The organism is Glycomyces sp. NPDC049804 (genome assembly GCF_040674615.1).
In the GTDB taxonomy this organism is placed as follows: domain Bacteria; phylum Actinomycetota; class Actinomycetes; order Mycobacteriales; family Micromonosporaceae; genus Glycomyces; species Glycomyces niveus.
Genome location: NZ_JBFAMQ010000002.1, coordinates 214,850 through 325,643 on the forward strand (window position 1 = coordinate 214,850; position 110,794 = coordinate 325,643).

Annotated in this window: 117 protein-coding genes, 1 tRNA gene, 1 pseudogene and 1 riboswitch (2 of these 120 cut by a window edge); of the genes and pseudogenes, 41 read left to right on the top strand and 78 right to left on the bottom strand. The window is 69.9% G+C overall.

What is annotated here, in order from left to right:
* Positions 1-465, top strand: the 3' portion of a protein-coding gene (locus tag AB0K52_RS03445; protein ID WP_363525566.1) for an ion transporter. Its footprint begins 387 nt before the window's first position; only the last 465 of its 852 coding nucleotides appear in the window; its start codon lies off the left edge, out of view; the stop codon is at positions 463-465.
* A gap of 201 nt (positions 466-666) precedes the next feature.
* Here the strand turns inward: AB0K52_RS03445 and AB0K52_RS03450 are convergent, their stop codons facing one another.
* The gene (locus AB0K52_RS03450; protein ID WP_363525569.1) at positions 667-1,452 is read right to left on the bottom strand and encodes an isoprenyl transferase; all 786 of its coding nucleotides are present in this window, start codon (positions 1,450-1,452) and stop codon (positions 667-669) included.
* A 185-nt stretch (positions 1,453-1,637) separates the two neighbouring features.
* Here AB0K52_RS03450 and AB0K52_RS03455 point away from each other — a divergent pair, with 185 nt between their 5' ends.
* The gene (locus AB0K52_RS03455; RefSeq protein WP_363525572.1) at positions 1,638-2,387 is read left to right on the top strand and encodes an alpha/beta fold hydrolase; all 750 of its coding nucleotides are present in this window, start codon (positions 1,638-1,640) and stop codon (positions 2,385-2,387) included.
* Positions 2,388-2,392: 5 nt separating this feature from the next.
* Here AB0K52_RS03455 and recO read toward each other — a convergent pair whose 3' ends face one another.
* Positions 2,393-3,145 (bottom strand): DNA repair protein RecO, encoded by a 753-nt coding sequence (gene recO, locus AB0K52_RS03460; RefSeq protein WP_363525574.1) that lies wholly within the window; start codon positions 3,143-3,145, stop codon positions 2,393-2,395.
* A 72-nt stretch (positions 3,146-3,217) separates the two neighbouring features.
* On the opposite strand from recO, the gene AB0K52_RS03465 reads away from it, so the two are divergent.
* Complete coding sequence (locus AB0K52_RS03465; protein WP_363525577.1) at positions 3,218-3,868, top strand: MOSC domain-containing protein; 651 nt, start codon at positions 3,218-3,220, stop codon at positions 3,866-3,868.
* Between the two features lie 41 nt (positions 3,869-3,909).
* Here AB0K52_RS03465 and AB0K52_RS03470 read toward each other — a convergent pair whose 3' ends face one another.
* The 3 genes from AB0K52_RS03470 to AB0K52_RS03480 all read right to left on the bottom strand — a co-directional run bounded on the left by AB0K52_RS03470 (position 3,910) and on the right by AB0K52_RS03480 (position 5,551).
* The gene (locus AB0K52_RS03470; RefSeq protein WP_363525580.1) at positions 3,910-4,359 is read right to left on the bottom strand and encodes a hypothetical protein; all 450 of its coding nucleotides are present in this window, start codon (positions 4,357-4,359) and stop codon (positions 3,910-3,912) included.
* Between the two features lie 82 nt (positions 4,360-4,441).
* Positions 4,442-5,131, bottom strand: a complete 690-nt coding sequence (locus tag AB0K52_RS03475) for an endonuclease V (protein WP_363525583.1) — start codon at positions 5,129-5,131, stop codon at positions 4,442-4,444.
* Between the two features lie 42 nt (positions 5,132-5,173).
* Positions 5,174-5,551: a hypothetical protein gene (locus AB0K52_RS03480; protein ID WP_363525586.1), complete on the bottom strand. Its 378-nt coding sequence runs from the start codon at positions 5,549-5,551 to the stop codon at positions 5,174-5,176.
* A 143-nt stretch (positions 5,552-5,694) separates the two neighbouring features.
* On the opposite strand from AB0K52_RS03480, the gene AB0K52_RS03485 reads away from it, so the two are divergent.
* A complete protein-coding gene (locus AB0K52_RS03485; RefSeq protein WP_363525589.1) occupies positions 5,695-6,777 on the top strand; it encodes an NAD-dependent epimerase/dehydratase family protein in 1,083 nt (360 codons plus the stop codon).
* Between the two features lie 51 nt (positions 6,778-6,828).
* Here the strand turns inward: AB0K52_RS03485 and AB0K52_RS03490 are convergent, their stop codons facing one another.
* The 5 genes from AB0K52_RS03490 to AB0K52_RS03510 all read right to left on the bottom strand — a co-directional run bounded on the left by AB0K52_RS03490 (position 6,829) and on the right by AB0K52_RS03510 (position 13,128).
* A complete protein-coding gene (locus AB0K52_RS03490; protein WP_363525592.1) occupies positions 6,829-7,551 on the bottom strand; it encodes a hypothetical protein in 723 nt (240 codons plus the stop codon).
* Between the two features lie 165 nt (positions 7,552-7,716).
* Positions 7,717-8,871 carry a uroporphyrinogen-III synthase gene (locus tag AB0K52_RS03495; RefSeq protein ID WP_208496380.1) on the bottom strand — a complete coding sequence of 385 codons (1,155 nt, stop codon included), beginning with the start codon at positions 8,869-8,871 and terminating at the stop codon, positions 7,717-7,719.
* Complete coding sequence (gene nirD / locus AB0K52_RS03500) at positions 8,871-9,212, bottom strand: nitrite reductase small subunit NirD (RefSeq protein WP_363525594.1); 342 nt, start codon at positions 9,210-9,212, stop codon at positions 8,871-8,873. The genes AB0K52_RS03495 and nirD overlap by 1 nt, the downstream gene beginning before the upstream one ends.
* Positions 9,213-9,217: 5 nt before the next feature.
* Entirely contained in the window at positions 9,218-11,710 is a 2,493-nt protein-coding gene (gene nirB / locus AB0K52_RS03505) for a nitrite reductase large subunit NirB (protein ID WP_363525596.1), read from the bottom strand.
* Complete coding sequence (locus AB0K52_RS03510) at positions 11,707-13,128, bottom strand: FAD-dependent oxidoreductase (RefSeq protein ID WP_363525599.1); 1,422 nt, start codon at positions 13,126-13,128, stop codon at positions 11,707-11,709. The genes nirB and AB0K52_RS03510 overlap by 4 nt, the downstream gene beginning before the upstream one ends.
* A 390-nt stretch (positions 13,129-13,518) precedes the next feature.
* Between AB0K52_RS03510 and AB0K52_RS03515 the strand changes: the two genes are divergently transcribed.
* From AB0K52_RS03515 to AB0K52_RS03540, 6 genes are all read left to right on the top strand, one after another.
* Complete coding sequence (locus AB0K52_RS03515; RefSeq protein WP_363525602.1) at positions 13,519-13,899, top strand: YbaB/EbfC family nucleoid-associated protein; 381 nt, start codon at positions 13,519-13,521, stop codon at positions 13,897-13,899.
* A complete protein-coding gene (locus tag AB0K52_RS03520) occupies positions 13,896-14,210 on the top strand; it encodes a type VII secretion target (RefSeq protein WP_363525605.1) in 315 nt (104 codons plus the stop codon). Before AB0K52_RS03515 ends, AB0K52_RS03520 begins: the two co-directional genes overlap by 4 nt.
* On the top strand, positions 14,211-14,921 hold the full coding sequence (locus AB0K52_RS03525) for a hypothetical protein (RefSeq protein ID WP_363525608.1): 711 nt from the start codon (positions 14,211-14,213) through the stop codon (positions 14,919-14,921).
* Positions 14,922-14,927: 6 nt separating this feature from the next.
* Entirely contained in the window at positions 14,928-15,527 is a 600-nt protein-coding gene (locus AB0K52_RS03530) for an EndoU domain-containing protein (RefSeq protein ID WP_363525611.1), read from the top strand.
* Between the two features lie 15 nt (positions 15,528-15,542).
* A complete protein-coding gene (locus AB0K52_RS03535) occupies positions 15,543-15,806 on the top strand; it encodes a hypothetical protein (protein WP_363525614.1) in 264 nt (87 codons plus the stop codon).
* Positions 15,807-15,978: 172 nt separating this feature from the next.
* On the top strand, positions 15,979-18,324 hold the full coding sequence (locus AB0K52_RS03540) for a germacradienol/geosmin synthase (protein ID WP_363525617.1): 2,346 nt from the start codon (positions 15,979-15,981) through the stop codon (positions 18,322-18,324).
* On the opposite strand, the gene AB0K52_RS03545 is transcribed toward AB0K52_RS03540, so the two are convergent.
* On the bottom strand, positions 18,240-18,869 hold the full coding sequence (locus AB0K52_RS03545; protein WP_363525620.1) for a hypothetical protein: 630 nt from the start codon (positions 18,867-18,869) through the stop codon (positions 18,240-18,242). The two genes, AB0K52_RS03540 and AB0K52_RS03545, sit on opposite strands and share 85 nt — an antisense overlap.
* A gap of 76 nt (positions 18,870-18,945) precedes the next feature.
* Between AB0K52_RS03545 and AB0K52_RS03550 the strand changes: the two genes are divergently transcribed.
* From AB0K52_RS03550 to AB0K52_RS03570, 5 genes are all read left to right on the top strand, one after another.
* Complete coding sequence (locus AB0K52_RS03550) at positions 18,946-19,725, top strand: hypothetical protein (RefSeq protein WP_363525623.1); 780 nt, start codon at positions 18,946-18,948, stop codon at positions 19,723-19,725.
* 96 nt (positions 19,726-19,821) lie between these two features.
* Positions 19,822-21,246 (top strand): family 2B encapsulin nanocompartment shell protein, encoded by a 1,425-nt coding sequence (locus tag AB0K52_RS03555; RefSeq protein WP_363525625.1) that lies wholly within the window; start codon positions 19,822-19,824, stop codon positions 21,244-21,246.
* Positions 21,247-21,345: 99 nt separating this feature from the next.
* On the top strand, positions 21,346-22,362 hold the full coding sequence (locus tag AB0K52_RS03560; protein WP_363525628.1) for a polyprenyl synthetase family protein: 1,017 nt from the start codon (positions 21,346-21,348) through the stop codon (positions 22,360-22,362).
* Positions 22,363-22,594: 232 nt separating this feature from the next.
* The gene (gene ispH / locus AB0K52_RS03565) at positions 22,595-23,551 is read left to right on the top strand and encodes a 4-hydroxy-3-methylbut-2-enyl diphosphate reductase (RefSeq protein WP_363525631.1); all 957 of its coding nucleotides are present in this window, start codon (positions 22,595-22,597) and stop codon (positions 23,549-23,551) included.
* Between the two features lie 600 nt (positions 23,552-24,151).
* Entirely contained in the window at positions 24,152-24,763 is a 612-nt protein-coding gene (locus AB0K52_RS03570; protein WP_363525634.1) for a DUF1349 domain-containing protein, read from the top strand.
* A gap of 196 nt (positions 24,764-24,959) precedes the next feature.
* Here the strand turns inward: AB0K52_RS03570 and AB0K52_RS03575 are convergent, their stop codons facing one another.
* The 3 genes from AB0K52_RS03575 to AB0K52_RS03585 form a co-directional block, all read right to left on the bottom strand.
* A complete protein-coding gene (locus AB0K52_RS03575) occupies positions 24,960-26,096 on the bottom strand; it encodes an alpha/beta hydrolase (protein ID WP_363525637.1) in 1,137 nt (378 codons plus the stop codon).
* A gap of 174 nt (positions 26,097-26,270) precedes the next feature.
* Positions 26,271-28,319 carry a molybdopterin oxidoreductase family protein gene (locus AB0K52_RS03580; protein ID WP_363525640.1) on the bottom strand — a complete coding sequence of 683 codons (2,049 nt, stop codon included), beginning with the start codon at positions 28,317-28,319 and terminating at the stop codon, positions 26,271-26,273.
* Positions 28,320-28,453: 134 nt separating this feature from the next.
* Complete coding sequence (locus AB0K52_RS03585) at positions 28,454-29,869, bottom strand: MFS transporter (RefSeq protein ID WP_363525643.1); 1,416 nt, start codon at positions 29,867-29,869, stop codon at positions 28,454-28,456.
* A gap of 191 nt (positions 29,870-30,060) precedes the next feature.
* Between AB0K52_RS03585 and AB0K52_RS03590 the strand changes: the two genes are divergently transcribed.
* Positions 30,061-30,978, top strand: a complete 918-nt coding sequence (locus tag AB0K52_RS03590) for an ABC transporter ATP-binding protein (protein ID WP_363525646.1) — start codon at positions 30,061-30,063, stop codon at positions 30,976-30,978.
* A complete protein-coding gene (locus AB0K52_RS03595; protein WP_363525648.1) occupies positions 30,975-32,078 on the top strand; it encodes an ABC transporter permease in 1,104 nt (367 codons plus the stop codon). The genes AB0K52_RS03590 and AB0K52_RS03595 overlap by 4 nt, the downstream gene beginning before the upstream one ends.
* A gap of 128 nt (positions 32,079-32,206) precedes the next feature.
* On the opposite strand, the gene rsmI is transcribed toward AB0K52_RS03595, so the two are convergent.
* The gene (gene rsmI / locus AB0K52_RS03600; protein ID WP_363525651.1) at positions 32,207-33,058 is read right to left on the bottom strand and encodes a 16S rRNA (cytidine(1402)-2'-O)-methyltransferase; all 852 of its coding nucleotides are present in this window, start codon (positions 33,056-33,058) and stop codon (positions 32,207-32,209) included.
* A 402-nt stretch (positions 33,059-33,460) separates the two neighbouring features.
* Here rsmI and AB0K52_RS03605 point away from each other — a divergent pair, with 402 nt between their 5' ends.
* Entirely contained in the window at positions 33,461-34,021 is a 561-nt protein-coding gene (locus tag AB0K52_RS03605) for a restriction endonuclease (protein ID WP_363525654.1), read from the top strand.
* A 158-nt stretch (positions 34,022-34,179) separates the two neighbouring features.
* Here the strand turns inward: AB0K52_RS03605 and AB0K52_RS03610 are convergent, their stop codons facing one another.
* From AB0K52_RS03610 to AB0K52_RS03620, 3 genes are all read right to left on the bottom strand, one after another.
* Positions 34,180-35,592 carry a trypsin-like peptidase domain-containing protein gene (locus AB0K52_RS03610; RefSeq protein WP_363525657.1) on the bottom strand — a complete coding sequence of 471 codons (1,413 nt, stop codon included), beginning with the start codon at positions 35,590-35,592 and terminating at the stop codon, positions 34,180-34,182.
* A gap of 164 nt (positions 35,593-35,756) precedes the next feature.
* The gene (locus AB0K52_RS03615; protein ID WP_363525660.1) at positions 35,757-37,256 is read right to left on the bottom strand and encodes a HAMP domain-containing sensor histidine kinase; all 1,500 of its coding nucleotides are present in this window, start codon (positions 37,254-37,256) and stop codon (positions 35,757-35,759) included.
* Positions 37,253-37,972, bottom strand: coding sequence for a response regulator transcription factor (locus AB0K52_RS03620; RefSeq protein WP_205326275.1), 720 nt, complete (start codon positions 37,970-37,972; stop codon positions 37,253-37,255). The genes AB0K52_RS03615 and AB0K52_RS03620 overlap by 4 nt, the downstream gene beginning before the upstream one ends.
* Positions 37,973-38,254: 282 nt before the next feature.
* On the opposite strand from AB0K52_RS03620, the gene AB0K52_RS03625 reads away from it, so the two are divergent.
* The 5 genes from AB0K52_RS03625 (at position 38,255) to AB0K52_RS03645 (ending at position 46,135) form a co-directional block, all read left to right on the top strand.
* On the top strand, positions 38,255-38,608 hold the full coding sequence (locus tag AB0K52_RS03625) for an STAS domain-containing protein (RefSeq protein WP_143015085.1): 354 nt from the start codon (positions 38,255-38,257) through the stop codon (positions 38,606-38,608).
* A gap of 295 nt (positions 38,609-38,903) precedes the next feature.
* Entirely contained in the window at positions 38,904-42,686 is a 3,783-nt protein-coding gene (locus tag AB0K52_RS03630) for a multifunctional oxoglutarate decarboxylase/oxoglutarate dehydrogenase thiamine pyrophosphate-binding subunit/dihydrolipoyllysine-residue succinyltransferase subunit (protein WP_363525665.1), read from the top strand.
* Positions 42,687-42,936: 250 nt separating this feature from the next.
* Entirely contained in the window at positions 42,937-44,277 is a 1,341-nt protein-coding gene (locus AB0K52_RS03635; RefSeq protein ID WP_363525668.1) for an extracellular solute-binding protein, read from the top strand.
* A gap of 21 nt (positions 44,278-44,298) precedes the next feature.
* Positions 44,299-45,240 carry a sugar ABC transporter permease gene (locus AB0K52_RS03640; RefSeq protein ID WP_363525670.1) on the top strand — a complete coding sequence of 314 codons (942 nt, stop codon included), beginning with the start codon at positions 44,299-44,301 and terminating at the stop codon, positions 45,238-45,240.
* Between the two features lies 1 nt (position 45,241).
* Complete coding sequence (locus tag AB0K52_RS03645) at positions 45,242-46,135, top strand: carbohydrate ABC transporter permease (protein ID WP_363525673.1); 894 nt, start codon at positions 45,242-45,244, stop codon at positions 46,133-46,135.
* A 141-nt stretch (positions 46,136-46,276) separates the two neighbouring features.
* On the opposite strand, the gene AB0K52_RS03650 is transcribed toward AB0K52_RS03645, so the two are convergent.
* Positions 46,277-46,771: a hypothetical protein gene (locus AB0K52_RS03650; protein ID WP_363525676.1), complete on the bottom strand. Its 495-nt coding sequence runs from the start codon at positions 46,769-46,771 to the stop codon at positions 46,277-46,279.
* 133 nt (positions 46,772-46,904) lie between these two features.
* Positions 46,905-47,867, bottom strand: a complete 963-nt coding sequence (locus tag AB0K52_RS03655) for a zinc-binding dehydrogenase (protein WP_363525679.1) — start codon at positions 47,865-47,867, stop codon at positions 46,905-46,907.
* A gap of 189 nt (positions 47,868-48,056) precedes the next feature.
* Between AB0K52_RS03655 and sodN the strand changes: the two genes are divergently transcribed.
* Both sodN and AB0K52_RS03665 read left to right on the top strand, forming a co-directional pair.
* Positions 48,057-48,467, top strand: a complete 411-nt coding sequence (gene sodN, locus AB0K52_RS03660) for a superoxide dismutase, Ni (RefSeq protein WP_243901056.1) — start codon at positions 48,057-48,059, stop codon at positions 48,465-48,467.
* 182 nt (positions 48,468-48,649) lie between these two features.
* Positions 48,650-49,102, top strand: a complete 453-nt coding sequence (locus tag AB0K52_RS03665) for an anti-sigma regulatory factor (RefSeq protein ID WP_363525682.1) — start codon at positions 48,650-48,652, stop codon at positions 49,100-49,102.
* Between the two features lie 192 nt (positions 49,103-49,294).
* Here AB0K52_RS03665 and AB0K52_RS03670 read toward each other — a convergent pair whose 3' ends face one another.
* The gene (locus tag AB0K52_RS03670; protein WP_208496337.1) at positions 49,295-49,558 is read right to left on the bottom strand and encodes a WhiB family transcriptional regulator; all 264 of its coding nucleotides are present in this window, start codon (positions 49,556-49,558) and stop codon (positions 49,295-49,297) included.
* 839 nt (positions 49,559-50,397) lie between these two features.
* On the bottom strand, positions 50,398-51,351 hold the full coding sequence (locus AB0K52_RS03675; protein WP_363525685.1) for a diacylglycerol kinase family protein: 954 nt from the start codon (positions 51,349-51,351) through the stop codon (positions 50,398-50,400).
* Between the two features lie 32 nt (positions 51,352-51,383).
* On the opposite strand from AB0K52_RS03675, the gene AB0K52_RS03680 reads away from it, so the two are divergent.
* Positions 51,384-51,833, top strand: a complete 450-nt coding sequence (locus tag AB0K52_RS03680) for a hypothetical protein (protein ID WP_363525688.1) — start codon at positions 51,384-51,386, stop codon at positions 51,831-51,833.
* A 59-nt stretch (positions 51,834-51,892) separates the two neighbouring features.
* Here the strand turns inward: AB0K52_RS03680 and AB0K52_RS03685 are convergent, their stop codons facing one another.
* The 16 genes from AB0K52_RS03685 to proS all read right to left on the bottom strand — a co-directional run bounded on the left by AB0K52_RS03685 (position 51,893) and on the right by proS (position 64,361).
* Positions 51,893-52,627, bottom strand: coding sequence for a CbiX/SirB N-terminal domain-containing protein (locus AB0K52_RS03685; RefSeq protein ID WP_363525691.1), 735 nt, complete (start codon positions 52,625-52,627; stop codon positions 51,893-51,895).
* Complete coding sequence (locus AB0K52_RS03690) at positions 52,620-53,327, bottom strand: phosphoadenylyl-sulfate reductase (RefSeq protein ID WP_208496333.1); 708 nt, start codon at positions 53,325-53,327, stop codon at positions 52,620-52,622. Before AB0K52_RS03690 ends, AB0K52_RS03685 begins: the two co-directional genes overlap by 8 nt.
* A gap of 25 nt (positions 53,328-53,352) precedes the next feature.
* Positions 53,353-53,580 (bottom strand): hypothetical protein, encoded by a 228-nt coding sequence (locus tag AB0K52_RS03695; protein ID WP_363525694.1) that lies wholly within the window; start codon positions 53,578-53,580, stop codon positions 53,353-53,355.
* Positions 53,577-55,253, bottom strand: coding sequence for a nitrite/sulfite reductase (locus AB0K52_RS03700; protein ID WP_363525696.1), 1,677 nt, complete (start codon positions 55,251-55,253; stop codon positions 53,577-53,579). Before AB0K52_RS03700 ends, AB0K52_RS03695 begins: the two co-directional genes overlap by 4 nt.
* A 46-nt stretch (positions 55,254-55,299) precedes the next feature.
* Complete coding sequence (locus tag AB0K52_RS03705; RefSeq protein ID WP_363525699.1) at positions 55,300-55,425, bottom strand: putative leader peptide; 126 nt, start codon at positions 55,423-55,425, stop codon at positions 55,300-55,302.
* Between the two features lie 47 nt (positions 55,426-55,472).
* The gene (locus AB0K52_RS03710; protein ID WP_363525702.1) at positions 55,473-56,951 is read right to left on the bottom strand and encodes a histidine kinase N-terminal domain-containing protein; all 1,479 of its coding nucleotides are present in this window, start codon (positions 56,949-56,951) and stop codon (positions 55,473-55,475) included.
* 153 nt (positions 56,952-57,104) lie between these two features.
* The gene (locus AB0K52_RS03715) at positions 57,105-57,407 is read right to left on the bottom strand and encodes a DUF2469 domain-containing protein (RefSeq protein WP_091040324.1); all 303 of its coding nucleotides are present in this window, start codon (positions 57,405-57,407) and stop codon (positions 57,105-57,107) included.
* A gap of 146 nt (positions 57,408-57,553) precedes the next feature.
* Positions 57,554-58,204, bottom strand: coding sequence for a ribonuclease HII (locus tag AB0K52_RS03720; protein ID WP_363525704.1), 651 nt, complete (start codon positions 58,202-58,204; stop codon positions 57,554-57,556).
* 4 nt (positions 58,205-58,208) lie between these two features.
* The gene (gene lepB, locus AB0K52_RS03725) at positions 58,209-58,805 is read right to left on the bottom strand and encodes a signal peptidase I (RefSeq protein WP_363526163.1); all 597 of its coding nucleotides are present in this window, start codon (positions 58,803-58,805) and stop codon (positions 58,209-58,211) included.
* Between the two features lie 95 nt (positions 58,806-58,900).
* A complete protein-coding gene (gene lepB / locus AB0K52_RS03730) occupies positions 58,901-60,127 on the bottom strand; it encodes a signal peptidase I (protein ID WP_363525707.1) in 1,227 nt (408 codons plus the stop codon).
* A 177-nt stretch (positions 60,128-60,304) separates the two neighbouring features.
* Complete coding sequence (rplS, locus tag AB0K52_RS03735) at positions 60,305-60,652, bottom strand: 50S ribosomal protein L19 (RefSeq protein ID WP_208496327.1); 348 nt, start codon at positions 60,650-60,652, stop codon at positions 60,305-60,307.
* Between the two features lie 85 nt (positions 60,653-60,737).
* The gene (trmD, locus tag AB0K52_RS03740) at positions 60,738-61,508 is read right to left on the bottom strand and encodes a tRNA (guanosine(37)-N1)-methyltransferase TrmD (RefSeq protein ID WP_363525711.1); all 771 of its coding nucleotides are present in this window, start codon (positions 61,506-61,508) and stop codon (positions 60,738-60,740) included.
* Positions 61,508-62,011, bottom strand: coding sequence for a ribosome maturation factor RimM (gene rimM, locus AB0K52_RS03745; RefSeq protein ID WP_363525714.1), 504 nt, complete (start codon positions 62,009-62,011; stop codon positions 61,508-61,510). The genes trmD and rimM overlap by 1 nt, the downstream gene beginning before the upstream one ends.
* A 62-nt stretch (positions 62,012-62,073) precedes the next feature.
* Positions 62,074-62,307 carry an RNA-binding protein gene (locus tag AB0K52_RS03750; RefSeq protein WP_344469432.1) on the bottom strand — a complete coding sequence of 78 codons (234 nt, stop codon included), beginning with the start codon at positions 62,305-62,307 and terminating at the stop codon, positions 62,074-62,076.
* Complete coding sequence (gene rpsP / locus AB0K52_RS03755; RefSeq protein ID WP_208496324.1) at positions 62,307-62,792, bottom strand: 30S ribosomal protein S16; 486 nt, start codon at positions 62,790-62,792, stop codon at positions 62,307-62,309. Before rpsP ends, AB0K52_RS03750 begins: the two co-directional genes overlap by 1 nt.
* A 162-nt stretch (positions 62,793-62,954) precedes the next feature.
* Positions 62,955-64,361: a proline--tRNA ligase gene (gene proS, locus AB0K52_RS03760; RefSeq protein ID WP_363525717.1), complete on the bottom strand. Its 1,407-nt coding sequence runs from the start codon at positions 64,359-64,361 to the stop codon at positions 62,955-62,957.
* A gap of 154 nt (positions 64,362-64,515) precedes the next feature.
* On the opposite strand from proS, the gene AB0K52_RS03765 reads away from it, so the two are divergent.
* From AB0K52_RS03765 to AB0K52_RS03785, 5 genes and pseudogenes are all read left to right on the top strand, one after another.
* The gene (locus tag AB0K52_RS03765; protein ID WP_363525720.1) at positions 64,516-66,918 is read left to right on the top strand and encodes an HAD-IC family P-type ATPase; all 2,403 of its coding nucleotides are present in this window, start codon (positions 64,516-64,518) and stop codon (positions 66,916-66,918) included.
* A gap of 71 nt (positions 66,919-66,989) precedes the next feature.
* Entirely contained in the window at positions 66,990-67,241 is a 252-nt protein-coding gene (locus AB0K52_RS03770) for a type II toxin-antitoxin system prevent-host-death family antitoxin (protein ID WP_363525723.1), read from the top strand.
* A pseudogene (locus AB0K52_RS03775) lies at positions 67,238-67,497 on the top strand (Txe/YoeB family addiction module toxin). Before AB0K52_RS03770 ends, AB0K52_RS03775 begins: the two are co-directional and overlap by 4 nt.
* Before the next feature lie 94 nt (positions 67,498-67,591).
* Positions 67,592-68,551 carry an ATP-binding cassette domain-containing protein gene (locus AB0K52_RS03780; RefSeq protein ID WP_363525725.1) on the top strand — a complete coding sequence of 320 codons (960 nt, stop codon included), beginning with the start codon at positions 67,592-67,594 and terminating at the stop codon, positions 68,549-68,551.
* 29 nt (positions 68,552-68,580) lie between these two features.
* A complete protein-coding gene (locus tag AB0K52_RS03785; protein ID WP_208496321.1) occupies positions 68,581-69,438 on the top strand; it encodes an ABC transporter permease in 858 nt (285 codons plus the stop codon).
* 61 nt (positions 69,439-69,499) lie between these two features.
* Here the strand turns inward: AB0K52_RS03785 and AB0K52_RS03790 are convergent, their stop codons facing one another.
* Positions 69,500-72,517 (bottom strand): AAA family ATPase, encoded by a 3,018-nt coding sequence (locus AB0K52_RS03790; RefSeq protein WP_363525728.1) that lies wholly within the window; start codon positions 72,515-72,517, stop codon positions 69,500-69,502.
* 333 nt (positions 72,518-72,850) lie between these two features.
* On the opposite strand from AB0K52_RS03790, the gene AB0K52_RS03795 reads away from it, so the two are divergent.
* Positions 72,851-73,393: a hypothetical protein gene (locus AB0K52_RS03795; RefSeq protein WP_363525730.1), complete on the top strand. Its 543-nt coding sequence runs from the start codon at positions 72,851-72,853 to the stop codon at positions 73,391-73,393.
* 93 nt (positions 73,394-73,486) lie between these two features.
* On the opposite strand, the gene dapC is transcribed toward AB0K52_RS03795, so the two are convergent.
* Together dapC and fdxA are read right to left on the bottom strand one after the other, a co-directional pair.
* Entirely contained in the window at positions 73,487-74,602 is a 1,116-nt protein-coding gene (gene dapC / locus AB0K52_RS03800; RefSeq protein ID WP_363525733.1) for a succinyldiaminopimelate transaminase, read from the bottom strand.
* Positions 74,603-74,606: 4 nt separating this feature from the next.
* Positions 74,607-74,927 (bottom strand): ferredoxin, encoded by a 321-nt coding sequence (gene fdxA, locus AB0K52_RS03805; protein ID WP_363525736.1) that lies wholly within the window; start codon positions 74,925-74,927, stop codon positions 74,607-74,609.
* A 98-nt stretch (positions 74,928-75,025) separates the two neighbouring features.
* On the opposite strand from fdxA, the gene AB0K52_RS03810 reads away from it, so the two are divergent.
* The gene (locus tag AB0K52_RS03810) at positions 75,026-75,955 is read left to right on the top strand and encodes a GNAT family N-acetyltransferase (protein WP_363525739.1); all 930 of its coding nucleotides are present in this window, start codon (positions 75,026-75,028) and stop codon (positions 75,953-75,955) included.
* Here the strand turns inward: AB0K52_RS03810 and AB0K52_RS03815 are convergent.
* Both AB0K52_RS03815 and AB0K52_RS03820 read right to left on the bottom strand, forming a co-directional pair.
* Positions 75,952-76,425, bottom strand: coding sequence for a hypothetical protein (locus tag AB0K52_RS03815; RefSeq protein WP_363525742.1), 474 nt, complete (start codon positions 76,423-76,425; stop codon positions 75,952-75,954). The two genes, AB0K52_RS03810 and AB0K52_RS03815, sit on opposite strands and share 4 nt — an antisense overlap.
* Positions 76,422-76,874, bottom strand: coding sequence for a hypothetical protein (locus tag AB0K52_RS03820; protein ID WP_363525745.1), 453 nt, complete (start codon positions 76,872-76,874; stop codon positions 76,422-76,424). Before AB0K52_RS03820 ends, AB0K52_RS03815 begins: the two co-directional genes overlap by 4 nt.
* Positions 76,875-76,969: 95 nt before the next feature.
* Here AB0K52_RS03820 and AB0K52_RS03825 point away from each other — a divergent pair, with 95 nt between their 5' ends.
* Complete coding sequence (locus AB0K52_RS03825) at positions 76,970-78,697, top strand: SulP family inorganic anion transporter (RefSeq protein ID WP_363525748.1); 1,728 nt, start codon at positions 76,970-76,972, stop codon at positions 78,695-78,697.
* Here the strand turns inward: AB0K52_RS03825 and AB0K52_RS03830 are convergent.
* A complete protein-coding gene (locus tag AB0K52_RS03830) occupies positions 78,641-80,185 on the bottom strand; it encodes a heparinase II/III family protein (protein ID WP_363525751.1) in 1,545 nt (514 codons plus the stop codon). The genes AB0K52_RS03825 and AB0K52_RS03830 overlap by 57 nt on opposite strands.
* Before the next feature lie 220 nt (positions 80,186-80,405).
* Between AB0K52_RS03830 and AB0K52_RS03835 the strand changes: the two genes are divergently transcribed.
* The 3 genes from AB0K52_RS03835 to AB0K52_RS03845 all read left to right on the top strand — a co-directional run bounded on the left by AB0K52_RS03835 (position 80,406) and on the right by AB0K52_RS03845 (position 83,439).
* Positions 80,406-81,050, top strand: coding sequence for a MerR family transcriptional regulator (locus tag AB0K52_RS03835; RefSeq protein ID WP_363525754.1), 645 nt, complete (start codon positions 80,406-80,408; stop codon positions 81,048-81,050).
* Positions 81,051-81,097: 47 nt separating this feature from the next.
* Positions 81,098-81,925 (top strand): fused MFS/spermidine synthase, encoded by an 828-nt coding sequence (locus tag AB0K52_RS03840; RefSeq protein WP_363525757.1) that lies wholly within the window; start codon positions 81,098-81,100, stop codon positions 81,923-81,925.
* Between the two features lie 360 nt (positions 81,926-82,285).
* Positions 82,286-82,448: riboswitch (cyclic di-AMP (ydaO/yuaA leader) on the top strand.
* A 109-nt stretch (positions 82,449-82,557) separates the two neighbouring features.
* Positions 82,558-83,439 carry an NlpC/P60 family protein gene (locus tag AB0K52_RS03845; RefSeq protein ID WP_363525760.1) on the top strand — a complete coding sequence of 294 codons (882 nt, stop codon included), beginning with the start codon at positions 82,558-82,560 and terminating at the stop codon, positions 83,437-83,439.
* Between the two features lie 90 nt (positions 83,440-83,529).
* On the opposite strand, the gene AB0K52_RS03850 is transcribed toward AB0K52_RS03845, so the two are convergent.
* Positions 83,530-84,480, bottom strand: coding sequence for a sigma-70 family RNA polymerase sigma factor (locus tag AB0K52_RS03850; protein WP_270122234.1), 951 nt, complete (start codon positions 84,478-84,480; stop codon positions 83,530-83,532).
* A gap of 628 nt (positions 84,481-85,108) precedes the next feature.
* Between AB0K52_RS03850 and orn the strand changes: the two genes are divergently transcribed.
* The gene (gene orn, locus AB0K52_RS03855) at positions 85,109-85,720 is read left to right on the top strand and encodes an oligoribonuclease (RefSeq protein ID WP_363525762.1); all 612 of its coding nucleotides are present in this window, start codon (positions 85,109-85,111) and stop codon (positions 85,718-85,720) included.
* Positions 85,721-85,811: 91 nt separating this feature from the next.
* Positions 85,812-85,887, top strand: a tRNA-His gene (locus AB0K52_RS03860).
* A gap of 109 nt (positions 85,888-85,996) precedes the next feature.
* Here the strand turns inward: AB0K52_RS03860 and AB0K52_RS03865 are convergent.
* The 13 genes from AB0K52_RS03865 to AB0K52_RS03925 all read right to left on the bottom strand — a co-directional run bounded on the left by AB0K52_RS03865 (position 85,997) and on the right by AB0K52_RS03925 (position 97,572).
* On the bottom strand, positions 85,997-86,485 hold the full coding sequence (locus AB0K52_RS03865; RefSeq protein WP_363525765.1) for a DUF1707 domain-containing protein: 489 nt from the start codon (positions 86,483-86,485) through the stop codon (positions 85,997-85,999).
* A gap of 40 nt (positions 86,486-86,525) precedes the next feature.
* Positions 86,526-86,963: a DUF1707 domain-containing protein gene (locus AB0K52_RS03870; protein WP_363525768.1), complete on the bottom strand. Its 438-nt coding sequence runs from the start codon at positions 86,961-86,963 to the stop codon at positions 86,526-86,528.
* A 24-nt stretch (positions 86,964-86,987) separates the two neighbouring features.
* Complete coding sequence (map, locus tag AB0K52_RS03875; protein WP_363525771.1) at positions 86,988-87,824, bottom strand: type I methionyl aminopeptidase; 837 nt, start codon at positions 87,822-87,824, stop codon at positions 86,988-86,990.
* A gap of 5 nt (positions 87,825-87,829) precedes the next feature.
* Entirely contained in the window at positions 87,830-88,465 is a 636-nt protein-coding gene (locus AB0K52_RS03880) for an adenylate kinase (protein ID WP_363525773.1), read from the bottom strand.
* A gap of 74 nt (positions 88,466-88,539) precedes the next feature.
* Entirely contained in the window at positions 88,540-89,877 is a 1,338-nt protein-coding gene (secY, locus tag AB0K52_RS03885; RefSeq protein WP_363525776.1) for a preprotein translocase subunit SecY, read from the bottom strand.
* 250 nt (positions 89,878-90,127) lie between these two features.
* Complete coding sequence (gene rplO, locus AB0K52_RS03890) at positions 90,128-90,601, bottom strand: 50S ribosomal protein L15 (protein WP_208496303.1); 474 nt, start codon at positions 90,599-90,601, stop codon at positions 90,128-90,130.
* 2 nt (positions 90,602-90,603) lie between these two features.
* On the bottom strand, positions 90,604-90,786 hold the full coding sequence (gene rpmD / locus AB0K52_RS03895; RefSeq protein WP_106361906.1) for a 50S ribosomal protein L30: 183 nt from the start codon (positions 90,784-90,786) through the stop codon (positions 90,604-90,606).
* An 11-nt stretch (positions 90,787-90,797) separates the two neighbouring features.
* Positions 90,798-91,439, bottom strand: coding sequence for a 30S ribosomal protein S5 (rpsE, locus tag AB0K52_RS03900; RefSeq protein WP_205328637.1), 642 nt, complete (start codon positions 91,437-91,439; stop codon positions 90,798-90,800).
* 262 nt (positions 91,440-91,701) lie between these two features.
* Positions 91,702-93,159, bottom strand: coding sequence for an RICIN domain-containing protein (locus AB0K52_RS03905; RefSeq protein WP_363525781.1), 1,458 nt, complete (start codon positions 93,157-93,159; stop codon positions 91,702-91,704).
* Between the two features lie 149 nt (positions 93,160-93,308).
* Positions 93,309-94,229, bottom strand: coding sequence for a carbohydrate ABC transporter permease (locus tag AB0K52_RS03910; protein WP_363525784.1), 921 nt, complete (start codon positions 94,227-94,229; stop codon positions 93,309-93,311).
* 8 nt (positions 94,230-94,237) lie between these two features.
* Positions 94,238-95,161: a sugar ABC transporter permease gene (locus tag AB0K52_RS03915; RefSeq protein ID WP_363525787.1), complete on the bottom strand. Its 924-nt coding sequence runs from the start codon at positions 95,159-95,161 to the stop codon at positions 94,238-94,240.
* 25 nt (positions 95,162-95,186) lie between these two features.
* A complete protein-coding gene (gene ngcE, locus AB0K52_RS03920; protein ID WP_363525790.1) occupies positions 95,187-96,593 on the bottom strand; it encodes an N-acetylglucosamine/diacetylchitobiose ABC transporter substrate-binding protein in 1,407 nt (468 codons plus the stop codon).
* A gap of 58 nt (positions 96,594-96,651) precedes the next feature.
* Positions 96,652-97,572 carry a MurR/RpiR family transcriptional regulator gene (locus AB0K52_RS03925; protein ID WP_363525793.1) on the bottom strand — a complete coding sequence of 307 codons (921 nt, stop codon included), beginning with the start codon at positions 97,570-97,572 and terminating at the stop codon, positions 96,652-96,654.
* A gap of 135 nt (positions 97,573-97,707) precedes the next feature.
* On the opposite strand from AB0K52_RS03925, the gene AB0K52_RS03930 reads away from it, so the two are divergent.
* Entirely contained in the window at positions 97,708-98,661 is a 954-nt protein-coding gene (locus tag AB0K52_RS03930) for a BadF/BadG/BcrA/BcrD ATPase family protein (RefSeq protein ID WP_363525796.1), read from the top strand.
* A gap of 97 nt (positions 98,662-98,758) precedes the next feature.
* Here AB0K52_RS03930 and murQ read toward each other — a convergent pair whose 3' ends face one another.
* On the bottom strand, positions 98,759-99,688 hold the full coding sequence (gene murQ / locus AB0K52_RS03935) for an N-acetylmuramic acid 6-phosphate etherase (RefSeq protein WP_363525799.1): 930 nt from the start codon (positions 99,686-99,688) through the stop codon (positions 98,759-98,761).
* Positions 99,689-99,790: 102 nt separating this feature from the next.
* Here murQ and AB0K52_RS03940 point away from each other — a divergent pair, with 102 nt between their 5' ends.
* Complete coding sequence (locus AB0K52_RS03940; RefSeq protein ID WP_363525802.1) at positions 99,791-100,672, top strand: MurR/RpiR family transcriptional regulator; 882 nt, start codon at positions 99,791-99,793, stop codon at positions 100,670-100,672.
* Positions 100,673-100,722: 50 nt separating this feature from the next.
* Here the strand turns inward: AB0K52_RS03940 and AB0K52_RS03945 are convergent, their stop codons facing one another.
* From AB0K52_RS03945 to rplW, 19 genes are all read right to left on the bottom strand, one after another.
* The gene (locus AB0K52_RS03945; RefSeq protein WP_363525805.1) at positions 100,723-101,502 is read right to left on the bottom strand and encodes a lysozyme; all 780 of its coding nucleotides are present in this window, start codon (positions 101,500-101,502) and stop codon (positions 100,723-100,725) included.
* A gap of 135 nt (positions 101,503-101,637) precedes the next feature.
* Positions 101,638-103,419, bottom strand: coding sequence for a glycoside hydrolase family 3 N-terminal domain-containing protein (locus tag AB0K52_RS03950; protein ID WP_363525807.1), 1,782 nt, complete (start codon positions 103,417-103,419; stop codon positions 101,638-101,640).
* Between the two features lie 119 nt (positions 103,420-103,538).
* Complete coding sequence (locus AB0K52_RS03955; RefSeq protein WP_363526165.1) at positions 103,539-103,955, bottom strand: type II toxin-antitoxin system VapC family toxin; 417 nt, start codon at positions 103,953-103,955, stop codon at positions 103,539-103,541.
* Complete coding sequence (locus AB0K52_RS03960; protein ID WP_363525810.1) at positions 103,948-104,187, bottom strand: AbrB/MazE/SpoVT family DNA-binding domain-containing protein; 240 nt, start codon at positions 104,185-104,187, stop codon at positions 103,948-103,950. The genes AB0K52_RS03955 and AB0K52_RS03960 overlap by 8 nt, the downstream gene beginning before the upstream one ends.
* A gap of 145 nt (positions 104,188-104,332) precedes the next feature.
* Positions 104,333-104,728 (bottom strand): 50S ribosomal protein L18, encoded by a 396-nt coding sequence (rplR, locus tag AB0K52_RS03965; RefSeq protein WP_208496290.1) that lies wholly within the window; start codon positions 104,726-104,728, stop codon positions 104,333-104,335.
* Positions 104,728-105,267 (bottom strand): 50S ribosomal protein L6, encoded by a 540-nt coding sequence (rplF, locus tag AB0K52_RS03970; protein WP_363525813.1) that lies wholly within the window; start codon positions 105,265-105,267, stop codon positions 104,728-104,730. Before rplF ends, rplR begins: the two co-directional genes overlap by 1 nt.
* 15 nt (positions 105,268-105,282) lie before the next feature.
* Positions 105,283-105,690, bottom strand: a complete 408-nt coding sequence (gene rpsH / locus AB0K52_RS03975; RefSeq protein WP_208496288.1) for a 30S ribosomal protein S8 — start codon at positions 105,688-105,690, stop codon at positions 105,283-105,285.
* A gap of 84 nt (positions 105,691-105,774) precedes the next feature.
* Complete coding sequence (locus AB0K52_RS03980) at positions 105,775-105,960, bottom strand: type Z 30S ribosomal protein S14 (RefSeq protein ID WP_030155111.1); 186 nt, start codon at positions 105,958-105,960, stop codon at positions 105,775-105,777.
* Positions 105,960-106,529 (bottom strand): 50S ribosomal protein L5, encoded by a 570-nt coding sequence (rplE, locus tag AB0K52_RS03985; RefSeq protein WP_208496287.1) that lies wholly within the window; start codon positions 106,527-106,529, stop codon positions 105,960-105,962. The genes AB0K52_RS03980 and rplE overlap by 1 nt, the downstream gene beginning before the upstream one ends.
* Positions 106,529-106,843, bottom strand: a complete 315-nt coding sequence (gene rplX / locus AB0K52_RS03990; protein ID WP_208496286.1) for a 50S ribosomal protein L24 — start codon at positions 106,841-106,843, stop codon at positions 106,529-106,531. The genes rplE and rplX overlap by 1 nt, the downstream gene beginning before the upstream one ends.
* A gap of 3 nt (positions 106,844-106,846) precedes the next feature.
* Positions 106,847-107,212: a 50S ribosomal protein L14 gene (rplN, locus tag AB0K52_RS03995; protein ID WP_208496285.1), complete on the bottom strand. Its 366-nt coding sequence runs from the start codon at positions 107,210-107,212 to the stop codon at positions 106,847-106,849.
* A gap of 12 nt (positions 107,213-107,224) precedes the next feature.
* On the bottom strand, positions 107,225-107,494 hold the full coding sequence (rpsQ, locus tag AB0K52_RS04000; protein WP_208496284.1) for a 30S ribosomal protein S17: 270 nt from the start codon (positions 107,492-107,494) through the stop codon (positions 107,225-107,227).
* On the bottom strand, positions 107,491-107,724 hold the full coding sequence (gene rpmC / locus AB0K52_RS04005; RefSeq protein WP_205326516.1) for a 50S ribosomal protein L29: 234 nt from the start codon (positions 107,722-107,724) through the stop codon (positions 107,491-107,493). The genes rpsQ and rpmC overlap by 4 nt, the downstream gene beginning before the upstream one ends.
* A gap of 2 nt (positions 107,725-107,726) precedes the next feature.
* Positions 107,727-108,152, bottom strand: coding sequence for a 50S ribosomal protein L16 (gene rplP / locus AB0K52_RS04010; protein WP_136528409.1), 426 nt, complete (start codon positions 108,150-108,152; stop codon positions 107,727-107,729).
* Positions 108,153-108,157: 5 nt separating this feature from the next.
* The gene (rpsC, locus tag AB0K52_RS04015; RefSeq protein ID WP_208496282.1) at positions 108,158-108,967 is read right to left on the bottom strand and encodes a 30S ribosomal protein S3; all 810 of its coding nucleotides are present in this window, start codon (positions 108,965-108,967) and stop codon (positions 108,158-108,160) included.
* On the bottom strand, positions 108,967-109,431 hold the full coding sequence (gene rplV / locus AB0K52_RS04020) for a 50S ribosomal protein L22 (RefSeq protein ID WP_208496281.1): 465 nt from the start codon (positions 109,429-109,431) through the stop codon (positions 108,967-108,969). Before rplV ends, rpsC begins: the two co-directional genes overlap by 1 nt.
* A gap of 38 nt (positions 109,432-109,469) precedes the next feature.
* Positions 109,470-109,751 (bottom strand): 30S ribosomal protein S19, encoded by a 282-nt coding sequence (gene rpsS, locus AB0K52_RS04025; RefSeq protein ID WP_208496280.1) that lies wholly within the window; start codon positions 109,749-109,751, stop codon positions 109,470-109,472.
* A 3-nt stretch (positions 109,752-109,754) separates the two neighbouring features.
* A complete protein-coding gene (gene rplB / locus AB0K52_RS04030) occupies positions 109,755-110,597 on the bottom strand; it encodes a 50S ribosomal protein L2 (protein WP_208496279.1) in 843 nt (280 codons plus the stop codon).
* A gap of 11 nt (positions 110,598-110,608) precedes the next feature.
* Positions 110,609-110,794: the 3' portion of a 50S ribosomal protein L23 gene (gene rplW, locus AB0K52_RS04035; protein WP_208496278.1), read on the bottom strand. Its footprint extends 129 nt past the window's final position; 186 of the gene's 315 nt are visible here — the last part of the coding sequence; the start codon falls outside the window, past its right edge — the gene reads right to left on this strand; it ends in the stop codon at positions 110,609-110,611.

The window sequence follows — 110,794 nt, forward strand, 5'->3', positions numbered from 1 at the left end:
AGCCTGCGGATCATCCTCGTCGCGGCCGGGAAGGCGCTGCCGAAGTCGGCGGGCGTGTTCGCGCTGACCGGCGTCGTCATGTACCTGTGGGCGATGGTCGGGTGGATCGCGTTCAGCGGCAGCGACCCCGAGCACTTCGGGACCGTGGGCAAGGCGCTGCTGAACCTGTTCCAGCTGGTCGCCTTCGACGACATGGGGAACGTCATGCGCAACAGCATGGCGAACAACCTGTGGACGCTGCCGTACTACCTGGTGTTCATCCTGTTCGGCGCGTTCGTGCTGGTGAACCTCCTGCTCGGCGTGGTGCTCGCGTCAATGGAGGAGGCGCAGCGCCTCGACGACATCGACGACCAGATCTCGGCGGACACCGCCGTGATCCTCGAGCGGATCGACCGGCTGCAGAACACGGTCGACAAGCTCCAGGCCGACCAGGAGCGCGGCCGGGGCTTCACCCCGTTCAGATAGCGGGCACCGGGCCGCGGTACCCCGCTCCCCGTCTTCGTCTCACGCCGACACCGGATTCGGCTCAGCTCCGCCACCGCGCTTCAGTTCGGCCCCGCCGCGGTGCCCCGCTCCGTCTTCGACTTACGCCGACACAGGATTCGGCTCGGCTCCGCCACCGCGCTTCAGTTCGGCCCCGCCGCGGTGCCCCGCTCCGTCTTCGACTTACGCCGACACCGGATTCGGCTCGGCTCCGCCGAAGCGCCGGTCCCGGCTCGCGTAGACCTCGCAGGCGTGCCAGAGGTGGCGGCGGTCGAAGTCGGGCCAGAGCACGTCGAGGTACACCATCTCGGCGTACGCCGACTGCCACGGCAGGAAGTTCGAGGTCCGCTGCTCCCCCGAGGGGCGCAGGAACAGGTCGACGTCCGGCAGGTCCGGGTTGTACAGGTACTTCGCGAAGGTCTTCTCGCTGATGCGTTCGGGGTTGAGCCGCCCGGCCTTCACATCGCGGGCGAGCGCCGCGGCGGCGTCGGCGATCTCGGCGCGGCCGCCGTAGTTCACGCAGAACTGGAGCGTGATCTTGTCGTTCTTCTTCGACATCTCCTCGGCCACTTCGAGTTCGGAGATGACGCTCTTCCACAGCTTGGGCCGGCGCCCGGCCCAGCGGATGCGCACGCCCATGGCGTTGAGCTCGTCGCGGCGGCGGTGGATCACGTCGCGGTTGAAGCCCATGAGCCAGCGGACCTCGTCGGGGCTGCGCCGCCAGTTCTCGGTCGAGAACGCGTACGCCGAGAGCGTCGAGATGCCCATCTCGATGGCGCCCTCGATGGTGTCGAACAGCGAGGCCTCGCCCATCGTGTGGCCCTCGGTGCGCTTGAGGCCCCGCTCCTTCGCCCACCGGCCGTTGCCGTCCATCACGAGCGCCACATGCCTGGGCACGAGCTCGCGCGGCAGCGCGGGCGGGACCGCCCCGGAAGGGTGCGGCTTCGGCGGCTCGTACGTGCGGCTCACAGGACCTCCATCGAGAACGGGGGCCTCGATATTAATCCGGCCCCCGCCGAGGCCCGCCGCACGCCCGCCCCGCACGGCGGTGTCGGACCCTGCGGGCACCATCGAAAACGGGGGCGACACCGAACCCGCGCCCTCCTCGCCTTTTCCTCGTGGCGCGAACATGTGCGCTCTGTTACGTTCGGGCCGTGGAACCTCTCAACGTCGAGCACGCCGGCCGCACCCTCCGCGGCGTCCTCCACCTCCCCCACCCGCACCCCTCCCCCGCGCCCACCGTCGTCCTCTGCCACGGCCTCGGCGGCAACCGCATCGGCTGGGGCAACGACTTCGTCCTCCTCTCCCGGCTGCTCGCGACCCAGGGCATCGCCTGCTACCGCTTCGACTTCGCCGCGTTCGGCGAATCCGACGGCGACCCCCTCGACTTCAGCGTCTCCGACCAGGCCTCCCAGCTCAAAGCCGTACTCGCCCAACTCGAACGCAACCGCGCCGTCGACCCCGACCGGATCGCCGTGCTCGGCTACAGCATGGGCGCCCTGGTGGCCGTGCTCGCCGCCGGCGACCGGCCGCTGCGCTCCCTCGCGCTCTGGGCGCCCGCCGGCGGGCCGCTCAACCTGCCGTTCTGGGAGTCGTTCCGCGACGAGATCCGCGAGCGCGGCCGCGCCGACTACAACGGCATCGCGTTCGGCGACGCCTTCATCGACGACCTCCACGGCATCGACCAGTTCGCGGCCGCGCGCCGCCACGAGGGACCCGTGCTCCTCGCGGGCGGCACCGAAGACGGGCTGATGCGGGACGAACTCATCGACCCCTACCGCGAGGTCTGGGGCGACCGCCTCGAACAGCACTGGATCGAGGGCATGGGCCACGGCTTCGGCTCGCTGGCGAACCGCGACCGGATGTTCGAGGCCGCCCTCGCGTTCCTCTCACGCACCGTCTGACACCGTCAGCCCTGGTGCGGCACGTACTTCAGGGTCTTGAGGGGGCGCTCGGAGTGCCATTGGAAGTGGGCCGCGATGAGGCCGGCCGCTTCGGAGCGCTGGCGGGGGTCGGCCGCGGTCGCGTTCGCCCAGTCGCCCGCCTCCAGTGCCCGCATGAGTTCGAGGGAGGCGGGCTTGGGGACCGTGGCGCCGCCGGGGCGGCAGTCGCCGCAGACCGCGCCGCCGGCCGCGACCGCGAAGGCGCGGTGCTCGCCGTCCTTGCCGCAGGTCGCGCACTCGTTGAGCGAAGGCGCCCACCCGGCGGACTTCATGCCGCGCAGCAGGTACGAGTCCATGACGAGCACGGCCGGCAGATCGGTCTCGGCCAGCGCCCGGAACGCGCCGAGGGTCAGCTGGAAGACGTCGAGGTCGGGCTGGTGGTCCTCGGGGACGAGGCGTTCGGCGGCCTCGGCGATAACGCACGCGGCGGTGTAAGAGGCCCAGTCGGCGGCGATCGCGCCGCCGGAGAGGTGGAGGCCGACGGCCTGGGTGACGGTGTGCAGCTCGGCGCGGCCCTCGATGAGCTGGAGGTCGACGTGGCTGAAGGGCGCGAGGCGCGCCCCGAACTTGGAGGAGGTGCGGCGCAGGCCCTTGGCCATGGCGCGGTAGCGGCCGCGCTGGCGGCCGAGGAGGGACACGATCGCGTCGGCTTCGCCGAGTTTGAAGGTGCGCAGAACGACCGCGTCGTCGCGGAACAGCTTCCTCGTGCTCACCCCCACGCGGCAAGCCTATCCGGAGGGGCCGACAAAAGCGTTTGAGGCGGCCGCGGGGGCGCGGCTAGGCTCCCGCGCGTGAAGATCATCAGTGTGAACGTGGGCCGTCCGCGCGAGAACCCCTGGAAGCGCCTGCCCGCGACCTACATCGACAAGCGGCCGGTCGAGGGGCCGGTGCGGGTCACTTCGCCGGGGCCGAAGGGCGACGGGTCGGTGGGGCTCGAGGGCGACCGGGTCGGCGACGTGGCGAACCACGGCGGCACCGACCAGGCCGTCTACGTGTACGGCAGCGAGGACTACGCGCATTTCAGCGGTCTGGTGGGCCGGGAGTTCGCGCCGGGCGCGTTCGGGGAGAACCTGACGACGACCGGGTACGACGTGAACGCGGCGCGCATCGGCGAGCGGTGGGCCGGCCCGGGCGGGCTGGTGCTGCAGGTGACCGGGGCCCGCATCCCGTGCGGGACGTTCCGGGGCTGGATCGACGAGCGCGGCTGGTTGAAGACGTTCACGCGGGAGGCCCGCCCGGGTCCGTATATGCGGGTCGTCTCGCCGGGCCATGTGGAGGCGGGCGCGGAGCTTGAGGTCGTGCACCGGCCCGAGCACGAGGTGACCGCCGCCGTGTTCTTCCGGGCCGCGATGGGCGAGCGGGAGCTGATCCCGGCGATCCTGGAGGTGCCCGAGATCCCCGAGGCCGAGAAGGACTTCTTGCGCTGGACCGCGAAGCAGTAGGCGAATGCCCCGGCCGGGACCGGCCGGGGCGTTCCGGTCGTTCAGGCGGTGACGGGCTGCGGTGCGCGGAAGTGGGCGTTCGCGCTGGCGCTGAACATGAGTCCGGTGGCGAGGAGGACGGCCGTGATGTGGAGGAGCCGGACGACGAAGAAGGCGATCGCGGCGTCGCCGTCGCCGCCGACCGCGGCGATGAGCGATTCGCCGTCGGCGAGCTGCATCGCGCTGGGCACGACCATCGCGGCGAGTCCGACCACGGACAGGAGCAGGGCGAGGCCGATCCTGGCCCAGCGGCGGCCGCGCGCGAAGAAGCCCACGAGGACGAAGGCGCCGATGTAGACGACCGAGCGGACGCCGATGTTCATCCAGACGCCGGCGTCGATGCCCGCCTCGCGGGCGATCTCGCTGACGGCGAGCACGGTCTCGACGATCCCGGCGACGATCGCGGTGGCCCACAGGAGCGCGGCGTGCTTGACGGTTTCGGGTTGTTCCATGCCGTTCACGTTATGGGCGAACGGGACCCGGAACCATCCTGCGAGCGCCCCCTGCCGAGGTGGGGACGGCCCTACCGTGTGGTCATTCGGTGGCGGCGAGTCGCCTGCGGCCCAACTGGTCCGCGGCGCGGATCGGTTCGGGGAGCCGGTAGGCGGGGGCGAGTTCGAGCACGAGGTCGCGGGCGGTGGCGAGGGTGCGGCGGTGGCCGACCGAGACGTAGACGGGCTTCACGCCGTCCTGGGTGCGCAGGGCGCAGCCGACGGTCTCGCCGCTCGCGGTGATCGGGGTCCACGCGCCGCGTTCGGGCGCGGGCTCGGCGACGGGCAGGTGCGGCGGGTTCTTGGCGACGCCGATCGCGGGCGCGTCGAGGACGACCCCGAGGTGGCAGGCGAGGCCGAACCGGCGCGGGTGGGTGAGCCCGTAGCCGTCGCACACGTACAGGTCGGGGGTCACGGTGAGCGCTTCGATCGCCTTCAGCAGCAGCGGGAGTTCGCGGAAGGCGAGGAGCCCGGGGATGTACGGGAAGTCGGAGGCGCCGTGCACGACCGACTGGTCGAGGACGGCGAGGTCGCTTCGGCGCAGGACGACGGCGGTGGCGACGGCGGTGTCGCTGTCCTTGTCGTAGGCGATGTCGAGTCCGGCGACCGTCGTGGTCGGAGCGTCGTCGTCGGCGACGACCACGCAGCCGGCGAGTTCGGTCTGCATGGCGACCGCTTCGGCTTCGTCTCGAGGCAGGCGGGCGTACGCGGCTCGGGGTTGATCGTCGCTCACCCCGGCAGCCTAACGAGGCGTGCGGGCCGGCGCCCGGTGGCCTCAGCCCGGTCCGAAGCCTTGGCCGAAATCGAGCCTGAACTCGTCGTCGCCCTCGTTGACGAAGTCGTGGTCGGGATCGAAGGCGGGCTCGGGGTCGATCCCGTCGTCCGTGCCGGCGACGTCGCCGAAGTCGTACTCGTAGTCGTCGTAGTAGTCGTGGTCGAAGACCTCATGGTCGAACGCGTCGTCGCCGAAGTCCTCCGCGTCGGTCTCGAAGCTGCCGTCGCCTTCGACCTCGTAGAGGAAGTGGTAGTCGTCCTCCCCCGCGCCTGCGTCGAAGGCGGTGCCGGAGTCGTACGCCGATGCGGGGTCGTCGGGGCTCGCCGCCAGGGACGAGAAGAACCCGTCGCCGAAATCGTCGTCCAAACCGTCGGTCACGGCATCCTCCTCACCCTGCGCCTCCGCTTGCCTCCCACTGTATTCGGTCGGTGCGAACCGCGCGCCCGGCCGCGCCGCCCCGCCCGATCCGCTCAAGGCGAACGCCGCTTGCCCGCCGTCCGGCAAGGGTCCATGCTCGAGGGATGAGCACCGAGAAGCAGATCCTCGTCCTCGGCGGGACCGTGTTCCTGTCCCGCAGCATCGCCGAGCACGCCCTCGCGCGCGGCCACAGGGTCACCGTCGCCTCGCGCGGCGCCACAGGGTCACCGCCCGAAGGAGCGGCGTTCGTCAGGCTCGACCGCGCTACCGGCGAGGGCCTCGATGCCTTGCGGGGCAGGGCGTTCGACGCCGTGTTCGACGTCGCGCGCATCCCCGCGCACGTCGGCCCGGTCCTCGACGCCCTCGCCGACGACGCCGCCCACTGGTCGTTCGTCTCGACCATCTCCGTCTACCGGCACTTCGACATCCTCAGCGACGAGCTCCACGAGCCGACCGCCGCCGACTCCACCGACGCGGCCCTGGAGGCGTACGGCCCCAGCAAGGTGGCGTGCGAGCAGCTCGTGCGGGACCGTCTGGGCGACAGGGCGTTCATCACCCGGCCCGGGCTCATCGTCGGCCCCGGCGACCGCAACGACCGCCTCGGCTACTGGCCGCTGCGCTTCGCCGAAGGCGGCGAAACGCTGGCCCCCGGCCCGCGCGAGCGGCCGGTGCAGTGGATCGACGTGGACGACTACGCCGACTTCCTCCTGGACGCCGCCGACACCGGCGAGCACGGCACCGTCGACGCCATCGGCGCGCCGCTCGAGTTCGGCGCGTTCCTCGACCGGGTCGGCGAGGCCCTCCTCGAGCGCGGCGTCCTCAGCGCACCCCCCGAGCTCACCTGGGTCTCGCAGGAGTTCCTGCTGGAGCAGGGCGTCAACCCCTGGGCAGGGCCGGACTCCCTCGGCATGTGGGTCCCCACGCCCGACTACGACGGCTTCCAGACGCGGCCGACCGGGCCGGCCGCCGCGGCCGGGTTCCGCGCCTCGGACCTCGCCGACACCGTCAAGCGCTGGTGGGACGCGAACGCCGAAGCGCCGCAGCTGAAAGCGGGACTCTCCCGGCAGAAGGAGGGCGAGGTCCTCGCCGCCTGGCACGACAAGCCCGCGGCCGAAGGCCTCGCCGAACTCGACGTCGAGCGCCGCTTCACGGTGCCGCAGGCCGAGACGCCCGCGTACGACGGGTGAGACGCCGACGGCCCCACCGGAGCGCACTCCAGTGGGGCCGTTCAGGTCTCGCTAGGGCTGCGGCGGCCCGGGAGGCTGCTGGCCGTACGGCGGCTGGTCGGGGCCGCCCGGCTGCGGGGGCTGCGGCGGCTGCTGGCCGTAGGGCGGCTGGCCCATGTACGGGCCCATCGGCGGCTCGTCCTTGCGGAAGAACTCGTTCGAGGCGGGCATGGCGAGCAGGATGATGATCAGCAGCGAGCCGACGATGAGCACGATGAGCGTCGCCCAGTCGATGGCGTTGACCCAGCCGGGCGTGGCGTCCTCGATCGCCTGCGTCGCCTCGTCCTGGTACTCCTGGCCGTTGACGTTCGCGGTCATCGAGCTGCTGAGCTGCCCGATGAGGCCGCCGATGCCGCAGCACAGCAGGCCGATGCCGGAGAGGATCCAGCTGAGGATGCGACCGGCCCGGTTGCCCTTGTTCACCAGGAGGGCCAGGATCACGTAGAAGACGGCGAACACGACGTAGACGCCCGCGACGAGCGCGAACGTGAAGGTCATGAGCGAGCCGACGTTGTCGGGGGTGAGCCCCGAGTCCGCCAGTTCGGGGTCGGAGAGGAGCTGCTCGGTGACCTTGTCCTCCACAGAGGACATCACCGAGAACATGGCGATGCCGCTGGCGACGAGCAGCACGGCGGTGAGGATCTGGGTCCACACCACGGCGGTGACCGACCCGGGCTTGGTCTTCGGCCCCGGCGGGGGCGACTGCGGATACTGCGGCGCCGGCGGGTATGCCATGGCGGCCTCCGATCGATGGCGGAACTATGCGGGCGTTGACGTTCTCAGGAACCTCATCGTAGTGAGTCGCGACCGCTCCCGCCACCCATCCTCAATGGCCGGTGACCGGCCCGGACACGCCGAACGCCGCCCTGACGCGAGTCAGGGCGGCGCGGGCAGCGGATTTCAGACTTCGAGGTTCAAGCGGTAACCGCGCTTGATGACCGTCTCCACACAGGACCGCAGGTGCACGGCGTCGCGCAGGCGGGTCACCGCCATCTCGACGGCGTGGCCGTCGGCGCCGCGCGGCAGGTGGCCCAGCAGCTCGGCCCGGGAGAGGACCTTGCCGTTCGCGGACGCCAGCGCCCGGATGACGGCCATCGGGGCGGGAGGCAGCTGGAACGGCTGGTCGTCGAGGAGGACCATGTGGCCGCGCAGCTCGATCGAGTGCCCGGTCGCGAGCTGCAGCTTGCGCGAGCGCTTGGGCAGGGCCGAGGCCACGGTGCGCACGAGCGCGCCCAGGCGGGCGCGCTGGGGCTGCACCGATTCGACGCCCAGCCGCGTGAGCGGGGCGGCGGTGATCGGGCCGACCGAGACGGGGAGGACGCCGTTGTCCTCCGCCGAAGCGCGGAAGGCCTCGAGCATGTCGGCGGCCTGGTCGCCCGCGATGCGCAGCAGGGCGTTCGCGGCGGGCGCGGACGTGAACGTCACCGCGTCGATGCGGCGGGCGCAGATGGCGTCCACGAGCCGCTGCACCGGGGTGATGTCGGTGGGCAGGGTCCAGCGGTAGACCGGGACGGCGACGGCCGCGCCGCCGCCGTCGCGGACGGTCTGGATGAAGTCCTCGGCGGGGTCGCCGTGGAGCTGGATCGCGACGCGCTGGCCGTTGACGCCGCGCTCGCGCAGGTACTCGACGACCTCGTCGCCGGTCTCGCTCGGCGCGGTCCACTCCTCGGTGAGCCCGGCGGCGCGCACGGCGCCGAGGGCCTTGGGGCCGCGGCACAGGATGCGCGCGCGGCCCAGCACGGTGAGCAGGTCGTCGCCCATGCCCCAGCCCTCGGCCGCTTCGAGCCAGCCGCGGAAGCCGATGCCGGTCGTCGCCACCACGAGGTCGGGGGCCTCACGGATGAGCTCCACAGTGGCCGCCCGCAGCGCCTCGTCGTCCGGGAGGGGGACGATGCGCAGGGTCGGGGCGACCACCGTGCGGGCGCCGCGGCGCTCGAGGAGGGTCGCCAGCTCGTCGGCGCGGCGCTGCGCGGTGACGGCCACGGTGTAGCCGGTCAGCGGCGCGAGCGCTGCGGGCGACTCGGCTTCGCGGGAAAGGGCTTGGGCTCCGGCCATCAGGCGCTCGCTTTCACTTCCGAGTTGACGCCGACGCGGACCCGCCCGTCGAGGACTTCGACGGCGAAGACCTCCAGGGCCACCGCCTCGTCGTCCAGGCAGACACCGGTCTTGAGCGAGAACGCCTGCTTGAGCAGCGGGCTGGTGACGATCGGCTCGCCGCCGCGGTCGCCCACCAGGCCCCGGCTCATGACGTTGGCGTCCATGAACGGGTCCAGGTTGGACACGGCGTAGAGGCTGTCGTCCGCGAGGCGGAACACGGCGACCTGGGTGCCGTCCTCCAGGAGGGCGGCGACCCCGCGGCCGGGGATGATGCGGTCGAAATCGCAGATGGATTGCATCGTGATCACTTCCTTTGTGCGCTCAGGCTAATCGGCGTGCCGAGGGCGACGGGCGTGCTGTGCGAGCGGGCGGTGGTCCCGGCCGGGAACTTCTGGCCGCGCACGGTCTCGAACTCGATCTTCGGGTCCGGGGCCTCCGGCGCGTTGACGAAGGACACGAACCGCTGCAGCTTCTCGGGGTCGTCGATGACGCCCTTCCACTCGTCCGCGTAGTTCTCGACGTGCTTCTCCATGAGGGCGTCGAGCTCGCCGCAGATGCCGAGCTTGTCGTCGACGATGACCTCGCGGAGGTAGTCGATGCCGCCTTCGAGCCCTTCGACCCACTTCGAGGTGCGCTGCAGGCGGTCGGCGGTCGAGATGTAGAACATCAGGAACCGGTCGATGGTGCGCACCAGCGTCTCGGAGTCCACGTCGGACAGCAGCAGGTCGGCGTGGCGCGGCGTGAAGCCGCCGTTGCCGCCCACGTACAGGTTCCAGCCGTGCTCGGTGGCGATGATCCCGAAGTCCTTGCCGCGGGCCTCGGCGCACTCGCGCGCGCAGCCGGAGACGGCGGACTTGAGCTTGTGCGGGCTGCGCAGGCCGCGGTAGCGCAGTTCGAGGTCGATGGCCATCTTCACCGAGTCCTGGACGCCGTAGCGGCACCAGTCGGTGCCGACGCAGGACTTGACGGTGCGCAGGGCCTTGCCGTAGGCGTGGCCCGACTCGAAGCCGGCGTCCACGAGCTTGCGCCAGATCTTCGGCAGGTCCTCCACGCGCGCGCCGAACATGTCGATGCGCTGGCCGCCGGTGATCTTGGTGTAGAGGTCGAACTCCTTGGCGACCTCGCCGATGACGATGAGCTTGTCCGGGGTGATCTCACCGCCGGGGATGCGCGGGACGACCGAGTAGGTGCCGTTGCGCTGCATGTTCGCCAGGAAGTGGTCGTTGGTGTCCTGGAGCGACGCCTGCTCGCCTTCGAGGATGTGCCCGTTGGAGAGGCTCGCGAGGATCGAGGCCACGGTCGGCTTGCACAGGTCGCAGCCGGCGCCGGTGCCGTACCGGGCGATGAGCTCGGAGAAGGTGGTGATGCCGGTGACCTTGACGATGTCGAACAGCTCGGCGCGCGACTGCGTGAAGTGCTCGCACACCGCGTTCGAGACCTCGACGCCGCCTTCCTTCAGCAGCTGCTTGAGCATCGGGATGCACGAGCCGCAGGAGGTGCCGGCCTTGGTGCAGGCCTTGAGGCCCGGGACGTCGGTGCAGCCGTCCTCGTGGATGGCGTTCATGATGTCGCCCTTGGTGACCGCGTTGCAGGAGCAGACCTGCGCGCCGTCCGGGAGCGACCCTTCGATCTCGCCGCCGCCGAGGAGGTCCGCGAGCTTGCCGGGGACCTTGCCGCCCACCGAGGCCCGCAGCAGCGGGTAGGGCTCGGCGTCGCCCACGAGCATGCCGCCCAGGAGCGTCTGCGCGTCGTCGGAGAGGATCAGCTTGGCGTAAGTGCCGTTCGCCGGGTCCAGGTACGTCGTCGAGAGCGGGCCGTCCATCGCGCCGAACTGCGCGACGTCCACGCCGAGGAGCTTGAGCTTCGTCGACATGTCCGCGCCGGGGAACGTGGCCTCGCCGCCCGCCAGGCGGTCGGCGACCACTTCGGCCATCGAGTAGCCGGGGGCCACGAGCCCGTAGCACATGCCCTCCATCGCGGCGACCTCGCCGATCGCGTACACGTCGGGGTCGGAAGTGACGCAGGAGAGGTCGGTGATGATGCCGCCGCGCTCGCCGACCTCGATGCCGCACTCGCGGGCGAGCTGGTCGCGGGGGCGCACGCCCGCGGCGAAGATGATGAGGTCGGTGTCGTAGGCGACGCCCTCGCGGTTGGTCTCCATGCGCAGCCGGCCGTCGACGGCCTCGATCTTGGTGCCGCCGGTGCCGCAGTCGACGCCGATGCCGAGCTTCTCGATGTGCTGCTTGAGGATGCCGCCGCCGGCCTCGTCGAGCTGGCGGGCCATGAGCCAGGGGGCGAACTCGACGATCTGCGTCTCGAGGCCCAGGAGCTTGAGCGCGTTCGCCGCCTCGAGGCCGAGGAGGCCGCCGCCGATGACCACGCCGTGGCGCCGGCCCGCGGAGTGGGCCTTGATCGCCTCGAGGTCCTCGATGGTGCGGTAGACGAACACGCCGTCGAGGTCCGCGCCCTCCATCGGGGGCACGAAAGCGTAGGAGCCGGTGGCGAACACGAGCTTGTCGTAGGCGTACTCGCCCGAAGCCGAGCGCACGGTCTTGGCCTCGCGGTCGATCGACACGGCCGCTTCGCCGAGCCGCACGTCGACGCCGTCCAGGTCCGAGGCGAGCGAGAGCTCCTCGGCGCTGACGCCGTCGAAGAACGCCGACAGGCGCACCCGGTCGTAGGCCGGACGGGGCTCCTCGCACAGGACCGTGACCTCCCAGGACGGGTCGCGCTGGGTGACCGCCTCCAGGAACCGGCGGCCGACCATGCCGTCGCCGATGACTACCAACTTGCTCATGCTGACACCTCATTCAATTGCTCGGCAGCCTGACCGATTCCAGCGACGGTGCTGTTCAGCCACTTGCACAGACCCGCGACGTCCTCGGCACACGTGCCGCAGCCGGTCGAGGCCTGCGTAGCCTCCGACAGGGCCTCGGGCGTGCGCGCGCCGTTGAGGAACGCTTTGCCCAGGGCCCCTTTCGTGACGTTGTTGCAGCGGCAGACCACGACCTCGTCGGACATGGACGCCGGAGTATCAGGGGCCACCGACACGGATTCGCCGGGGCGGCCCATCAGGAGGGTGCGGCGGTCGTGCGGCACCGGGTCGCCGGTGTCGAACAACTGGACCACCTGGCCCACCATCGGGTTGTCGCCGAGCATGACCGCGCCCGCGAGGCGGCCTTCGGCGTCGATGACCAGGCGGGCGTAGGTGCCGCGGGTCGGGTCGGCGAAGGAGACGACCTCGTCGCCCTCCACCTCGCCCATCGCGGCGAGCTCGATTCCGGAGGCCTTCAGGCGGGTGACCAGGCGCGAGCCCTCGTAGGCCGCGTCCGGGTTCACGCCGGAGAGGAGGTCGACCACGACGTCGGACTGCTCCCACGCCGGGCCGACGAGCCCGTAGGGGATGCCGCGGTGCTCGGCGCAGTCGCCGACCGCGAACACGTCCGGGTGGGAGGTGCGGCACTGGTCGTCGATCTTCACGGCCCGGCCGCAGTCGATGCCGAGCGAGCGGGCCAGGTCGGCGTTGGGGCGGATGCCGCACGAGACGACCATGAGCTGGCCGGTGATCGTGCGCCCGTCCGCGAGCACGAGGGTCAGGCCGTCGTCGCCGTGGATGACCCGGGTGGTCTGCGCGTCCACGACCGACTGGACGCCGACCTCGGCGTAGGAGTCGGCGAGGACCTTGGCGCCCAGCGGATCGAGCTGGCGGTCCATGAGGTGCCCGGCCGCGTGCACGACCGTGACGTCCATGCCGCGCTTGGCGAGGCCGCGCGCCGCCTCGAGGCCGAGGAGCCCGCCGCCGAGCACGATCGCGCTGGCGCGGTTGGCGGCCTCGTCGAGGATCGCGCGGGCGTCCTCGATGGTGCGCAGGACGTAGGCGCCGGTGGGCAGCGGGTCGAGCCCGGGGATCGGCGGGACGAACGCGTCCGCGCCGGTGGCGAGCACGAGCTTGTCGAACGCGACCCCGTTCACGGTCTTCGCCTCGAGGTCGACGTGCTCGACGGCCTCGCCGAGGCGCACTTCGACGTTCTCGGGCGGGACCGGCAGGGCGATCTCGTCCTCGGTCTGCTTGCCCGCGATCATGCTCGAGAGCAGGATGCGGTTGTAGGCGGCCTGGGGCTCGTCACCGAAGACGGTGACCTCGACCCCGCGCCGCCCGAGCTCGCGGGCGATGCGGGCCCCGGCCATGCCGTAACCGACGATCGCGACCTTCACGCGCTGGACCTCCCGGTGCTGGACTGACTGCGTAGGCGGCGGTGGGCTCGCTCCTGGAGTTCCCGGGGGCTCGCCCGCCGCGCGCTGTCTGGGCGACGACGCTGTCAGTCCCCGACTGGCGTCTAGATTCGCCTGCACCTGTTACGCGATCGAGCGGTGAATGTTTCGCGTGTGCTAAGTAGTCCGCACGCTCCCGATTCCCGCGCTCGACAGCTCGCGTCCGGAACCGGACCCCGTGTGAGCACCGGCTACGCGGATACAGGGGCGGGCCAGGAGACGCGGAGGAGGACGACGGGCGTCCGTGACGTGAGGGGCGGTTGGACATCTGGGTTATCCTCACGGACTGATGGACGCCGGTGCCCGAGCCGGCGGCACGAGGAGTGATCGAGCATGGACCGACGGGTACTCAGCGGCGACGACGCCGTCGCCCGCCTGCAGGAACGCCAGGAGGCCTTCCAGCGGACCGTGGCGGCGACCCAGGAGATGGCGACCCGCATGCGGACCCTGACAGCGGCCGCGAGCGACGCGAACGGGCTCGTCACCGTCACCGTCGACTCCAGCGGCGTCCTGCTCGGCGCCGAGTTCTCCGCGCGCATCAATCGCACCGCCCCCGAAGCCGTCTCCCGCGCGCTCATGGAGGCCCTGGCCCAGGCCAAGCAGCGGGTCGCCGCGCAGACCCAGGAGGTCATCGCCGAAACGGTCGGCGCCGACTCCGAGACCGGCCGGGCCGTCGCGAACGACCTCCAGGCCCGCCTGGGCGGTCAGCGGTGAGCGGCGGCATCGAGGTCGACCCCGAGGAACTGCGCACCCACGCCGGGCACATCGACGGCCTCATCCAGCGCTTCGAGACCGTGCAGGCGGCCTCCGCCGAGATCACCGCCGCCCCCGACGCGTTCGGGCCGCTGTGCGAGTGGATGGCCGGGATCCTGGAGGACAAGCACCAGATGGTCGAGCCCCTGTTCGGCAAGGGCATCAGCAACCTCGGCACCCACGTCGAAGCGCTCCGGACCTGTGCCGAACTCTACGAGGAGTCCGACGCCGGCGCCGGCAGCGAATTCGACCGGCTCTCCGGAGGCTTCTAGATGAGCGACAACCCCCTGGTCGCCGATGTCGAGGACTCGCACCACTTCTGGAAGGGAGCAGGCATCGGCGAGGACATCGCGGACATCGTCTCCGCGATCGAATCCGAGTCATGGGTGGACGCGTCCCTCGCGGGCGTCAGCGCCGGACTCAACGCGGTCGGCTTCCTCGACCCGCTCGGCGCGATCGTCTCCACTGGCGTCTCGTGGCTCATCGAGCTCATCGAGCCGCTGCGCGAACTCCTCGACGACCTCACCGGGGACGCGGACATCCTCACCGCGCACGCCCAGACGTGGACCAACATGGCCGAAGAGCTCATGGCCATCAAGGACGAGCTGACCGGGTTCATCGAATCCGACATCGCCGGCTGGCAGGACGACGCGGCCGGCGCCTACAAGGCCAACATGGGCCACAACGTCCAGGGCACCGACGGACTGGCGCAGCTGTGCGCGGCCATGAGCGCCGCGACCACCGGCGCCGGCACCCTCGTCACGGTCACCCGGGAGCTGGTGCGCGACCTGATCGCGCAGCTCGTCGCCACGCTGCTCGTCCGCCTCCCGGTGTGGCTGGGGCTCTGCGCGACCGGCGTGGGCATCCCCGCGGTCGCGGCCCAGGCGGCCGGCATGATCGCGCAGGTCCTCGCCACAGTGGTCGGGATCGTCATCGCGCTCGTCACGAGCCTCCAGGCCCTCCAGCAGCTCCTCGACAGTTAGGCCCAGATGCGCGCCCTCGCCAAGCTCCTCGTCGTCGCCGTCATCGCCCTGGCGCTCAACACTCCCAAGCCGGGGCCGAAACCCGGTCCCCGGCCGGGTCCCCCCAAGGTCAAACCGCCGGTCAGCGGCGTCTCCTCGGCCGTGAAGGCGGCCTGGGACGAGTTCGACCAGGGCCAGGCCGGCGGCGGGTCCGCTCCGAAGACCCCGAACCAGCCCGGCACCAGCGGCTGGACCCCTGAGCAGCTCAAGGACATGCCGAATCTCGGCGACACCTCCAAGCGCAAGACCCACATCCTCTACGGTGAGTACGGCGCCGGAGGCGATCTCATCAGCGGCGGCCACGCGCCCGGATCGGGCGGCGGCACCGAGTTCCCGGACAAGTGGACGGAACCCCAGATGCTCGAGGGCATCGAGAACGTGGCCCGCAACCCGACCTCGATGACCCCGCGCCCCGGCGGCGGCTACGAGGCCGTCGGCGTCCACAACGGCGTGGAGATCAAGGTGATCCTCAACAAGGACGGCACCGTGTGGACCGCCTACCCGACGCCGACCCCGGGCAACATCAGCCAAGGCGTCGTCGTCAACGACAAAGGCCTCTTGTTCTAGGAATCGAGGAGCACAGTGCAGAACGACTACAGGACCGCGCTGGTCGAGCAGGTGCGCAAGTACGCGCCGTCGCTCGCCGCGGGCGTGGTGGACTCGCTGCGCGAGAAGGTGCTCGTGGGTGAGCTCTCCCTCGCCGCCGCCGACTTCGTGGGCGCCCTGGTCCGGGCCCGCGTCCCGGTCGCCCCGCAGGACGTCCCCACCCTCCGGTGGCTCCTCGAAAGCGTGAACCTCCCGCCGGAGACCCCCGCCGATCTGGCCGACGGGCTCACCGTCGCCTGACCCGGCCCCGCCCGGCCACCAGGGCGCGCTTCCCGTCGCATCGGGAAGCGCGCCTTGCTTTTCGCCTGCTCCGATACCCACGGGTTCACCCGACCGGGGGACGGCGCCATCGTCGCCGAAGCCTTACAGTGAGTTGCGTCCCGAACAGCCGGTTTCGCCCTCAGGGAGCGCTATGGCCAAAATTCACCCGTTCGAGCTACCTGTTTTCTACCTCCCCCACCCGGCCCGGCTGAATCCGCACGTGGAGGGCGCACGCGCGCACGCGCGCGTGTGGGCCAAGGCGATGGGCATGCTCGACGCGCCCGCCGAGGGCGGCGGCGTCATCTGGGACGAGGCCGAACTCGACCGGCACGACTACGGCCTGCTGTGCGCGTACACGCACCCCGACTGCGACGCGCCCGCGCTCGACCTCGTCACCGACTGGTACGTGTGGGTGTTCTTCTTCGACGACCACTTCCTCGACGCGTTCAAGCGCACCCGCGACATGCGGGGCGCCAAGGCGTACCTCGACCGCATCCCCCTGTTCATGCCCCTCGACCTCGGCGAGACCCCGGAACCGGAGAACCCGGTCGAGCTCGGCCTCGTCGACCTGTGGCAGCGCACCGCGCCCTCGATGTCGATGGGCTGGCGCCGGCGCTTCCTCACCAGCACGGTCAACCTGCTGTTCGAGTCCCTTTGGGAGCTCACGAACATCACCACCGACCGGGTCGCGAACCCGATCGAGTACATCGAGATGCGCCGCAAGGTCGGCGGGGCCCCGTGGTCGGCGGGCATCATCGAGTACGCGGTCGGCGCGGAGGTCCCCGACGCGGTCGCGCACGAGCGGCCCCTGAAGGTCCTGCGCGACACCTTCAGCGACGCCGTGCACCTGCGCAACGACCTGTTCTCGTACGAACGGGAGGTCACCGACGAGGGCGAGAACGCCAACGCCGTGCTCGTCTTCGAGCGGTTCCTCGGGATGGAGACCCAGGCCGCCGCGCACCTCGTCAACGACATCCTCACCTCCCGGCTGCACCAGTTCGAGAACACCGCGCTCACCGAACTGCCGGTCCTCGCCGCCGACCGCGGCCTCGGCCCCGCCGAGCAGACCGCGATCGCCCTGTACGCCAAAGGACTCCAGGACTGGCAGGCCGGCGGCCACGAATGGCACATGCGCTCGAGCCGGTACATGAACGACGCGGCCGACCGGGTCCTGAGCGGCCCCAACGGGATCGGCACGAGCGCCGCCCGCATCGCCGCCTCCGGCCTGCGGCAGCACTGCCGCACGCCGTTCCGCCAGGTCGGGCCGACCACGCTGCCCGCGTTCCACCAGCCCTTCGAACTCAGGCTCAACCCGAACCTGGACGCGACCCGCAGGAACGCGGCCGACTGGGCTGAGCGCATGGGCTTCCTCGCGCCCGACCCGGCCCTGCCGGGCTCGGGCCTGTGGCACCGCCGCCAGTTCCTGGGGTTCGACTTCGCCCTGTGCTCGGCCGGTATCGACCCGGACGGCACCCCGGCCGAACTCGACCTCTCCGCGGACTGGCTCGCCTGGGGCACCTACGGCGACGACTTCTACCCGGCCGCGTTCGGCCGCGGCCGCGACCTCAGCGCCGCGATCGAGCAGCACCGCAGGCTCCTGGCGTGCATGCCGATCGACGCCGGCACCGCGCCGCCCCCGGGGAACCCGCTCGAACTGGGGCTCCAGGACCTGTGGCGGCGCACGGCCGCGGGGTTCGACGAGCGCGCCCGCGCCGAGTTCCGCACCGCGGTCGAGCGCATGCTCGAAGGCTGGCTGTGGGAGCTGCACACCGAGGGGCAGAACCGCGTCCCCGACCCGGTCGACTACGTCGAGATGCGCCGCGACGCGTTCGGCTCGGACCTGACGATGTCGCTCGCGCGCCTGCGCGCGGGCCGGAGGGTCCCGGACGAGGTCTGGAACGCCCGGCCGCTCAAGTGGATGGAGGCCTCGGCGATGGACGCCGTGTGCCTGCTCAACGATGTCGTCTCGTACCACAAGGAGATCGAGTACGAAGGGCAGCTCGTCAACGGGGTCGTGGTCGTCGAGGAGTACCTGGGCGTCGACCGGGGCGAGGCGGTGCGGATCGCGGCGGCGCTCGCCGACGCCCGCATCGAGCAGTTCGAACTGGTCGAGGCGAACGACCTGCCGTCCGTCGCCGAGGAGTTCGGTCTCGACGCCGACGCGAAGGAAGCACTGTCCTCCTATGTGGAGGACTTGAAGAACTGGATCGCCGCGATCCACAAATGGCACCTCGACGGGACCGACCGGTACGACGCGGCGACGCTGCGCCGCCAGCACGACTTCGGACCCGGATCGACCGCGCCCCACGGCGTCCGCCGGTTCCTCGAAGCCGGCGGCGCTGCCGAGGCGCCCAAGGAGTTCAAGCTGCCCGCGACGGCAACCGCCGGACTGCGGCCGCCGTCGTGGCGCGACTATCTACCTGCTCTGCGCGAGAGCGCGGCACCGGCTCCGGTGGCCACGGCGAACCCGACCACGGCGGCGACCATGCGCCGCTGAGGCGTCGCGTCGTCGGCTTCCGCCGCGACCGGTGCGGGGGCCTCCTCCTCGACCGCCAGGACCTCGGGCAGCGGCCCGGGGGCGGGCGGGGCGGGGGCCTCACTGGACGGTTCGGGGGCGGGGGACGGGTCGGCGGCGGCGGGCGAGGCCGTTACCGGCGGCGCCGGCTCCGGTTCGGGTTCAGGTCGGGCCTGGGGCTCGGGTTCGGGCGTCGTCGCGGCAGACGGGCTCGGCGGCTCGGGCGCGGGGGAACCGGGTGACTCCGACTCGGAGGGCGGTTCAGATGAAGGCGGTTCGGGCGAGGGCGCTTCGGTGGGCTCGGGGCAGAGGTGGTGGTGCTCCCCGCGCCGCTCGCCGGGGCGGTCCGGGTAGGTCGGATACGGCGGGATGGTCAGGCAGAACGTCGGATAACCCGGCCGGGTCGGGAAGTGGGGGTGCCTCTCGGCGCCGTCCGGCGCCTCGGAGCGGCCCTCGAAGGCCAGCGCGAGGGCGGGCAGCGCCACCAGGGCGACCGCTGTGATGACGAGCGCTATGAGCCTGCGCATGTTCGTCTCCGACCTTGATTCCGGAATTCACTAATATCCACTGAAATATTGTGCTTTATAAGGATTCGGTGAAGCAATGGCCATTTGGCTACAGGGACTCCTCTTCTTTCTCGCCGTGGTGGCCGCGGCCAGCATCGTCGTCGCACTCCTCCAGAAGTTCGCGCCGCCGACCTCCCGCGGGCACAACAACGAGCTGGGCACGACCCTGTTCGAACTGCTCACGGTCCTGTACGCGATCGTCCTGGCGTTCGTGCTCATCACCGCCTGGGAGGACAAGAACGAGGCCGGGCACGTGACCTACCAGGAGGCGAACCAGCTCGTCGACGTCTACTGGCAGGCTTCGGCGCTCGAACCGGCCGAGCGCGACGCGGTGCGCGCAGCAGTGCGGGACTACACGAACGAGGTCATCGAGGCCGAGTGGCCGGCGATGCGCGACCAGGAGGACGTCTCCTCCGAAGGGCTGCTGCTGCTCGATCGGATGCGGGCGCCGGTCGCGGGGGCGCAGACCGACGACGATGTGACGCAGGCGAGGCTCGACGCCGTGAGCGCCGGTGTGATCGCCGTCGAGGAGTACCGCACCGACCGGCTGTTCACGGCCCAGCGCGGGCTCGGTCCGGTGATGTGGACGGTGCTGGTGCCGGGGGCGCTGCTGGTGTTCGCGGTGATGCTGACGCTCGGCACGCCGACCCGCAAGTACCAGTTCGTGCTCGTGGGCTTGATCTCCGGGATGGTCGCGCTCATGCTCTTCGCGGCCTACCAGCTGGAATACCCGTTCAGCCGGGGCGGCGCGACCGAGCCGGCGGCGTACGAGACGGCGATCGAACGGTACGACATCATTGACGCGGAATACTCATGATTTGTCACCGTTCGAGTGAATTAATTGCAATCATGCCCCACACCGACGATACGATGCTTCCGAGTTGAAACTCCCCCAATGTGAGGAAGTGACTGCATGACCGACTCTGTCGTCGACAGTTCGCCGGCCGTTCCCCAGCAGACCTCGAACGGACAGCATCCCCAGACCAGCCTCAGCACCGCCGCCGCCCGCAACCTCGCCACCACCACCAAGTCCGCCCCGCAGATGCAGGAGATCACCTCCCGGTGGCTCCTCAAGGTCCTGCCGTGGGTCCAGACCCAGGGCGGCGCGTACCGGGTCAACCGGCGCCTGACCCACACGGTGGGCGACGGCCGCGTCGAGTTCACGACCGAAGGGGACGCCGTCCGCGTCATCCCCACCGAACTCGGCGAGATCGCGCCGCTGCGCGGCATCGACGACGAGGAGGTGCTGGCGGCGCTGGCCGACCGGTTCGAGCAGCGCGAGGTCGGTGCGGGCCAGCACCTGGCACAGGAGGGTCGGCCGGTCGACGGCATCCACCTGATCGCGCACGGCCGCGTCGAGCAGTTCGGCGCGGGCCCGTTCGGGGACCAGTCCTCGCTCGGGCTCATGGTCGACGGCGACCACTTCGGCGAGGAGCTGCTCGTCGAGGACGGGCCCGTGTGGGACTGCGACGTGGTGGCCGCGACCCCGGTCACGGTGCTCTCCCTCCCGGCCGCCGCGGCGGCGGAGCTGGTCGAGCGCATCCCCGCGCTCGCGTCACATCTGGAGCAGTTCAAGGCGAACCGTTCGGCCAAGGCCAACAAGCACGGCGAGGCGGCGATCGACGTCGCGGCGGGCCACACCGGCGAGCCGGAGCTGCCGCGCACGTTCGTGGACTACGAGCTGACGCCGCGCGAGTACGAGCTCTCGGTGGCGCAGACCGTGCTGCGCGTCCACACGCGCGTCGCGGACCTGTACAACCAGCCGATGAACCAGATGGAGCAGCAGCTGCGGCTCACCGTCGAGGCCCTCCGCGAACTGCAGGAGGACCAGATGATGAACAACAAGGAGTTCGGGCTCCTGCACAACGCGGCGCTGAACCAGCGCATCCCGACCCGCTCGGGCCCGCCGACCCCGGACGACCTGGACGAGCTCATCAGCCGCCGCCGCAAGCCGGAGGTCCTGCTCGCGCACCCGAAGGCGATCGCCGCGTTCGGGCGCGAGTGCACCAAGCGGGGCATCTACCCGTCCACGGTGGACTACCACGGGCACCACCTCCCTGCGTGGCGCGGCATCCCGATGCTGCCGTGCAACAAGATCCCGATCTCGGGGGCGCGCACCACGTCGATCCTCTGCATGCGCACCGGCGAGTCGGAGCAGGGCGTCATCGGCCTGCACCAGACCGGTCTGCCGGACGAGTACGAGCCGGGGCTCTCGGTGCGGTTCATGGGCATCGACGAGAAGGCCGTCATGTCCTACCTCGTGAGCGCCTACTACTCCGTCGCGGTCCTGGTCCCGGACGCGCTCGGCATCCTCGAGCACGTCGAGATCGGGCGCTGAGATCCCCGGGCGGCCGCCTCCGCACCGAGGCGGCCGCCCGGGCCGCCCCGCGACCCCACCGCGATCCCGTAGACCCCGCGCCGCCCAGGGAGGCCCCGCTTGACCGTCCTGACCGACCACACCGCCGCCCGCGAAGCCGTCGACGCCGGGCTCCGCGCCGCCGCCGCCCGGCTCCCCGCACCCGCCGCGCGCATCGCGGCCTACCACTTCGGCTGGACCGACGCCTCCGGCACGCCCGTCGAGGCCAACTCCGGCAAAGCCCTCCGGCCGCTCCTGACGCTCTTGGCCGCCAAGGCGGTCGGCGGTGAGGAGGCCTGGCGGCAGGCCGTCCCGGCGGCCGTGGCCGTCGAGATGGTCCACAACTTCTCCCTCATCCACGACGACATCATCGACCGCGACAGCCTGCGCCGGCACCGCCCGACCGCGTGGAAGGTCTACGGCGTCAACGACGCGATCCTCGTCGGCGACGCCCTGCACGCGCTCGCCTTCGAGTGCCTTGCCGAGGCCGGCGGCGACCGGGTCCCGGCGGGCACGAGCCTGCTCGCGCAGACCGTGCGCGCGCTCATCGAAGGCCAGCTCGCGGACACGCGGTTCGAGAGCCGCGACCAGGTCGAGCTCGCCGAGTGCGTCGCGATGTCCGAGGCGAAGACGGCCTCGCTCATGGGCTGCGCGACCGCGCTCGGCGCGCTCTTCGGAGGCGGCACGCCGCAGCAGGTGGACGCGTTGCGGGACTTCGGGTTCCGGCTCGGGCTGGCGTTCCAGCACGTGGACGACCTGCTGGGGATCTGGGGCGACCCGGCGGTCACCGGCAAGGCGGTCTACTCGGACCTGCGCAACCGCAAGAAGTCCCTGCCCGTGACCGCGGCCCTCGGCTCAGGTCACCCCGACGCGCCCGAGCTGGCCGCGATCTACAGCGCGACGGGGCAGCTCACCGAAACCGAACTGCGCCGCGCCGCCGACCTCGTCGAGGCCTGCGGCGGACGCCAGGCGAGCCGCACCTCGGCCGAGTCACTCACCGAATCGGCCACGAACAGCCTCGACGTGGAAGGCCTCCGCCCGGAAGCCGTGGAAGAACTGACCGAACTCGCGGCGAGCACCGTCCACAGGGCGAATTGATGGCGCGCGAGCTTCGCAGGGAAGGCCCTGCAACGGCCGCCGCGATTCAGTACGCGTGCACCGCTTCGCCGAGGAGTGCCACCAGCAGTATCTGCACCACAACCCGAGCGGCTGCTGCAGTCACGGGCGCACCGGTCCGGTCGACGGCAAACGGCCCCCACCGCCGGTTGAGGGTGCCTCCGCGTCGAGCGGCCGGGTCGACCGCTCACCGGCTCGATTCGGGAGTCCGCACATGACATCGGTGCACCGCCGAGTGCTCCTCCCTGCTCCGCGGTCCTTCTGCGCCGGGGTGGAGCGGGCGATCGAGATCGTGGAGCGGCTGCTGGAGGTGCACGGTCCACCGGTGTACGTGCGCAACCAGATCGTGCACAACGCACACGTCGTGGCCGACCTGGAGACGCGGGGCGCGGTGTTCGTCGGGGAGCTCGACGAGGTCCCCGACGACGCGCTCGTGGTCTTCAGCGCCCACGGCGTCGCACCCGCGGTGGAACGCGAAGCGGCCGCTCGCGGCCTGGACGCGGTCGACGCGACCTGCCCGCTCGTGGCGAAGGTCCACGCGGAGGCCAAGCGGGCGGCCGACAACGGCGACACCGTGATCCTGATAGGGCACGAAGGCCACGAGGAGGTCGTCGGCACGGTCGGCGTGGCCCCGGACCGCACGATCCTGGTCGACAGCGCCGACGCGGTCGCCGACCTGCGGGTGCCCGACCCGGCGAAACTCACCTACCTGAGTCAGACGACCCTGGCGGTCGCCGAGGTCGAGGCCATCGCCTCGGCCCTGCAGCAGCGCTTTCCCGCGATCAAAGGCCAAGGCGCCGAGGACATCTGCTACGCCACGAGCAACCGCCAGGCGGCAGTCGCCGCAGTGGTGGCCGAGGCGGACCTGGTCCTGGTGGTCGGCTCGGCGAACTCCTCGAACTCGAACCGCCTGGTCGAACTCGCGAGGACCGCCGGGGTCCCGGCCCACCTCATCGAAGACGCCGGCGCGATCGACCCGGCTTGGCTCCAAGAAGCGGCAACGGTGGCCGTCACCGCCGGCGCTTCCGCACCGCCTCGCCTCGTTGACGAGGTGGTCCAATCCCTCGCCGCCCTCGGCCCCATCGAAGTCGTCGAACGCGTCCACACCCGCGAATCCCAGGAGTTCCTACTCCCCCAACGCCTCCGCCCCCGAACAACCCGCTCGAACTGAACCCCCGACCGCCGCGCCATCAAGCACGCCACGCCATCCCAAGCCGCCACCCGACCATCCATCTGGCCGCGCTCCCCCTCGCTCCCTGCCACGCCCCACCCCGCCCTGCCCTGCCCTGCCCTGCCCTGCCCTGCCGAGGGTGCCACTCCGACAGGCGGATCCGCCGATCCGCCTCCTTTCCCCGACCACCCCAGACGCCCCCTCCTCGCACTTCACTTCACCGACTCACTGCATCCCGCGCCCCGCGCCCCGCGCCCCGCCTCACCACATCCCCGCGCCCCGCGCGTCCGCCCGCGCCGCCCCGCCGGGGGTGCCACTCCGACAGGCGGGTCCCGCCGATCCGCCTCCTTCCCCTGACCGCCCCAGACACCCGTCTCCTCACACTTCACCTCACTGACTCACTGCATCCCGCGCGCCAAGCGCTTCGCACCCCGCACCCCGCACCCCGCACCCCGCACCCCGCACCCCGCACCCCGCACCCCGCACCCCGCACCCCGCCGAGAGTCTCGCTCCGCCAAGCGGAACCGCCACTTCACCTCCTTCTATTGACCGTTGAACGAAGCCGGTTGCGTCGCGCACCCACGCCGCTAAGCTGACCGGATGACCGTGAACCTTCCTGGACTGCCCTTCCCACTCGACTGGGAAGGCGGCGTCGAACCGCCGAGCTGGCGGGTCACCGACACCGGGCTCGAGGCGACCGCCGGGCCCAAGACCGACTGGTACGTGTACGCCCCCGATCCGGCCCAGTGGGCCCCGGCCAACGGCGCGCGCCTTCTCGGCGCCGCGCCCGACGGCGACTGGCAGTTCAGCGCCCGTATCACCGTGGACTTCAACGGGACCTACGACGCCGGCACCCTCTTCCTCCTCGCCGACGAGGACCACTGGTCGAAGCTCTGCTTCGAGTACTCCCCCGACGCGCAGGGCATGGTCGTCTCGGTGGTCACCCGGGGCACCTCCGACGACGCCAACGCCTGGACCGTCGAGGGCGACACCGTCTGGATGCGCGTCACCCGCCTCGGCATGGGCTTCGTCTTCCACGCCTCGAACGACGGGCGGCGCTGGGAGTTCGTGCGCAGCTTCGGGTTCGGCGTCGACGGCCCGATCAAGGCCGGCTTCGGGGTCCAAGCCCCCGAAGGCGACGGCTGCGCGGTCCAGTTCAACGACATCGTGTTCAAGCAGGAGACCCTCGGGGAGCTCCGCGACGGCTCCTGACCGGAGCCCTGCGAGGACAGCTGCGCGCTCCGCCGCTGATCGGCTTCGCTCGAGACCGGTCGATGCTGGTGCCGCGCTCATTTCGTCCTCCTTCCTTCGTTTGTCGGCCCGGCGGCGCGTCACTCCATGCTCGCCTGGTGCCGCTTCCGGCCCGGCCGCGCAGTGCGCGGCCGGGCCTGCTGTCTCCTTGTGCCGTTTACGGGTTGTGGAAGACGAGCTCCGGCCAGTCCTGGTTCGGCCCTTCGAGGACCGGGGCCTCGTCGCCGCGCAGGTGAGCGTCGGCGAAGCCGGTGACGAGGGCGCGGGCGATCTCGTTGGAGCGGTTGCCGTCGAGGTCGTCCTGGTTGAGCCCGGCCTGCTCGCCGAGCGGGCCGAAGTCCGTCATGGAGCTGTGCGTGGTGCCGTCGACGGTGATCCAGCGCTTCCAGCCGTCGAGCTTCTTCCAGGCCTTGTCCCAGGTCGTGTCGTCCCCGGGCTGGCCGTGCTCTTCGGCGCCGACCATCATGAACGGGCGGTCGAGCTGGTGCGGGTCGAGGGCGAAGAAGGTGCCGTCGAGGTTGAACCCGGCGTCGAACCGCTCGTCCTCGTGCATGGCGCGGTGGCTGCTCGCGCCGCCGATTGAGTGGCCGCCCACGACGATCCGCTCAGGGTCGATGACGCCGGAATCCTCCCAGGCCGCGTCGTCCCCGGTGAGTTCGTCGAGGACGAACGACAGGTCCTCGGCCCGCTGGGGCACGACCTTCTCGACCTCCTGGTCGATGCAGGCGAGGCATTCGGTGGTGCGACCGTCGGGGAAGGTGATGGGCGCTTCGTAGGTGTGGCCGACCAGGGCCACCGCATAGCCTTGGCTCGCCAGCTCTTCGGCCATGCCGGTGAGGGTGGCGCGGGGGAACGAGAAGCCCGGCGAGAGCACCACGAGCGGCAGTGTGCCGTCGTCGGCGAGCGGTTCGGCGTCGAGCACCGAGTTCGTCTCGACCGAGGCGAGGAGTTCGCCGGGCAGCTGCAGCTGCGCGCCGAACAGGTCGCCTTCCTCGGGGGTCATGTACGGCGCGGTCGCGCCCTCGGTCTCGGCGGTGGGGTACCACATGCTGACCATGAGCTCCCGGTCCACTTCGGGCACCCACACGTCGGGGCGGCCCTCGTCGACGAGGTGGAGCTGCGTGGTGCCGGTGGCGAACGCGCCGCCCGGTGCGGGGACCGCCAGCGCCGCAGTGGTTTCGGGGGCGGGATCGGTGGTTTCGGCTTGCGCGGTGGAGATGGCGGCTACGGTCGCCCCGGCGGTGACCGCGAGGGCGGTCGCGCCGAGGAGGACGTGTTTCGCTTGGCGTCGCAACGTCGAGTTCCAATCGTGTCGGTGGTGCGGGCCCGTGCGGGCGCGCTCCATCAACTCTGGCGCTCGGATTCGCTGCTGCCCTGGGCATTTCGACCAGAGCTACTAGGTCTTTCGACCGGTTCTCGGGGCCCTGCACCCCTGTCGAAGGTCAGGGGTGCAGGGTGAAGCGTGAGGTCAGGGGCGGGCGGCCGGGGCGATCTTGACCGCGCAGACCTTGAACTCGGGCATGCGGCTGATGGGGTCGAGGACGTCGGAGACGGCGGCGTTGGCGTTGGCCGCGCCCGGGAAGTGGAACGGGCTGAAGACCGTGTCGGGCCGGATGTCAGCGGTCAGGCGCGCGGGCGCGGTGTAGGAGCCGCGCCGGGAGGTGATGCGGACCCAGTCGCCTTCGCCGATGCCGTGGCGCACGGCCGTGTCGGGGTGGATCTGCAGGAACTGCTCGCTGTCGGGCCCGTCGAGGGATTCGATGAGGCGGGTCTGCGCGCCGGACTGGTACTGGGTGAGGACCCGGCCGGTGGTGAGGTACAGCGGGTAGGAGCGGTCGCGGCGTTCGGCCGGGTGGCGGTGGTCGACGGCGATGAACTTGGCGCGCCCGTCCGGGGTGGGGAACTTGAAGTCGGCGAACATGCGCGGGGTGCCGTCGTGGTCCGGGCCGGGCACGGGCCACTGGAAGGTCTGCTCTTCAAGGCGCTCATAGGAGACGCCGGAGTAGTCGGCCTTGCCGCCGGCGGAGGCGCGGCCGAGCTCCTCGAAGATCGCCTCAGGGTCGGTGGAGTACGAGCCGGGGGCGTCGAGGCGGGCGGCGAGCTCCTTCATGATCCACAGGTCGGAGTGGACGCCGTCAGGGGCGCCGCGCAGGGACTTGCGGCGGATGATGCGGCCTTCGAGGTTGGTCATGGTGCCGTCTTCTTCGGCCCACTGCGTGACCGGGAGGACCACTTCGGCGAGGCGCGCGGTCTCGGACATGACGAAGTCGAACGAGACGAGGCAGTCGAGGTCCTTGAGGCGGTCGGCGACGCGGGCGGCGCGGGGAGCCGAGACGACCGGGTTGGAGCCGAGCACGAAGAGCATCTTCACCTCGTCGCCGCATTTGCGCAGCAGTTCGACGGCGGAGACGCCCGCGCCGGGCAGGATGTCGGGGTCGACGCCCCAGACGGCGGCGACGTGCTCGCGCGCGGCCGGGTCGGTGATCATGCGGTAGCCGGGGAGCTGGTCGGCCTTCTGGCCGTGCTCGCGCCCGCCCTGGCCGTTGCCCTGACCGGTGATGCAGCCGTAGCCGGAGCTGGGCTTGCCGGGCAGGCCGAGGGCGAGGGCCAGGTTGATCCAGGCGGTGACGGTGTCGACGCCCTTGGCGTGCTGCTCGGAGCCGCGCGCGGTGAGGATCGCGGTCTTCTTGCCGGCCATCAGCCTCGCGGCCGCGTACAGGTCGGGGACGGAGACGCCGGTGATGCGCTCGACGAACGCGGGCCAGTAGCCGGCGACGGTCTGGCGGACCTCGTCGAAGCCGTTCGTGTGCGCCTTGATGTAGTCGTGGTCGAGGTAGCCCTGTTCGATCGCGATGTGCAGCAGGCCGTTCGCGAGCGCGAGGTCGGTGCCGGGCGCGGGCTGGAGGTGCAGCTGGGCCTGCTCGGCGGTCGCGGTGCGGCGGGGGTCGACGACGATGAGCTCGGCGCCGGTGAGGAACCGCATGAGCGGCGGCATGGTCTCGGCGGGGTTGGCGCCGACGAGGACGATCACGTCCGCGTCCTTCAGGTCCTCCTTCGGGAACGGCAGGCCCCGGTCGACGCCGAAGGAGCGGTTGAGGGCGCCGGCCGCCGAGGACATGCAGAAGCGGCCGTTGTAGTCGATGTGCTTGCTGCCCAGTGCGAGGCGGGTCCACTTGCCGAGCTGGTAGACCTTCTCGTTGGTGAGGCCGCCGCCGCCGAAGACGCCCACGGCGTCCTTCCCGTGCTCGGCCTGGACCGCGCGGATGCGGTCGGCGACGTGGTCGAGGGCGGTCTCCCACGAGACGGGCTCGCCGCGCAGGAGCGGGGTGGTGAGCCGCTCGGGGTGATCGAGGAGTTCGGGCGAGGTCCAGCCCTTCTTGCACATGCCGCCGCCGCGCGGCGAGGCGGTGACCTTACCTTCCGCGTCCTCCTCCAGCCGCATGCCGCACTGGAGCGCGCAGTACGGGCAGTGGGTGTCGGCGGTGCGGAGGACGGGGAGGGCGGCGCGAACGGTCATGCCGCGAGTGTGACCGGGCGTCGTTTCGGCGTCACGTGAGCAATGTTTCCGGAATGCTAAGTGGCCCGCAATCGTCCGTACGGGACGATTGCGGGCCGGTGGATCGACGGCGACTCTGCCGCGGTCGGGGCGGGTCAGACCTTGGCGTGGGCGAGGCTCGGGGCCTTCTCCACGAAGACCGTTCGCTGGTAGCACCACCAGTTCAGGAGCAGGAAGGCGGCGTAGCCGCCGACGAACACCCACATCGCGGTGACGACCGAGCCGGTCGTCTCGTTGGCGATCCGGAAGCCCTGGTTGATGAGGAACCCGCCGAAGGCGCCGATGGCGGAGATCCAGCCGAGGGCGGCGGCGGTGAGCTTCTTGGCCTTCACGACGTCGGTCTCACTGGCCTGGCCTCCGGCCGCCGCGGCTGCCTCGGCTTGGAAGATCGCCGGGATGGACCGGTAGGTCGAGCCGTTGGCGATGCCGCTCATGAGGAACAGCACCATGAACGAGATGAAGAACAGCGCGAACGATCCGGTGTTGACGCCCCAGATCGCGCCCATGGCCCCGACGCCCATGAGGATGAACCCTGCGCTCGTGATGGGTGCGCCGCCCATCTTGTCGGCGAGCCAGCCGCCGAACGGCCGCACGACCGAGCCGACGAGCGGGCCGAGCGCGGCGATCCACAGGGATTGGAACTCGGGGAACTCGATCTTGATGACCAGCGGGAACGCGAAGGAGTAGCCGATGAAGGACCCGAACGTGCCGATGTAGAGGATGCTCATGATCCAGGTGTGGCTGCGGGTCAGCGCGGGCAGCTGCTCCTTGATCGGCGTGCGCGCGACCGACAGGTTGTCCATGAATCGCCAGGCCATGACGGCCGCGAAGACACCGAGGACCAGCCACAGCAGCGGCACGTTGTGCAGCCAGATCTGCTGGCCGGCGGGGTTAACGCCCTGCGAGGCGCCCACGACGCCGAGGGCGATGACGAACGGGCCGATGAACTGGACGGCCGGGACGCCGATGTTGCCGCCCGCGGCGTTGATGCCAAGGGCCGAGCCGCGATGCCGCTCCGGATAGAAGTAGGAGATGTTGGCCATCGAGGAGGCGAAGTTGCCGCCGCCGAATCCGGCGGTGACGCCGGCGGCGATGAACAGCCAGTACGGGGTGCCCGGCGTCATCAGGCAGTAGGCCAGGAGCGCGGTGGGGATGATGAGCAGGGCCGCGGAGATGATGGTCCAGTTGCGCCCGCCGAAGACGGCCACCGCGGCCGTGTAGGGGATGCGCAGGAAGGAGCCGACGAGGTTAGGCACGGCCGTGAGCCAGAACAGCTGGCTGACAGTGAAGTCGTAGCCGGCGGCCGCCAGGTACGGGGTGATGATGCTGAACATCACCCAGACCGAGAAACCGAGGTGCTCGGCGAGGACGGACCAGATCAGGTTGCGCCTGGCGACCTTCCGCCCCGTCGACTGCCAGAAGGCCTCGTCGTCGGGACGCCAGTCGCTGATCCAGCCCTTGCGAGCGCCGGTCGGCTTTTCGGCCGTTGATTGCGTCAGAGTCGTTGTCATGCGCCCTACCTTCACGGAGCGTCATTGCCTGGACGTGCGGCGACTGTTCCTCGGCGATGAAGTTCGGCTCACGGTCTTGTTACGGAGGGTGTGAACGCGGCGAGTGCCCCGGCGGACGTACACGTGCGTTCCTCGTACACCCGCAAGGCGAGAACCCGGTCACAAAGGCCGATGGCATAGCGTTAGCGGTTATGGACGCCGCCATCGAGGTCGCCGACCTCCGCAAGACCTACCGCGGCCGCAGGACCGGCGAGGTCCGCGCGGTCGACGGCGTGAGCTTCCGCGTCGAACGCGGCGAGTTCTTCGGCATCCTCGGTCCCAACGGGGCCGGGAAGACCACCACCCTCGAGATCGTCGAGGGCCTGCGCAAGCCCGACTCCGGGACCGTGCGCCTCCTCGGCCGCTCGCCCTGGCCCCACTCCCCCGAACTGACCGGCCGCCTCGGCGTCCAGCTCCAGGCCAGCGCGTTCTTCGAGTTCCTGACCGCCCGCGAGCAGATCGAGACGTTCGCCGAGCTCTACGGCGCCTCGAAGGCCCGCGCGGCCGAGATGCTCGACCTCGTGGGCCTCGCCGAGCACGCGAACGTCCGCTGCGAGAAGCTCTCCGGCGGCCAGCAGCAGCGGCTCTCCATCGCGTGCGCCCTCGTGGGCGACCCCGAGCTGGTGTTCCTCGACGAGCCGACCGCCGCCCTCGACCCGCAGGCCCGGCGCAACCTGTGGGACCTCATGCGCTCGATCAACGCCGAAGGCCGCACCGTGGTGCTGACGACGCACTACATGGAGGAGGCCGAGGCCCTCTGCGACCGCGTCGCGATCATGGACGCCGGGAAGATCCGCGCCGTCGACTCGCCCGCCGGGTTCGTGCGCGGCCTCGACGCGCCCACGAAGGTGACGGTGGCGGCCGGGCAGCTCAGCGACGAGCGCGTCAAGGAGCTCGCCGCCGGTGAGGCGTTCACCGCCGACGCGTCCGCCGTCGTGTTCGAGACCCGCGACCCGCGCGCGCTGTTGACCGCGCTGGCCGCCGACGGGGCGCTGGACGGCCTGTCGGTGCGCACGGCGAACCTCGAAGACGTGTTCCTGCACGTGACCGGACGGGAGTGGCGCGGATGAGCGTCGAGACGGCCGAGGCGCGCACCGAGCGCGCCCAGCGGACGGGCGGCAGCGCGTTCCTGAGCCTGTTCAAGGCGCTGGGGCGCGGGTGGATCAGGGACCGCAGCCAGATCTTCTTCACGATCCTGTTGCCGCTCATGTTCATGGTGCTGCTGGCAAGCGTGTTCGGCTCGGGCGACACCGCGGCCTCGCGCGTGGTCGCGGTCGGGAGCGTGGCCGTCCTCGACGGCGCGGACGCGGAGGAGTTCGCCGTCACCGGGGCAGCCGACCTCGACGCGGCGCTGGAGCTGCTGCGCGACGGCGACGCGGACGCCGCGGTCGTGCAGGAGGGCTCGACCGTGCGGATCTACCCGTCGGCGACGAACTCGACGTCGGGCGCGATCGCGGCGGGCAGGCTCTCGGCGCTGGTCGACGACGTGAACGTCGAGGTGCTGTCGGCGGCGGCCCCGGGCGAGCCGGTGCTGGCGGCCGAGGTCGAGGAGGCCGACGGCGGCGCGCTGCAGCCGATCCAGTACCTCGCGCCGGGGATCCTGGCGTGGGGCGTGGCGATCTCGGGCGTGTTCGGCGCGGCCGGCACGATCGTGGACTGGAAGCGCGACAAGCTGCTGCGACGGCTGCGGTTGACGCCGGCTTCGGTGCGGACGTTCCTGGGCGCGAAGGTCTCGGTGAGCCTCGTGGTCGCGCTGGGCCAGACCGCGGTGTTCCTGGCGGTGGCGGCGTTGGGCTTCGGGTTGCGGTTGTCGGCGTGGACGTGGTTCGCGGCGCCGCTGGTGCTGCTCGGGACGCTCGCGTTCCTGGCGATCGGCGTGGTCATCGGCGGGATCGCGCAGACGAGCCCGGCCGCGGCGGGGCTGAGCAACCTGGTGACGATGCCGATGGCGTTCGTCTCCGGTGCGTTCTACCCGCTGGCGCTCTCGCCGGAGTGGGTGCAGTGGCTTTCGTACGCCTCTCCGATGCGGTACCTCAACGAGGCGCTGCAGTCGGTCGTGGTCTACGGCGAACCGCCGACCGCGGTCCTGCCGCAGCTCGGATTCCTGGCGGTGTTCGCGGCCGTGGTCGCGCTCTTCTCGTGGAAGACGTTCAAGTTCGACGAACTGTGAGCGGGGCTCACTTCTTGTTCGAACCGGAAATGTCACACCCGAGAGGTACTTTTGCACCAGGGTCCCTTAGGGGGTATATATCCGCTTATCAGGGGATATATACGACTTTGACTACCGCCTGATGCTGCTCAGTCCGCCTTCAGCACCGCGTCGTAGACGTCGCGGCGGCTGACGCCGTAGCGGACGGCGACTTCCTTCATGGCGAGTTTGCGGTCGGTGCCGGCCGCCTCGAGAGCGGCCACGGCGGCGGCCATCGCCTCGGGGGTGGCCTCGCTCGCGTCCGGGCCGGTCCAGCCGGAGACGACGAGGGTGATCTCGCCGCGCGGCGGATCGTCGGCGGCGCCTTCGGCGAGCTCGGCGAGGCCGCCGCGGCGGATCTCCTCGTGGGTCTTCGTGAGTTCCCGGCAGAGCGCGGCGGGCCGGTCCGCGCCGAAGGCGGAGGCCATGGCGCGCAGGGTCTCCTCGACGCGCCGCGGCGACTCGAAGAACACCATGGTGCGCTTCTCCTCGGCGAGTTCGGCGAACAGTCGCCGCCGCTCGCCGTCCTTGCGCGGCGCGAAACCCTCGAAGCAGAACCGGTCGCAGGGCATCCCCGAGAGCGCCAGCGCGGTCGTCACCGCGCTCGCGCCGGGCGCGCAGGTCACCGCGATGCCGGCGTCGATCGCGGCCTTGACCAGGCGGAAGCCGGGGTCGGAGACCGAGGGCATGCCGCCGTCGGTGATGACGGCAACCCGCTTTCCGTCGTACAATTGTTCGATAAGGGTCGTCGTTCGACCCGCCTCGTTCGCCTCGAAATAGGACGTGATCGCCGCGGTGGGAACGACATCCAGTTCACTGAGGAGCCGCCGGAGCCGCCGGGTATCCTCTGCGGCGATGACGTCGGCGCGGGCCAGCTCGGTCCGGAGCCGAGACGAGGCGTCCTCTGGATTTCCCAGGGGCGCACCGAGAAGCACCAAAACGCCTGTTGCGGAGTTCGACATCGGGCCAGTATCCCCCACCGCCGAGGGCGGGGCGGAGGCTCGGTGACCGTGCCGCGACGGGCCGCACATGCAGGATGTCGCGCCAAGCTGTCGGGTACCGGACAGTGACCTTACGCGTGAGCGAACGGTAACGGATACTCATAGTCATGGCGAAGCTTGCGAGCCATGATTTTGAACCGCCATGGCGACGCGTTCGCGAGCCATGCACTTGCACCGCTACATCACAGGCGACATAACGCTGACCGTCCCCCGGCGACGCCAGCCGTGTATCTGTCGAGCCCTCTCAACCCAGTGGAGGCCGCCTTGTCCGTGATCCTCAGAGTCGGAGCGGGAGTCGCCGCTCTCATCCTCGGTTATTTCGTTCTCGGATTCATAGCGGACCACTGGGCCTGGTTCGCTTCGGTGGCGATCCTGTTGGGCGGCACCGCACTCGCGGGCTGGTTCCTGTTCCGCTCGCGCGGGCACGAGCACCGCGACCGCGCCGTCGCCGCCGAGCGCCACACCCTCATGCGCAGCGTCGACAAGATGAACATCCCCCAGTTCGACGCCATGGCGGGCCAGCTCCTGGTGGGCCTGGACGCCAAGCGCGTCAAGAAGTTCGGCCACCGCAAGAACGACCTGGGCTGCAACTTCGTGGTCACCTTCAACAACGGGCAGCGGATCATCGTGCGCGCCAAGAAGGACGACAAGACGATGCGGCGGCGCAACGGCAACCGCCACGTCCAGATCCTCGGCGGCGAGATCAAGGCCCGCTGGGACTGCGACGCGGGCGTGCTCATCACCAACGCGAACCTGCACTGGATGCACCACGCCGCTCGCAACGAGGCCGTGGCCGCCCAGCTGGGGGTCCTCATCGTCGACCGCGACCGCCTCGCGGAGTGGATCGACACCGGGATCGCCCCGCCGCAGCTGCACCCGGCCCGCGCCGCCCTCGAGCCGAGCGCGAGCACCACGGCGCAGTGAACGTCCAGGGCAGGCCCTGAGCTCCGCGAGGAGAGCGCCTTGGCGTCGTGATCGCGACACGGCGCCACGGCATCCCGCAGTGACGCGTGCTCGACGGCCCTCGAGCACGCGAACGCGGCCCCGAGCCAGATGGCTCGGGGCCGCGTTCGCGTCGTCGGTCAGGAGGCTTCGAGGGTCGCTGTGGTCTCGGCCTGCTGCTGGTCGCGGGTGTAGGTGATGGCGACCTCGGTGCCCGAGGAGGTGCCCTGCACGGCGGCGACCACTTCGGACGCGGTGGTGACGGGGGTCCCGTCGATCGCGGTGATCACGTCGCCCTCCTGGAGCCCGGCCTGGGCGGCGGGCGAGTCGGGTTCGACGCTGAGGACCATGGCCCCGTTGCCGTCGGTGTCGGCCACCGAGACGCCGAGGTAGCCGCGCTCGACCGAGCCGCTGTCGATGAGCTGCTGCACCGTGTCCTGCACGGTGTTCGACGGGATCGAGAAGCCGAGGCCGATCGAGCCGGAGTCGGTGGTGGCGATGGCAGTGTTGATGCCGATGAGCTCGCCGTCGCCGTTGACGAGGGCGCCGCCGGAGTTGCCGGAGTTGATGGCGGCGTCGGTCTGGATGAGGCCGCTCAGGGTCGAGCTGGACTGCTGGCCCATGCCCTGCTCGCCCGAGACGGTCATGGACCGGTCGAGCGCGGAGACGATGCCCGTGGTCACGGTGCCTTCCAGGCCCAGCGGGGAGCCGATCGCGACGGCGACGTCGCCGACCTGCACGGAGCTGGAGTCGGCGAAGGCGACCGGCGTGAGGTCGTCGACGCCGTCGACCCGGATGACGGCGAGGTCCTGGGTGGCGTCGGTGGCGACGATGTCCGCGGGGGCGGAACTGCCGTCCGAGAAGCGGACCTCCACACTGCGAGCGCCGTCCACCACGTGGTTGTTGGTGACAATGTAGCCGTCCTTGGAGTAGACGACGCCGGAGCCTTCGGCCGCGTCGGTCACGATGGTGACGACCGAGGGGCTGACCTTGTTCACGATCTCGGTGTAGGTCATGCCCTCGCCGGCGTCCATCGAGACGGACTGGACGTTGGTGGTGCCGCCGCCGCCGTCGTTGAGGAACCAGCCCGCGATGCCGCCCGCGCCGCCCGCGATCAGCGCCAGTGCGAGCGCTCCGGCCACGAGCTTCCCGCGGCCGCGCGGCCGCGGCGGGCCGACGGGCGCGCCGGGCTGGTGGTAGATCGGCGGGACGGGTCCGCCGGGCTGCCAAGCGGGGGCGGACATGTGCGGCGCCCCGGCGGGGGCCGGTGCGGGCGTCCCGTGGAGGACCTGCGTGTGGTGCGTCGGCGGCGCGGCGTCGGCAGGGTGGGAGGGTCCGGCTGCGGGCGCGGCGGGCGCCTGCGGCGCGTCCGGGTGCGCGGCGCCGATGACGGCGGTGTCGCCGGCGGGCGAGGTGCTGGGCGGCAGGCTCGCGGCCTGCTCGGGGGCCGGGGCCGCGGCGGCCGCCGGCTCGGGTGCGGCGGGGGTGCGAGGCCCGTCGGGGCCCTGCGCTTCGGTCCCCTCGGGGCCCTTGGTGCTCTCAGTGCTGCTCATGTAAGGCAGCATGACGGGCGGACCTCTCGGCCCGCTGCGAAAACGCCTTAAAAGCCTTTAATGATCCGCGTCCGGTCCGGACACGGAGGCGCTGGTCAGAGCGGCCGGAGCCACCGCTGCCCGCTCGCGGGACATCGACGTCCTTTAAAGCTTTCCAAGAGCGCCTAGTCGGCGGCGGGCGGCTCGGCCGTGAGGATCACGGTGAACGCGGTGCCTTCGCCGGGCTCGGACGCGACCTGGACGGTGCCGCCGTGGGCCTTCACGATCGCGGCCACGATCGCCAGGCCGAGGCCCGAACCGGGGTGCGAGACGGAGTCGGAGCGGAAGAACCGCTCGAAGACCCGTTCGGCGGTCTCGGGCGTCATGCCGGGGCCGTCGTCGGCGACGGTGAGCCGCACGGTCTCGTCCTCGGCCGCGACCTCGACGTTGATGTGCGTGCCCTCGGGCGTGTGCCGGACCGCGTTCGACAGGAGGTTGTCGAGCACCTGCCGCATCCGCGCCCGGTCGGCGGCGACCACAGTGGAGGCGCCGGGGGCGCCGGTGAAGCTGAACTCGTGGTCCTCGGCCATCACCGCGTGCGCGGCGACGGCCTCATGGCCGAGCACGGCCAGGTCCACCGGCTCGGTCTCGACCGGCCGCTCCTGCCCGAGCCGGGCCAGGTGCAGCAGGTCGCCCACGAGCAGGCCCATGCGCTTGGCGGCCTCCTCGATCTGCCCGATGTACTGCTGCCGGTCGGCCTCGGGCATCTGCGGGTTGGTGCGCACGAGCTCGGCGTACCCGCGCACGCTCGTGAGCGGGGTGCGCAGCTCGTGCGAGGCGTCCGCGATGAACTCGCGCATCCGCTCCTCGGAGTCGTGCGCGCGCTGCTCCGACCATTCCCGGGCGCGGATCGCACCCTCTACTTTGGTCAGCATCGAGTTGATGGCCCGCCCGACCCGGCCCACCTCGGTGCTCGGATCGTGGTCCGGGACGCGCCGCGAGTAGTTCCCCGCGGCGATCATCGCCGCCGTGTTCTCGATCTGCCGCAGCGGCGAGAGGCTCGCGCGGACCAGACCCACGCCGATCGCCGCCAGGCCCGCGAGCACGCCCGCCCCGATGAGCAGGTCGACCCACACGAGCCCCGCCACGGTCTTGTCGAAGTGCGAGAGCTTGTAGGAGAGCACGTAGTACGAGTCGGGGTCGAGGTTGTGCTCCTCGGGCTTGTAGTCGACGTCCTTGCTGCCCACTTCGGAGCCCGGCAGGCCCAGCACCCGCCAGCGCGTCACGCCGTCGGCGCTCAGCGCCGTGAACGCCTCGCCGTTGGCGGCCTTGAGCTGCTCGTAGTCGAACACGGGCGAGTCGGCGCGGTCGTCGGGCCGGTCGTAGCGGGTCCCGCTCGGCGACACGAGGCTGAAGATGTACTGCTCCGGGCTCACCCCGGGCGCCTCGTCGGTCTCGTTGAACAGCTCGGGCTCGAAGTTCTCGGGGCTGAACTCGATGAGCTGGGTCTTGAGCTCGTCGTCCACGGTGCCGAGGAAGTACGAGTGCAGCGCGAGGATGGTGGAGACGCTGATGAGGATGAGGGAGCCCGCCACGAGGACGAGCACGGCCGCGGTGAGCCGAACCCTCAGCGGCGTCCGGTCCCACTTGTCGCGGACGCCCTCGAATACGCGCGGCGCACTCAACGATGCTGCTCCCGCAGGACGTAGCCGATGCCCCGGAGGGTCTGGATGAGTTTGGGCTCGCCGGTGTCGATCTTGCGGCGCAGGTAGGAGACGTAGGACTCGACGATGCCGTCGTCGCCGCGGAAGTCGTAGCGCCACACGTGGTCGAGGATCTGGGCTTTGGAGAGCACCCGCCCGGCGTTGATCATGAAGTAGCGCAGGAGCTTGAACTCGGTGGGCGAGAGCTGCACGGCCTTGCCCGAGCGCCACACCTCGTGGGTCTCCTCGTCGAGTTCGAGGTCGGCGTACTGGAGGCGCGAGGGCCGGGGCAGTTCGCCGGAGGAGCGGCGCAGGACGGCGCGGATGCGGGCGACGACCTCTTCGAGCGCGAAGGGCTTGGTGATGTAGTCGTCGCCGCCCACGGAGAGGCCGGTGACGGTGTCGGCGGTGTCGTCGCGGGCGGTGAGGAAGAGGACGGGGGTGTGGTCGGAGCCCGAGCGCATGCGGCGCACGACCTCGAAGCCGTCGAAGTCGGGGAGGTTCACGTCGAGGACGACCAGGTCGGGGCGGTGCCGGGCGATGGAGCGGAGGGCTTCGTCACCGGTGCCCACGGCGTGGACGGCGAAGCCGGCGTACCGCAGCGACGTGGCCAGGAGTTCGCAGATGTTCTCCTCGTCCTCGACGACGAGCAGGGTGGCCTCGGTCTCGGCGTTCGGCTGGCTAGTCGAAAGCGGCATGGGCCTCTCACAGGTTCGGCGGGGTCAGCGGTCCGCAGGTCACGGGTGGTTGTGAAGCATACGCTCGCGGCTGGGGCGTGCCAAGCGGTCCGCGGCCGGGCCGCCGCGGCGGTGACGCTGCGCACCCGCGCGGAACACGTTCGAGTGACCTTTATCGGAGGAGTGTGCGGCTATGCGGGAAACTGGCGCGCGCGAACTGTTTTCCGTCGTACCGGTCGGATAGACTTTGTGTCGCAGCCGGGCACGCATTGCGCTCGGGACCCTACCGAATCAGGTGAGTTCATGACGCTGTCAATCGAGACCGCCACGACCGACGCCGGGGTCGTCACCGTCGAGCTGGCAGGCGAGGTCGACTACGCGACCGCGCCGCAGATCCGCGAGACGATCACCAACGCCCTCGAGGCGGGCGGGGCCACCGCCATCCGGGTCGACGTCGCCAAGGTGACGGTCCTCGACTCCACCGGTATCGGCACCATCGTGGTGGCCTACCGCATCGCCCGCGAGATGGGCGTCGCGCTGGCGGTGGTCAACCCCAACCGCTTCATCACCCGCTTGTTCACCGTCGTCGGCGCCGAGGAGCTCCTCGAGGAGCCGACCGAGACGTTCTCGAGCAAGGAGCGCAGCGCGGCCGGTTAGGCCCGCTCCGCGGCACCCGCATTCGTCGTATCGCGCCCCGGCTCCGGCCGGGGCGCGAGTGCGTTCCGCAACGGCCGCGAACGCACAACCGCGGGCCCGGCGCTGTGCGAAACGCCGATGTGGCGAAAGAGACTGCCACCTGCATCTGCCTGCTGCGCAGCATATTCGCGACGACCTGAGTGACCGGCCCCGCAACGGCGTTACCGGTACTACACTTTCTCCTCCCCCCGGTTACCCTTGAGTCCGGGGACTGCCGTCCCCGTCCACGCAGCGTCAAAGAAGAGGCGATTCAGTCGTGTCGAGTGCGACTCCGGGCAATCCGTTGACCGATTTCGGTGCCAATGAATGGCTGGTCAACGAGATGTATGAGCGTTACCGCGAAAACCCCGACAGTGTCAGCGCCGGTTGGCGCGAGTTCTTCGGCGGCGATCCGACGGGCGCATCCTTCGCCGACGAGGGCGCGCGCAAGGCCGAGCCGGCCGCCGCAGCGGCCCCTGCCGTCGCGACGAAGCCCGAGGCCGAGCCGGCCTCGGCGAAGCTTGCGAGCCGTCAATTCGAAGAGCCGGCGACCCCGGTCGTCGAATCCGAGCCTGAGTCCCAGGTCGAGCCCGAGCCTGTGAAGGCCGCCCCCGCTGCGTCGGCCCCCGTTGCAGAACCCGCGAAGAAGGCAGAGCCCGTCGTGAACGAACCCGACTCCACCACTGCCGGCTCCGCAGGCTCCGCCGGTACCAAGCCGCTCAAAGGCGTCGCGGCCAAGGTGGCCCAGAACATGGACGCGTCCCTGGAGATCCCCACCGCCACGTCGGTGCGCGCGGTCCCCGCGAAGCTCCTGTTCGACAACCGGATCGTCATCAACAACCACCTCAAGCGCGGCCAGGGCGGGAAGGTCTCCTTCACCCACCTGATCGGCTACGCGCTGGTGCAGGCCGTCAAGGCCCACCCGGGCATGAACGCCTCGTACAAGGTCGTGGACGGCAAGCCGCAGCTCGTCACCCCCTCATCCATCAACCTCGGCCTCGCGATCGACCTCGCCAGGCCCGACGGCAGCCGCACCCTCGTCGTGCCCTCGATCAAGAACTGCGAGTCGATGGACTTCCGCGAGTTCTGGCAGGCCTACGAGGACCTGGTCCGCAAGGCCCGCAACAACAAGCTCACCATGGAGGACCACGCCGGGGCGACGCTCACGCTCACCAACCCCGGCGGGATCGGCACCGTCCACTCCGTGCCGCGCCTGATGAAGGGCCAGGGCCTCATCGTCGGCGTCGGCGCCATGGAGGTGCCCGCCGAGTTCGCCGGGGCCTCCGACGAGACCCTCTCCGACCTGGGCGTCTCCCGGATCATGACGGTCACCTCGACCTACGACCACCGCATCATCCAGGGCGCCGAGTCCGGCCAGTTCCTCGCCACGCTGCACCAACTGCTGCTCGGCGACGGCTTCTTCGACGAGGTCTTCCGCTCCCTGCTCATCCCCTACGAGCCGGTCCGCTGGGTCCGCGACGTGTCGAAGACCCACGAGGGCCAGATCGACAAGAACGCCCGCGTCATCGAGCTCATCCACGCGTACCGGGTGCGCGGCCACCTCATGGCCGACACGAACCCGCTGCACTACGAGATCCGCCGCCACCCCGACCTCGACATCCTGTCGCACGGCCTCACCCTGTGGGACCTCGACCGGACCTTCCCCGTCGGCGGGTTCGCGGGCCAGCAGCGCATGAAGCTGCGCGACATCCTCGGCGTGCTCCGCGACTCCTACTGCCGCCGCGTCGGCGTGGAGTACATGCACATCCAGGACCCCGAAGAGCGCGCGTGGATCCAGCGCCGCATCGAGGTCCCCTTCGAGAAGCCGAAGGTCGAGGAGCAGAAGCACATCCTCGGGCGGCTCAACGCCGCCGAGGCCTTCGAGACCTTCCTGCAGACGAAGTTCGTGGGCCAGAAGCGGTTCAGCCTCGAAGGCGGCGAATCGCTCATCCCGCTGCTCGACCGCGTCCTCAACGAGGCCGCCTCGGCCGACATCGACGAGGTCGTCATCGGCATGCCGCACCGCGGCCGCCTCAACGTGCTCGCCAACATCGTCGGCAAGAAGCTCTCCAAGATCTTCACCGAGTTCGAGGGGCACATCGACCCCAAGAGCATCGGCGGCTCCGGCGACGTCAAGTACCACCTGGGCCTCACCGGCAAGTTCACCTCCCCCGACGGGCGCAACGAGACCGTCGTCTCGGTCGCGGCCAACCCGTCGCACCTGGAGGCCGTGAACCCGGTCCTCGAGGGCATCGTCCGCGCCAAGCAGGACCGCCTCAACCTGGGCGAGGACGGCTTCACCGTCATGCCCGTGGCGATCCACGGCGACGCGGCCTTCGCCGGCCAGGGCGTCGTCGCCGAGACCCTGAACCTCTCGCAGCTGCGCGGCTACCGCACCGGCGGCACCGTCCACGTGGTCGTGAACAACCAGGTCGGCTTCACCACCGCCCCGGCCCACTCGCGCTCCTCGCTGTACTGCACCGACGTCGCCCGCATGATCCAGGCGCCGATCTTCCACGTCAACGGGGACGACCCCGAGGCCGTGTGCGAGGTCGCGAAGCTCGCCTTCGCGTACCGGCAGCAGTTCAACAAGGACGTCGTCATCGACATGGTCTGCTACCGCCGCCGCGGCCACAACGAGGGCGACGACCCCAAGATGACCAACCCGCAGATGTACCAGGTCATCGACGGCAAGCAGTCCGTGCGCAAGCTCTACACCCGCGCGCTCATCGGCCGCGGCGACATCACCATGGAGGACGCCGAGGAGGCGCTCGCGGACTACCAGGCCCAGCTCGAGCGGGTCTTCCGCGAGACCAAGGAGGCCCTGGCCGGGCAGACCGGCCCGCTGCCGTGGCGCCACCAGCCCGAGCCCGTCGCGAACATCGACACCTCCGTGGACGCCGAGACCATCGCGATGATCGGCAAGGCCCACACCACGCTCCCCGAAGGGTTCGGCCCGCACAAGGCCGTCCGCAAGGTCCTCGAGAAGCGCAGCGAGATGTCCACTTCGGGCATGGTCGACTGGGCCTACGCCGAGACCCTCGCGTTCGGTTCGCTCCTCATGCAGGGCAAGCCGATCCGCCTCGCCGGCCAGGACTCGCGCCGCGGCACCTTCGTGCAGCGCCACGCCGTCGTCGTCGACCAGGCCACCGGCGCCGAGTACACGCCGCTGGCGCACCTCGGCGAGCAGGCCGCGAAATTCTTCGTCTACGACTCACTGCTCTCCGAGTTCGCCGCCCTCGGCTTCGAGTACGGCTACTCGGTCGAGAACCCCGAGATGCTCGTCCTCTGGGAGGCCCAGTTCGGCGACTTCGTCGACGGCGCCCAGACCATCACCGACGAGTTCATCTCCTCCGGCGAGGCCAAGTGGGGCCAGCACTCCGGCGTGACCCTGCTCCTGCCGCACGGCCACGAAGGCGCGGGCCCCGACCACACCTCGGGCCGCATCGAGCGGTTCCTGCAGCTGTGCGCCGACGAGAACATGCGCGTGGTCAACTCCACGAGCCCGGCGAACTACTTCCACCTGCTGCGCCGCCAGGCCCTCGACCCGGTCAAGAAGCCCCTCGTGGTCTTCACGCCGAAGTCGCTGCTGCGCCACAAGGCCGCCGTCAGCCAGCTCGAGGAGTTCACCACCGGCCGCTTCCAGCCGGTCCTGCGCGACACCGCCGTGGCGAGCGGCCAGATCAAGGCAGAGGACGTCAAGCGCGTCCTCCTGTGCTCGGGCAAGGTCTACTACGACCTGGCCGCCGCCCGCGAGAGCCGCGGCGTCACCGACACCGCGATCCTCCGCGTCGAGCAGCTCTACCCGCTCCCGGCCGAGGAGCTCAAGAGCGCTCTCGGGGCGTTCCCGAACGCGACCGACACCGCGTGGGTCCAGGAGGAGCCGGCGAACCAGGGCGCCTGGTCGCACATCGCGCTCAACCTGCTCGAGCAGCTCGGCGGGGTCCACCTGCGGCGCATCTCGCGCCCGGCCGCGGCCGCGCCGTCCACCGGCTCGCCGAAGGTCCACGAGGTCGAGCAGCAGGCGCTGGTCGACGTGGCGGTCCCGCAGCCGCAGTAACCGCGCAACACGCATACGCACAGGGGAGGCCGGTCGGCCTCCCCTGTTCTGCGCTGTTGCGATGCGCTGTTCCCATTGACCGGAACTTTACCGATAACGTTTCAGCGTCGAGGCACTTTACGCAGGTTGCAATCCGGTTTTCTTCCGATGTCCAGCCTTGACCTGCGCAGATGAGAACGATAACAATGGCTCCACGGCCCACCCCCGGAACCGGCCCCCCGACCCTGAATCACATTGGAGTGATGCATTGATGCCGAATCATCCCTCGCCCCCTGGCCCCGCTTCGAGCGCGGTCTCCAGAAGGGCACTCCTCACCGGCACGGCGGCGGCCGCCGGCCTCGGCCTGGCCGGCTGCGGATCGCTCAGCGGCGGCCTCAGCGACAAGACCCGCGTCAAGCAGTGGAACCTCCTCGCCGGCGCCGACGGCGCGATCATGACCGAGATGCACGGCAACTTCTCGGCCGAGCACCCCGACATCGACCTCGAGGCCACCACCTTCGGCTGGGGCACCCCCTTCTACACCCGCCTCGTCATGGGCGCCTCGAGCGGCAACGCCTCCGACATCGCCACCATCCACCTCTCCCGGCTCAAGAGCCTCTCGCCCGCGACGCTCATGGACCCCCTCACCGAGAGCGAGCTCAAGGGCCACGGCGTGGCCGCCGAGGACTTCGCCGACGGCGTCTGGGAGAAGTCCTTCGCCGGCGGCGAGCTCTACGCCATCCCCCTCGACACCCACGCCCTGGTGAACTACTACAACCGCACCGTCTGCGAGCAGGCCGGCGTCCTCAACCCCGACGGCACCCTCCTGGAGACCGACGGCGTCGAGGAGTACTTCGACCTGCTCCGCGCGGTCAAGGACGTCACCGGCGAGTACGGCACCTCGCTCGACACCTTCGCCGGATGGCGCCAGTTCTGGGCCTGGTACCGCCAGCAGGAAGGCGAGATGACCTTCGGCGACGGCGACTACGAGATGGACGACGACAAGGCGCTCACCGCCATCGAGATCATGTACCGCATGGCCGAAGCGGGCCTGTGCCCCACGTTCGCCGACGGCGGCCAGTGCGCGGCCAACTTCGAAGTCGGCTCGGCCGGGCTCGTGCAGGTCGGCAACTGGGAGATCAACCGCTTCCGCGCCTTCAACGAGGCCCAGGGCCTCGACTTCTCGATGACCGAGATGCCCTCGTTCTTCAACGGCCACCGGTACACGCAGGGCGACTGCCACGCGTTCGTCCTCCCCCGCCACAACACCTGGGACACCGGGGTCCGCGAAGCCACCCTCGAATACGCGGCCTACATGCTCCGCAACAGCTTCCGCTGGGGCGAGGGCGGCGGCCACACCCCCGCCTACCTGCCCGTCACCGAGAGCGCCGAATACCAGGCGCTGCAACCGAACGCGGAGTACTCCGGCGTGGTCCAGAACGTGCAGTTCGACCCCGACGTGTGGTTCTCCGGATCCGCCGCCCGCCTCTTCGACGAGGTCGGCGGGGTCCTCAACCAGGTGTACGCGCTGGCGACGACCCCCGAGGACGCTCTGGCCCAGATCAAGGACCGGATCGAAACCCTCCTCGCCCTGCCCTCCCCGGTCGACTGAAACGTTGCATTAGGACTTCTGATGACAGTGAAAACAGAGGCACCACCCGTGCCCGCCGCAATGGTGCGGCCCCCCGCCCCCAACGCGAAGCAGCGGTCGTGGACCGGCCTGTGGTTCGTGCTCCCCTTCGTCGCCTTCTACGCCCTGTTCCTGGTCTGGCCGACCTTCCTGGGCCTGTACTACTCCTTCACCGACAAGAGCCTGACCGGCCGCGCCGCCTCGTGGATCGGCCTGGACAACTGGTTCGAGGCCTTCGGCGACGAGCGCGCCTGGAACGCGCTGTGGAACACCGCGGAGTTCACGCTCTACTCGACCCCGCCGCTGGTGGTCCTCTCGATCGTCTTCGCGCTGCTGGTCAACCGCGCCCGCCGCATCGGCTGGTTCCTGCGGATGGCGTTCTTCGCGCCGTTCGTCGTGCCGGTCTCCGTGGTCACCATGATCTGGGTCTGGATCTACCAGCCCGACGGCGGCCTGCTCAACCACTACCTGGAGCTGCTGGGCCTGCAGCACGCGGACACCAACCAGATCTGGGTCCAGGGCGAGGGCGGCGTCGCCATGTGGTCGGTGGTCATCACGACCGTGTGGTGGACCCTCGGCTTCAACTTCCTGCTCTACCTGGCCGCGCTCCAGACGATCGACCCGTCCGTCTACGAGGCGTCCTCGATCGACGGCGCGAACTGGTGGCAGCAGCTGTGGCGCATCACCCTGCCGCTGCTCAACCGCACCACCGCCATGGTGATCGTGCTGCAGCTCATCGCTTCCCTGCGCATCTTCGACCAGATGTACATCATGACCGGCGGCGGCCCGAACCGCGAGTCCGAAGTGGCCATCCACTACATCTACATCGCGGGCTTCGAGGGCTTCCGCATCGGCTACGCGTCGGCGCTGTCCTACGTGCTCTTCGTGCTCATCCTCATCATCTCCATCTTCCAGTTCCGGCTGTTCTCCCGGAAGGAGGACTGACATGACCGCAGTGCAAGAGAGGTCGACGGCCGCCGAGGCGGGCCGCCCGGCCGCCGTCAGGCGCCGCCGCTTCAGAAGGCCCTCCGTGGGCGCCGTCATCGTGTACATCGCCGCGGGCCTCCTCGGGGTGTTCTGGCTCCTCCCGCTGGTGTGGGCCGTGTCCACCTCGCTGAAGTCGGAGACCGAGGCCAGCCTCGGCCAGGACATCCACTGGATCCCCCGCGAATGGTCGATCGAGGGCTACAAGGTCCTCTTCGAGCGCGGCGACCACCTCACCTGGATGCTCAACTCGACCGTCGTCTCGACGATCGTGACCGTCCTGACCCTGGTGCTGTGCACGCTCGCCGCGTACGGGTTCTCCCGGTTCGACTTCCCGGGCAAGAACATCGTGTTCGGTTCGATCATCGCCGGCCTGATGGTGCCCGGGCAGGCGCTCATCATCCCGCTGTTCGACCTGGTGAACGCCCTCCACATGGGCGGCACCTACTGGGGCCTGGCGCTCCCGCAGGTCGTCGCCCCGGTCATGGTGTTCATCCTCAAGCGCTTCTTCGACGGGATCCCGCGCGACTACGAGGAGGCCGCGAAGCTCGACGGCGCCGGGCACTTCCGCATCCTGTGGAACGTGATCCTGCCGGTCTCGGGCCCGATCATGGCCGCGGTCGGGATCTTCACCTTCATCGGCTCGTGGAACAACTTCCTGTGGCCGATGCTCATCGCGACCGACCCGTCGATGATGACCCTCCCGGTGGGCCTCCAGGCCGTCGCCGGCGGCTACGGCCTGTTCTACGCCCAGACCATGGCCTCCGCGGTGCTCGGCGCCGCGCCGCTGCTCATCGTCTTCCTGGTCTTCCAGAAGCGGATCGTCGAAGGCGTGGCGGGCGTCGGCTTGAAGTAGGCGCCGCGCACGCATGAAGCGGGGTCCGGCGATTCGCCGGACCCCGCTTCGCGCTTCCCTCCCCCTGGTGCCTGGAGCCGTGCCCTTGCTGACTGCGCCGTGCCGGCGGCGCCGCTTGATCGCGCCTCGTTGCGGCGCTGCTCAGAAGATGCCGTCACTGACGAGGCAGGAGGCGGGCGTATAGCCGACCGTGTCGCCGTGACGGACGTGGATCCACTCGGTCTCCCATTCCAGGCCGTTGCATCCCAGCGACTTCTCGCCCGTCGTGGACATGCAGGAGCCTTCGAGCTCGGTGCCGTTGAGGACGCGCGCGAGGCGGCGCGAACTCCAGTCGGTCTCGGTGAAGATCGAGACCCCGAAGGTGGCGTCCACCGTGTAGTCGCAGAGGAAGAGCTGCTCGTCCGTCCAGCCCTCCGAGAGGATCGCCCGCTGCGCGGCGATCGGATGCGCGTCGGTCCCGGAGGCCTCCACGCCCCCGATCTCGGACGCGGCGCTCTCCCCGTGCCTGGCCAGGGCGATGGCGACGACCATGATGGCGGCCGCGATCGCGACTCTGATCAGGAGCTTCTTCGTGACGACCCACGTGCTCCCGGCGGCGGATTTGAAACCGCCCTTGACCCGACCCATTACTGACATGGCCGCTCTCCCCCTTGTGCAACCCCGAACCTGTTCGGCGGTGACATCCATTACAGGGTGAACGCAGGCGGGCCCGCCCGTAGGGCGAACCCGCCAGAAACCGGCTCCAGTGTCGTACTTACGACGGTGGGCTTCACTCCACGGTGACGACGACCTTCCCGAAGGCCTCGCCGGAGTGCAGGCGCCGAAGTGCGCTTTCCGCGTCGGCGAGCGTGAATGTCGAGTCGATGACGGGCTTGAGCTCCCGTTCGGCGCAGAAGCGGATGACTTCGAGCAGTTCGTCCCGGGTGCCCATGGTCGAGCCCAGGATCTCGAGCTGCTTGAAGAAGACGTGCCGCATGTCGACCTCGGCGACCGGGCCGGCGGTGACGCCGCAGTTGACGAGGCGCCCGCCGGGCTTGAGGGACTTGATTGAGTGCTCCATGACCGGCGCGCCGACGGAGTCGATGACGATGTCCACGCGCTCGGGCAGCCGGCCGCCGGCCTCGACGGGCTCGGCGCCGATCGCCGCGGCCTTCTCGCGCCGCTCAGGGTCGCGGCCGGTGGCGTAGACGCGCGCGCCGAGGGCCTTCGCGAGCACGATCGCGGCCGTGGCGACGCCGCCGCCGGTGCCCTGCACGAGCACGGCGCCCTCGGCGGGGAGGCGGCCGCGCGTGGTGAGCATCCGCCAGGCGGTGAGGAACGCGGTCGGCAGGCAGGCGGCCTCGGCGGCGGTCCACCCTTGTGGAGCGGGCACGAGGTTCCGCGCGGGCACGGCGACGGACTCGGCGAGTGTGCCCGGGTAGTGCTCGGAGAGCAGGGTCCGCTTGGGGTCCAAGGTCTCGTCGTCGAGCGAGGCGTCGCCGATGACGGGGTAGACCACGACGTGGTGCCCGGACGCGGTGCGCCCCACGGCGTCCGTGCCGAGGATCATCGGGCACTGGTCCGCGCGCAGTCCCACGCCCGCGAGCGACCACAGGTCGTGGTGGTTGAGCGAGGCCGCTACGACCGGCACCCGCGTCCAGTCCTCGGGAACGTCCGGAGGCTCGATCTCACCCACCGAGAGGGCGGCGAAGGGGTCCTCGGGGTTCACGGCACTGGCGTAGGCGGCGAGCATCTGGCATGACCTCCATGTTTGCGGCGCTTGCGGTGCCGCCCTGTCGGCGACGGCGTTTGCACTGTCCAGCATGGTGTTCCGTGAGGGACTGTGCTGCGTCTCTAACTCTAGGGGCCGGGCCGAAATCGCCCTTCGGAGAGGTAGGGTCGGCGGTGGAATCACACCCACTGGAAAGAAGCTGGAGGGGCAATGTTCAAGCCTCTGTTCAAGCGGCTCATGCCGCAGATCTCGGCTTCGGCTCACTGCGACCTGCCGTGCGGGGTCTACGACCCGGCGCAGGCCCGCATTGAAGCGGAGTCCGTGAAGGCCATCTGCGAGAAGTACCAGGCCAACGAGGACCCGGAGTTCCGCACGCGCGCCCTCATCATCAAGGAGCAGCGTTCGAACCTGGTCAAGGAGCACCTGTGGGTGCTGTGGACCGACTACTTCAAGCCGCCGCACTTCGAGAAGTACCCGCAGCTGCACACCCTCGTGAACGAGGCGACGAAGCTGGCCGGCGCCTCGGGCGCCAAGGGCTCCGCCGACCCGAAGGTCGCCGAGGAGCTGCTGGCGAAGATCGACGAGATCGCCAAGATCTTCTGGGAGACCAAGCAGGCCTAGCGCCCGCCGGGAATCCGCAGTGAGCGCCCGTCACCGCCGCAGGCGGCGGCGGGCGCTTCGCCGCACCGGCCCCTCGCGGGGGGGGATTTCAGGCGGGGTGTTCGGCGCGGGGGAGCCGACCCGATTATCCTTTGGGGCGAGAGGGCGGAAGTCCTTCGGCCCCTCAGTCACAGGAAGCGGCGATGCCGGTGAGCGATGAGCGCGAGGACGTGCTGCTGCTCGACGTGCCCTCGACGGGCGACTACCTGTCGGTCCTGCCGACCGCGACCGCGGCGGTGGCGACCCGCCTCGGGTTCTCGCTGGACGAGATCGAGGACCTGCGGGCGGCGGTCAACGCCGCCGTCACGCTCCTGATCCCCGCCGAGCACGGACGCCCGCGCCCGTTCCGCCGCAGGCCGAACGACCAGCCCCTCCACTGCCGCGTCGCGGTGGGCGAGGAAACCCTCCAGATCGCCCTCAGCCGCCCCAAAGGCGACCCCCTGCCCGACTCCGGGTCCTACCAGTGGCAGGTCCTCAGAGCGCTCACCGACGAGGTCGAAGCCCACGTCGAGGGCGCGACCACCACCATCACCATCTCCCAGCGCCGCCCGCCCACCGAGGCCGACGCCGACACCCAGCGCCACCAGATCTTCTGACCCCCTCGGCCGGCCGAGCGCGAAGGAATGTCGTACCCCTCCGATAGCTTGGTTTGAAAGGGGCCTCGCGAATCGCGAGGAGCGCTCGCGTCCGGGACAAGCCTGAAGGCCCGGCGTGGCCGCCGGGCCTTCCAAGCTTCTGTCGTCGCAAATATCGAGGGATGGACTAAATCAAGGGATTGCGCGGTGCTGCTAGCCGACGACCTGGGTCGCCAGGGTGCGCAGCGCACCCGAGCGGCGCTTCAGCTCGCGGCGCTCGATCTCGCTCATGCCACCCCACACGCCCGCGTCCTGACCGGTCTCGAGAGCCCACCGCAGGCACTCCTCGGTCACGGGGCAGCGCCGGCAGACGTTCTTCGCCTGCTCGATCTGCGTCAGTGCCGGTCCGGTGTCCCCGATCGGGAAGAACAGCTCGGGGTCCTCGTCACGGCAGATGGCCTCGTGGCGCCAATCCATCAAAACATCTCCTTGCTAAGCATCAAGCATCTTGCTTTCACGGTGTTATGAACAGCTCTTGCGGTTCGGGCGTCTCGCGGGCCGCATCGGGCCGCGGCGGCGTTCAGTACGCGCATCGCGTGAGTGCCGCGCCGCGTCCGTCACGGAGAACTGCTGTGACGGTCGCACCTTCACGGGCGGCATTGGCGAACGCTCGGCGCGGATCGCGGTTCCCGACAAAGGGAATCGTTGTCACCGCGCGCCAGGAGCGCTCTCGCATCAGCGTCATTGCTGAACGCCAGGGCATCGGGGAGCACACCCGCACTACGGCGTCGGTCGCCCAAGTGGCGACTGAATGGGTCCGCACCTCTGACCCGACCTACCTTGTGAATGCTTTCACAAGCTCGGGATTTGTCAAGGGTTCGACTCCGGAAATCAGCTCGAAGTGAGTGAACTCACCGCGCTGTACCTCGAAGAAGACTCATGGAACACGTCCACCATACCGCCGGAATCCCTACCGCGGATCCTCGTGGCGGCCTCCGCCACACTCGCCCGAAACCGTCTTGGCACACTTATGGCTCGCAAGCTTCGCCAAGACTGTCGGGGTCGGTGACAGCGAGTCGAACCGGTTTGACACACTGGTACTCAACGTTGGCTTGCTCACCACTCGCCAGGGCTCTAAAAAATTCATGGCCGCAAGCTTCGCCAAGGCGTGAGTACCCACCGAATGCCCGGTCTATACGCACCGAAAATACGATATTCGGTTGTAAGTCTCGTGCCGTCCCGGTAGGGATGGCGAAATCAACCTTGCCTGCTCACGGGCGACTTGTCAACACCCACCTTGAGGTTTTCCCAAGTTGTTAGCAGGCCACCCGCAGCGCCTCCGGAACCGAGCTCAGTTCGACATCGGTCCGCTCTCCGAGGTAGTCCCCATCGAGCTGGAAGGCCTGCGGCAGCGCAGCGCGCAGTCTGATCCTGGAGAGATCGTGGTGCGTCACCGCGTGTTTGCCGTCGGGCCCGTCCCGACCGACCAGCAGTGAAGCGGCGGTCTTCGCGGCGTCCGACAGGCCAAGTTTACGCAGAACCAGGACATCAAGTCCAGCATTAAAGGATGCCCGCGCGTTGAGATTCACCGGAAGGGTGCCGAGGTACGTCCACGGTGCGCAGTTCTGCACTACGACCATGCCTTCCGAAAGGTCCTCTTCGCCGTTGGAAAGCGTCACCTCGATCGTGTCGCCTTCCACACCATGCTCATTCAGCTCCGCCATGACCGCGCGGGCGTAGTGCGCGCCGAGGTTCCGCTTCTTCCGGTACGACTCGACCTTCTTGATGATCGACGCGTCCCAGCCCAGCCCCGCGCAGAACGTGAAGAGCCGGTCGATGTCGTCGCCGGTCGCCCGCCCCAGGCTCACCGTGCGCACCCGCGACTCCTCGATGGCGGACACGATCGCCAGCGACGCCCGGCGCCGGTCCCAGGGCAGCCCGAGGGCCCGCGCGAACACGTTCGTGGAGCCGGCCGGGATCGGCGCGAACACCGGGGCCTCCTCGGCCGGGCGGCCGCCGCCGACCAGGCCGTTGACGACCTCGTTCACGGTGCCGTCGCCGCCGAGGCTGAGGACCACGTCGTAACCCTTGTCCGCCCCGCGCTTCGCCAGTATCTCGGCGTGGTCCCTCCGGCGGGTCACCTCGACGTCGAGATCCAGCACGTCGTCGAGCTTCTTCCTCACCCAGCGCGTGCGTCGGCGCGAGCCGGTGGAGGCCTTCGGGTTCACGATGAGCAGACCACGCTGTGGCGCTGCTTTCAGGTCGCGCATAGGCGCAGCGTAGCCCGGGATACGGTTGGCGTGTGAACGAAACCGATGCCGACATGGGCGCGGTCACCGAATCCCCCGGTTCCGGTGACCGTCCTTGGACCTTGACCGCCGCGGCGATCCTGTTCTGGCTCCTCGCAACGGGACTCGCCGCCACCGGGGTGTGGGGACTGGCACAGATCGTGACAGGCCAGGTGGAGACGGTCAGCGGCGCCGTCGGCGTCGCCCTGATCGCGTTCCTCGGGGCGCTCTACTACTGGTTCATCGGGCGCCGGCTCCTCCGCATGCAGGACATCGTCGCGCAGGCGGTATTCCAAGGGCTCCTTTGGCTCCCGGTCGGCTACTACCTCCGCGAGGCGGCCCACCCGCTCATCGGCATCGGCTTCTGGGCGCTGGCGGCGGCGATCGTAGGCCTCGTCCTCAGCGGACCCTCCCGGCGCGCGGTCGGGTTCGGCGAGCGCCGCCCCTTCGGCGGGTCCGAGTAGCGGGGCTCGAACGCGCGACCTCCTGGACCGCGACCAGGCGGTCTGCCGGCTGAGCCGCGTCACGCCGCTGCGGCGTGCTTCGCTATCAGGTCGATGAGTTCCGGTGCCGTGCCGAGCGGTTCGCCGACGTGGACGGCGCCGGCCTCGCGGGCGGACTCGATCGCCTTGTCGCACAAGAGACCCGGCGCGATGAAGTAGCAGACCGCGGCGATGCGCTGCGCCCCTTCGGCCTTGAGCGCTGCGACGGTCTCCCCCGCCGTCGGCCCCGGGCCGGAGGCGAAGCCGGGTCCGGCCGGGACGCCGAGCAGCCGTCCGGCTGCGGCGGCGACCGCCGCGACATGGGCGCGGCCCTCGTCCACGCGGGTCCCCGCCGCGCACACCACCAGGCCGTCGATGCCTTCCGGCAGGCCGCGGACCAGCGCGGGCGCGAGCGACAGGTCCCCCACCGGGCGGCCCACGCTGACCGTGAGCGCCGGACGCTCCTCCTGCGCGCGCCGCGCGACCTCGGGGAGGTCGGTACGGGAGTGGTAGGCGTCGGTCAGCAGCAGCGGCAAGGCGACCGCCGCCTCGAAGCCCTCGTCGGCGAGGCCGGTCAGGACGTCGACCGGGCGCGGGTCGTTGAATTCCAGGAAGCCGACGTGGGCGCCCGCGGCCGCGGCGATCTCGCGGACGGCCCGCGGTGAGCGCTCGTCGGGGCTGCCGTGGGCGACGAGGACGACCGGGCGTGCGGAGGGCGAGACGCCGGAACCCGACGCGGCGGCCGCGTCGGGTTCCGGTTCGAGCAGGTCAGACATGCAGTCCGCACTCGGTCTTGTCGAACGCGGCCCAGCGGCCGGCGCGCGGGTCCTCGCCCGGCGCGGTGCGCCGGGTGCAGGGCCAGCAGCCGATCGAGCGGAAGCCGTCCTTGAGCAGCGGGTTGACCGGGATGTTGTGGCGCTCGATGTACGCCTCCTGGTCGGCCTCGGTCCACTTGGCGATCGGGGAGACCTTGACCTTGCGGCGGCTGATGTCGAAGTCGACGACGCGCGTGTTGGCGCGGCTCGGGCCTTCGTCGCGGCGCAGGCCGGTGGCCCAGCCGTCGTAGTCGGCGAGGGCCGCGTTGAGCGGCAGGACCTTGCGGAGGGCGCAGCATTCGTCAGGGGAGCGCGCGAACAGGCGCGGCCCGAACTCGGCGTCCTGGGCCAGCACCGACTGGTCGGGCTGGATCGAGCGGACGTTGACGTTCATCGTGGCGGCCACGAAGTCGCGGACTTCGAGGGTCTCGGGGAAGTGCAGACCGGTGTCGAGGAAGACGACGTCGATACCGGGGGCGACCTCGCTGGCGAGGTGGACCACGGCGGCGTCGGCCATCGAGGAGGTCACACAGAAGCGCTCGCCGAACTCCCCGACCGCCCACTCGAGGATCTGGTGGGCCGTGGCGTCTTCGAGGCGCTTCCCCGCGTCCATCGCGAGGTCACGGAGTTCGAAAGGGTCTCTCTCTTTCCCTGTGCTCATGCTGCTTCACTCCGATCGGGGTGTATCACTCGGGCGCTGGGCCCGTGGGCGGCGCCGCGTACTTCGCTGCGGCGGCCATCCCGTGGTATTTGACGGCGAAGACGCGGGTGCAGTCCGCGCAGTGCCATCCGCCCTTGATCTCGACGTCGCTGTCGGACCGTGCTTCTGGCTCGCCATCGCTCGGTGGTTCGTACGGCGTGAGGTCTTCTTCGCCGCAATAGGGGCAGTAGTAGGGAACGACGCGGCCGCTCACTGCAATTCCGATTCCTCGGTGCGGTGGACCCACTGGGCGAAGGTCTCCCCTTCCGACCTGGCGGCGAGGTAGCGCCGGGTGAGGCGTTCCACATAGTCGCCGAGGTCGGCCGAGGCGACCTTGAGGCCGCGGGACTTGCGTCCCAAGCTCGCCGCGGCGGCGTGGCCGCCGCCGAGGTGGACCTGGAAGCCCTCGACCTGCTCGCCGTCCTCGTTGGTGACGAGCTGGCCCTTGAGGCCGATGTCGCCGGTCTGGGTGCGGGCGCAGGCGTTCGGGCAGCCGTTGACGTGGATGGAGATCGGCACGTCGAGTTCGGGGACGCGCTTCTCGAGCTCGGCGACGAGGTCGCGGGCGCGGTCCTTGGTGTCGACGATGGCGAGCTTGCAGAACTGGATGCCGGTGCAGGCCATGGTGTTGCGTCGCCACTGGGACGGTTCGGCCTCGAGGCCGATCGAGCGCAGGTCCTCCACGGCGTCGCGGATCTTGTCCTCGGGGATGTCGAGGACGAGGAGCTTCTGCAGCGGGGTGGCGCGGACGCGGTCGGAGCCGTACTTCTCGGCGATGTCCGCGAGCTGGTCGAGGATCGTGCCGGAGACGCGGCCGGCGACCGGGGCGACGCCGATGTAGTAGTTGCCGTCGTTCTGCTTGTGGACGCCGATGTGGTCGAGGAGCTTCTCGGGGACCGGCGGCTGCTCGAGGTCGGGGAGCTTGCGGCCGAGGTAGGCGTCGGACTCGAGGACCTCGCGGAACTTCTCGGGGCCCCAGTCCTTGACGAGGAACTTCAGGCGCGCGCGGGTGCGCAGGCGGCGGTAGCCCCAGTCGCGGAAGATGCGGACCACGTTGACCCACACGTCGACGATGTCGTCCTGGGAGACCCAGACGCCCAGGCGGGGGGCGAACATCGGGTTGGTGGAGAGGCCGCCGCCGACGTAGAGGTCGAAGCCGGGGCCGTGCTCGGGGTGGTGGGCGCCGATGAGGGAGATGTCGTTGGTCTCGTACGGGCTGTCGGGCAGCCAGCCGATGGTCGACTTGAACTTGCGCGGCAGGTTGGAGAGGCTGCGGTCGCCGATGAAGCGGTCGTAGATCTCCTGGATCTGCGGGGTGGCGTCGATGACCTCTTCGGTGGAGACGCCGGCGACCGGGGAGCCGAGGATGACGCGCGGGCAGTCGCCGCAGGCCTCCTGGGTGTCGAGGCCGACGGCCTCGAGGCGGCGCCAGATCTCGGGGACGTCCTCGACGCGGATCCAGTGGTACTGGACGTTCTCGCGGTCGGTGACGTCGGCGGTGTCGCGCGCGAACTCCTTGGAGATCCCGGCGATGGTGCGCAGCTGCGCCAGGTTGAGCTGGCCGCCGTCCATGCGCACGCGCATCATGAAGAACTTGTCGTCCAGCTCCTCCTCTTCGAGGATGCCGGTCTTGCCGCCGGCGATGCCGGGCTTGCGCTGGGTGTACAGGCCCCACCAGCGGAAGCGCCCGCGCAGGTCGGCGGGGTCGATCGAGTCGAAGCCGCGGTGGGCGTAGACGCCCTCGATGCGCTGCCGCACGTTGAGCGGGTTGTCGTCCTTCTTGGACTGCTCGTTCTTGTTGAGCGGCTCCCGGTGGCCCATGGCCCACTGGCCTTGGCCCTTGGGGCGGGACGGTTTGCGCGTTGGCGTTGGCACAGTTCTCCTCATGCGGACACAGGTGTGGCGTGGTTCGACGGCGGAAAGCCGGAAGGATTTAGCGGCGCATCAGACAGGCGGCGCTGAACACACGGCAAAGATCGACGTGGCGGCGTGCCACCAGTCGAAGCCCATGTGCGCGAGACATGCCTGCAAGCATGCCACACATCTCAGCCGATGACATCCGTCGTCCCGCTGCTTGGACGGCCCGTCACATGCACAAGTCTTGATCTACTGCAGTGCGAAGTCGACGACCGCTTCGGTGCCGCCTTCGGCGCGCGGGCGCATGTCGATCGTGCCGCGGAGCTCGCCGGTGACGAGGGTGTGCACGATCTGGAGGCCCAGCCGGGTGGAGTCGGCGATGCGGAACCCTTCGGGGAGGCCCTTGCCGTGGTCGGAGACGGTGACGCGGAGGTGGTCGCCGGCGCGTTCGACGCCGATGACGACCTCGCCGTCCTGGCCGGGCGGGTAGGCGTGCTCGACCGCGTTCTGGATGAGCTCGTTGACGACCATGACCAGCGGGGTGGCGTACTCGCTGGGGAGGACCCCGAACGTGCCCTCGCGGCGCAGGGTCACCTTGGACTCGGCGACGGAGACCTCGACGGCCATGGAGGCGACGCGGTCGACGATCTGGTCGAAACCGACCGACTCGTCGCCCGACTGCGAGAGGGTCTCGTGGACGAGCGCGATCGAGGACACGCGGCGCACGGACTCCTCGAGCGACTGGCGGGCCTGCGGCGAGCCGACGCGACGGGCCTGGAGGCGCAGGAGCGCGGCCACGGTCTGCAGGTTGTTCTTGACGCGGTGGTGGATCTCGCGGATCGTGGCGTCCTTGGTGACGAGTTCGCGGTCGAGGCGGCGGACCTCGGTGATGTCGCGGACCAGCACCAGGGCGCCGGCGGCCTTGCCGCCCGGGCGCAGCGGGAGGGCGCGCATGAGCACGGTGGCGCCCTTGGACTCGATCTCCTTGCGGCGCGGGGTGCCTCCCGCGAGCGCGTCGGCGATGCGGCGGGCCGCGTCGGCGCCCACATCGGAGTTCGACGGGAGGCTGCGGGTGAGTTCGGCGAGGTCGCGGTCGCGGAGGTGACCGGTGACGCCCATGCGGCGGTACGCCGAGAGCGCGTTCGGGGAGGCGTAGCGGACGAGGCCGTCGGAGCCGATGCGGACCAGGCCGTCGCCGATGCGCGGCGCGGTGGTCGGCTCGCCGGGCAGCAGCGGCGGTGGGAAGCCGCCGTCGGTGAGCATCTGCACCAGGTAGTCGGCGGTCTTGAGGTAGTTCAGTTCCAGGTGGGACGGGCTGCGGGTGTCCGAGAGGTTGGTGTCGCGGGCGGCCACGGCGATGACTTCGCGGCGGTCGCGGCGGCGCACCGGGATGGCCTCGTGGCGGGCGGCGACGTCGCCGCGCCAGACCGGGTCGCCTTCGCGGAAGATGCGGCCCTCGGTGAACGCGACGTTGAGGTGCTGGGCGTCGTCGCCTTCGAGGATGCGGCCGACCTGGTCCTCCTCGTAGGCGGTCGGGCCGGTGGTGGGCCGGACCTGCGCGAGGCAGACGTACCGGCCCGGGTGGTCCTTGACGGCGCCCCAGAGCAGGAAGTCGGCGAAGGAGAGGTCGGCGAGGAGCTGCCATTCGGCCACGAGCCGCTGCAGGTGCGCCGCGGAGTTCGAGGTCAGGTCGGTGTGCGCGGAGATGACGTCGCGGAGTGTGGACACCCGACCAATACTAGCGGCGGTTCAGGGCCCGCATCCCGTCCTCGATCGGGCACCGGTGCAGGTCACCGCGGCCGGCAACGAGGCGCAAGCGCTCGCGGGGGCGGGGCGGTGAAAAGCCCCGCCGCGGAGGACGGGGCGCGCTGCTGGTGACGGCTAGGGCAGGGTCATGTCGGGCTTGTCCAGCTCTTCGACGTTCACATCTTTGAAGGTCAGGACCCGCACGTGCTTGACGAAGCGGGCCGGCCGGTACATGTCCCAGACCCACGCGTCGCTCATCTCGACCTCGAAGTAGGTCTCGGCGTCCGCCCCCCGCACATGGACTTCGACAGCGTTGGCCAGGTAGAACCGCCGCTCGGTCTCGACGACGTAGGTGAACTGCCGCACGATGTCCCGGTACTCCCGGTACAGCTGCAGCTCCATGTCGGTCTCGTACTTCTCGAGGTCCTCGGCGCTCAACGCTCCTCCTTCTCAACGACGGTTCCCACGATAGTGCGCGGGTGCCCCGGCCCGCTCGCGGCTCTCTCGGCGAACGCTTGCGGAGCCGTAAATTCGTACAGCCTGTGCTGTCCGGGTTTCACCCCGGGAGGGGCCGCCAAACCCGCTCAAACCCGGGCGGCGGCGGTGCGCGCGGCGACGTTCGCGTACGACTTGCGATGTATCTCGCACGGACCGAACCGCTCCAGAGCGGCCTCGTGAGCCGCCGTGGAGTATCCCTTGTGGACGGCGAAGCCGTATTCGGGGTGGACGCGGTCGAGTTCGGTCATGATCCGGTCCCGGGTCACCTTGGCGACCACGCCCGCCGCGGCCACGCACGCCGCGGTGCGGTCGCCCTTGACGACGCCGAGGCTGCCGGGCAGGCCCGGCACCGCGAAGCCGTCAGTGAGCACGTATCCGGGCCGCTCGGGCAGGCGCGCGACCGCGACCCGCATCCCCTCGAGGTTGCACACGGCGATGCCGCGCCGGTCGATCTCCTCGGGGCCGTACGCGACCACGCTGATCGCGGCCTCCGAGCGCCGCAGCAGCTCGAAGACGCGCTCGCGGGCGGCCTCGGTGAGCAGCTTCGAGTCGTTCAGCTCGTCGAAGCGGGCGTTCGGCGGCAGCCGCACCGCGGCGACGACCAGCGGCCCCGCGCAGGCGCCGCGCCCGGCCTCGTCCGCCCCGGCGACGGGGCCGAGGCCGCGCCGGCTGAGTGCGGCCTCCAGCGCGTACAGGTCGCTGTCGCGCCTGATGCGGGAGGGGACGGGACGGAGCATGGTCTCAGGACGGCGCGGGGACGTCGTCGAAGGTCTCGGGGATCTTGAACCAGGTGAAGTCGTCGACCGGCCAGAACAGCACGAAGGCCTTGCCGATGACCGCGTCCACCGGGATCGTCGAGGACTCGACGTCGCCGCCGGTGCGCACGTAGCGCTCCCGCGAGTCGCCCGAGGCCGAGCGGTGGTCGCCCATCACCCACAGGCGGCCCTCCGGCACGACCACGTCGAAGGGGTCCTGCGAGGAGCGGTCCTGCTCCCCCGTCATCGGGTTGGTGTACAGATAGGACTCCTCGTCGAGCGGTTCGCCGTTGACGGTGATGTTGCCCTCCTCGTCGGCGACGATGTGGTCGCCGCCCACGGCGATCACCCGCTTGATGAACTCGTCCTCCTCCATGACCGAGCGCCAGGACTCGGGGGCGGTGAAGACGATGATCTCACCGCGCTCGGGCTCGGAGAAGTCGTAGACGAGCTTGTTGACGAGCACCCTGTCGTTGATCAGGAGGGTGTTCTCCATGGAGCCGGAGGGGATGTAGTAGGTCTGGACGACCCACGTCCGCACCACGATCGCCACGAGGATGGCGACGCCGAGCAGGATCGGCAGTTCCTTCCAGAACGACCCCTTCTTCTTCGGCTGCTGTCCTTTGGAGGTCTCCTCGACGCTCTCGCCTTCAGCGCCGGGCGCTTGCCCTTCATCGATCACGGTCCGAGTCTACGCGCTCGCGCTCTGGGCTCAGGGGTCGCCGCCCTGGGCGACGCGTGCGGGCCGGGCAGGTGCATTGTCGTGCCCGGCAAGGAAGGCGGCTGCTGCCAGGCGGTGTTCCAGGCGGCGGGGACGCCGTCGCCGACGCCCCCGGAGGCGGCCTGTTCGCCCTCTTCAGCGCTGGTCCCGGTGGTGCCGTCGAGGGCGTCGAAGGTGTCGGGGATCTCGAGCTCCCGGGCCCTGTCGGTGGGCCAGACGAGGGCGATGGCGCGGCCGATGATGTTCTCCACCGGCACCGTCCCCGAGCACCGCGAGTCCGAGGAGTCGCCGCGGTGGTCGCCCATGACCCACACCTCGCCTTCAGGCACCGTGAGCTCCTCGAAGCGACGCGCGCCGCACACGCCGGGCTCGATCTCGAGCGGCGAGTTCTCGTACACGTACGCCTCTTCGTGGAGCGAGACGCCGTTGACGACGACGTTGCCGTCCGCGTCGCAGCAGGAGACGGTGTCGCCGCCCACGGCGATCACCCGTTTGATGAAGTCCTTCTCGTCGGGCTTGGCGAGGCCGATGAGGTCCAGGACGCCGGTCGTGAAGGTCGAGAACGCGCCCTCGTCGCCCGCCGCGGGCCGGTACTCGGGGTCCCAGGAGTCGGTGCCGCGGAAGACGACTACCTCGCCGCGCTGCGGGGTGCGCAGCGTGTTGGTGAGCTTGAGGACGAGGACCTTGTCGCCCTCCTGCAGGGTCTGCTCCATCGACCCGGACGGGATGTAGAAGGGCTGCACGGCGAAGGTGCGCAGCAGCACGGCGGCGGAGAAGGCGATGACGAGCAGCAGCGGCAGCTCGACCCACAGCGACAGGTACTGGCGCTTGTGCGGCTGCGAGAGGCGGCTCTCGGTGCTCTTGGCGGCCTTGCGCTTGTCGGCGTCGGGAACCACCCGGTCGTGGGAGTCCGAGGCCGCGGCGCTCGCCCGTTCGCGCTCGGCGGCCACGCGGTCTTGGGCGCCCGAGGCGGTCTCGGGGCGGCGGAAGGTGCGGGTCGCGTCAGGGTCGCGGAGGCGGTGGGTCGCGTCGGTGCCGCCGGCTCCGGTGCCGGCGACGGGGCCGTCGGGGGGTGTGCCGGGGCGGCGCGACGAGGGCGGGGCGTCCGGGCCGCCGGGGCCCGGGAGTCGGTCCCAGTTGAGGCGGCGGGGGCCCTTCGCCCCTCCGGGGGTGCCAGGACTCATGTGCCGAGGGTATCCGACTCTGCTCATGCCCGGGTCTCACGCTTCGCCGACTGTGCCCATGCTCGGCTCGCACGCATCGCCGACTGTGCTCAGGCTCGGCTCGCACGCATCGCCGAGGGCGGGCAGCGAAAAACCCCGGGCGATGCCCGGGGTTTCCCTGAAAAGCCTTCGCGCGCTTTAGAGCTCGCGCTTCTCCTTGATCTTGGCGGCCTTGCCCTTGCGGTCGCGCAGGTAGTACAGCTTGGCGCGGCGGACCTTGCCTCGCATGGCGATCTCGATGGAGTCGACCATGGGGCCGTGCACCGGGAAGGTGCGCTCGACGCCGATGCCGTAGCTCAGCTTGCGGACCGTGAAGGTCTCGCCGAGGCCGGCGCCGTGGCGGCGGATGACGACGCCCTGGAACACCTGGACACGGGACCGGGAGCCTTCCTGGACTCGGACGTTCACCTTGACGGTGTCGCCGGGACGGAAGTCCGGCACGTCGGCGCGCATGGAGGCGGCGTTCAGCTCATCCAGAATGTTCATTGGTTTCGGTCCTCTGTTTGGTAATGCTCAGAAGTTCGACCGGGAGAGGTACCGCTTGAACGAACGGCACGTCACGGGAACTCATCTACTCTGCCACACCCTGTCCGGGCAGGCGAAACCCGGCCCCTTCGAGGAGGAGCCGGTCACGTTTGTCGAGGCTACCCGGCTCCAGCCGCTCCAGCAAATCGGGGCGGGCCTTCGCGGTGCGAAGGAGCGCCTGCTCACGCCGCCACCGGTCGACCTTGCCGTGGTCGCCCGAAAGGAGGACCGGGGGGATCTCGTGCCCGCGCCACTCGGCCGGGCGGGTGTACGCGGGGGCCTCGAGGACCCCGGCGTTGTGCGACTCGTCGTCGAGGGAGGCGGCGTTGCCGAGCACGCCCGGCACGAGCCGGGTGACGGCCTCGATGATCGCGAGCACCGCGACCTCGCCGCCGAAGAGCACGTAGTCGCCGATGGAGACCTCGGTGACCTCCATGCGCTCGGCCGCGTAATCGACGACGCGCTGGTCGATGCCCTCGTAGCGGCCGCACGCGAACATGAGCCAGGGCTCGGCGGCGAGCTCGTGCGCCATCGCCTGCGTGAAGGGCCGCCCGGCGGGGCTCGTCACGAGCAGGCGCGGCTTCGCGTCTCCCGGGATGAGCTCGTCGAAGCACTCGCCCCACGGCTGCGGCTTCATGACCATCCCGGCCCCGCCGCCCGCGGGGGCGCCGTCGACCGAGTGGTGCACGTCGTGGGTCCAGCGGCGCAGGTCGTGGACGTTGAGGTCGAGCATGCCGCGCTCGCGGGCGCGGCCGATGAGCGAGAGGTCCAGCGGCGCGAGGTACTCGGGGAAGACCGTGACGACGTCGATCCTCATCACAGCTCCAGCAGGCCCGGCGGCAGGTCGACCTTGATGACGCCCGCCTCGGCGTCCACTTCGTCGACCATGTCGGCGACGAACGGGATGAGCGCGGGGGTCTGGCCCTTGCGCTTGACGACCAGGGTCTCGTAGGCGGCGCCGTGGTCGATGCGGCTGACGGTGCCGACCTCGCCGGCCTCCTTGTCGACCACGGTGAGGCCGATGAGGAAGGCGTCGTGGAACTCGTCGTCCTCCGGCTCCAGCTCCTCGTCGGCGATGTCGACGCTGAGGAGGATCCCGCGCAGCGTCTCGGACTTGTTCCGGTCCGTGACGCCCTCGAAGCCGATCATCGGGCGGCCCTGGTGCCAGCGCACGGTGACGGCCTTCATCGGGCCGTTCTTGGTGCTGTACTCGGCGCCGGGCCGGAACCGGGTCTCGGGATCGTCGGTGCGGACCTCGACGACGACCTCGCCGCGCAGCCCGTGCGGGCGCACGATCCGGCCGACCACCACTTGTGACAAGAGAAACCCCTTTTAAACACCCGAACGGCCCCGAGGGAACCCCCGGGGCCGTTCGGAAAGACTCAGTAGGAATCGACGACCTCGACACGAATGCCTTTGCCGCCGATCGAGCCGATGACCTGGCGCAGCGCGTTCACGGTGCGACCCCCGCGGCCGATCACGGTCCCGAGGTCGTCCGGGTTGACCCGGACCTCGAGCCGCTTGCCGCGGCGGGAGTCGACCAGCCGGACACGGACGTCGTCAGGATTGTCGACGATGCCTTTGACAAGGTGTTCAAGCGCCGGTCGCAGCACGATTACTCCCCTTTGGTCTCAGAGGCCTCGTCGGCGGCGGCCTCGACCTCTTCAGTCTTAGCCGATTCGTCGGCCTTCGCGGCGGACTTCTTCGACTTCGGCGCGGCCTTGGCGGCCTCCTCCGAGACGTAGGCCTTCGAGGGGTCGATGCCCGACTCCTTGAGGGCGGCCACGTAGAGGGCCTCCTTCTCGGCCTTCGGCTCGGCGGTCTTCAGCGGAGCCGGGGCGGGCAGGCCCTTGAACTGCTGCCAGTCGCCGGTCTTGCGGAGGATGGCCTTGACGGTGTCGGACGGCTGGGCGCCCACCGAGAGCCAGTGCTGGATGCGGTCGGACTTGACCTCGATCCGGGACGGGTTCTCCTTCGGGTGGTAGATCCCGACGTTCTCGATCACCTTGCCGTCGCGCTTGACGCGCGAGTCGGCGATGACGATGCGGTACTGGGGAGTACGGATCTTCCCCATTCGCGTGAGGCGAATCTTAACTGCCACGTTTTGTTACTCCTGTAGTAAGGATCACGTTAGCGCGCGCGTCGTCCAGGGGAATTACTCCGGATTCTCGTTCGCGCTGAAACTTGGCCTTGCGTCACGGTTGTTGAGAGGGCATCCGTCCCAAAGCTCATGTACAGCGACCGAGTCTAGCGCACCAGGTGCCTAGTACTGCCGGGCGAGGTAGGCGATGAGACCGGACTCATCCAGGGAGTCCGGCACGGAGCCGTCCTCGCGCTGGAGCACCCGCACGAACACGGCGGACTCGGCGGCCTTCGCCTCGCCCTCGACGCCGCAGGCGTCCCAGGGGATGCGGGCGTACCCGGTCTGGGCGGCCTCGACCGCCGCTTCGAGCGTCGAGACGTCGGCGGTGTGCGACTCGCGGAAGGCCACGGCCTCGTCCCACAGCTGGTCCTGGGCGCCCTGCAGGGCGGCGGCGATGGCTTCGGCGAGCATCCCGAGCGGGACGGTCTGCTTGGTGCCCTCGACACGGCTGGCGATGGTCGCCTCGCCGTTCTTGAGGTCGCGGGGGCCGATCTCGATGCGCACGGGGTAGCCCTTGAGCTCGGCGTCCACGGCCCGGCGGCCGAAGGCCACGTCGCCGCGGTCGTCGAGCTTGACGCGCACGCCGTCGGCCTTGAGCTCGTCGTAGACCTTGCGCGCGGCGGCCTGGACCTCGTCGGTGTCCTTGACGACCATGACGAGCGCCTGCACGGGCGCGAGCTTCGGCGGCACGCGGAGGCCCGCGTCGTCGCCGTGGCCCATGATGAGGCCGCCGACCATGCGGGTCGAGACGCCCCACGACGTGGTCCAGCCGTGGTGCTGCTGGCCGTCGCGGCCCTGGAACTGGATGTCGAAGGCCTTCGCGAACTTCTGCCCGAGCTCGTGCGAGGTGCCCATCTGGAGGGCCTTGCCGTCGCGCATCAAGGACTCGACCGCGAAGGTGTTGAGGGCGCCGGCGAACCGCTGGGCCTCGGTCTTGATGCCGCGCAGCACCGGCAGCGCCAGCACGTTCTCCATGAAGTCGGCGTAGACCTCGTGCAGGATGCGCAGCGTGAACGCGTGGGCGTCCTCATAGGACTCGTGGACGGTGTGCCCCTCCTGCCACAGGAACTCCGAGGAGCGCAGGAACAGGCGGGTGCGCAGCTCGTAGCGCATGACGTTGCACCACTGGTTGAGCAGCAGGGGCAGGTCGCGGTAGGAGTTGACCCACTTCGCCATGTACTCGCCGATGATGGTCTCGGAGGTGGGCCGCACGGCCAGCTTCTCCTCGAGCTCCTTGCCGCCGCCGTGGGTGACCATCCACAGCTCGGGCGCGAAGCCCTCCACGTGGTCGGCCTCGCGGGTGAAGTACGACTCGGGGATCAGCAGGGGGAACGAGGCGTTCTCCGTGCCGGTCTCCTTGATCCGCTCGTCCAACTCGGCGACCATGCGCTCCCACAGGGCGAAACCGGTCGGTCGGATCACCTGCGAGCCCTTCGCCGGGCCGTTCTCGGCCAGCTGGGCCTTGGCGATGACGTCCTGGTACCAGCGAGGGAAGTCCTCGCCCTGCGGTGTGAGTACATTGGCCATAATCGGCGATTCTAGAGGTCGCGCCCGGTGGGGCCGCAGTCGGATACGCCCGCGGGGGACCCGCGCCTCCTCCGCCGAACGGCCGAGGAACGAAAAGGGCGGCTCCGTCGTTCGGCCGTGATACAGCGATGCAGTTGTCGCATAAGCTGTCGACGTGACAACACCCATGCTGGCAGGTGATCGCGGCCTGACTGCCGCCGAGGTGGCCGAACGCGTCGAGGCCGGAGCCGTCAACGAGGCCAAGCGGCACACGAGCCGACCGCTCTCGGCGATCCTGCGCGCGAACTTCTTCACACCGCTCAACGCCGTCATCGGCGTCCTCGCCGTGATCGCGATCGGCTTCACCGCCCTGGAGGAGGGCTTCTTCGAAGGCCTCAAGCAGGGCCTCTTCGCCGGCGTCATCATCGCCAACATCGCCATCGGCACCATCCAGGAGCTGCGCGCCAAGCGCACCCTCGACAAGCTCTCGCTGATGAACCGGTCGAACGCGAAGGTCCTGCGCGACGGCGAGGTCCAGGAGATCGCTCCGAACCTCATCGTCCGCGACGACCTCGTCTACGTCGAACCGGGCGACCGCATCGTCGTCGACGGCCCCGTCGTCGAATCTCGCAACCTCGAGATCGACGAGTCGCTGCTGACCGGCGAGGCCGACCCGGTCGCCAAGGCCCCCGGCGACGAGGTCCGCTCCGGCTCGTTCGCCGTCGCCGGCACCGGCCTCTTCCGCGCCGAGCAGATCGGCGCGGAGTCCTACGCCGCCAAGCTCGTCGAAGAGGCCAGCAAGTTCACCCTCGCCCGCTCCGAGCTGCGCGAGGGCATCAACCGCTTCATCAAGCTCATCAACTGGCTCATCGTCCCGATCGCGCTGCTGCTCATCGTCAGCCAGCTCGCCGACGCCGCCAACTGGCGCCAGATCATCGTCCGCACCGTCGCCGGCATCGTGCCGATGATCCCCGAAGGCCTCGTCCTCCTCACCTCGGTCGCGTTCGCCGTCGGCGTCATCCGCCTCGGCGCGCGCCACGTCCTCGTGCAGGAGCTGCCCGCCATCGAAGGCCTCGCCCGCACCGACGTGCTGTGCCTCGACAAGACCGGCACGCTCACCGAAGGCGGCATGGACGTCGACCAGATCCGCCCGATCAACGGCACCGACGGCGAGGGCGTCGACACCGCCCTCGCGGCCCTCGCCGCCGCCGACGACAGCCCCAACCCGACCATGCAGGCCGTCGCCGCCTACCTCGCCGAGAACGCCGTCGCCGACCCGGGCTGGCGCGTCATCGACGTCATGCCGTTCTCCTCCGCCCGCAAATGGAGCGGCACCCGCTTCACCGACAACGGCACCTGGCTCCTCGGCGCGCCCGACATCCTCCTCGACCACGGCGACCCCGTCGCCCTCGAAGCGGACATGCTCGCCGCCCAGGGCATGCGCGTCCTCGCCCTCGTCACCGCCGAGTCCGCCTCCACCACCGGCGGCGTCACCGGCGTCAAGGCCCAGGCCCTCGTCGTCCTGCGCCAGCGCCTGCGCGAGACCGCCGCCGCGACCCTCGCCTACTTCAAGGAGCAGGGCGTCAAGGTCAAGATCATCTCCGGCGACTCCCCCGCCGCCGTCGGCGCGGTCGCCGCCCAGCTCGGCGTCGAAGGCGCGGCCGACACCGTCGACGCTCGCCGCCTCCCCGAGGACCCGGAGGAGCTGGCGGACCTGCTCGAGCGGGCCACGATCTTCGGGCGCGTCAAGCCGCACCAGAAGCAGGCGTTCGTCAAGGCGCTCCAGTCGCGGGGCCACACCGTCGCGATGACCGGCGACGGGGTCAACGACGTACTCGCCCTCAAGGACGCCGACCTCGGCATCGCCATGGGCTCCGGTTCGGCCGCGGCCCGCTCGGTGGCGCAGGTCGTGCTCCTCGACGACGAGTTCGCGACCCTCCCGCACGTCGTCGACGAGGGCCGGCGGGTCCTGGGCAACATCGGGCGCGTCTCGAACCTGTTCCTCACCAAGACCGTCTACGCGATCTCGCTCGCGCTGTTCGTGGCGGTCGGCGCGATCACCGCGTGGATCATGGGCAACGACCCGCTGCCCTACCCGTTCCTGCCGATCCACCAGTCGCTCATCAACCTGTTCACGATCGGCCTCCCGGCGTTCTTCCTGGCGCTCGCGCCGACCTTCGAGAGGGCCAAGCCGAACTTCGTGAAGCGGGTGCTCAAGTTCGCGATCCCGGCCGGGATCTGCTGCGCGGTGCCGACGTTCATCGTGTACCTGCTCTCGCTCGCGCACGACGGCACCGACTCGAACCTGCCGCAGACGACCGCGGGCATCACGCTGTTCTGCCTCGCCCTGGCGGCGCTGGCGATCACCGCGAAGCCGTACGTGTGGTGGAAGGCCCTGCTGGTCTGCGGCTGCGGCGGCGCGTTCCTTCTCGTGCTCTCGGTGCCGGTGCTCGCCGACTTCTACGAGCTGAGCCTGCCGGGCGTGTGGAACACCACCGCTGCGGCGGTCGGCGTCGGCTCCGGTGTGGCGGCGCTGCTGTTCTGGCTGGTGGTGCGGCCCAAGCACCTCGCCGACTGACGGATCACAGCGGTCTTGGAGTGTCGCGCCCGTGATCGCTACGCTTTCACCTAGAAGGTGAGGAGGTGAGTATGAAAGCAATTTCGTTCGCTCAGGCGCAGGCTGAGCTCGCCAAGACCTTCGACACCGTCATCGACGACCACGAGGAGACGTTGGTGACGCGTGAAGACCGCGAATCGGTGGTCATCATGCCGCTCGATGAGTACGAATCCCTGATGGAGACCGCCTACCTCATGAGCAGCCCGGCGAACGCACGTCGACTGCTCTCCTCCATCGAGGAACTCGAAAGCGGCAAGGGTGTGGTCCGGGACCTCGTCGAATGAAGCTCATCTGGTCGTCGAGAGCTTGGGACGAGTACGTGTACTGGCAAGGCCAGGATCGCAAGATCGTCAAGCGCATTAACCTCCTGATCAAGGACATCGAACCAACGGCAATGAGGGCATAGGCAAGCCCGAGCCGCTCAAGCACGGGTTCCACGGATTCTGGTCCCGCCGGATCGACCAGAAGCACCGCCTGGTCTACAAGGTAGAAGACGAGGCGATCTACATCGCCCAATGCCGCTTCCACTACGAGCAGTAATGCCTCGCGGCCCCCGCTACATCGGATGTAGCGGGGGCCGTGGCGTGTGCGTAGCGCCTTCTGGATGAGAGCAGTTGATCTGAAGGAGGCGGACATGTCGCAGCGCGAACTCGCGATCCGGGCCGAAGGGCTCGTCAAGCACTTCAAGGACGTCAAGGCCGTCGACGGCGTGGACCTCGAGGTCCCGGCCGGCACGGTGTACGGCGTCCTCGGCCCGAACGGGGCCGGCAAGACCACCACCGTCCGGATGCTGGCCACCCTGCTGCGTCCCGACGCGGGGAGCGCGACCGTGTTCGGCCGCGACCTCATCGCCGACGCCGCCTCCGTGCGGTCCCAGGTGAGCCTCACCGGCCAGTACGCCTCGCTGGACGAGGACCTGACCGGCATCGAGAACCTGGTGCTGCTGTCGCGGCTGTACGGGTACGGGAAGCCCGCGGCCCGCGAGCGCGCGGCGGACCTGCTGGAGGCGTTCGGACTGACCGCCGCGGCGGGCAAGCAGGTGAAGGCCTATTCGGGCGGCATGCGGCGGCGCCTCGACATCGCCGCGTCCATCATCGTGACCCCCAAGCTCCTGTTCCTGGACGAGCCGACGACGGGCCTGGACCCGCGCAGCCGCAACCAGGTGTGGGACGTGGTCCGCACGATCGTCGGCGAGGGCACCACGGTGCTGCTCACCACCCAGTACCTGGAGGAGGCCGACCAGCTGGCGAGCCGCATCGCGGTCATCGACACCGGCCGGGTCATCGCCGAGGGCACGCCGGGGCAGCTCAAGTCCTCGGTGGGCGCGGGCTCGATCCGGGTGCGGCTGCACCACGCCGACCAGCGCGACCACGCGCGGCAGATCCTCGTGGAGGCGCTGGCCGGGGAGGTCGCGCTCGACGACGACCCGGTGGCGCTGACCGCCCGCCTGGCCCCGGGCCAGGACACGGCCGTGCAGGGCTCGCACGCCTTGGGCGAGCTGGCGCGCGGGGGCGTCCTGGTGGACGACTTCTCGCTCGGTCAGCCGAGCCTGGACGAGGTGTTCCTCGCCCTCACGAACAAGATCGACGCCTGACCCGCCGGACTTCCAGAAAGGACATTGCAATGACCGTCACGCAGACCACTACGAAGTCCGATGCCGACGCACCGGCGCCGGTCGAGAGGGACCACCTGCGACGCCTGCTGGCGACGGGCGAGCGCCCGGCGGCGCCGAGCGCGTTCGCTTCGGCGCGGGCGTTCGCCTGGCGCTCGATGCTGAAGATCAAGCACGTGCCCGAGCAGCTGTTCGACATCCTGCTGTTCCCGATCATGATGCTGCTGATGTTCACGTACCTGTTCGGCGGCGCGATCGCCGGCGGTACCGGTGACTACCTGCAGTTCCTGCTGCCGGGGATCATGGTGATGAGCATCGTGATGACGACGATGTACACGGGCATGAGCGTCAACATCGACATCAACAAGGGCGTGTCGGACCGGTTCCGGACGCTGCCGATCTGGCGGGCCGCGCCGATGGTCGGGTACCTGCTGGCCGACGTGTTCCGTTACGCCGCAGCGGGTGCGGTCATGTTCGGCACGGGCATGGTGATGGGCTACCGGCCTGAGGGCGGCGCGGCGGGCGTGCTGCTGGGCGTGGGGCTGCTGCTGGTCTTCTGCTTCGCGTTCTCGTGGCTGTGGACCTGGCTGGGCCTGATCACGCGGTCGGAGAAGACCGTCATGTCGATCTCGATGTCGATCATGTTCCCGCTGACGTTCCTGTCGAACATCATGGTGGACCCGTCGACGATGCCGGGCTGGCTGCAGCCGGTCGTCAAGAACACGCCGATCAGCCAGCTGGTCGACGGCGTGCGCGGCCTCTTCGACGGCAATGTGGACTCCGCTTCGGTGGCCACGACGCTGATCTGGTCGGCCGGTTTCATCGCGGTCTTCGGGTTCCTGACGATCAGGGCCTACAACCGCAAGTAGTGCTTCATTGAAAAACACCCGGCAGCGGCCGGGCGGGTCGGACCCGCCCGGCCGCTGCCGTTCACAGCTCCCATCGGGGCGGTTCGGTTTCGGGGCGGTAGACGCACGCGGAGCCGGTGGCGACGGCGGCGTGCAGGTGGGCGGCGAGGGCCGGGTGGACGGCTTCGATCTTCTTGAGGGTGTTGCGGATGCGGTTGGTGACGCTCTTGCGGGCGCGTTCGGCGTTGTCGCCGAGGCGGCGGGAGCGGCCGCCGAGTCCCGTTGCGGCCTTGAGCTGTTCGATGAGGGCCTGGCGCTCGGCGTCGAGGCGGGCGGCGCGGGCGTCGTCGCCGAGGGCGGCGGCGGTGTCGATCTGCTCGTCGAGGCGTTCGAGGTGGTCGCGGTAGCGGGCGCGGGCCTCGGCGTCGAGGAGGTCGTCTCCGCCGAGTCTGGCGTCGGCCGCGACCGCTTCGCCGCCTTCGCGGTCGTTCAGAGGCACGGCGAGGAGTTCGACGGCGGGGACTTCGGCGCCTGGCCGCCGCAGGAGCCGGTGCAGGTCGGCGAGGCCTTTGGTGTGCGGGAGGTGGACGCCGCGGCCTTCGTAGCGGAGGGTCCAGGTGGCGCCTTCGCGGCGGAAGACCGCGCCGGGAGCGGTCGCGGCGCGGCGCTCCGGTGCGGGGGCGGCCGTGCCGCCGAGCGCGGCGGCGGCGGTGCGGGCGGCCTCGGCCCAGGGCGGGGCGTCGAGCCGCTCGGCCTGCTCGATCGCGGCGGCGAAGTGCGCCGCGGCGCGGTCGCGGTCGCCGGAGGCGGCGGCGAGCACCCCGAGCCAGTGGCTGATGGGGCCGTGGATGCTGGTGCCCCACAAGGCGACGAGCCATTCGCCTTCGTGGGGTTCGAGGCGTCGGCGCAGTGCCGCGATCGCTTCGGCGTCGCCTTCGGCGGCGGCGAGTTCGACTTCGAACCGCAGGCGCAGGGAGACCCAGGGGTCGTGGGGTTCGGTCTCGTCGTCGAAACGGGACTTGGCCCGGTGGGCCTCGTCGAGGTCGCCGCGGCGCACGGCGCTCAGGGCGGTGAGCAGGTCGAACTGCCACTGCCCGAAGGCGGTCCACGCCGAGTCCCGGGTCGGTTCGGGCGCTTCGCCGCGCGCGAACGCCAGTTCCCAGCGGAGGTGGCGCATCATGTGGTCGTTCATGGGGTCGTCGCCGGCGACGGCGTAGGCCTTGTCGATGTGCTCGGCGGCCGAATCCCAGCGGCCCTGCACGATGTCGACGACGGCGTGGTCGATCTGGGCGCCGCTGTGCCAGCGATCGGAGTCGCTGCTCTCGGCGAGGGCGCAGAAGAGGTCGACCTGGGAGCGGAAGGCCGGGTCGCCCTGTTCGAGCATCGCGACCCAGCGCAGCGAGGCGGCGAACAGGCGCATGTCGACGTCGCCGGTGCGGCGGGTGATCTCGTCGAGCTCCTCGACGATGACCTGGCGGGCGGCGGCGGTGCCGGGGCCCCAGTCGACCGAGTGCGTGGCCCATAGCCCGAAGGCGACCTCTTCGTCGTCGCCGATCTTCCTGGCGGCCATGAGGAACTCGTAGTTCAGCTGCCGGGTCAGCCCGTCGTGGTCGAGGCCGGGGTCGGGCCGCTTGCCGGTGAGCGCTTCGTAGGCGTCGGCCTTGAGCCGGCACAGGGCGTCGGGGCGTTCGTTCGGGGGCAGTTCGATGGCGGTGCGGGCGAGCAGCATCGGGTCGCCGGAGTCGCGGGCCTCGTACACGGCCTGGTCGTAGTGCTTCCAGGACTCCTCTTCGCGCTGCAGCCATTTGACGGTGGCGGCCAGCTCGAGGCGGAGCAGGACGCGGCGCCGCACCATCTCGGGGGTGCAGCGCTCGAGGGCGCGCCGGAAGTACTTCTCGGCGCCCGGGGCGCTGAGGCAGCCGCGCGATTCGGTGGCGGCCCGCTCCAGGAACTCGACGGCGATCGCGGGGTCGAGGTCGTCGCCGGCGAGCCAGGCGTGGTGGGCGATCTCGGTGGTGAGCATGAGCTTCTGCAGTGATTCGTCGGCGACGAGGGCGCGCACGACGCAGCCGTGGTGGTGGGCGGCCTCTTCGCCCGACATGGTGTTGTAGAGGGTCTCGCGCACGAGGTCGTGGACGAACACGTACCGGTCGGTCTCGCGGCGCACAAGCCGGGTCTGGCAGGCGGCGTCGAGCGCGGATTCGATGCGGTGCAGGTCGAGTCCGGAGGCCTGGGCCATGACGCCGGCGTGGAACTCGCGGCCGCCGACGGAGGCTAGGGTGAGCATCCGGACGAGCGGTTCGGGGAGGTGCTCGATGCGGCGCTGGAGCGCGTCGCGCATCCCGGCGGTGGTGGCGTCGACGCGCTGCCCGGAGGCCCACAGCTGCGCGGTCTGCTCGACGAAGAACGGGTTGCCGCCGGTGCGGCGGGTGATCTCGGCGACCGTGGCCGCGTCGGGCGCGTCGCCGACGGTGGTGCGGCAGAGCGCGGCGACGCCGTCCTCGTCGAGGCCTTCGAGGCTGATCATGGTGGCCTTGGCGACGAGCGGGAGCATGCGGGCGCGCAGGCGGTGGCCGGGGTCGATCTCGGAGTCGCGGTAGGTGCCGACGAAGAGGATCCGCTCGAACCAGGTGTGCTGCGAGGCGAACTTCAGCAGTTCGAGGCTGCCGGGGTCGGCGAAGTGGAGGTCGTCGAGGACGACCAGGAGCGGGCCGCGCTGGGAGGCGGCGATGAGGAGCTGGGTGACGGCGTCGTAGAGCTCGAACGGGGCGGGCGCGGAGCCCTCGCCCTTGCCGAGCAGGGCCTCGACGGGCGGCGCGGGGTGGAGGGACTGCCAGGCCTCGTCGCCGAGCTGGGCGCGCAGGGAGCGCAGGACCTGGACCCACAGCCAGTGGTCGGGGACCGCCTCGGACTCCCAGGAGGTCGCGAAGGCGACGGTGAGCTCGCCGCGGAAGCGGGCGGCGACGTCGGTGACGAGGGTGGACTTGCCGATGCCGGCCTCGCCGGTGACGAGGGCGAGTCCACCGTGGCTCGCCACGGTGCGTTCGACGGCCGAGCGGAGTGCCGCCGCCGGATGGTCGCGGCCGATCAGGAAGGTCACCCGACCAGTGTGGCCGAAGGGTCCGACATGCGCCACGGGGTTCGGGTCCCAGGGCCCGGGGCGAGGCGCTTCAGTGGATTGTCGACTATCGGACGATGGACCTCATGTTTCGGTGTTGCGCCAGGTCAGTCCCGCCGGTCGGGTTACATGTACGACAAAAGTGCGGATTGTTTTGCCTGAAGCCGTGCGTTAACTACGGACAGTCCTTAAAGTGCTACGGAAAGTCACTTCGGTGCGACAGGCGGTCGAACCGTCCCTACCGGCGGTTCGCACGGGCCGCGCCCGGACCGGGAGCACCGACGATCAACGGGGGCAATCCTCATGGCACAGTCCATGTTCGAAAAAGCACGAACCGACGACGAACAGACCACCAAAGCAACCAAGAAGACCTGGCGGGCCGCCGTGATCGGGGCCGCCATCCCGTTCGCGATCTTCGCCGCCGCACCCGGGGTGGGCGCCGCCGGCGCCGAGCCGGTCGAGGCCGCGCCGGTACAGACCGTCGAGACCGAGCAGCTGCCGCCGCTCCCGGTCGATCCGCCGGTCGACGTGCCCGACCCGACCGCCCTGCTCGACCTGCAGGCGTGCCTCACCGAGCTTCAGGGGCTCGTCGCGCAGCTGCCGCCGCCGCCGGTCGAGCCGCCCGTCGAGCCGCCTGTGGCGCCGCCGGTCGAGTCCGAGCAGCTGCCGGGCCTGCCCGTGCCCGCCCCGGGCGACCCGGGCACCGACCCCGGTCTCCCCGCGGTGCCCGACGTCGGGGCGCTGACCGAGGTCTGCAAGCAGGTCGTCGAGGTCGTCAAGAGCCTGCTGCCGGCGGTGCCGCCGGTCGAGCCGCCCGTCGACCCCGGCCTGCCGGTCGAACCGCCGGCGGCTCCTTAAGGACTGCTGCCCGACGGCACAGCGAGAAGGCCCGCGGCTGCCAGCCGCGGGCCTTTCGTCGTGTCCGTAACCTGCGGCGCCGCGCGCCCGGCCTCACTTCAACCGCTGCGCGGCGTCGGCGATCGCCTCGTCCGTCGCGGTGAGCGAGAAGCGCACGTGCCGGTTCCCCTTGGCGCCGTAGAACTCCCCCGCCGCCGCGAGGATGCCGCGCTCGGCGAGCCACCGCACGGTGTCCCAGCAGTCCTCGCCGCGCGTGGCCCACAGGTAGAGCCCGGCGGTCGAGTGGTCGATGCGGAACCCGGCCGCCTCGACGGCGCCGCGCAGCACGCCCCGGCGCTCCTCGTAGCGGGCGCGCTGCTCGATCGCGTGCGACTCGTCGTGCAGGGCCGCGATCGTCGCCTGCTGGACGGCCCACGGGACCATGAAGCCCGAGTGGCGGCGGATCTCCAGCAGGTCCGCGATGAGCTCAGGGTCCCCCGCGAGGAACGCCGAGCGGTACCCCGCCAGGTTCGACCGCTTCGACAGCGAGTGCGCGGCGAGGAGACCGGTGAGGTCGCCGTCGTTCACGCGCGGGTCGAGGATCGAGACGGGCGGGCGGTCGTCGTCCCAGCCGAGGGTCAGGTAGCACTCGTCGCTGGCGAGCACCACGCCGCTGTCCCTGGCCCAGCGGACCAGGCCGCGCAGGTGCTCGACCGAGGCGACCTCGCCGGTCGGGTTCGTCGGGTAGTTGATCCACGCCAGGCGCAGGCGCGAGCCCGCCGCGTCGCGCGGGTCGGCCACCGGCACCGCGTCGGCCTTCGCCAGGATCGCGCCGATCTCATACGTGGGGTAGGCGATCTCCGGGTAGGAGACGGCATCCCCCGGGCCGACGCCCAGCTGCAGCGGCAGGTTCGCGACGAGCTCCTTGGAGCCGACGGTCGGCAGGACCGCGACGTCCTCGGCCACACCGGTGTGCCGGTGGAGCCAGGACCGCATCGCCTCGCCGAGCGCCGGCGGGCCGGCCACCGTGGGGTAGCCGGGCCGCGCGGACGCGTCGATGAGCGCCTGCCGGATCGGCTCGGGCACCTCGTCCACGGGCGCGCCGACGGTCAGGTCGACGAGTCCGCCGGGGTGGGCCGCCGCGCGCTCCTGGTACGGGGCCATGCGGTCCCACGGGAAGCGCGGCAGCCGCCGGGCCGGAGAGGCGCTGTGGAGGCGGCGCAGCGCCATCGCGCTACTCCGACTTCGGGGGCAGCGCGGCCACGAACGGGTCGTCCTTCTCGATCTTGCCGACCTTGGAGGCCCCGCCGGGGCTGCCGAGCTCGTCGAAGAAGTCGACGTTGGCCTTGGTGTACGGGGCCCACTCGTCCGGGACGTCGTCCTCGTAGAAGATCGCCTCGACCGGGCAGACCGGCTCACATGCACCGCAGTCGACGCACTCGTCGGGGTGGATGTAGAGCATCCGGTTGCCTTCGTAGATGCAGTCGACAGGGCACTCTTCGATGCAGGCCTTGTCGAGGATGTCCACGCACGGCTCGGCGATTACGTAAGTCACGAGTCGTCCTTCCTACCGCGCGCAGCCGGGCGGGCTGCGCTGTGATTGAGACTAAAGCTTATTGCGGAATGTTGACCCGAAGGCTTGGGGTGGGCCAGATGCTGGGACCGGAACATGTCGGCCGTCGCGCGGCGGTGCGGATCAGGCTGCGATCTCCCGAACCGGGGCGCCGGTTCACGGACGTCATCGGCGAGCTTATCGAGATCGGCCCGGACTTCTGGCGCGTGCTGCCCGACAATGTGGCGCAGTCTGGGGCCGCCGTCACCATCGCGACGGACACGATCGTCGCGGCCCGGGCGATACCGCCCAAACCGACCCCGTTCTCCGAGATCATCGCGACCGAACGGCTCCTCGCCGCGACCTGGCCCGCGCCCGAGACCGCCGAAGTCGGCGGCTGGCTGCTGCGGTACGCCGAGGGGTTCTCGCGCCGCGCGAACTCCGTCCTGGCGCTCACCGCCCCCGAGGGCGGGACGGACGCGGCGATGACGGCCGTCGAGACCTGGTACGGGGCACGCGGCGCGCGCCCGCTCGTGGCCCTCGCCGGGCCGGTCACGAAGCGCCTGGACGAGGAGCTGGCGACGCGGGGCTGGGAGGCCGAGGCCGAGACCGTCGTGATGACGAAGCCGCTCCGCGAGAGCACCTATGACGGCGAGGCCGCGATCGCGGACGCGCCGAGCGAAGCGCTGCTCGAACAGCTCGGCAACGGCACCCCCGAGATCGCCGCGGCGGTCTTCGGCTCCGGCGAGGGCCGCGGGTACGCCGAGATCCGGCGCGGCGGGGAGCTCGCCGCCCGGGGCCGGGGCGCGATCGCGGGCGACCTCGTGGCGATCACCTCGATCGGGACGCTGCCCGCGTTCCGCCGGCAGGGCCTGGGCACCGAGGTCCTGCACGCGCTGGAGGCCTGGGGGTACGCGAACGGAGCGCGGCGGGCCGCGCTCCAGGTCGAGTCCGACAACGGGCCCGCCATCGCGATGTACGGGCGCCTCGGGTACGCCGAGCGGTACCGGTACTGGTACCGGGGGCGTTAGGCGGCCTTCGGGTTCGCCTTGCGCTCGAAGGCGATCCGGGTGGCCTTGAGTTCGCGGCCGTACACGTCGACGCCGAGGGCCATCACGATGAGGAAGCCGACCCAGCCCGAGAGGGCCAGCAGCGCGAAGTAGATGAGGGTCTGCGAGAAGACCCCGTCGATCGTCGGGTAGTCGACGCGGGCGATGAGGGGGTTCACCAGCACGGCGAAGAGGGTGGTGACCACGAAGATCGACAGCAGCTCGCCGGTGATCTCCTGGCGGCGGCGGCGCACGCCCCACCAGATCCCGGCCGCGATCGCGACGGCCGCCATCGCGCCGAACGTGTAGACGCCCACGAGGTCGCCGATCGCGGTGCCCTCGCCCCACTTGGTGGAGGCGAACCGGCCGGCGAGGTTGGCGGCGATGATGCCCAGGGCGAAGCCGTAGATCGAGGGCCAGTGCGGCATCAGGAGGCGGCTGAGGAGGGTCACGGTCGGGACTCCTTCGTAGCGGTAGGGGTGGCCTGCGCCGGCGGCCGGGGGCCGACGGCGGACGGGGCCTTGGCGTTCGGCCTGGGACGAAAATACTGCCACAGCGCGAGGGCGATCCCGGCGGTCCCCGCCAGGAGCAGCATGTAGCCGTTGAAGCCGCTGCCGATCACCAGCGAGCCGGCCTCGGTGGGCATGGACGCGAGCAGGACCACGGCGAACCACGCGAGCGAGGTGAGGATGACCGACCAGCGCCCGCCGGTCCAGTACACGGCCAGCGCCGCGAGCCGCCAGTTCGCGACGAACGCGATCGCGCCGGCGATCGGGACCGCGATCCCGGCGATGTAGTACGGCACGAGGAAGGATTCGAGGACGGCCGCGAGCAGCGCCGCGGCGGTGACGACCACCGCCCCGCCGACGCGGATCGCCGTTTCCAGACCCTTCGCACGCACGGTGGCGATCCTACGGCAGGAAGCGGACCCGGCGGCGACTCGCCCGGGGTCCGCTGAAAGTCATTGCGGATCAACCATTCCGGGACAATCGCCTCATGACCACGATACGAGAGACAACTGCCACGAAACGCCGACGCTTCCGACAGCTGTTTCCCGAACGGTCCGACTACCTGCACCTCACCCGCCACTGGCACACCGACCTCCTCGCCGGTCTCACGGTCGCGGTCGTCGCGCTGCCGCTGGCCCTCGGCTTCGGGATCGCCTCCGGGCTCGGCGCGTTCGCCGGGCTCATCACCTCGATCATCGCCGGGGCGCTCGCCGCGATCCTCGGCGGCTCGAATCTCCAGGTCACGGGGCCGACCGGCACGATGGCGGTGGTCCTCGTGCCGCTCGCGGCCACGCACAGCCACGCGGGCGTGATGCTCGTGGGCATCATGGCCGGGCTCATGCTCGTCGTCCTCGCGCTCACGGGAGCGGGCCGGTACGCGCGCTTCGTGCCGGTGCCGGTGGTCGAGGGCTTCACGGCCGGGGTCGCGATCGTCATCGCGGTCCAGCAGTTGCCGCCCGCCCTCGGCCTGCCCGCGCAGAACGCGCACATCATCAGCGGCGCATGGGATTCGCTGAGCGATTTCGCGGCCACCCCGAACTGGGCGCCGCCCGCGGTCGCGTTCGGCGTGGCCGGAGCGATCCTCCTCGGCTCGCGCCTGCACTCGCAGATCCCGACGCCGCTGCTCGCGGTCGTCGTCGCCACGGTGGTCACCTGGTGGGCGCGCGCGGATGTGGCCGTCATCGGCGCGCTGCCGCGCACGATCCCCGCCCCCGAGGCCGACTTCCTCGACTTCGCGGAGATGCCCGAGCTGGTCGCGGCGGCCGTGGCGATCTGCGCCCTGTGCGCGCTCGAGTCGCTGCTGTCGGCGACGGTGGCGGACAACATGACCGTCGACCAGCACCACAACCCCGACCGGGAGCTGTTCGGGCAGGGCGTGGCGAACCTGGTGACCCCGTTCTTCGGCGGCATGCCGTCCTCGGGCGCGCTGGCGCGCACCGCGGTGAACGTGCGGTCCGGGGCGGCCGGGCGGCTGGCGTCGCTCACGCACGCGATCGTGCTGGCGCTCATGATGCTCGCGCTCGCGCCGCTGGTGGCGCACGTGCCGCTCGCGGCCCTCGCGGGGGTGCTGATCGCGACCTCGATCCGGATGATCGAGGTCGGTTCGATGCTGGCGCTGGCGCGGTCGACGCGCGCCGACGCGGCGGTCATGTGGCTGACGCTCGCGGCCACGGTGGTGCTCAACCTGGTGTGGGCGGTGGCGGTGGGCATCGCGCTCGCCGGGCTGCTGGCGCTGGGGCGGATCTCGCGGTCGGTCTCGGTCGAGGAGGAGCCGATCGAACCGGCCGACCACCACGACGAGGAGGCGGCGCTGCTCCACGAGCACATCGTGGCGTACCGGCTGGAAGGGCCGCTGTTCTTCGCGGCCGCGCACCGGTTCCTGCTCCAGCTCTTGGACGTCGCCGACGTGCGGGTGGTGGTGCTCCGCATGAGCCGGGTGTCCACTATGGACGCGTCGGGGGCGACGGTGCTCGCGGACGCGATCAAGCGCCTCGAGCACCGCGGCATCGCCGTCTACCTCTCCGGCCTCGAGCCGGTGCACGCCAAACCGCTTGCGGCCCTGGGCGTCCTGGAGCCGCTGTGGCAGCAGGGCCGCCTGTTCGAGCACACCAGCGAGGCCATCGCGGCCGCCCGCCAGCGCCTGAAGGCGGACGGCCTCCTAGAGCAGCTCGAAGCGGAGGCCGCTGCCGGGGAAGTCGAAGCGGAGCGCCCATAGCCGCTCGGGCCGGCCGAGGTGCGTGGTCGTCTCGACGTCCTCGATGCGCACGCTGCCCGGGTCGACGCCGTGGAGGACGAGGGTGCCGCGCTCGCCGGTCCAGGTGGCGCGGTCGCCTTCGGTCTCGGGCCGGATGCGGCTGACGAAGGACTCGGTGAGCTCGGGCCCGGCGTCGAAGAGCTCGATGCCGTCCTCGGTCCAGGTGAACTTGCGCAGGAGCGCGCCGTCGCCGTACGCGTCGATGTAGGCGTCGACGCCGTCGTCGGTGTAGACGAGTTCAGCGCGGGAGTCCTCGCCGACCTGCTGGGCGGCGCCTTCGACGGTGGGCACGGAGTGCCAGGCCGCGGAGGGGTGGACCTGCTCGTACCGCTCGTCGCCGAAGTAGGCGGCGGTGTACTCGCCGGCGCCGGGGTCGCACAGCAGCTGCTCGCCGTCGGCGGCGATGATGAACGACCCGAGGTCGAGGTGGTTGTGCGGCTCTTCGTTGTAGCCGCCCTTGACCGCGAGCGACCACATGCGGCGGCCGATCTGGCGGCGTTCGACGTACCAGCCGACGTCGGCCAGGAGGGTGCGGCCGGGGGCGATCTCGCCGCCGAGTTCGCGTCCCCATTCGAGGGTGCGGGTGAGGTGTGCCCAGCGGGCGCAGTAGTCGTCGGCGAAGGTCGGCGCGTGCTCGATCGCGGGGAGGGGGACGCCGAGCCGGTCGTGGAGGCGGGCGAGGAGGCCGGGCGGGAGGGCCGGGTCGTGGTGGGCGTCGCCGAAGGTCGCGAAGGAGCGCGGGTAGAGCTGGACGTGGGCGGGGAATGAGGCGATGGCCTCGGTCCCGGCGAGGAGGTCTTCGCCGGTGGCGTCCCGCCACGCCTCGGCGAAGTAGGTGAAGTAGCCGAAGCCGTAGACCCAGTAGTCGATGCCTTCGACGCAGCCGCCGTCCGGCCCGAAGGAGAACAGGTAGGCCTGGAGGGCGGGCAGGACGCGGCCGCGGACGACGTCGGTGTCGTAGCCGAGCGCGAGCGCGGCCATCCCTGCGGCGCCGGCGCACACCGCGGTCCAGTTGGAGAACCGCTCCTCCCACCAGAAGGGCTCCTCGGACTCGAAGAAGGGGTCCAGGACGCGGCGGCGGATCTCGGCCTCGACGCGCTCGCGGTCCTTGACGTCGTCGCGCAGGCGCAGGATCTCGGCGAGGGCCTGCGCGGTCTCGCAGGCGAAGAGGTCGACGCAGGTCGCGGGGTCGCCGTCGTCCCAATGGGCCGGGAGCGCCCAGGAGCGCTCGTCGCAGATGTCGGCGACGAGGCCGGAGAGGACGGGGCCGTCGCCGACGAGGGCGAGCGCGGCGAGGTGGCGGCGGCGCGCGAAGTACTGGTTCTCGAAGGGCAGGCGGCGGCCGGTCTCGGCGTAGTCGTCGGCGAGTCCCGGGTCGAAGGCGGGCACGGGAAGCGCGGCGATCTCGCGCAGCTCTTCGAGGAGTGCCGTACGGAGAGGGTCAGTCATGGCGCAGCCATTCCGGTTCGGGGAAGCGAGCGTAGTAGCGAGCGGTCGAGGGCAGCGGGCGCGGAGCGCCCTCGTTGCCGGGCGGCGGTGGGCGACGGGTGGCCGCGTAAGGGTGCGGGTCGTTCAAACCGTCGCCTTTCCAGGTGGGTGGGTACAAGGCGGGGGTTCCTGCCGGGCTCAACGGTAACGCGGGCGCGCTTTCCGTCATAGACTCCCTCGTATGCGCATCGGGGAGCTGTCGGAGCGGACGGGCGTTCCGGCCGCCACCATCAAGTACTACCTGCGGGAGCACTTGCTGCAGGCCGGGGAGCACGGGGAGGGCAACACCGTCGAGTACGGTCCGGCCCACGTGCACCGCCTGACGCTGATCCGCGCCCTCTCGGAGACCGCCGGGCTCTCGGTCGCGCAGATCGGCGAGGTGCTCACTGTGCTTGGGCGCCATCCGGAGTCGGCGTTCCAGGCGCTCGGCGCGACCCTCGCCGCGACCCACCGGGACCCGAAGTTCTCCCTCGCCAGCGAGGGCACCACCGAAGCCGCCGAGCGCACCGTCGACCAGTTGCTGAACGAGTACGGCTGGGCCGAGGTGGCGCCCCCGAACTATCGCGACGCGCTGGTCACGGCCCTGACCGCGTTCTACCGCTTGGGGAATCCGGACCCGCAAGAGGTCCTGGGCCACTACGCGGACGCGGCGGCGGCGCTGGCGTCGGCGGACATGGAGGCGATCGCGGAGGCGACCCGGATCGAGGGCGTCAACGTGGAGCAGGCGGTCACCGCGACCGTGCTGGGCGAGACGATCTTCGCGGCGCTGCGGCGCATCGCGCATGTGGCGGCCTCGGCCAGGACGCAGGCGCAGCAGGGGCCTTAGGGCCTGCTCAAGGCCTCCTGCGCGGGGCCTTCGGGCACAATGGGTGCGTGACTCCGCCCGAGGCCGAACGGCCCGCCCTGCGCATCGACCGCGATCCGGACCGGCCGAACCTGCTGCACCTCGTCGCCGACGAGGTCGTGCAGGCGACCGTCGACCTCGACGATCCGTCCTATCTGGATGCCGAGTACATGCAGCGGATCGCCTACCTCGTCGACGCCATGGCCGAGCCGAAGCAGCCGCTGCGGGTGCTGCACCTGGGCGCGGGCGGCCTGGCGATGGCCCGGTACGTGGCGGCGACCCGGCCCGGCTCGTACCAGCAGGCGGTCGAGACGAACCAGGAGCTCGTGGCGCTCGTGCGCGCCGAGGCGCCGCTGCCGCGGGGCGTGAAGGTGAAGATCCGGCACACGGACGCGCGCGAGGCGGTCGAGTCCGCGCCGGACGCGAGCTACGAGCTGATCGTGACCGACGTGTACGCGGGCGCGCGCGTCCCCGCGCACGTCACGAGCACCGAGTTCCTGCACGGGGCGCACCGCGTGCTGCGCCCGGGCGGGCATTACGCGGTGAACCTGTGCGACGGCGGCCAGATGCGCTTCCTGAAGCCGGCGCTCGCGGCGATGGGCGTGGTGTGGCCGCACGTGGCGGTCATGGCCGAGCCCGCGGTCCTGCGCGGCCGCCGCTTCGGCAACGTCGTCGCAGTCGCGGCCGACGTCGAACTCCCCGTCGCCGCCCTCCGCCGCCGCTGCGCCGGCGCGGCCTTCCCCTGCCGTGTCCTCGAGGGCACCGAGCTCAAGGAGTACATCGCCGGCGCTCCCCCGGCCACCGACGCCACCGCGATCCCGTCCCCACCGCCCCCGCGCTCCCTCCGCAGCTTCTGACGAGCCGCCGGGCGGCTCCCGCCCGGACCGCGGTGTCGCACCCCGCAGGCACCATCGAAGCCGGGAGTGGAGGCGAACCCGAGGATTTCTCGCCCGCGCGCCCTCCCCTTCTCGCCGTCGACTCACGGCCAACCTCACCTCGACCGTTCGGGCAATAAATCCGCTGGATAGTTGCCCTCCCTCCCCGCGCGTCCTCACTGTCCGTTACTAGACTGTGGAGCGACTCACAGCGGGCTTGGCGATTCGGGTCACCATGCGTTAGCGTCGGCGCCTGTTCCGGTCGGGTCCTCAGGGCTCCCCCAGAGACCCACCCGCCCGGACCGCCGAGCCGCGCTCGCATGACGCCCGTTCCTCCCGGTCCGGGGCGAAACACCGATGCGCGGGCCGGGGACCCAGCCGCGTCCGCGCCCCCCAGTCGCGTGGACGCACGGGGTGAATCCCGCTGCAGCGCAGCCGCAGCGGGTAGGGCACCTTCCCTGCCCGAACCCGACAGCTAACCCGGTAGGCGGCTGAGGAAGAAAGGCCACCTCGTGGCTCACGCCTGCTCTGAAACTGCACAACGTTCACGAATCAGCGCCATCCTTCGCCGCGTCGCGATCTACACGGGGGTCACCTGCGCCACCGTCGGACTCGTGACCGCCTTCTCCGGCACGCAAGCCGACGCGGCCGACATCGACTACACCGCCGCCTCCGCCTCCGAGATCGAAGAGCACCTCGCCGATCTCGAATCGCAGCGCGACACCGCCGCCGCCGACCTCAAGGGCCTCCAGGCCCGGCTCGACGCGGCCAAAGCCGTCATCGACGCGGCCGCCGCGGCGTACGGCACCTCGAATGCGCAGCTCAGTGTCGTCACCGCCGCGGTCGAATCCGCCGAAGACGACCTCGACGCCAAGGTCTCCACCCTGGTGGCCTACGCGCAGGAGCAGTCCGACAAGTACGAGGAGGCGCAGACCGCCTCCGAGACCGCCGACGGGCTCACCGCCGACATCACCGCGATCGAGCAGCGGATCGCCGACCTCGACGGGCAGATCGACGAGGCCGAGAAGGCCCACGACGAAGCCGAGGCCGCCGAAGCCGCCGCCGCGGCCGCCGTTGAGGCCGAGTCCGCGGCGTCGAGCGAGTCGCCGTCCTCCGGCTCGGACTCCGGTTCGACCCCGAGCTACAGCGCCGACGCCGCGACCGCCGCGGTCGAGTTCGCCCGCGACCAGCTCGGCGAGTCCTACGTCTACGGCGCCGCCGGCCCCGACACCTGGGATTGCTCCGGCCTCGTCCAGGGCGCCTACGCGGTCTCCGGGATCTCGCTGACGCACTACACGAACGCGATCTGGGACGAGACCAGCGCCATCGACCGGTCCGACCTGAAGCCGGGCGACCTGGTGTTCTACAACGGTCTGGGCCACATGGCGATCTACATCGGCGACGGCCAGGTCATCCACGCCCCCAAGCCGGGCGACGTCGTCAAGGTCTCCGACCTCGACATGGGCATGTCCATCGACGGCTACCGCCGCGTCTGACCGGAACCGCATACGGAGGAAGGGCCGGGGCTCTCGCCCCGGCCCTTCCTCCGTATCACTGGTGTCTGCGCGCCCTCAACGCCTGCGCAGTCAAGCCGCCTCGGCCATGACCTGGTCGTTGGCCAGCTCCTTGAGGCGGGCCAGCGCCTGGATCTCGAGCTGGCGGATGCGCTCGCGCGACAGGTGGAACCGGTGCGCGACCTCCGTGAGCGAGTGCTCGCGGCCGTCCTCGAGCCCGTAGCGGGCCTTGACGATCCCCGCCGAGCGCTCGTCGAGGTGGTTGAGCATCATCTCGATGCGCTGGCGCTCCATGCCGGCGAGGACGACGTCCTCGGGGCTGGGCTCGTCGGAGTCGGCGACGAGGTCGCCGAGGTTGGTGTCGCCGTCGTCGCCGATCGGCGTGTCCAGCGAGACGGTGTCCTGGCTCCAGCGGATGAGCTCGTTGACCCGCTCGACCGTGACGCCGAGAGCCTTGGCGACCTGGTCGGGTTCGGGGTCGCCGCCGAGCTCGCGGGTGAGCTGGCGGGTGACGTTGCGCATCCGGTTGACGTCCTCGACCAGGTGCACCGGCAGGCGCACGGTGCGCTCCTGCTGGGCGATCGCCCGGCTGATGGCCTGGCGGATCCACCACGTGGCGTAGGTCGAGAACTTGAAGCCGCGCTGGTAGTCGAATTTCTCGACGGCGCGGACCAGGCCCGTGTTGCCCTCCTGGATCAGGTCGAGCATCGGCATCCCGGAACGGACGTAGCGGCGGGCGATCGAGACGACCAGCCGCAGGTTCGCCTTGATGAACTGCTCTTTCGCCTTGGCGCCGTCTTCGACCAGGCGCTTCAGGTCCTTCTCGGTGGCGTCGCCGAAGGTCTCCCCCTCGCCGAGCAGGTGCTTCGCGAACAGGCCGGCCTCGACCGCCTTCGCCAAGTCGACCTCGGCGGCGGCGTCAAGCAGCGGCGTCTTCGAGATCTCATGCAGGTAGACACCCACAAGGTCTCGTTCCTCAGCGACCTCTTCGGTGGTGAGGGTGGGTGTTGTCGTTTGCTCCACGCTCAAGGTCTCCTCCAGCTTCCTCGTCCCCCGACACCGCGTGAGCGGTGTACCAGTTACAACGACCGCTTCGTTGCGTGGAATTCCGTGCCCCGGTGTTCGATGCGCCACGGTTACGGAATCGATGCGGTTCGGTGGCCGCCGGGTTTTTCACGCCCAGTGGCTCCGCACCGTTTCGAGTACCCGTTTTCATCGGCTAAGCTCGGTTCACGGCTCCTGTCCCTGAGACGGAGCCGCGTCGGCTCCATGACGCCTCTGAGACGGAGATCACCTCACCTCTGCTGAGGTCTGATGACCCGAGTCCTGGTCACGGTATCGTCTCCGGCTTGCTTCATCGCAAACCTTCAATCTCTAGGGGTACACGCGCCTTACCTTGAAAAAGTTGAGAGATCATCTTATTGCGGCCCTAATCACTGCGATACGGGCCGCAAAGGCGGCGACGCTCTGATACCCGCACCATAGCGGACGGTAGCGGTGACAAGCAACACCTTTCCCAGGCGTTGTTGTCCGATTCCGAACACCCCTCGTTCTGATTCAAGTGTCCGCCCTCCGGGCCTCCCGCGGGGGCGCTTCCGACGGCGTGACACGTAGATCACCTCGCGTGCTACTTGCGCGTAGAGTTGGCCCGGTGACTGAAGAACGCCTAGTGTGGGTCGACTGCGAAATGACCGGCCTCGACCCCGAGATTGAAGCCCTCATCGAGATCGCCGTACTCGTCACGGAACCCGACCTCACCCCCCTGGACGAAGGCATCGACATCGTCATCGCCTGCGACGGCCCGGTGCTGGACAACATGGGGGCGTTCGTCGCCGACATGCACGCCAAGTCCGGGCTCACGGATGAAGTGCGGGCCTCGCGGATCTCCCTGCAGGAGGCAGAGGACACGGTCCTGGAGTACATCAAGCAGCACGTGCCCGAGGCGCGCACCGCCCCGCTGTGCGGCAACTCCATCGCCACCGACCGCACCTTCATCACCAAGTACATGCCGCGCCTGGACGACCACCTGCACTACCGCATGATCGACGTGTCCTCCATCAAGGAACTCGCCCGCCGCTGGTACCCGCGCGTCTACTACAACCAGCCGGCCAAGGGCCTCGCGCACCGCGCCCTCGCCGACATCAAGGAGAGCGTGCAGGAGCTCGAGTACTACCGCCGCACCCTCTTCGTGCCCCTGCCCGGGCCGAGCAGCGACGAGGCGAAGGCCGCGGCCGCGAGCATCGCCGGAACGCCCCAGGACTGAGACGGCCGACACCGAACCCCGTTGACAGGAACACGGGAAGCTTGGCTATGATTGTCGCCGGTCCCCGGGTTTCCCGGCGGAACCGGTCTTGGTGGTCGTAGCTCAGCTGGTAGAGCACCTGGTTGTGGTCCAGGAGGTCGCGGGTTCAAGCCCCGTCGGTCACCCCAAGCAAGAAGGCTCTGCGAGCAGGCGTCCAGCCGTTCGCAGAGCCTTTTTTCGTGCCTCGGGGTCGGCGCGAACATGCCGGTGCCGCGGCACCGGCCGTCGCACCGTCTATCACTGGTTCCGATTGCGGCGCAACCGCTCGCGGCGCTTGCGCTCCTCCCCCGGGCGGATGATGGTCCGCTCGGCGATCGTGAGCACCGTGGCCACCACCCCCAGCGGGATCGCCACCCACACCGGCCAGAAGTACTGGTGGCTGCCCGACAGGAAGTACACGAACGCCCACACGCCGGTGACGATGCCGATCGGGATCGAGACGCCCGCCCACAGCCACTTGATCCACTCGGGGGTCCCCTGCTTGTCGGGCGCGAACGCGTCGGCCTGGGCCTGCAATACGCGCTGGTAGGCCGGCAGGTCCGCCAGGACGACCTCGGTCTCGCCGACGGTCTTCGCCGCCATGAGGGTGTCGACGCGCTTCTCGTACTCGTCGAGGTCGATGTAGCCCTGGTCCACGGCGGAGCGCAGGATCTCGGTCAGGGAGGCCCGCTCGGCGTTGCCGATCCGCATCTCGCGGTCGCCGCCGAAGCGTTCGAGGGAGGACATCCGTTGGGCTCCTAAGGGATGGGGTGAGGAGGGGCTACTGTCAGCGGCCGCGGGTGACCAGCTGCACGAACGTGGCGATCGAGAGGCCCATGATCGGCCAGATGGGCCAGAAGTCCCCGAACTCGCCCGACGAGACCGAGGTGGCGAGCCAGATCAGGGTGGTGATGCCGCCGACGAGGACCAGGGCGCGCAGTGCGGGCACCTCGTGGAACCAGTTGCGGCCGTGCGCGTGCCGCTCGGTCTCGACCTCGGCGGCGGGCTCAGACGGGACCACCTCGCCGGTCTTCGGGCGGCCGCCGGGGAGGTCCTCGAAAATGAGGTCGAGCTCGGCGTTGGTCTTGGCCTCATAGGCGGTCTTGGCGCGGTCATCGAATTCGGCGAGGTCGATACGGCCCTCGTCGAGGGCGGCCTGCAGCTGCGCGATCGCCTTGTCGCGGTCGGCGTTGGAGATGCGCAGCTTGCCTTGGTCTTCGGTCACGAAGCCAATTATGGCACCGGGGTCCTATTCCGCGCGAGCCGCGCTCGCGGCCGCATCGCCCAGCTGTTCGACGCCGCCGTCAGGGGCCGTGAGGACCCAGACGCCGTCCTCGCACAGGGCGATGGTGTGCTCGACGTGCGCGGCGATCGAGCCGTCGTCCGTGACGATCGTCCAGCCGTCGGCCAGCTCGGCGGTGTCCTCCGAGCCGAGCGTGAGCATCGGCTCGATCGCCAGGGCCATGCCCGGGCGCAGCTTCGGGCCCTCGCTGGGGCGGCCGTAGTTGAGGATGTGCGGGTCCTGGTGCATCTCGGTGCCGATGCCGTGCCCGCCGAACCCCGTGACGATGCCGTATTCGCCCGATTGCTCCACGGAGCGCTCGATGGCGTGGGAGATCCCGCCGAGGCGCTTGGCGGTGCCCGCGGCCTTGATCCCGGCCCACATGGCGGCCTCGCAGGCCTCGCGCAGGGCCGTCAGCTCGGGGGCGACCTGGCCGATCTCGATGGTGATGGCCGCGTCCCCGTGCCAGCCGTCGACGATCGCGCCGACGTCGACCGAGAGGAGGTCGCCCTCCTTGAGGACCGCGTCCTCGGAGGGGATCGCGTGGACGACCTGCTCGTTCACCGACGAGCAGATCGAGCCCGGGTAGGGGCCGTTGCCGATGTCGTAGCCCTTGAAGGAGGGCACCGCGCCGCAGTCGCGGATGACGTGCTCGGCGATGCGGTCGAGTTCCGCCGTCGTCACGCCCGGGCCGGCCGATTCGCGCATGGCCTGGTGGACCTCGGCCACGACGAGCCCGGCCTTGCGCATCTTGCGGATCTGCTCGGGCGTCTTGTACTGGATGTGCTGGCGACGGCGGAACACGGCGGCTATTCCGCGGCGCCGATGGCGTTCAGGGCGCGCTCGGTGATCTCCGAGACCTCGCCGATGGCGTCGATGCGCACGAGCTTGCCCTGCGCCTCGTAGTAGCCCACGAGCGGCGCGGTCTGCTCGGCGTAGACCTTGAGGCGGTTCTTGATCGTCTCGGGCTGGTCGTCGGTTCGCTGGTAGAGGTCGTCGGAGTCGGGGTCCGCGGGCGGGTCGAACTCCAGGTGGTAGACCTTGCCGGTCGACTTCGAGACGCGGCGGCCCGACAGGCGGCGCACGACCTCGTCGTCACTGGCGACCAGCTCCAGGGCCAGGTCCAGCGTGGCGCCCGCCGCTTCGAGGACCCGGTCGAGGACCTTCGCCTGCTCGGTGTTGCGGGGGTAGCCGTCGAGCAGGAAGCCCGCCTTGGCGTCGTCCTCGGCCAGCCGGTCGGCCACCATCTCGTTGGTGACCTCGTCGGGCACGAGGTTCCCGGCGTCCATGTACTCCTTGGCCTTGAGGCCGAGCGGGGTGCCGCCGGAGACGTTCGCGCGGAAGATGTCGCCGGTCGAGATCTTGGGGATGCCGAGCCGCTCGGCGATGATCTCCGCCTGGGTGCCCTTGCCGGCCCCGGGCGGGCCTACGAGTACCAGTCGCACAGTTGTTCCTCCCGTGTCGTCACAGTGCCCATTGACGACTCGCAAGCGTCGTCGAGGCCGAAGGTCTTCCTACGTCAGCGGAGGAAGCCCTCGTAGTGGCGCTGCATCAGCTGGGACTCGATCTGCTTGACCGACTCCAGGCCGACGCCCACCATGATCAGCACCGAAGTACCGCCGAACGCGAACTGTGCGAACAGCTGCTGGTTACCGAACGCGATGATGGCCAGATTGGGAAGGATAGCGATCGCGGCCAGGTAAAGCGAGCCCGGGAAGGTCAGGCGTGACAGGACTCGCTGCAAGTAGGTCGCGGTGGGCTTGCCGGGGCGCACGCCGGGGATGAACCCGCCGGCCTTCTTCATGTTCTCGGCGACGTCGTCGACCTTGAAGGTGATCGAGACGTAGAAGTACGTGAAGAAGATGATCAGGAACGCGTACAGCGTGATGTACACCCACGAGCCCTGGTTCAGCAGGTAGCGGTCGATGAAGCCGACCCACTCGGAGTCGCTGTTCTGGTTGAGCTGGCGGAACAGCGTCGGGATGTACAGCAGCGAGGAGCCGAAGATGACGGGCACGACGCCGGCCTGGTTGACCTTGAGCGGGATGTAGGTCGAGGTGCCGCCGTACATCCGGCGGCCGACCATCTTCTTGGCGTACTGCACCGGGATGCGCCGCTGCGACTGCTCGATGAAGATGACCGCGACCATGATCGCGATGCAGAGCCCGATGATCACGCTGAACATGAACCAGCCCTCGGACTTCTGCAGGGACCAGAACTGGCCCGGCATCTGCGCCGCGATCGAGGCGAAGATGAGGAGGCTCATGCCGTTGCCGACGCCGCGCTCGGTGATCTGCTCGCCGAACCACATGATGATCGCGGTGCCCGCGACCATGACGGCCACGACGACGATGACGGTCATCCAGTAGGGGATGTTCGCTTCCGAGCCGGACAGGTCCGGGAGGATCGCGTCCGGGCACTCGGCCTGGAACAGGATGCCCGAGCGCGCCAGCGCGATGTAGCCGGAGGCCTGGAGCAGGGCGAGGCCCAGCGTCAGGTACCGGGTGTACTGGGTGATCTTGACCTGGCCCGGCTGGCCCTCCTTGCGGAGCTGCTCGAGCCTGGGGATCACGACCGTCAACAGCTGCATGATGATCGACGCGGTGATGTACGGCATGACGCCGAGCGCGAAGACCGAGAGCTGGAGGAGCGCTCCACCGGTGAACAGGTTCAGGAGCCCGAAGACGCCGGCCTCATCGTTGGGCTGCATGTTGAGGCAGGTCTGCACTGCCGCATAGTCCACGCCGGGACTCGGCATCTGCGCACCAAGACGATACAGGCCGATGATCATCAAGGTGAACAGGATCTTCTTGCGCAGATCGGGAGTCCGAAACGCGCTGATGAAGGCGGAGAGCAATGCGGTTCCTCCTGAACAAGACCCCCTGGCGGGGCCCTTGGCGTTGCGGGGCAACGCCTTTCGTTACCAGTGGGCGTGTGTAGTTCGTAGCGGGAGCGTCACACGCCCGAGGAAGACGGTGGTGCTCGCCATGGGAGCCTAGCAGGCGCATTCGGACGCAGAGTATTCGGCATTCATTACGACGAAACGGGCCGGAGTTCCCTCCGACCCGTTTCGCGGATCTGGTGTTCGAACGGCTTATGCCACGGACTTAAGCGTCCAGGGCCTCGCCGGTCTTCTTGTCCACCACGGTGGCCGAGCCACCGGCGGCGGCGATCTTGGTGACGGCGGAAGCGGAGAAGGCGTGGGCCTTCACGTCCAGCTTGACGCCTTCGAGCTCGCCGGAGCCGAGGACCTTGATGAGCTCCTTCTTGTTGAGGACGCCCACCTCGATCAGCTGCTCGGGGCCGACCTGGCCGCCCTCGGGGAAGAGCTCCGCGAGGCGGTCGAGGTTGACCACGGTGTAGACGAGCTTGTTGTGCGGCTTGAAGCCCTTGAGCTTCGGCAGGCGGATCTGGAGCGGCTGCTGGCCGCCCTCGAACCCGGCCGGCACGGTCTTGCGGGCCTTGGTGCCCTTGGTGCCGCGACCGGCCGTCTTGCCCTTGGAGCCCTCACCGCGACCTACGCGGGTCTTGGCGGTCTTGGCGCCGGGGGCGGGCTGCAGGTCATGAATGCGGATAGCCATGACTACTCGACCTCCTCGACGTCGACCAGGTGACGGACACGGTGGACCATGCCGCGGTACTGCGGGAGGTCCTCTTTGTAGACGGTCTGGCCGATCTTGCGCAGGCCGAGCGTCTGGATGGTCGCACGGGCCTTCGGCTTCTCACCGATGACCGACTTGTGCTGGGTGATCTTCAAACGTGCCATGTCGAGTACCCCTAAGCCTTCGCGGCCGCGGCGGCCTCGGCGCGGGCGCGCAGCAGGCCCTGAGGAGCGATGTCCTCGAGCGCCATGCCGCGGCGGGCCGCGACGGCCTCCGGGGATTCGAGGCCCTTGAGCGCGGCCACCGTCGCGTGGACGATGTTGATCGCGTTCGAGGAGCCCAGGGACTTCGACAGGACGTCGTGGACGCCGGCGCATTCGAGGACGGCGCGCACGGGGCCGCCCGCGATGACACCGGTACCCGCGGAGGCGGGCTTCAGGAGCACGCGGCCGGCCGCGTCCTCGCCGAAGACCTCGTGCGGGATGGTGCCGCCGATGCGGGGGACCTTGAAGAAGTTCTTCTTCGCCTCTTCAACGCCCTTGGCGATGGCGGCGGGAACTTCCTTGGCCTTGCCGTAGCCGACGCCGACGTTGCCGTCACCGTCGCCGACCACCACGAGGGCGGTGAAGGCGAAGCGGCGGCCGCCCTTGACGACCTTGGCGACGCGGTTGATGGTGACTACGCGCTCGACGTGCGGGGACTTCTCGGCGCGGTCGCGACCGCGACCGCCCTCGCGTCCACCGCGCCCGCCGCGACCGCCGCGGCGGTCGCCGCCGCCGTCCCGGCCGCCGGCGGCAGCTTGCTGTTGATCAGCCACGAGACTGATTCCTTTCGTTCGCTCAACGCCAGCGCTCCGACTGCGTCGGAGCCTGACTCGCATACTGTTCCCTTTGGTGGGCCTTCGGCCCAGGGATCCGGATTCGAGACCCGGAGGAGCCGCGCCCAGGGCGCAACCTCTCGATTATGCCTGGTCAGGGGTTGTTCGGCGAACGGCGGGGTCGGGCTGAGGCCGGGGACACAGCGGGACCGCCGCCCGAGCTGCGAAGTCCTCGGGCGGCGGTCCCGGTATCGGGGGCGGGTCAGAGCGCGGTCACGTCCCATTGCTGGTTCGCGGCGCCGGTGCAGGCGGCCTGCACGATGGCGGCGCTGTTGGCGGTGGAGGCGGGCTGGAGGCACAGCCCGGAGTGCTGGGCGACGATGGCGTAGTTGCCGTTGGCCGAGGCGCGCAGGGAGAAGCGCTGGTTGCCGCCGGCCCAGCAGCCCCACTGCCCGACGGGGGCGCCGCTGGCCGTGGACTGGTCGAGGACGTCCCAGCACTTGCCGGTGGCGGTGTTGGAGACGGCGCCGACCTTGGAGCCGGGGTAGACGGGGTCGAAGGTGAAGGCCTGGGGCGCGCCGTTCCAGCAGTCGTACTGGATGAGCTTGGTGCCGTCGGTGGACGAGCCCGCGGGCACGTCGATGCAGCGGCCGGAGGCGGCGTTGACGAACTTGGTGCCGTAAGGGCTGCCGTCCTCGGTGCCGACGACGCCTTGGACCGTGCCGGCGGCGGCGTCGATGTTGAGGGTGGAGTACCAGGTGAGGGTCATGCTGGTGTTGCTCGGGAAGCTGATGGGCAGCCACACGTACTCGCTGTCCATGGGCTTGCCGCCCCATTGCGGGCCCCACCGGTCGCCCATGTAGAGGTAGCTGGTCCCGGCCGTGCCCTGGACGGTGGTGACGAAGGTCGGCTGGGAGCCGTAGGTGGTGGAGTTCCCGGCGTTGGTCCAGCCGGACCAGGCGCCTTCGGGGAAGTTCGTGGTGGTGGCGTACTGGGTCTGGTTGGCGTTCCAGCCGGTCGCGCCGGAGGTGACGAGGAAGTAGACGCCGTTGCGCTGGAAGACGGCCGGGGCCTCGCGGTGGTAGCCGTCGAAGACGTGGACGAGTTCGTCGATGGCGAGGTAGTCGGGGGTGAGGCGGTAGACGTTGAGGTCGTAGTTCACGTCGGCGGCGGAGATGAGGTAGCCGGTGCCGTCGGAGTCGACGAAGAGCGTCATGTCGCGGGAGTCGTACCCGGCGGGGCGGAAGGAGCCCTGGTAGGCGTAGTCGCCGTCGACGGTGTCGGAGACGGCCACGGCCACTTCGGCGTCGCCGTAGTCGACGCCGTTCTCCTTGTGGGCCCAGAGGACGTACTTGCCGGTGCTGGCGTTGTAGATGACCTTGGGGCGTTCGATGTTGGACGGGGAGAGGTCGGGGTGGGACTCGGCGCTGAGGATGTCGTTCTCGAACGTCCAGTTCACGAGGTCGGTGGAGGAGTACATGCTGACCTGGTCGAACAGGTAGTCGTTGCGCTGCTCGCCGACCAGGTAGTAGGTGTTGCCGACCTTGAGCATCCCGCCGCCGTGGGCGTGCATGAGGTTGCCTGCGGTGTCGGTGATGGTCTGGCCGTTGTCGAATGACACGGGCGCGGCCGTGGCGGGGGCCGGAGCGGCCAGCCCGAGGGCGGTGGTCACGAGGGCCGTCGCGGCGGCGAGGGCGCCGAACCGCTTCCTTGTTGACATCGTCGTCTCCTTCGCGGGCGCCCCAAGGGAAAGGGCGTGATCGAATCATTTCGATATTTCCACAGATTCGAACCCTTGTAAACACCCTTCGTCAAACCGGTTGAATAACCGGTTTCACTGGGACGACGCACGATTCGCGCGGCGGTTCGCTACTTGATGGCCCCCGCGGTGAGGCCGGCCTGGATCTGGCGCTGGAAGAGGACGTACGCGACGAAGATCGGGATCATGGCGAGCACGGTCCCGGCGAACAGCGCGCCCGAATCCCCTTCGTAGCCTTGGCGCAGCGCGAGATTGGCCAGGCCCTGGGAGATCATCGCGTCCTCGGGGTTGCGGCCCAGCAGCACCAGCGGCAGCAGGAACTGGTTCCACTGGCCGATCACGTTGAAGATCGTGATGGCCACCAGCCCGGGCTTGGCCATCGGCAGCATGACCTGGAAGAACAGGCGGTAGTGCCCGGCGCCGTCCACGACCGCGGCCTCGGCGACCCCCGTGGGGAGCGTTCGGAAGAACGCGGTCAGGAAGAACACGGTGAACGGCAGCGAGTAGGCGATGTACACGATCGCCAGGCCGGTGTACGTGTTCAGCAGCGACACGTTCTGCAGGGTCTTGAACAGCGGGAACAGGGCCAGGAACACCGGGAACATCATCCCGGCGGCGAACCCGAAGTACACGGCGCGGTTCCCGGGGAACTCGTAGCGCGCCAGCACGTACGCGGCCATGGCGCCCAGGAGCATCGTGCCGGTGACGCTGAAGACGAGCACGGTCACGGTGTTGAGGAAGTAGCCGCCGATGTCGCCGTTCGTCCAGGCGTTCATGTAGTTCGCCCAGTGCGGCGCCGCCGGAAGGCCCAGCGGGTCGGAGGCGATCTCCCGCGTGGTCTTGAAGGAGGACATGACGATCCAGGCCACGGGGACGATCACCATGAGTGCCCACAGCCACAGGAAGCCCTGCGAGAAGACGTTGAGCACGTTGCCTTCGGGGCGCGGGGCGCGCTGCGGGGACCGCGCGGGCGGGGCCGCGTCGGAGGCCTCGCCTTCAGCGGTGCTGCCGGGGGCGGTGTCGGTTGCCATGTCGCTCCTCAGAACTCGATCCGCTCGCGGCGGCCGAACCGCAGCGACACGACCGCCAAGGACAGGGCGGCGAAGAACAGGACCACGCCCAGCGCCGACGCGAACGCCTGCTCGCCGTGGTTGAACGCGTACTTCCAGATGACGCCGCCGACCACTTCGCTCGCCGCGTCGGGGCCGCCGCGCTCGGGCGTCATCATGTAGATGAGGACGAACACGTCGAGGGCGACGATGGAGAGGTAGATCCACGCCGTCTGCACCGAGTCCCACAGCAGCGGCAGCGTGATCCGGAAGAACATCGGGCCGCGCCCGGCCCCGTCGATTACCGCCGCCTCGTACAGGTCGCGCGGGATCGACGCCATCGCGGACGAGAAGAACACCAGGTAGAAGCCGACCGCGCTCCACACGAGCACGCCGATCACGGCCGCCAGCACGAACCGCGTGTCGGCCAGGAACCCGTTGACCGGGGCCGGCAGCCCGACCGCGGTGAGCGCCCCGGTGATGAGCCCGCCGAAGTTCTCGGGCGCGTACACCTGCTTCCACAGGATGCCGATGATCGCCACCGACAGCACCTGCGGGAAGAAGTAGACGACCTTGTGGAACCGGGCCCCCCGCACGCCTTCGATGCGGCCCCGGCGGACCCGGCCGCCGAGGTTGAGCATGAACGCGAAGAACAGGCCCAGCGCGATCGTCACGAGCGGCAGCACCACCAGGATGATCCCGGTGTGCCGCAGGGCCGGGAGCACCAGCCGCTCGTCCTTGAACAGGTTCGCGTAGTTGTCGAACCCGATGTACTCGAAGGAGTTCGACGACCCCGACCAGTCGGTCAGGGAGATCTGGAAGGCCTGGGCGAACGGCAGGATCACCAGCCAGGCGTACAGCCCCACCGGCAGCGCCAGGAAGCTCAGGATGAACGGGTACCTGCCATGCCTCACAGCCCAGGCCCTCCTCTCGACTCGCCTAGTCCTCGTGGGTGAACTTCTCGATGGTGTCGTCGGCGGCGGTGTCGTCGGCGACGGTCTGCATCCGCTGGAGGAACTCCTCGGGCGTCGACTCGGCGTTGATGAGCCGGCCGAGCGCGGGGCGCACCTCCTCGTTCATCTTCGTGTACCAGTAGCGGAACTGCGGCTGGAACATGTCGTCCGGATTGGACACCAGCGCGTCGGTCATCTTGGCGGCCTCGTTGTCGAGCTCGACGCCCTTGACGACGGTGGCGGCCTGCACGGTGTCGCCGAACATCTGCGAGCCCTCCTTGGAGAGCATGATCCGCAGGTACTCGTACGCGCCGGCGAGGTTGGTCGCGTTCTTGGGCACCACGAACGGCTCGTCGCCGCCCGCGCTGATGAGGCCGGGCTGGACGCTGCCGGCCAGCGCGGGCACGCCCATCGGGGCGTACTCGAAGTCGGCGGGCGCGATCGCCTTCTGCTCGTTGGGGAGCCAGGACCCGCACGGCAGGAACGCGGCCTCGTTGTTGTTGAAGGCGGTCTGCGACTGGATGTGGTCGATGCCCGCGCTGCCCTCGAGGAGGAAGCCGGACGCGCCGATGCTGTGCATCGCCTCGGCCGCCAGCGCCACCGACTCGTGCTCCCAGGCGCCCGCCTTGAGGTTGTCGATGTCCTTGAGGACCTGGACGCCGCCGTGGCGGCCGGCGAGCATGAGGAACATGTCGTAGAGGTAGACGGGGTGCTGGCCGGCGTAGGTCCACGGCGCGATCCCGGCGGCCTTGATGGTGGGGCAGAGGGCGATCATCTCGTCCCACGTGGTCGGCGGGGTCCAGCCCTGGTCGCGGAAGAGCTTGGCGTCGTACCAGATCGTCCACGCGTTGAAGACGTAGTTGAGGGCGTAGACCTTGCCGTTGAAGGTGCCCGCTTCGAGCACGCCCTCGCGGAGGGTGTCGCGGACGGTAAGGCTCGGGTCGTCGTAGGAGGGCGCGTCGAGCAGCGGGGTGAGCTCGGCGAGCTCGCCGTCGCTGACGAGGGCGTCCATGGGGATCTGCTGCGCGCCGGAGTTGTCGAGGACGTCGGCGGGCTTGCCTTCGGCGAAGCGCGGCTGCTGGGTCTCGGCGATGGCCTGCGTGGGGAGGTGGGTGATCTCGGCGTCGGGGAAGGCGCGGTTGTAGATCTCCTGGTGGGCGACGGCGTACTCGTTGCCGAAGCCGCCGTCGAAGATGACGACGTCCAAGGGGGCCTTGGGGTCGACGCCGAAGGGGTTCTCGGCGTCCTCCCCCACGGTGACCTCGCCGCCTTCGTCGTCGCTGCCGCTGGTGGCGCAGGCCGCCAGCGAGGAGGCGGCGAGTCCGGCGGCGGTGGCGCCGAACAGGTTGCGGCGGTTGAACATCGGTTGCTTGTCGGCTGCAGTGTTCCTCATGGGTCGCTCCTTCAAGGGGTAGCAGGTTGGGCAGGACCGCTGATGGACGGCGGGAGGGTCAGCTCGCCCCGTTCCGTTGTCGGGCCGGCCGGTGGCCGACCACGGCTCGGGCCCGGGACTCCAGGGCCTCGAGCGCCGCAGGGAAGCGCCGCTGCGCGACCGCGATGTGGACGAGGTCGGCGACGAGCAGCGCGGAGTGCCGGGAGGCGAGCAGGTCGGCGCGGTGGCCGGTGCGGGTGGTGGCCGAGACCAGGCAGATGTCGGCGATCTCGGCGAGGGCGGAGTCGGCGTCGCCGGTGAGGGCGACGGTGAGGGCGCCGCGGCTGTCGGCCTCGGAGAGCATCTCGATCACTTCGGCGGTGGAGCCGGAGAGGGAGACGGCGAAGGCGACGTCGCCGTCGCCGAGGAGGGCGGCGCTGGCGAGGGCGTCGTGGACCTCGGTCCAGACCCAGGCGGCGACGCCGGTGCGGTAGAAGCCCATCTGGAGTTCGCGGGCGACGATGGCGCTGGTGCCGACGCCGTAGACGTCGACGCGGCGGGCGTCGCAGACGCTGGCGGCGACGCGTTCGACCGCGGTGAGGTCGAGGGTGTCGACGGTGTCGCGGAGCATCGCGGCGTCGATGGTGATGAGCTGCTTGAGGACCTGCTCGAGGGGGTCGGAGGGGGCGATCTCCTGCCCGATGTTGACGTCCCATCCGGTCTCGCGGCGGGCGGAGGCGCGACCTGTTTCGGTCGCGATTGCAACCCTGAGGGCGGCGTAACCGTCATATCCGAGATGACGGCAGAATCGTGTGATGGTCCCTGGGGAGGTACCGGAGAGCTCGGCGAGGTCCATGATGGTGGCTCGCGCGGCGGCTTCGGGGTCGGCCAGTACTTGGTCGGCCACTTTCGACATGGCTTCGGACAGTTCGGCTGCGCCGTGGCGGATCCGTGCGAGGACGCCGGCCGCGGCGGGGGCTTCTGGGCTGGTTTGGTCCATTGGCATCCCCTTCGGGAGGTGGATGCAAGAAAAACTATTACCTATGCCACACTCGTGTCAAGTTCATGAGAATTATTTTTACTGGTTTGCACCGAAGGCGGATACTGCTGGTATCGCAAGGAGCGGGGACCCCACATGCACGCAAGACTCGCCGTCGGCCTTGACGCCGGCGGGACCAGCAGCCGCGCCGTCCTTATCGACGAAAGCGGCGCGGTGCTCGGCACCGGCGCGTCAGGACCGGCGAATCCGGTCGGCGGCGACCGGGAGATCGCGCTGTCCAACATGGCCCTGGCGTTCCAGCGGGCGCTGGGCGGCATCGACCCGGCGGAGGTCGGCGCGGTCTGCGTCGGCACCGCGGGCGCGCTCTCGCTCACCGAGGAGGTGCGCGAGCTCTCCGCGGACCTGAAGCGGCGCTTCGCGACCGACTGCGAGGTCGCGGTCGTCTCGGACGCGGTGATCGCGTTCGCGGCCGGCTCGTCCGCACCTGACGGCACGGTCGTGGTCTCGGGCACGGGCGCGGTGGCGTTCGCGATCCGCGACCGCACCCCGGCCCTGCGCTCGGACGGCTACGGCTGGCTCTTCGGCGACGCGGGATCGGGCTTCTGGCTCGGCCGCGAAGCGGTGCGCGCCGCCCTGCGGCACATCGACGGCAACGGCCCCGGGGGACGCCTCGTCGAGGCCATCATCGCCGCGATCGCGCCGGACAAGCGCCGCTCGGGTGCGTTGGTGGCCAAGTGCATGGCGGACCCGCCGGTGCGGCTCTCGCGCTTCTCCGCGCTCGTGTGCGAGGCCGCGGACGGCGGCGACCCGGTCGCCGAGTCGATCGTCGCGCGCGCCGTGGGGCACCTGGCCGAATCGGTGTCATACGTCGTCGACCGCGAACTCCCGATCGTCATGGCCGGCAGCCTCCTGACCCGCCCGACCCCGATCGCGGCGCTGCTCCAAGAGCGGTTCCGCCTCGTCTACCCGAAGGCCGGCATCAGCAAGGCCACCGACCCGGCCGTCGGAGCGGCCTGGATGGCCGCCAGCGCCTTCGTCACGGACCCCGAAGCACGCGTCCGCCTCCACCGTCAACTCGCCTGGCGCTAAAGGGAACTCCCCTCACGCGACCTCGCCTGTCGCACCCCGGTGCGACACCCGAGCCGGGGGCGGTTCCGAATCGCCACCCGGACGTCCGCCCCTGCGCTCAAACCGCGCCCAGCGCCCCCGACAGGCGGCCCTCCGCCGCCTCCAGCCTCGCTTTCGCCGCTGCCGCGTCGATGCCGAGTTCGAGCATGACCACCGCGGTCTTGACGTGCTCGCCGGACGCCGCCAGGGCGGTCTCCGCCGCCTCGGCGTCGGCGCCGGTGATCTCGCGGATCATCCGCACCGCGCGGGCCGCCAGCTTCGAGTTGGCGACCCGCATGTCCACCATGTAGTTCCGGTAGACCTTCCCCAAGCGCACCATCGAGATCGTCGAGATCATGTTGAGCACGAACTTCTGCGCGGTCCCCGACTTCAGGCGCGTCGAACCGGCCACGACCTCCGGCCCGACCTCGACCTCGATGCGGTGCTCGGCCGCCGCCGACAGGCGGGTGTCGCGGTTGCATGAAAGCCCCACGGTGAGCGCCCCGCGCCGCCGCGCCTCCTCGACCGCCGCCACCACGAACGGCGTCCGGCCGCTCGCCGCCAGCCCCACCACCGCGTCCTCCGGGCCGATGCGCTCGGCGGCCATCGCCGCGACCCCGGCGGCCGCATCGTCCTCGGTCCCCTCCACCGCACCGCCTTCGGCGGCCTTGCCGCCCGCGATGATCGCCTTCACCAGTTCAGGGTCGGTGGAGAACGTCGGCGGGCACTCGGCCGCGTCCATGACCGCCATCCGCCCGGCCGTCCCGGCCCCCACGTACCGCAGCCGCCCGCCCTTCGCCAACCGGTCGGCCACGGCGTCGATCGCGGCGGCCACCTCCGGGAGCACGGCGGCGACCGCGGCCGGGACGCTCGCGTCCGCCTCGTTCATGGTGCGCGCCAGGTCGAGCGTCGAGAGCCGCTCGATCTCGGCGAAGCGGGGGTCGGCCTGCTCGGTCGCCAGGGCCGCCAGCTGCGTGCGCGCCTCCAGGCGCTCGGTCGTCTCACTCACAGTTGCGAGCCTAGCGCAATGAAGTGAATTTTCATCCCTCTGCCTGGGAATGAAGAATCGCGCCGCACCATCCCGGGCCCCTCGCAGGTGTAAGGTCTCGTCATGCCTGCCAGCCGCACCGACACGCCCAACCTCCTGGTGCTCATCAAATCCGTCCTGCCCTCGCTGTCGAAGGCGGAGACCAAGGTCGCCCAAGAGATCATCCGCGAGCCCGAGGCCGCCTCGACCCGCACGATCACCGAACTCGCCCGCGCCGCGGGCACCTCCGAGGCCACGGTGGTGCGGTTCTGCCGCTCCCTCGGCCTCGCCGGGCACCGAGAGCTTCGCATGCGGGCCGCGCAGGCCGTCATCGGCACCGGAGAGGGCCCGGACCGCGAGATCGCGGGCGGCGACATCCCCACGGGCGCCGACATGTCCCGCATCATCGCCACCGTCAGCTACGCCGACATGGGCGCGATCACCGACACCGCCGCCGCCCTCGACACGGCCGCCTGCGAAGCGGCCGTCGCCGCCCTCGCGGGCGCGGGCCGGATCGACGTCTTCGGCGTCGAGGCCTCCGGGATCGTCGCCGCCGACCTCGTCAAGAAGCTCCACCGCATCGGCGCCACCGCGTACTCCTGGCCCGACGTGCACGCCGCGCTCGTCGCCACCGCGCTCGCCGGCCCCAAGGACGTCGCCGTCGCGATCTCCCACTCGGGGGCCACCACCGAGACCGTCGAGTTCCTGGAGTCCGCCCGCGACCGCGAGGCGACCACGATCGCGATCACCAACCACGCGCGGTCCCCGCTGGCGAAGGCCGCCGACCTGGTCCTGACCACGGCCGCCCGCGAGACCACGTTCCGCTCCGGGGCCACGGTCAGCCGCATCGCCCAGCTCATGGTCGTCGACTGCCTCTTCGTGGGAGTGGCGGCCAAGCAGCGCAAGCGGACCGCGAAGGCCCTCGCCGCGACCGCGGCGGCCGTGTCGGGACGCCAGCGGGCCTGAGCACGACGAAGGCGGGGGCCTTGTGGGCCCCCGCCTTGCACTGGTGCGGGCTAAGTGTTGTTGGCGAGGGCGATGAGGCGGTCCCTCGCGCCGTTGAAGTGGTCGCGGTCGACGTTGCCGGAGATCCCCGGGACCGAACCGGTCGCGGTGTACTGCCAGAACGTCCAGGTCGTGCTGCTCCAGCCGGCCGGGAGCGTCGGGGCCGCGGCGCCCCAGTGCGCGATCCACAGCGGGCTCTTGGAGGCCATGCCGGTCCACGAGCCGGTGCAGGTGTTCCACCACGAGGCGGTCGTGTAGATGACCACGTCGCGGCCGGTGCGGGTCTTGTACCGGTTGTAGAAGTCGGTGATCCAGGTGCGCATCTGGGTGGTGGTGAGGCCGTAGCAGGCCGCGCCCGAGGGCGGGGCCTCCAGGTCGACCGCGCCGGGCAGGGTCAGGCCGTCGGCCGACCACGCGCCGCCGTTGCTGGCGAAGTAGTCCGCCTGGGCGGTGCCGCTGGAGGAGTTGGGGCGGGCGAAGTGGTACGCGCCGCGGATGACGCCGGCGGCGTGCGCGGCCGGGTAGTTCGTGTTGAACCGCGGGTCCTTGTAGGTGGTGCCCTCGGTGGCCTTGATGTACGCCCACTGGACGCCGGAGTTCCGGACGGAGGTCCAGTTGATGGCGCCCTGGTAGTTGGAGACGTCGATCCCGGCGATGCGGGTCTGCGCCTGCGCCGGGCTCGCGACGGCGAGTCCGGCGGCGGTGAGCACCGCGGCCGTGAAGAGGACGACGGCGGCGCGGAGGCCGCGGCGGGGGCTGCGGGGTCGGTTGAGGGTGGGGGAAAGCTTCACTATTACTCCCTGCTTGTGAGGAGATCAGTGGATTGGGGGGAGTGCACGGTTTTGCACCCGGCACCCAGTATGAAGATAAATTCCACAGGGAGTCAAGCGTGTGAAAATAACTTTCTACTACGCGCAAGTGAACGGCTACGTGTAGTGCAGGCCGTGCCCGAAGGCGTACGCGATCGCGCCGTCCGGCCCCGGCACGTCGACCGGCAGCGTGCCGCTCGGGTCGAGCGCCCCGGTGATCACCTTCGCCAGGGACGCGAGGGAAGCCGTCGTGTACGAGTAGGTCGCCAGGCTCGCGTTGACCGCGGGCAGTCGCGCGGCGTCGTAGGGCGTGCCGACGGCGGCGGTGACCACGCGGGCGTTCGCCTTCAGCAGCTCGGCCACCAGATCCGCCTGCGCGCCACCGGCTTCCACCTGGTACGTGACGACCACGACGAGGTCGCGGCCCGCGGCCGCGGCGACCGCGGCCTTGATTCGGTCGGCGTCGGGGGCTTCGCCGGTGAGCAGCGTTTCCGCTTGCAGCCCTTCGGCGTTGAGGGATTCGGCGAGCCGGGCGGTGGTGTTCTCGCCCCAGCCGGTCACCAGGACGTTCCCGGCCGCGAGCGGCAGCGTCCCGTCGTTGGCCAGCAGCGTGATCGAGCGGTCGGCGATGTCGGCGGCGACGTGCCGGTGCTCGTCCGAGCCGACCACGCTCGTCTCCTGATCGGCCGGGCCTTCAATGATGCCGCGAGCGAGCTTGAGCGCGAGGATCCGGCGCACCGAGGCGTCGATGCGCTCCTCGGTCAACTCCCCCGCCTCGACCGCGTCGAGCACCGCCTGGTGTGCGAGCGGGAAGTTCGGCGGCATCAGCAGCAGGTCCACCCCGGCCTCCAGCGCCAGCACCGGCACCCGCTCGTCGCCGAACTCGGTGCGCACGCCCTCCATCTCGAGGGAGTCGGTGACCACCACGCCGTCGAAGCCCAGCCGCTCGCGCAGCAGGCCGGTGAGGATCGGCGCCGAGAGCGTCGCCGGCCGCAGCGACTCGTCGAGGGCCGGGAACTGCAGGTGGCCGCTCATGACCATGTCGGTCCCGGCCGCGATCGCGGCCGTGAACGGCGGCGCGTCGATCCGCTCCCACTCCTCGGCGGTGTGCGTGATGACCGGCAGCCCCAGGTGGCTGTCCGTGCCGGTGTCGCCGTGACCCGGGAAGTGCTTGGCGGACACCGCCACACCCCCGGCCTGGTAGCCGCCCACCTGCGCGGTCGTGAACTCGGCGACGAGCGCGGGGTCGGAGCCGAAGGACCGCACCCCGATCACCGGGTTCGCGGGGTCCACGTTCACGTCCGCGTCGGGCGCGAAGTTCAGGTTGAGGCCCATCGCCCGCAGCTCCACGGCCGCCGCCTCGGCGGCCCGGCCCGCGGCCTCCGTGTCCCGGGTCGCGCCCAGCGGCATCGCGCCGGGGAACTGCGTCGCGGGCGCCCCGATCCGCACCACGGTCCCGTACTCCTGGTCCGTGGCGATGAACAGCGGGGTCTCCGCGGCCTCCTGCAGGCCCGCCGAGAGCGCCGCGATCTGGTCAGGATCGGACAGGCCGTTGGCCCAGTCGAAGTAGATGATCCCGCCCGGCTTGTAGGCCGCCACGAACGCTGCGCCGTTGTCCTCGCCGAGGCGCTGCCGGTTCGAGGCGACCGCGTCGACCTGGTCGGTATCGGCCGACTCCCCGTGCACATAAACGACGAACAACTGGCCGACCTTGTCCGCGAGGGACATCGACGCCAGCCGCTCCTCGACCCAGTCAGGCGTCACCGCGGGCTCCTCGGGTTCGTCCTCGCCCCGCCGCGAGGCCGCCTCGGCGATCACGGCGCCGCCGCCGACGACCGCGAAGGCCCCGGCGACACTCGAGACGAGCACGGTCTTGCGGGAGAGCTTCGGGGAACGCACCCGCCCATCCTGACCCAGCCCCGGCACACTCGCAAGGGCGACCCGCGTACGAACCGCCGCGAATCACACCGAAGACGGCGAAAGCCGGGAAGGAGCGATGCTCCTCCCGGCAGCCTTGACTAATCGGGTCCGATCACATCGAGCTTGGGGAAGTAACTCGTGAAGCGGGCAGTGTCCCGGGTAAGCAGGCGATACCCGCGCACCGCGGCGTGCGCCCCGATATAGAAGTCGGGCATCGGGGCGCGCTTCGTCCCGCCCCTTCGCTTGTACAGCGCGAATGCCTTGCCCGCGAGGAACGCCGCCTCCCAAGGAAGGTTCTCGCGCTCGAAGGATTGCATCGGGAGGAAGGCTTCGAGCTGCCCCACCGACTCGAACCGCACTGAGATCTCGGCCAAGACCAGCTGGTTGATGACTACGGTGCCGTCAACCAGCGCGTCAGTGAGCGCCTCGCGCGACCACTCCCGCCATTGGGACTCTTCGCCCGCGATATCGAGCAGCACGTTCGAGTCCACGAGCGTGTGCGCCGACTCAATCATCACGCAGCATCGCCATGAGCTCGTCGGTGGTCTTGTCCATGTTCGCGGTGCCCGCTCCCAGCATACGCCGGACGACCTTTTCCGCCCGGGATCGTGGGTCCGTGATGGCCCTGAGCACGACCTGCCCGTCGATCACGACGAATTCGAACTCGTCCCCTGGACGCCAGCCGTGCTCGGCGCGGATGTCGGCAGGCACGGTGACCTGGCCCTTGGTGTTCATGAGCATTCCCATTGTTGTCACCTCCCCAGGGTAGGTAATACCAGGTGTCAGTGATGACATTCTAGCTCCGGCGGCGTGCCGCGCGCATCGTTCGCGGGGACGCGAAAAGCCGGGTGGAGCCATGGCTCCACCCGGCTTCACAAGCCGTTCTAAGGACTTAGAACTTCAGGCCGTTCTCACGGGCGGCGTCGGCCAGGGCCGCGACGCGGCCGTGGTACTTGACACCGCCGCGGTCGAACACGACCGCTTCGACGCCCGCGGCCTTGGCGCGCTCGGCGACGAGCCGACCGACTTCCTTGGACTTCGCGGTCTTGTCGCCCTCGAAGGCGCGCAGACCGGGCTCCACCGTCGACGCGGCGGCCAGCGTGTGGCCCGTCACGTCGTCGATGACCTGGGCCACGATGTGCTTCGAGGACCGGAAGACCGCGAGACGCGGCTGAGCGGCCGTGCCCGTGATCTTCTTGCGGCCGCGGAAGTGGCGGCGGTTCTTGCCGATCCGGCGGCGCTCGGACACCGACCCGGAGGGGCGGCGGTTTTCGAGTTTGCTAGCCATTACTTACCTGCCTTACCGGCCTTGCGGCGGATGCGCTCGTCGACGTACTTCACGCCCTTGCCCTTGTAGGGCTCCGGCGGACGCAGTCGGCGGATGTTCGACGCGACCTGGCCGACGAGCTGCTTGTCGATACCCTCGACGTGCAGCAGGGTCGGCTTCTCGACCGTGAACGAGATGCCCTCCGGGGCGTCCACCTGGATGGTGTGGGAGAAGCCGAGGCTCATCTCCACGCCCTTGCCCTTGGCGACGGCCCGGTAACCGGTGCCGTTGATCTCGAGGGACTTCTTGTAGCCCTCCGAGACGCCGACGACCAGGTTGTTGACGAGGCTCCGCGCCAGGCCGTGGAGGGCCCGGGACTTGCGCTCGTCGTTGGGGCGGGTGATCGAGACCGACCCGTCCTCGTTCTTCTCGATGCCGATCGGCTCGGGCAGCTCGATGCTGAGCTGGCCCTTGGGGCCCTTCACGGTCACCGTCGCACCGTCGATCTTGACGTCGACGCCGGAGGGCACCAGAATCGGCTGCTTCCCAATGCGGGACATGCTTATACCCTCCTGCTACCAGACGTAGGCGATGACTTCGCCGCCCACGCCGCGCTTGCGAGCCTGACGGTCCGTCAGCAGGCCCTGGGACGTGGACACGATGGCCACACCCAGGCCGCCGAGGACGCGCGGCAGCTCAGTGGACTTGGCGTAGACCCGCAGGCCCGGCTTGGAGACGCGGCGCAGGCCCGCCAGGGACCGCTCGCGGCGCTCGCCGAACTTCAGGTCGATGACCAAGGTCTTGCCGACTTTGCCCTCTTCAGGGTCCTCGACGCGCCACTCGGCGATGTAGCCCTCCTGCTTGAGGACTTCCGCGATGGAAGCCTTCATCTTGGAGTGCGGCATCGTGAGCTGGTCGTGGTACGCCTGGTTGGCGTTCCGCAGACGGGTCAGCATGTCTGCGATCGGGTCGGTCATTGTCATTTGCGTTGTGTACCTTTCTCACCCCGGTTCCCCGCCTTGTGAACCATGGCGGGGCCTGTGGCGATCGGAGCTGTAGGCCTGGGTTTACCAGGAGGCCTTGTGGACGCCCGGGAGTTCACCCGCGTGGGCCATGTCGCGCACGCAGACGCGGCACAGGCCGAACTTGCGGTAGACGGCCTTCGGCCGGCCGCACTTCTGGCAGCGGGTGTAGGCGCGCACGGCGAACTTCGGCTTCCGCTTGGCCTTCGCGATGAGGGCTTTCTTCGCCATTAGTCGTTCTCCTTGAACGGGAAGCCGAGCAGCTTCAGGAACGCCCGGCCTTCGTCGTCGGTCTTCGCGGTGGTCACCAGCGTGATGTCCATACCGCGAACCCGGTCGATCTTGTCCTGGTCGATCTCGGGGAACACGCTCTGCTCGGTGAGACCGAAGGTGTAGTTCCCGTTGCCGTCGAACTGCTGGTCCGAGAGACCGCGGAAGTCGCGGATGCGCGGCAGCGCGATCGCCAGGAGGCGGTCGAGGAACTCCCACATGCGGTCGCCGCGGAGGGTCACCTTCGCGCCGATCGCCTGGCCCTCGCGCAGCTTGAACTGCGCGATCGACTTCTTCGCCCGGCGGACGAGGGGCTTCTGACCGGTGATGGTGGTCAGGTCCTCGAGCGCGCCGTTGATGAGCTTCGAGTCGCGAGCGGCCTCGCCGACACCCATGTTCACCACGATCTTCGTCAGACCGGGGATCTGGTGGATGTTGACGTACTTGAACTGGTCCTGCAGCGCCGGCCGGATCTCGGAGCGGTAAGTCTCCTTGAGGCGGGGCTGCACCTTCTCTGCAACGTCGGTCATTACAGGTCCTTACCCGTCCGCTTCGAAACACGGACCTTGCGGCCGTCGTCGCCGAACCGGTAGCCCACGCGGGTGGGCTGGTTGTCGGCGTCCAGGACCTGCACGTTCGAGACGTGGATCGCGGCTTCCTGCACCACGATGCCACCGGTCCTCGAACCGCGCGCGGTCTGCCCGGCCTTGGTGTGCTTGGTGATGCGGTTGACGCCCTCGACGAGCACGCGCTCGCGGTCGGGGTACGCCTCCAGCACCAGTCCCTCGGCACCCTTGTCCTTGCCGGCGATGACGCGGACTCGGTCGCCCTTCTTGATCTTCATCTCTTACAGCACCTCCGGTGCGAGGGAGATGATCTTCATGAACTGCTTGTCGCGCAGCTCGCGGGCGACCGGCCCGAAGATACGGGTCCCTCGCGGTTCGCCGTCCTTGACGAGGACGGCGGCGTTCTCGTCGAACTTGATGTACGTGCCGTCGGGACGGCGCGTCTCCTTGACCGTGCGAACGATGACCGCCTTGACGACGTCACCCTTCTTCACCCCGGCACCCGGGTTGGCGTCCTTGACGGAGGCCACGATCGTGTCGCCGATACCGGCGTAGCGTCGGCCGGAGCCGCCGAGGACACGGATGCACAGGATCTCCCGCGCACCGGTGTTGTCGGCGACCTTGAGCCGCGACTCTTGCTGAATCACGTCCCGATCCTCCTACTTCGCCTTCTCGAGGATCTCGACGATGCGCCAACGCTTGGTCTTGGACAGCGGACGGGTCTCCATGATGGAGACGCGGTCGCCGATCCCGGCCTCGTTGTTCTCGTCGTGAGCCTTGTACTTCTTGTTGGACCTGATGACCTTGCCGTACAGCGGGTGCTTCTTGCGGTCTTCGACCTCGACGACAGCGGTCTTGTCCATCTTGTCGCCGACGACCATGCCCTCAAGCACCTTGCGCCGGCCGCGAGTCTGAGTTTCCTCGCTCACTTCTCAACCTCCTCCGGCGCGGCGCTGAGGCCCAGCCGGCGCTCGTTCATGACGGTGTAGATCCGCGCGATCTCCTTGCGGACCAGACCGAGCTCGTGGTTGTTCTCCAGCTGGCCCGTCGCGTTGCGGACCCGCAGGTTGAACAGTTCTTCCTTCTTCTCCACGAGCTTCGCCTGGAGTTCCTTGTCGTTGAGCTCGCGCAGCTCACCGGTGTCGATACCAGTAGCCATGACTACTCACCTGCCCCTTCACGAGAGACGATGCGGCACTTCATCGGGAGCTTGTGGATCGCCCGCTGGAGCGCCTCGTGGGCGATCTCCTCGGTCGGGTACGACAGCTCGAACATGACGCGGCCGGGCTTGACGTTGGCGACCCAGAACTCGGGCGAACCCTTACCGGAACCCTGACGGGTCTCGGCCGGCTTCTTCGTGATCGCACGGTCCGGGAAGATCGTGATCCAGACCTTGCCGCCACGCTTGATGTGGCGGGTCATGGCGATACGAGCGGACTCGATCTGCCGGTTGGTCACGTAGCTGTGCTCCAGCGCCTGGATGCCGTACTCGCCGAAGGAGACCTTCGTGCCGCGAGTGGCCTTGCCCTTGCGCTTCGGAGCGTGAGGCTTCCGGTAACCGCGCGGCGGTTTCCGTGGCATGAGCATGTCGCTTAGCCCTCCTGCTTCTCGGTCTCAGCGGCGGGCGCGGCGACGGCGGCCTCGGCAGGCTGAGCGGCGCCACGGCCGCCACGGCCGCGTCCGCCACGGGCGGCGCCGGCTCCGCCGCGGCCACCACGGCCGCCGCGGTCGGGACCGGAGTCCCGGCGACGCTGCACCTGCTCGGCCTGCTCCTTGAGCGTGGCCTCACCCTTGTAGATCCACACCTTCACGCCGATGCGGCCGAAGGTCGTGGCGGCCTCGAACAGGCCGTAGTCGATGTTCGCGCGCAGCGTGTGCAGCGGGACCTGGCCCTCGCGGTACTGCTCGGAACGGCTCATCTCGGCGCCGCCGAGGCGGCCCGAGCACTGCACCTTGATGCCCTTCACGGTCGGGTTGCGCATGGCCGACTGAATGGCCTTGCGCATCGCGCGACGGAAGTTGACACGGCTGGACAGCTGCTCCGCGACGCCCTGGGCGACGAGCTGCGCATCGATGTCGGGGTTCTTGACCTCGATGATGTTCAGCTGGACCTGCTTGCCGGTCAGCTTCTCCAGGTTGCCGCGCAGACGATCGGCCTCGGCGCCCTTGCGGCCGATGACGATGCCCGGGCGGGCGGTGTGGATGTCGACGCGGACCCGCTCGCGGGTGCGCTCGATGTCGACCTTGCTGATGCCGGCGCGCTCGAGACCCTTGGTCATGAGCTGGCGGATCTTGACGTCTTCCCCGACGTAGTCGGCGTACTCCTTGTCGGCGTACCAACGCGACGTCCAGTCGGCGCTGATGCCGAGGCGGTACCCGTGCGGGTGGATTTTCTGACCCATTAGGCGGTCTCCTCCTTCTCAGCGTTCTCGGACTTCACGTCGGCCTCCACCGGCTTCGGCGCGGCGGCCTTGGGCCGGCGGACCGAGGGAGAAGCGGACTGCTTGGCCTGGACCGACTCGACCACCACGGTGATGTGGCTGGTGCGCTTGTTGATCCGGTAGGCGCGACCGTGGGCGCGCGGACGGTACCGGCGCATGGTCGGGCCCTCGTCGACCTTGATCTCGGACACCAGGAGCGACTCCGGGTCCAGACCGAGGTTGTTCTCGGCGTTCGCCTGAGCCGACGCGATGACCTTGTACACGATCTCGGCCGCGCTGAAGGGCGCGAACTCGAGGGTCGTCAAGGCCTCGTCCACGGGCAGACCACGCACGAGGTCGACGACGCGGCGCGCCTTGCGGGGAGCTACGCGGACGTACCGCGCCACCGCGCGCGCCTTCGGAGCCTCCTGCTCCACTGTTGCCATCGTTCTAAATCCTTCGTTCGTTTCTCATAGCCCGTGGCCTAGCGGCGACGGCTCTTCCGGTCGTCCTTCTCGTGCCCGCGGAACGTGCGGGTGGGAGCGAACTCGCCGAGCTTGTGCCCGACCATGTTCTCCGTGACGTAGACCGGAACGTGCTTGCGACCGTCGTGCACGCCGAAGGTCAGCCCGATGAAGTCCGGGGTGATCGTCGAACGGCGCGACCACGTCTTGATGACGTTCTTGCTCTTGGTCTCGATCGCAACGTCCACCTTCTTCTGCAGGTGGTCGTCGATGAACGGGCCCTTCTTGAGGCTGCGAGCCATGGACTACTTCCCTCGCTTCCGGTTGACATTGCGACGACGGACGATGAGCCGGTCGTTCGGGTGGTTGCGCTTGCGGGTGCGACCCTCGGGCTTGCCCTGCGGGTTCACCGGGTGGCGACCACCGGACGTACGGCCTTCACCACCACCGTGCGGGTGGTCGACCGGGTTCATGACGACACCGCGGACGGTCGGGCGCCAGCCCTTCCAGCGCATGCGGCCGGCCTTGCCCCAGTTGATGTTGCCCTGCTCGGCGTTGCCGACCTCGCCGATGGAGGCGCGGCAGGTCACCTGGACCAGGCGGATCTCGCCGGACGGCATGCGCAGGTGCGCGTACTTGCCTTCACGGGCGAGGAGCTGGATCGAGGCGCCCGCGGAGCGGCCGAGGGCGGCGCCGCCGCCCGGCTTGAGCTCCACCGCGTGGACCGTGGTACCGACCGGGATGTGACGCAGCTCCAGCGAGTTGCCGGGCTTGATGTCGGCCTCCGGGCCGTTCTCGATCACGTCACCCTGCTTGATGCCCTTGGGGGCCAGGATGTAGCGCTTCTCGCCGTCCGCGTAGTGCAGGAGGGCGATGTTCGCCGTGCGGTTCGGGTCGTACTCGATGTGCGCGACCTTGGCGGGGATGCCGTCCTTGTCGTGGCGACGGAAGTCGATCACGCGGTAACGGCGCTTGTGGCCGCCGCCGCGGTGACGGGTCGAGATCTTGCCCGAGTTGTTGCGGCCGCCGGTCTTGGAGATCGGGCGGAGCAGCGACTTCTCGGGGGTCGAACGGGTGATCTCGGCGAAGTCGGAGACGCTCGAGCCACGACGCCCGGGCGTCGTCGGCTTGTACTTGCGAATAGCCATGCTTCTTGCTCCTACGAGATCTGTCCGCCGAAGATCTCACCCAGGCGACCGGGGTCGCCTTCCACGGTGATGATCGCGTGCTTGACACTCTTGCGCTGACCCCAGCCGGTGCGGGTGCGCTTGCGCTTGCCCGACCGGTTCAGGGTGTTGACGCTCTTGACGTCCACGTTGAAGATCTGCTTGACGGCGATCTTGAT

Bases quoted from the DNA above. Each gene is read 5' to 3' on its own strand.
- AB0K52_RS03545 (WP_363525620.1), bottom strand. From the start codon at position 18,869: ATGCGCAGGCTCATAGCGCTCGTCATCACAGCGGTCGCCCTGGTGGCG.
- AB0K52_RS03635 (WP_363525668.1), top strand. From the start codon at position 42,937: ATGCCGAATCATCCCTCGCCCCCTGGCCCCGCTTCGAGCGCGGTCTCC.
- lepB (WP_363525707.1), bottom strand. From the start codon at position 60,127: ATGAGTCCTGGCACCCCCGGAGGGGCGAAGGGCCCCCGCCGCCTCAAC.
- AB0K52_RS03780 (WP_363525725.1), top strand. From the start codon at position 67,592: ATGTCGCAGCGCGAACTCGCGATCCGGGCCGAAGGGCTCGTCAAGCAC.
- rplE (WP_208496287.1), bottom strand. From the start codon at position 106,529: ATGACCGACGTTGCAGAGAAGGTGCAGCCCCGCCTCAAGGAGACTTAC.
- AB0K52_RS03590 (WP_363525646.1), top strand. From the start codon at position 30,061: ATGGACGCCGCCATCGAGGTCGCCGACCTCCGCAAGACCTACCGCGGC.
- AB0K52_RS03645 (WP_363525673.1), top strand. From the start codon at position 45,242: ATGACCGCAGTGCAAGAGAGGTCGACGGCCGCCGAGGCGGGCCGCCCG.
- AB0K52_RS03810 (WP_363525739.1), top strand. From the start codon at position 75,026: ATGCTGGGACCGGAACATGTCGGCCGTCGCGCGGCGGTGCGGATCAGG.
- rpsH (WP_208496288.1), bottom strand. From the start codon at position 105,690: ATGACAATGACCGACCCGATCGCAGACATGCTGACCCGTCTGCGGAAC.
- AB0K52_RS03835 (WP_363525754.1), top strand. From the start codon at position 80,406: ATGCGCATCGGGGAGCTGTCGGAGCGGACGGGCGTTCCGGCCGCCACC.
- AB0K52_RS03585 (WP_363525643.1), bottom strand. From the start codon at position 29,869: ATGACAACGACTCTGACGCAATCAACGGCCGAAAAGCCGACCGGCGCT.
- AB0K52_RS03930 (WP_363525796.1), top strand. From the start codon at position 97,708: ATGCACGCAAGACTCGCCGTCGGCCTTGACGCCGGCGGGACCAGCAGC.
- AB0K52_RS03540 (WP_363525617.1), top strand. From the start codon at position 15,979: ATGGCCAAAATTCACCCGTTCGAGCTACCTGTTTTCTACCTCCCCCAC.
- AB0K52_RS03905 (WP_363525781.1), bottom strand. From the start codon at position 93,159: ATGTCAACAAGGAAGCGGTTCGGCGCCCTCGCCGCCGCGACGGCCCTC.
- ngcE (WP_363525790.1), bottom strand. From the start codon at position 96,593: ATGAGGAACACTGCAGCCGACAAGCAACCGATGTTCAACCGCCGCAAC.
- AB0K52_RS03530 (WP_363525611.1), top strand. From the start codon at position 14,928: ATGCGCGCCCTCGCCAAGCTCCTCGTCGTCGCCGTCATCGCCCTGGCG.
- AB0K52_RS03625 (WP_143015085.1), top strand. From the start codon at position 38,255: ATGACGCTGTCAATCGAGACCGCCACGACCGACGCCGGGGTCGTCACC.
- rpsS (WP_208496280.1), bottom strand. From the start codon at position 109,751: ATGGCTCGCAGCCTCAAGAAGGGCCCGTTCATCGACGACCACCTGCAG.
- AB0K52_RS03865 (WP_363525765.1), bottom strand. From the start codon at position 86,485: ATGTCCTCCCTCGAACGCTTCGGCGGCGACCGCGAGATGCGGATCGGC.
- AB0K52_RS03485 (WP_363525589.1), top strand. From the start codon at position 5,695: ATGAGCACCGAGAAGCAGATCCTCGTCCTCGGCGGGACCGTGTTCCTG.
- AB0K52_RS03495 (WP_208496380.1), bottom strand. From the start codon at position 8,871: ATGGCCGGAGCCCAAGCCCTTTCCCGCGAAGCCGAGTCGCCCGCAGCG.
- AB0K52_RS03555 (WP_363525625.1), top strand. From the start codon at position 19,822: ATGACCGACTCTGTCGTCGACAGTTCGCCGGCCGTTCCCCAGCAGACC.
- AB0K52_RS03670 (WP_208496337.1), bottom strand. From the start codon at position 49,558: ATGGATTGGCGCCACGAGGCCATCTGCCGTGACGAGGACCCCGAGCTG.
- AB0K52_RS03980 (WP_030155111.1), bottom strand. From the start codon at position 105,960: ATGGCGAAGAAAGCCCTCATCGCGAAGGCCAAGCGGAAGCCGAAGTTC.
- AB0K52_RS03685 (WP_363525691.1), bottom strand. From the start codon at position 52,627: ATGTCTGACCTGCTCGAACCGGAACCCGACGCGGCCGCCGCGTCGGGT.
- AB0K52_RS03525 (WP_363525608.1), top strand. From the start codon at position 14,211: ATGAGCGACAACCCCCTGGTCGCCGATGTCGAGGACTCGCACCACTTC.
- AB0K52_RS03550 (WP_363525623.1), top strand. From the start codon at position 18,946: ATGGCCATTTGGCTACAGGGACTCCTCTTCTTTCTCGCCGTGGTGGCC.
- AB0K52_RS03675 (WP_363525685.1), bottom strand. From the start codon at position 51,351: ATGCGCGACCTGAAAGCAGCGCCACAGCGTGGTCTGCTCATCGTGAAC.
- AB0K52_RS03470 (WP_363525580.1), bottom strand. From the start codon at position 4,359: ATGGAACAACCCGAAACCGTCAAGCACGCCGCGCTCCTGTGGGCCACC.
- rpsC (WP_208496282.1), bottom strand. From the start codon at position 108,967: ATGGGTCAGAAAATCCACCCGCACGGGTACCGCCTCGGCATCAGCGCC.
- rplO (WP_208496303.1), bottom strand. From the start codon at position 90,601: ATGGCTATCCGCATTCATGACCTGCAGCCCGCCCCCGGCGCCAAGACC.
- AB0K52_RS03655 (WP_363525679.1), bottom strand. From the start codon at position 47,867: ATGCTCGCCGCCTACGCCAGTGCCGTGAACCCCGAGGACCCCTTCGCC.
- rpmC (WP_205326516.1), bottom strand. From the start codon at position 107,724: ATGGCTACTGGTATCGACACCGGTGAGCTGCGCGAGCTCAACGACAAG.
- AB0K52_RS03785 (WP_208496321.1), top strand. From the start codon at position 68,581: ATGACCGTCACGCAGACCACTACGAAGTCCGATGCCGACGCACCGGCG.
- AB0K52_RS03490 (WP_363525592.1), bottom strand. From the start codon at position 7,551: ATGGCATACCCGCCGGCGCCGCAGTATCCGCAGTCGCCCCCGCCGGGG.
- rsmI (WP_363525651.1), bottom strand. From the start codon at position 33,058: ATGTCGAACTCCGCAACAGGCGTTTTGGTGCTTCTCGGTGCGCCCCTG.
- AB0K52_RS03770 (WP_363525723.1), top strand. From the start codon at position 66,990: ATGAAAGCAATTTCGTTCGCTCAGGCGCAGGCTGAGCTCGCCAAGACC.
- AB0K52_RS03700 (WP_363525696.1), bottom strand. From the start codon at position 55,253: ATGAGGAGAACTGTGCCAACGCCAACGCGCAAACCGTCCCGCCCCAAG.
- proS (WP_363525717.1), bottom strand. From the start codon at position 64,361: ATGGCCAATGTACTCACACCGCAGGGCGAGGACTTCCCTCGCTGGTAC.
- rpmD (WP_106361906.1), bottom strand. From the start codon at position 90,786: ATGGCACGTTTGAAGATCACCCAGCACAAGTCGGTCATCGGTGAGAAG.
- dapC (WP_363525733.1), bottom strand. From the start codon at position 74,602: ATGGCGCTGCGCCGCCTCCACAGCGCCTCTCCGGCCCGGCGGCTGCCG.
- AB0K52_RS03705 (WP_363525699.1), bottom strand. From the start codon at position 55,425: ATGTCATCGGCTGAGATGTGTGGCATGCTTGCAGGCATGTCTCGCGCA.
- rplP (WP_136528409.1), bottom strand. From the start codon at position 108,152: ATGCTCATGCCACGGAAACCGCCGCGCGGTTACCGGAAGCCTCACGCT.
- rplB (WP_208496279.1), bottom strand. From the start codon at position 110,597: ATGGCTATTCGCAAGTACAAGCCGACGACGCCCGGGCGTCGTGGCTCG.
- AB0K52_RS03720 (WP_363525704.1), bottom strand. From the start codon at position 58,204: ATGCTCCGTCCCGTCCCCTCCCGCATCAGGCGCGACAGCGACCTGTAC.
- AB0K52_RS03910 (WP_363525784.1), bottom strand. From the start codon at position 94,229: ATGGCAACCGACACCGCCCCCGGCAGCACCGCTGAAGGCGAGGCCTCC.
- AB0K52_RS03610 (WP_363525657.1), bottom strand. From the start codon at position 35,592: ATGAGCAGCACTGAGAGCACCAAGGGCCCCGAGGGGACCGAAGCGCAG.
- nirD (WP_363525594.1), bottom strand. From the start codon at position 9,212: ATGCAATCCATCTGCGATTTCGACCGCATCATCCCCGGCCGCGGGGTC.
- AB0K52_RS03925 (WP_363525793.1), bottom strand. From the start codon at position 97,572: ATGGACCAAACCAGCCCAGAAGCCCCCGCCGCGGCCGGCGTCCTCGCA.
- AB0K52_RS03650 (WP_363525676.1), bottom strand. From the start codon at position 46,771: ATGTCAGTAATGGGTCGGGTCAAGGGCGGTTTCAAATCCGCCGCCGGG.
- AB0K52_RS03955 (WP_363526165.1), bottom strand. From the start codon at position 103,955: ATGATTGAGTCGGCGCACACGCTCGTGGACTCGAACGTGCTGCTCGAT.
- AB0K52_RS03825 (WP_363525748.1), top strand. From the start codon at position 76,970: ATGACCACGATACGAGAGACAACTGCCACGAAACGCCGACGCTTCCGA.
- ispH (WP_363525631.1), top strand. From the start codon at position 22,595: ATGACATCGGTGCACCGCCGAGTGCTCCTCCCTGCTCCGCGGTCCTTC.
- rplS (WP_208496327.1), bottom strand. From the start codon at position 60,652: ATGAACATTCTGGATGAGCTGAACGCCGCCTCCATGCGCGCCGACGTG.
- AB0K52_RS03665 (WP_363525682.1), top strand. From the start codon at position 48,650: ATGCCGGTGAGCGATGAGCGCGAGGACGTGCTGCTGCTCGACGTGCCC.
- AB0K52_RS03940 (WP_363525802.1), top strand. From the start codon at position 99,791: ATGCCTGCCAGCCGCACCGACACGCCCAACCTCCTGGTGCTCATCAAA.
- AB0K52_RS03595 (WP_363525648.1), top strand. From the start codon at position 30,975: ATGAGCGTCGAGACGGCCGAGGCGCGCACCGAGCGCGCCCAGCGGACG.
- rplX (WP_208496286.1), bottom strand. From the start codon at position 106,843: ATGAAGATCAAGAAGGGCGACCGAGTCCGCGTCATCGCCGGCAAGGAC.
- AB0K52_RS03795 (WP_363525730.1), top strand. From the start codon at position 72,851: ATGTTCGAAAAAGCACGAACCGACGACGAACAGACCACCAAAGCAACC.
- AB0K52_RS03690 (WP_208496333.1), bottom strand. From the start codon at position 53,327: ATGAGCACAGGGAAAGAGAGAGACCCTTTCGAACTCCGTGACCTCGCG.
- rplR (WP_208496290.1), bottom strand. From the start codon at position 104,728: ATGGCTAGCAAACTCGAAAACCGCCGCCCCTCCGGGTCGGTGTCCGAG.
- rplF (WP_363525813.1), bottom strand. From the start codon at position 105,267: ATGTCCCGCATTGGGAAGCAGCCGATTCTGGTGCCCTCCGGCGTCGAC.
- trmD (WP_363525711.1), bottom strand. From the start codon at position 61,508: ATGAGGATCGACGTCGTCACGGTCTTCCCCGAGTACCTCGCGCCGCTG.
- AB0K52_RS03830 (WP_363525751.1), bottom strand. From the start codon at position 80,185: ATGACTGACCCTCTCCGTACGGCACTCCTCGAAGAGCTGCGCGAGATC.
- nirB (WP_363525596.1), bottom strand. From the start codon at position 11,710: ATGAGCAAGTTGGTAGTCATCGGCGACGGCATGGTCGGCCGCCGGTTC.
- AB0K52_RS03580 (WP_363525640.1), bottom strand. From the start codon at position 28,319: ATGACCGTTCGCGCCGCCCTCCCCGTCCTCCGCACCGCCGACACCCAC.
- rplV (WP_208496281.1), bottom strand. From the start codon at position 109,431: ATGGCAACAGTGGAGCAGGAGGCTCCGAAGGCGCGCGCGGTGGCGCGG.
- AB0K52_RS03570 (WP_363525634.1), top strand. From the start codon at position 24,152: ATGACCGTGAACCTTCCTGGACTGCCCTTCCCACTCGACTGGGAAGGC.
- AB0K52_RS03515 (WP_363525602.1), top strand. From the start codon at position 13,519: ATGGACCGACGGGTACTCAGCGGCGACGACGCCGTCGCCCGCCTGCAG.
- AB0K52_RS03960 (WP_363525810.1), bottom strand. From the start codon at position 104,187: ATGGGAATGCTCATGAACACCAAGGGCCAGGTCACCGTGCCTGCCGAC.
- sodN (WP_243901056.1), top strand. From the start codon at position 48,057: ATGTTCAAGCCTCTGTTCAAGCGGCTCATGCCGCAGATCTCGGCTTCG.
- AB0K52_RS03620 (WP_205326275.1), bottom strand. From the start codon at position 37,972: ATGCCGCTTTCGACTAGCCAGCCGAACGCCGAGACCGAGGCCACCCTG.
- AB0K52_RS03640 (WP_363525670.1), top strand. From the start codon at position 44,299: ATGACAGTGAAAACAGAGGCACCACCCGTGCCCGCCGCAATGGTGCGG.